Raw genomic sequence first — 104,970 nt, 5'->3', positions numbered from 1 at the left:
TGATTTATTACAATTACTATAGATATCAGTGGAACTTAAAAAAGATGACCCCTGTTCAATACAGAGATCATCTTCTTAAAACTGCCTAGGCTTTTTTTAAATGTCCTTTACAAAGGGTACACTTTAGTTTAACGGGCTGACTTTTTTTATCCAAGCAGCTTGTCATATAGAGATTTAGCATACGTAACATCCTTTGTGTCATGCACAAGGGCTCTCCCATCTTCAAAGAGGACCAGCCTGTTTTGTTCCAGTTCAACAGAAAGCAAAAATGGATGGACCATTACTTTATAGCCGTTCTTCTTTAAACTGTCAGCCAGCTTTATTAATGAGAGCTTCTTTGCATGGGAAGGCCTTATTTGGACCGTTTCTCTTCCGCACAGCACAGCTGTTTTTGTCTTGTTTTCCCCTTTTAAATATGGATAAGACCGCTCCGTTCCGCATGTTTGGCAGGCTGGGTTTTTGGCACGGCTTACCTTCATGCTGGAGTATGCATTCGACCATAAATCAAAGTGTAAAAAGCTTCCCCTTAAAGCCTGTCTGTCTTCAATAAGGATTTTCAGCGCCTCCGTAACTTGGTGCGTCACGACCATCTGGACAGCAGGTGCAATGATTCCGACTGTATCACAAGTCATGCCTTGTACAGGCAGCTTCTGAAGCAAGCAATTAAGACATGGAGTTTCCTCAGGAATTATAGTAAAACTCATTCCTGAACTCCCTACACATGCACCGTATATCCATGGAATATGATGATAAACGGCTAAATCATTTAAAAGCATTCTTGTTTCAAAATTATCTGTGGCATCGATTAGGACATCAGCATCTATCAAATATTGTTCTAGTAATTCCTTCGTTGCCTCTGCAACAACACCAGTGACAGCAGCAGAGGAATTGATCTCTTTCAGTCTTTTTTCAGCTGCAATTGCTTTCGGCACACGGCTAGTAGCATCCTCTTCTGTATACAGCTGCTGACGCTGGAGGTTTGAGAATTCCACATAATCCCGGTCGATGATTGTCACCTTGCCGACACCAGCTCTCACAAGCATTTCCGCAGAACTGGAACCAAGTGCGCCAGCTCCGACAATAAGCACCTGCTTTTTTTGAAGCTTCTCCTGACCGGCAGCTCCTATCTGGGGAAACAGCACCTGCCTCGAATAACGATTGTCCTTCATTTGCTTCATCCCCCGCTCACAGGTGGAATAAAGGCAATCACATCATTCTCTTCGATGATGTCATCATCGAAGGCAAACTCTTCGTTAATCGCCGTCATCACTGATTCCAACGGAAGATCACTATACTGCTGCGCTAGCTCTGCCTTTACTTCCTTCACCGTTTTACCTACCATATCGAGCTCTAGTTGGTCAGCGTTTACAATATCCTTTAATCCTGCAAAAAACAGCAGCTTATTCATATGTATCCACTCCTTCCGGCTTGCCGCTTGGATAGGCTTTTGTCTGCTTCTGGTTGCCTATCCATTCTTCCCCGTCTTCCCAATACTCCTTTTTCCAGATAGGCACTATTTCTTTAATTCTCTCAATTGCATAGCGGTTTGCCTCATAAGCATCATTTCTGTGAGGCGTCGATACTGCTATTACTACTGCAATATCTGTTATGTCAAGCTCACCGATTCGGTGAAATATCGCAACCTCTGCATTCTGCCATTTTGCTTTTATCTCAAGTCCTATCTGTTCCAGCTTTTTTCTGGCCATTGGTTCATATGCTTCATAGCAAAGCCTCATCGTCTTTTTGTTTCCTGTCATTTCTCTGACCGTTCCAATAAAGGTTGTAACAGCTCCTGCATTTCTGCTTATTACAAGATCAATTGCTTCCTGAACAACAATAGGTTCATGTACAATACGATAGTTCATAGCCTTCTCCCTTATACTGATTCTTTTAGTTTTAATTAAACCGAACTTTCCTGATTATTTCAATTATTAAACGAATCGAAAAAGCCTTTTTTAGGAATTCGCATACACTTATAATTTCAGTGGCATCTTAAAAGATAGACTTATTAATGCTAACTTAATGAAAAAAAAAACAATTAGTAGTATCATTAGCTTAAAATGAACTACAATAATTCCATCTATCTATTTGGATTAGAAACATCTTCGATGATTACATAGGGGGGCTTATACAATGAAAAAAGTATTAACTTTGGCTGGATCTGACTCAAGTGGAGGCGCAGGCATTCAAGCCGATTTAAAAACATTCCAGGAACTTGGTGTCTACGGAATGACTGCACTGACAACAATTGTTACAATGGATCCAAAAAACCACTGGCATCATAATGTTTTTCCGCAAGATATTGACACCGTTAAATCTCAATTAGAAACAATTATCTCTGTCGGAATTGACGCTATGAAAACAGGAATGCTTGGTTCTGTTGAAATTATTGAAGAAGCTGCAAGGGTAATTGATGAAAATAAAATCAAGCATGTTGTTATCGATCCTGTTATGGTCTGCAAAGGGGAAGATGAAGTGCTTCATCCAGAAACAGCGGAGGCTCTTAGAGAATTGCTTGTTCCAAGAGCTACTGTTGTAACACCTAATCTGTTCGAAGCTTGGCAACTGGCTAAAACCGATAAACCGATTAAAACAGTTGATGACATGAAGGAAGCTGCTGTAAAAATCCACGCATTAGGACCAAAATATGTGCTGATTAAAGGCGGCAGCAAATTGAATCATGACAAAGCAATAGATGTTCTTTATGACGGAAAAGACTTCACTGTACTAGAAAGTGATCTTGTGGACACAACTTATACTCATGGAGCAGGATGCACAAACTCTGCTGCTATCACAGCAGAACTTGCAAAGGGCAAATCAGTTGAAGAAGCTGTACAGGTAGCTAAGGATTTCATCACTGCTGCAATCAGCAACGGCTTCAAGCTGAATGAATATGTCGGCCCAACAATGCATGGTGCATACCGCAACCAAAGAAACGGCGCAGCTGTAAAGTAAAGCCGAAGGAGGGATAGCATGGATTTCATTCAAGCTGACAAGGTACAAGAGCAAATTAATGAGAAGGCTAAAAAGGAAGTTTATATTCATTTAGAAACAACAAACGGCGCCTACGCAAACCATAATGACGAATCCTTCTTTAATTCCGGCGCCTATATTCGCAACGCAAAGCTTGCTTATGAATATGGTAAAATCACAGGCAATGGACCATACCGAATTGGTCTTAAGACAGAAATTGGCTGGGTTTATGCAGAGGGAATCACTCATTATGAAGTAGATGATAAAGGACGTCTCCTTTTGGCAGGACTCGATTTTACAGGCAAGCTTGCTGTAGCATTGGAAATTAGTGAAACACCATTTGATTAATTTAGTTGAATTAGGCAGGAGGAAATAACATTGGAAAAAGAAAGACATGTTTTAGTCATCTTTCCCCATCCAGATGATGAAGCTTTTAGTGTTTCTGGAACAATAGCAAAGTATATTCATGACGGCACGCCTGTCACTTATGCATGCTTAACTCTGGGACAAATGGGCAGGAATCTTGGAAGTCCTCCATTTGCAACAAGAGAAACACTTCCGGATGTCAGGAGAGAAGAACTTCAAGAAGCAGCAAGAGTACTTGGCCTTGAAGATTTAAGAATGTTAGGCTACAGAGACAAAACGATAGAATTTTTGGATGACTCTGTTCTTGTCAATGAATTCACAGCATTGATTGAAGAGCTTAATCCATCGTTAATCATCTCGTTCTACCCTGGATATTCGGTTCATCCGGACCATGATGCCACGGCAGAAGGAGTTGTAAGAACATTAGAGAAAATAGAGCCATCAAAAAGGCCTAAGCTCCAATGTCTTGCTTTTTCCCGCAACTGCATAGAAGACTTAGGTGAACCAGATGTTCACGTTGACGTTCAAAATTTTGCAGAGAAGAAAATAGCAACGATCGCAGCACATCGTTCCCAAACACAGATGTATGCCTTGTCCTTGCAAGAGGGATTGAATAACCAAGATCCTGCTGTGCTGGAAAGACTGTACACAGAAAAATTATGGACATATAAATTCAAATAAAAAAAGGATGCGACCGCATCCTTTTTTTAATATTCTCTATTAAGCTCCAAGCTTGTTTCTTCTCGTTCAAGTAATTCCTTTGCCCGTTGGACATGATCGCCGTCTTCTGTCTTGATAATATTAACCAGCACTCTTTTCGTCAGCCTCATCATCAAGCCCTTCACATGGACCTTTCCTTCAAATTCTACTTGTGTGCCTTCTTGGATTTCTGCGAATCTGTAATCATAATCTACCAGCAATCCATTTGAATTGCTTCTCCGTTTAAATCCAACATTTTTTTCATAAGAAAGATACTCTATTTCAGCTGTTGCGTTTTTTCCACGCACTTTTCTTAGTTCTCTAAATTTAGTTCCAACCCCGATAGGGCCATCTGTCAGCTTCTCCGTTTCCTCAACATTACTCATGTACTCCGGTGCGTAGCTCATATTGGCAAAGTAGGCAAAAACAACATCTACTGGTTCTGTTATGATGACACTTGCACGAAAGTCTGCCATATTTCCACCTCATATTATATTCTATCTATTAATCTAGCTATTATTTGAAATACTTTTTATAAGTATAACCGATTTTCATAAAAGACTCTATTTTATTGCCAAGCTTATTTAAAAAAGCAGCAATAGTCACAAATTATAAAAATGAGTGATTACTCACTTTACATTATCTTTTATAGATTTTATTATTAAAGTGAGTAATCACTCATTAAAAGACAGGAGGAGTCATTATGGCAGAAAAACCAGTTGTAGCTATTCATAAACTCTCCAAAGCTTTTGGCAAGCGTCCTGTATTAGAAAATATTAATCTAGAGGTGCAGCAAGGAGAAATATTAGGTCTGCTTGGACCTTCAGGTGCTGGGAAAACAACACTTGTAAAAGCAATGATTGGCCTTGAAACACCAAGCAGTGGAAGTGTAACAGCACTTGAGACAGCCATGCCTAACCTCAAAATCATGGAGAAAATTGGCTATATGACGCAAGCTGATGCCCTATATCATGATTTAACAGCACTTGAGAATCTCCAGTTTTTTGCGAGGCTTTATGGGTTGAAAAAGGCTCAAAGAAAGGAGCGGATTGAAGAGGCTGCTCATCTTGTTAACTTAACAGAACATCTCCATAAAACAGTTTCTCAGTATTCAGGCGGTATGAAACGGAGATTGTCTATTTGCATCGCTCTGTTAAATAAACCACAACTTCTTATTTTAGACGAACCAACCGTTGGCATAGATCCTGTTCTCCGTAAAAGCATTTGGGAAACATTCCGCAGTCTTAAAGCCTCAGGCACTTCTATCATTGTGACAACACATGTGATGGATGAAGCCGAAAAATGTGACAGACTGGGTATGATTCGCAACGGCAGAATCATCGCATTAGGATCTCCAGATGAACTGATGGCCCGCTGTAATGCCCGAACAATGGAGGAAGCTTTCTTATATTTTGGAGGGGTTAACGATGAGAATTAGAGCATTAGTCATCCGTATCTTACAGCAATTTTATCGGGATAAAAGAACAGTCGCTATGATGATAGTTGCACCAATTTTTATTTTAACAATGGTTCATCTTGTTTTTAACGGTGATAGCTATGAACCTACAATTGGGCTCATTAATCCTCCGAGCAACATAGAAAATGCCTTTACCAATGATTCCACAACCCTTTATAAAACAGAAAAATCTGCGCTCACTGACCTGGCTGCAGGCAAGATAGACGGTTATCTTCTTATTGGCAAGGACCTTAGCATTATGGTGGAAGGCAGTGATCCAAGTATAAGTAAATCTGTACTTGAAGCGGTTCAGTCAGCCCTTCCTGCTGGGACAGATGTTCCTAATATGAGGATAGATACTTTGTATGGTGAAGAAGAAATGAGCCAATTTGACTCCTTTGGTCCCATTCTACTTGGTTTTTTTGCCTTCTTTTTTGTCTTTCTTGTCGCAGGCGTTTCCTTTTTGAGAGAAAGGACATCCGGTACATTAGAAAGACTTTTCTCTAGCCCAATTAGAAGATGGGAACTAGTTCTCTCTTACGTAATTGGCTTTGGATTATTCACCATGCTTCAATCTGCGATTATTGTTTTATTTGCAGTATATATTCTAGGGATGATAAATGAAGGCTCTGTATTTCTTGTTTTGCTGATTACACTTATCCTGTCCTTAACAGCACTGACACTTGGCATTTTATTGTCTACCTTTGCTAAAAATGAGCTGCAAATGATTCAGTTTATTCCAATTATTGTGGTACCACAAGTGTTTTTTTCAGGATTGTTTCCTTTAGAGACTATCTCTCGATCCATCAGCTGGATTTCTGTTGTTACGCCATTATACTATGCTGGCAATGCCATGAAGGATGTTATGATTAGAGGAAAGGATTTAACAGAAATCGGTGGCCCGATTCTCGTTTTGCTCGCCTTTTCCACCCTTTTTGTACTAATCAATATAGCAGCATTAAAGCGGCATCGAAGTATATAAAATACTAGGCAAAGTTATTTCTAAATAGGTTTTCTGCATTTTTCATTGTACAATAGGAGAAAGATCCTGCAATTAAAGGAGCGTCTCATGAGTAATCAAGAATCCATATTAGACTTCATTCTTAAAGATGAAGATAATGTGACAGAAAAGCAAAAACAAATAATCGCAGCAGCAATTGAAGCCTTTTCCGAAAAAGGGTTTGCAGCAACTTCCACGAGCGAAATTGCCAAAAAAGCTGGCGTCGCCGAAGGAACAATCTTCCGTCATTACAAAACAAAAAAGGACTTACTGCTAAAGCTTCTTTCTCCTATGCTTTCAAAGCTGATTGCACCAGTTGTGCTAAAGGATTTTAATAAAGTATTGGATGCAGAACATCACAGCTTTGAGGATTTTCTTCGAGCGGTCGTCAAAAACCGGATGGAATTTTTGCAAAAGAATGAAGCACTTTTTAAAATTCTCATACAAGAAATTCCCTTTCATCAAGATTTAAGAGAAATTTTCATTGAACAAATTGCCTCAAAGGTGTTCAAGCGGTTGCAGGAAATCATGGATTTCTATCAGAAGAAGGGCGAAGTAAAAGAAATGCCCAGCCTTTCTGCCGTACGTCTAACAGTCACTTCTATCATTGGATATTTCATTGCCCGGCACCTCATCATCCCTGATTTTAATTGGGATGATGAAGCTGAAATCGAAAGAACGCTTGAATTCATATTAGCCGGCCTTGCCCCTTAAAAGGTACATTCACAAAAAAATCCCCTGTAGCCACTTGGCCAACAGGGGATTTTCATATATGTAAGTTTTCATCATGCCTCTAGAGCAAGCTTAATCGCTTTGCCAACACCGCTTTCTTCGTTTGTTGCTGTCACAAAGTGGCACTGTCTTTTAATTTCATCATCAGCATTTCCCATTGCCACTGCTCGTCCAACCTTCAGCATCATGGACAAATCATTATAGTTGTCGCCGATTGCCATTGTGTCCTGTAGCGAAATTCCTCTTGACTGTACAAACTCCTCTAAAGCAATGCCCTTTTGAGCTTCCACTGCTGTTATTTCCATATTTTCCTTGCCTGATGCACTGACTGCAAGCTTTGAAATTTGCTTTAATTCTTCTCTTACCTTATTTAATGTGACTGGTTCAAAGTGGAATGCCAGCAGCTTGTAAATAATCTGGTCTTCATCCTCAAACAGTACAGCATAACTGTCCAGCTGATTAACCTCCTGCAAACGCTCCTCTGCAGCCTGCTTAATTTCTTCCATGTCTTTTATATGCCCATTTACAGTAAAAATGTCCATAATCAACGATCTGGCCATTGTCTTATCCAAAGTGTATGTTCCTCTATTTGTGTAAACTTCATAATAAACTTGATTGCTATGCAGAATTTCCGCAACTTCCTTTGCAAGTTCCTTGCTTAGTGGATTTGTATGGATAATTTCATGTGCGCTTGTGCGGATTTCCGCTCCATTTGCACAAATCATCGGTGTGATAATACCTGCATCCTTCAGCAAATCGCCTGCTTCTTCATAAGCACGACCTGTTGCAATCACGACCTCCACTCCGCTCTCCTGTGCGAGTTTAATCGCCTCACGGTTTTCCGTTGTTATTTGCTGAGTTGATGTCAGCAGCGTGCCATCCATGTCTATCGCAATACATTTTACCATTCTTTGAACACCCTTTTTATTTATTTGCGGAAGGAGTAACACTAGTAAAGTTTAGCGCTTCCAACCTTCCTAAAAAAAATTTAATCTTGTAGCCAATATCTTTATGATACCATGTATCCACCAATTTTAATAACACCCCGCTTTGTAGTGCTTCCACTCTTCTTCAACAGGGTATTTTTGTCATATTTGTGAACTAATATTGTGAACATTTTTCAAACACTTTGTGATTTATAACGCAGAATTATCCTTTTTCATTATGATATAGCTATCATTTGGAAAAGGAGACGATAGAGGCACAAACAACTGTACAGCAGCTTTTTTAAAGAGTAAAGAGACTAAAAAACACATTCAGGTTGCTGCTCTAACATGCTACTGATTCCAAATGTTTTTTTCTTTTTCACTGGTTAGTCAACGATATTTATCGCAATTTTAATTATCATGTTCACAAATTCACATTTTTAAGAACAAGGAGGAAAAACACATGGATATGGTGTTTTTATCACGTTTGCAATTTGCTTCCACCACCATCTTTCATTTCTTCTTCGTGCCAATTTCCATCGGCTTAGTATTCATGATTGCTATTATGGAAACGATGTACGTTAAAAGCGGAAATGAAGAGTATAAAAGAATGGCAAAATTTTGGGGAAAGTTATTTCTTATTAATTTTGTCATCGGAATCGTTACAGGGATACTTCAAGAATTCCAGTTTGGTATGAACTGGTCGAACTACTCCCGCTTTGTAGGAGATGTTTTCGGTGCTCCCCTTGCGATTGAGGCATTGCTTGCCTTCTTTTTAGAATCCACCTTCATCGGGCTCTGGATTTTCGGCTGGGATCGGTTATCCAAGAAGGTTCACCTTGCCTGCATTTGGCTGACATCTTTCGGTACGATTATGTCTGCCTTCTTTATTCTTGTGGCAAACAGCTTTATGCAGCATCCTGTCGGTTATGAAATCAACAATGGCAGAGCAGAAATGAATGACTTTTTGGCACTTCTTACAAACGGGCAGGCACTTGTTGAAATTCCCCATACTGTTCTCGGGGCTTTGGCAACAGGAGCTTTCCTTGTTACAGGGATAAGCGCAATTAAATTATTAAAAAAACAAGATGTTTCTTTCTTCAAAAAATCGTTCCAAATTGGGATTGCAGTTGCGTTAATTTCGACATTTTTGACAATGGTCGCAGGTCACGCACAAGCTCAATATTTGGTGAAAACACAGCCAATGAAAATGGCAGCGAGTGAAGGTCTTTGGGAACATAGCGATGATCCGGCATCATGGACTGTTTCTGCTTTTATTAATGTCGACAAAAAGGAAAACACAGGTGAAATTAAAATACCTTATCTGCTCAGCATTCTCTCCTACAATACTTTGGACGGCAGCGTAAAAGGGATGAATGAGCTTCAAGAAGAGTATACGCAAAAATACGGGGAAGGAGATTATATTCCTCCTGTTAAAACAACGTTTTGGAGCTTCCGCATCATGGTTGCTGCTGGAGTTGCCATGTTTGTGTTAGGCATTTACGGTGTTTACTTGGCCTGGAAAAAGAAACTTGTTTCTAAACCAAATAAGTGGTTCTACCGTTTTATGGTGGCAGGTATATCCTTGCCATTTATAGCCAATACTTCAGGATGGATTATGACAGAAATAGGAAGGCAGCCATGGACAGTTTTCGGTCTTATGCAAACAGCAGACAGTATAAGTCCAAGTGTCAGTGCAGGCCAAGTCTTATTTTCCATCATCACGTTCTGCACCGTCTATGCAATACTGGCTGTAATCATGATTTTCCTTTATGTGAAGGTAATCAAAAAAGGCCCGTACAAAATGGACGCAAAAGAGCAAAAAATCAACAATGACCCATTTGCAAAGGAGGGTTTCCATGTTTGATCTAGGTGTACTTTGGTTTATCTTAGTTGCTGTCTTATTCATCGGGTTCTTCTTTCTGGAAGGATTTGATTTCGGTGTCGGCATGTCCACACAGTTAATTGCCAGAAATGATATGGAAAGACGAATTCTCATTAACACAATCGGCCCATTCTGGGACGCAAATGAGGTTTGGCTGATAACAGCAGGAGGAGCGCTATTCGCTGCCTTCCCTCATTGGTATGCAACATTGTTCAGCGGATTTTATACACCGCTTGTCGTCGTGCTGCTTGCTTTAATTATTCGTGCAACAGGTTTTGAGTTCCGAGCAAAAGGAAATCACCCATTGTGGAAAAAGACATGGGACATCTGCATATTTTTAGGCAGTCTCCTTCCCCCACTCTTGTTTGGGGTTGTGTTTGCCTGCTTTATACAAGGACTTCCGATTGACAAAAACATGGAGCTTAATGCCGGCTTTTTCGATATTGTTAATGTTTACACACTAACAGGCGGCATTACTGTCCTTATGCTTTGTCTAGTTCACGGGCTTATGTTTACAACAATCCGGACTGTCGGCGATTTGCAGGGCCGCGCCCGCAGCCTTGGCCAAAAACTACTGCCGCCATTAGGTATTTTATTAACAGCATTTACTGTAATGACATATATCAAAACGGATATCTTCGAAAGACAAGGCACCATCCTTTCCTTCCTGTTCGGAATCGGTGTTATTGCATTTGTTCTGAGCGGATATTTCATTTCTAGGAAAAGGGACGGCTGGGCATTTGGAATGACAGGTGCTGTCATTGCCCTCTCCTTTATATCCATTTTTATCGGCTTATTCCCAAGACTGATGATCAGCTCGATCAACAGCACATTTAGCTTAACGGTTTCCAATGCAGCCTCCGGCTATTATTCCTTAAAGGTAATGACCATTGTCGCACTTACCTTGCTGCCTTTTGTATTAGGGTATCAAATTTGGAGCTATATTGTATTCCGTAAACGCGTTACAGAAAAGTCCCATCTGGAGTACTGATGGATAAAAACTTAATGAAGTCAAAAGGAATCAAGCCGATTCTTGCATTGCTAGCTGTTTCAACAATCTTTCAAGGTGCCGCCATTATTCTGCAAGCCAAGTGGCTTGCAGAGGCGATCACCTCTTTATTTAATGGGGAAAAAATTCAAGAACAATATGAGACGATCATATTGTTCTTGTTGGCATTTCTGGTTCGCCATCTTCTCCAGCTCTTCCAGCAGAGCATCTCCTCTCGCTTTGCTGAAAAAACGAGCAGGGAACTGCGCTCCCGTCTTATCAATAAATTGTTTCAGCTTGGACCGAAATATACGAAAAAACAAGGGAGCGGAAATATATCAACACTTGTACTTGAGGGAATATCCCAATACAAAGGTTATGTAGAGCTGATTTTGCCAAGGATGATCAGCACTGCCGTGATTCCGCCAATGATATTACTGTTTGTTTATTGGAAGGATTGGATTGCAGGCATCATTCTGACCATTACCATGCCAATTTTAATAGGTTTTCTTATCCTTGTTGGGCTAGCGGCAAAGGGGCAAATGAACAGACAGCTCGCAACTTATCGAATTCTTTCCAATCACTTTCTCGATTCTTTGAGAGGATTGGAAACACTTAAGTTTCTGGGAAAAAGTAAAAAACACAGTGACAATATTGTTAAAGTCAGCGAACAATATCGGGCTGCCACGATGAAAACACTGCGTGTCGCTTTCCTATCTTCTTTTGCACTGGACTTTTTCACTTCATTATCTGTTGCTTCTGTTGCCGTTAATTTAGGTGTCCGCCTTATCAATGAGAACTTGATGCTGCTGCCGGCACTGATGATTTTAATTTTAGCACCTGAATACTTTCTGCCAGTCAGAATGGTTGGAGCTGACTATCATGCTACATTAAATGGCAAAGAAGCAGGTGCATCTATCTTGGCAATTCTTGATGAGAAAAGTGATGATATTTCGATTATGCAAGATGGAGATATACAGGACATTTCTTCCATTTCATTTGAGCATGTAGGTTACCAGCATGCTCAAAGTGAACAGCTTACACTTAAAGATATTTCCTTCCATATTAATGGCAGTAGAAAGATTGGAATTGTCGGTGAAAGTGGCGCAGGGAAATCAACACTTATCGACTTGCTCAGCGGTTTCTCTGCAAATACAGAGGGAACCATTTTGCTAAACAATAAAGCTATCCCTAGCCTCATGCAAGAAAAATGGCGACAACAAACGGTTTATATCCCACAGTCGCCGTATATTTTCAGCATGACATTGCGAGATAATATTAAGTTTTACTGTCCAGAAGCAAAAGATGAGGACGTGGAAAATGCCTTACAAGCAACTGGATTGGAAGCATTGTACCGCTCCCTTGCAAATGGACTCGATGAAATGCTTGGTGATGGCGGCAGGACACTCAGCGGCGGGCAAGAACAGCGGATTGCATTAGCTAGGGCCTTCCTAACCAATCGGAAAGTCATGCTGCTAGACGAACCTACGTCCCACTTAGATATTGAAACAGAGTACGAATTAAAGGAGACAATGCTTCCATTATTTGAAGATAAGCTTGTCTTTTTAGCAACACACCGCCTTCATTGGATGAAGGACATGGATCAGATTTTCGTAATGGAAGACGGTAAAATAGTTGAAATCGGCACACATGAAGAGCTTGTAACAGCAAAAGGAAGCTATTACAAGCTGCTGACACAGTAAGGAGCTGCTAATCATGAAAGAAGACAAATGGAAATTTCCGTTTATGAGAGAAAACGCTGGACGAATCATAATCATTCTCTTATTTGCCATCTTGGCACTCGGTACAGGAGCAATGCTCACCTTTACTTCAGGCTTCTTGATCAGCAGATCTGCTATGCCGATCGAAAACATCCTGATGGTTTATATTCCCATCGTCGGTGTGAGGGCATTCGGAATCAGCCGAGCTGTGTTCAGCTACCTGGAAAGACTGGCAGGCCATGATGCGGTGCTGCGTATATTATCGAAGATGCGCATTAAGCTTTACCGTATTTTAGAGCCACAGGCACTGTTCATTAAAAGCCGCTTCAAGATGGGCGATATGCTCGGTGTGCTGGCTGAAGATATTGAACAGCTGCAATATATTTACTTGAGGACGATTTTCCCTACAATTGCCGCCTTTGTACTTTATATCATCGTCATCTGCTCTATCGGAATTCTTGATATTCCGTTTGCGATCTTAATGGCCATATATTTAGCATTGCTGCTTATTGTGTTTCCGATTTGCTCTCTCTTTTTAATGAGAAAAAAACAAACAGACTATAAACAGCGAAGGAACGGGCTATATCAAAGATTGACTGACAGTGTTTTAGGCATCACAGATTGGGTTATCAGCGGGCGCTCTGGCAGCTTTATTTCCTCTTATGAAGAAGATGAAGTCTCTGCTGCTCAGGTAAACAGCAGGCTAACAAGCTTTTCAAGATGGCGTAATTTTGCACAGCAGGCAGTTTCTGCATTAGTTATCACTTCTTTGCTTGTTTGGTCTGCTGAACAGTATGCACAAGGGCATATACCAGCTACATTGATTGCCGCAATAGTTTTAGTAGCATTACCTATACTGGACGCACTTCTCGTCGTTTCCGAGGCATTCGAAAGAATTCCAGGCTATCAGGATTCCTTGAACAGACTAAAAAAAATAGAAAACGGTGCTGAACAAAAAATTAGCGCACAGGAAACTGCTGCAAAAGAAGATTCTGTTCACATTAAGCTCGAGCAAGTTTCCTATTCCTACACAAAAGCTGATATTCCTTCCGTTCAAAATGTTTCTGTGGATATCCCACAAGGAAAAAGAATTGCAGTTATCGGCAGAAGCGGTGCTGGAAAATCAACATTACTAAAGCTAATCCAAGGAGCGATTCCTGCTCAAGTTGGAAGAGTATCCTATAATGGAAAGACTGCTTGCATTCAGATGGACTCTTCAGCAATCATTTCTGTACTAAATCAAAATCCTCATCTTTTTGATACAACGCTAAGAAACAATGTGCTGTTAGGATCAGAAAATGCTGGTGACAAGGAATTAAATGAGGCAATTAACCTTGCCCAGCTCAGTGATTTAGTCCAAAAACTGCCAGAAGGACTGGACACATTTATGCAGGAAACAGGGCAGCGCTTTTCTGGAGGCGAAAGACAGCGTGTCGCACTTGCGAGAATTCTCTTAAAAGACACACCAGTAGTCATTTTGGATGAGCCAAATGCAAGCCTAGATCCTCGTACAGAAAAGGAGCTTCTGCAGACCATCTTTACCGCTCTAGAGGGAAAATCAGTCATCTGGATTACTCATCATTTAGTCGGCGTAGAGCATATGGATGAGATTCTCTTTATGGAAGCAGGCCAGATAGTAATGAGGGGCACCCATACGGAACTTCTGAAAGAGGGACGCTACAGACAGCTATATGAACTGGATCATCCAGATTTTCTCTTAAAAAAAGATGAGGCATGATTAACTGCCTCATCTTTTTGTTTATTATTTATGTCGTTACGACTTGCCCGCCGTTTATATGAATAACTTCCCCTGTCGTGTAGCTTGAATCATCAGACGCCAGGTATACATAAGCAGGCGCAAGCTCAAACGGCTGGCCGGCCCGTTTCATTGGTGTATCAGTTCCGAAAGTCATAACATTCTTTTCAGAAAAGCTTGCCGGAATCAATGGTGTCCAAATTGGACCAGGCGCAACAGCATTCACCCTGATTTTCTTTTTAGCCAACGACTTAGATAACGACCTTGTCAATGTAAGAATTGCACCCTTTGTAGCTGAGTAATCAATTAAATCCTTATTTCCCTCATATGCAGTGACAGAAGTTGTATTAATGATGGAACTTCCCGCCTTTAAATGAGGAAGCACAGCCTTTATTAAGTAAAAGAATGAAAATATATTCGTCTCAAAGGTATTCAGCAATTGTTCCTTTGTAATGTTAAGAATGCTCTTTTGTACAAATTGTACGGCATGGTTATTGACTAATATATCAATTTTTCCAAAACGCTGGATTGCCCTTTGTGCAACAACCGCTGCGTTTTCTTCGACTCTGAGGTCTGCTGCAATAAATAAACTTTCTCCGCCCAGCTGTTTAATTCGCTGCTCTGTCTCTTGGGCATCTCTGTGTTCATTTAAGTAAACGATAACGACCTTTGCCCCTTCCTTTACAAAGGCATATGCTGCTGCCCTGCCAATACCGCTGTCGCCGCCTGTAATAATTGCCACTTTCCCCTTGAGCTTGCCGCTGCCTTGATACTTGGGATTTTCTGAAATAGGCAGTGGGTTCATCTCATATTCAAAGCCTGGCATTCTGTTCTGATGCTGCGGGGGAAAGGCTATGGGGATCGTTTTCACTTCTTGCTTTTGATCATAATATGGATATTCGGGATACATTATATTCGCACTCCTTTGAGCCTTTGTCTTTACATATGGTATGCCCAGTAAGAAGAAGTGGTGCATTATGACAGAATATCAGCGAGCACTGCGTCTGTCGCAGACATTAAATCCTTAACTTCCAGTTCAATCTGCAGACCTATTTTTCCTCCGCTGACAACAATGGACGGCAGCCCATCTGCACCTTTATCAAGCACTGTTGTATATTTTTTCTTCATGCCCACAGGTGAGCAACCGCCTCTAATATAACCTGTAAGCTTTTGAATATCTTTTACTGCTGCCATTTCAACCTTTTTAGCATGAACTGCTTTTGCTGCTTTTTTTAAATCTAGCTCCTCGGCAACTGGAATAACAAAAACATAAACCTCCTTCCCCCCATCTTGGACAACAAGTGTTTTATACACAATCTTATTATCAACACCAATCTTGTCCGCTACAGAAACACCGTCAATTTTTCCATCTTTATTTTCATACGAGTGAATTTTATAACTGACGTTTAATCCATCCAGAATTCGCATTGCATTTGTTTTTCCTTTGGCCATCTAATCACTTCCCACTCTCTACTCTCTTTTTTTCATTATAGCTCATCCCTTTCTCTAAATCCCGCCCATTACCAGAACCTATTTTTAAGATGTGCCATATAGTATTGGAAAGCTTCCTTATTTCAGCAGGAAGCAAAATGCTTTCGGACTATTGGAGGAATAATGATGAAACCATCCTATCAAGATGCACTAGCTTACTACGGGGTAAACGGTGCCCATCCTGGCGGACTTTCCTTGACCAAATACTTGCTGCAGCAAGAAAGAATAACATCAACAACACAACTTTTAGACGCAGGCTGCGGCACAGGACAAACCTCCGCCTTTATAAAAAAACATTATCCATGCTCTGTCACAAGCATCGATCTTCATCCAACAATGATAAAAAGAGCAGCAATCCGTTTCCAAAGGGAGAACTTACCTATCAGACTGCTTGAAGGCAGCGTTGAAAAGCTTCCTTTTCCTGATGGAAGCTTCGATATTATTCTTGTAGAATCTGTCCTTATCTTTACAGATATCCGCAGATCTTTGAGTGAGCTAAAGCGAGTGCTGAAGCCAAATGGTGTCGTCCTTGCATTGGAAATGACATCTGAAAGGGATTTGACACCAGCAGAACAAGGCAATATGCGGGCTGTGTATGGTATTGACAGGGTATATACAGAAGGAGAATGGGTGCGCAGCTTAGTGAACGCAGGATTTACAAATGTAGACATAAAGCTGTCTCATACTGTTTTCTCCCATATGTATGCCAATATGGAAGCCGAAGAAGAGGAAATGGATTTTACTGTTTCAAGAAATATGGAAATGGAAAATAAGCTATCAGAGCATGCGCAAATCTTATACACATATGGAAATTTCATTGGTTATCGTGTTTACAGGGCCTCTTTGTAAACGAAGGAAACCTCCTGAAAAATCAGGAGGTTATTTTTCATTTAATAAAGATTTGTGTATCCAAATAGCAGCCTGAGAGCCATCCCCCATCGCAATCGTCACTTGTTCGGAATGAGCAACAACATCTCCAGCAGCCCAAACATTCTCGACATTTGTCATCTTTGTTCTGCCATCAACCGTTATATGGTTGTTATCCATGACTTGAACGCCAAGCTGTCTGGCCAGTTCTGACTTAACAATATTGCCGCCAAATGCAATAAAGCTGTGTTCTCCTTCAAGAAATTCTCCATCTTCTAATGTATAACCTTTCAAGTTGGATCCTTCTGCTTCTACCTTTTTAATCTGCTTATTTATGACAGGAATATGATGCTCGTCCAGCTTCTTCTGCACTTCCTCATCAATTGCTTCACCGCCGTGATTAATGTAAACTAGCTCCTGCGTCCAATAAGTCAATGTTAATGCCATATTAGCACCGACTTTGCCATTGCCGATAACAATCGTCTTCTTGTTCTTAACCTCATATCCGTCACAATCTGGACAAAGATAAACACTGATACCTAAACAAGGATATAGCTCAGGAAATGGCGGAATATTATCAATGATACCAGTTGCGAGCAGTAGTCTTTTCGCCTCAAACTCCCCTGCTTCTGTATAAATATGAAAAGAGTCACTCTGCTTCTCTACTTTAGTAGCGGCAGCAGCAAGAAACTCGACACCAAGGCTTTCTGCATGCTGCTTTCCCTTCTGACGCAGCTCGACACCGCTGATACCGTCCGGATAGCCAAGGATATTATGATAACTCCTGCAAAGAGTAGACCTGCCCTTTTCTGAATCAATCACCAATACATTATGTTTATACCTGCCAAGCTGAATAGCCGCCTGCAAGCCAGCGATACCTCCGCCAATAATTGCACAATCCAATGTTTTCTTCATTATGAACTCCTCTTATTAAAGTTTATCGGTTTTATTAGATTTCCTGAATCGAATGATGTTTATACAAGGCGAAATGGTGAACATTTTTTTTACTGTTTTTCCCAAAATAGACATGAATACTTTTCAAGTTGGCTATAATAAGTCATAATAGATTCAGCAACCCCAAATTAAGGAAGTGGTTTTGTTTGCAGCTGGTAAAAAGGGAGCTTGCGCGCTTATTAGACGATCACAGCAGATGCCCTGATTTTCTTATAAAAAGGGAAATCGAAATAGACATACAATTATTAAAGGAAGCCATTTCCATCTTCGAAGAACAGCAGAACAGCTTCCACCAGAAAGAAACCTGAATATATGAATATCTTGCAAAGGCAAATTTTACGAAAGTAAAAGACGCAAAGCCACGGACCTAAGATAGACAACCTATTATGGCCGCCGGGCTGCCAGGATCCTTTATAGTTCCATTAATACCCCAATAGAAAAAAGCATAACTTCTAATGAAATTATGCTTAAAAGTATCTCTTATAAACTTTAGTCCTTCATTACTCATATCCATTTACTCTAATATTATATCTTTGAGATTCTCTGTTAAGATAACAATATATCTCATCCAGGGTCACTCTCTTTTGATAGTAGAATGTATCCGTTCTTTCAAGAGCGTTTGCAAATACAAACTTTGCATCTCCTGTACCAAAGCAGACTTCATTTAAAATTAAGCCAGAAAAATATTGAGATCTTCTTCAGAGTTTTCAGCACTTACTCCTTCTAACTGCAGTATTCTGCTTATATTTTGTTCAAATAGATATAGCAAAAAAACTTTTTAAAGGTAATAAATAGTGCTCTTTAATAATCAATTGGTATACTGGAACTCACTGTGTTTCCTTTACTGCCAACATATGTTACAGACGATTGCGCTTCGTCTAGCTGTTTTAGCTTAACAGCATTATTTTCACGTATAAGCATATCGCTAGGTATTCAGCCAAAGACATCGCATTCCATAATTTATTTTCATTAACAGTTGGCCTGCCGATATCAAATTGTGGATGCTCTTTCATAAACGGACTGATATACCTCGCAAAATAGTAGTCCAACAATCTATTAAGTAAGAAGTATTTTTGCCGCATCTGTTTCTGATTTGAATTGTTTTTTCTGTTTTAGATAAGGCTCATTCTGCCTCTCTACAATAACTAAATCAAACTCCCATATTTCCCTTTTCTTTTCTAACACATAGTAATTCTTATATGGAGGAACAATTTCCTTTATATAGTTTCCCTTAACCTCTGTTATTTTCCTATACCTGACTAATAATCATTAATATCGCTCACCTCGTTTGTTATTCCTCAAGTTCTAAAAGGCAACCTGTAAATAAAAAGCATTATTTTAAAGGAAACACCTTTTAAAATAATGCTTTAGCATTGTTACTTTTTAAAGTAAATTCTCTTAAGATTTTCTATATCTTTAGCAGCAGTAGTACCTTCCTTTCGAGCTAAAGGAAGGCTATTTTTATTAACTTGCTTTAAATAGAAACTATAATTGTACATGACAACAAAAGCTGGCGATTTTTAACTATCGATATCTTTTTACCATTTGTAATATGATAGTAAATCTCATAATTCTCCTAGTTCCTTAAAATAGTTCGTTATCTATAAACTCCTTTATTTGAGTACTAGGAATTATCTTTCTTTCTACAGGTAAATTGTTGAATTCCATAATTGGCTCTATAATTTCTACTAATGCATCAATGTCTTCTATTCTAACGTTTTTCGTAAACACAAATTGCTCCTGTTTCTCGAACCCTTTATTATGATAATCCTCGGAATCACTGCTCACTAATTTAATTTTTCCATCATTTATCACTAATTCCCCTATTGCAAAAGTATCATATTCTTTTCCTTTATATATCACCTTATATTTTCGTTCAAATATTAACTCAATCTCATCAATGTCTACTTCTTTAATAAATATATTATCATGAACATTGCCACCTAAATCAACTAATACCTTAAATCCACTTTCCTTTTTATTACTCTTTAATCTATACGTATTATTACGTATATTTAGAGGATAATTTGCACTTTTATATCTAGCGTATCTCGCCATATATGTAACACCACCCTAATTATCTTTAACCCATCCAACTTCTTCATCAAAAATAAATTTGAAAACAGGTTCCCCTGTTTTGCTATCTCTAATAATCAACAAATCTCCATCAACAAACTTTCTTGCTTGTTGGTAGTATTCTGGAAGAACAACTTCTCTGCTTCCTGTAAAACCTCTACCTGTGTACGGATAGGAATCAGGTTTAGGCTCCCATCTTGGGATAGATAACTGTTCAGGTTCTAGTATCTTATATTCTATTGTTCCAAAAAAATTATCTGGACTTCCAACAGACTCTGATATACCGTCAATACCGTTTGTTATTTTAAATGCTGTATTATTATAATCTAGACGAGCCCCCTCAAATTTCTCTTCTAAAGTTATCAACTTTTCTGTATGCTCCTTCACAGCAGTAAACCCTCTTACTCCACTATATTCTTCATTATAAAGATAATTGTATAGATCACTTTGTGGAATTACTTTTGCCATTGGAGTATTTTTTGGCGGTAAGCCTATTTCATCTCTAATTAAATTAACTTTCTGAAAATCTTCTTCACTTAATAATTTATCTGGATGTAATAAAACCAAAAATTCATCAACTGAATAACCATACTTCTCTAAAATAATTTGTATAGATTCACTAGTTTTAGTTTTTATTGGCCCATTTTTAAGTTGTGGTCTTTGTTGCCCAGACAACAAACTCAAAGCCTTATCCTTTTCCCCGCTAACAGACTCCACTGCCTTACTTTCTGCTTTTACAGTATCATCGATGTGGACAATTCCGGTTTCTGTCACAAGTTTGGGTGAGCTGCTGATACGCTGTGTGACGTCATCAATCCAGCCTTTCCCCATACTTGTCGCTTCCCGCGCCATAGTTGGCACAAAGGGCAGCCCTGCAAAAATGCCTTGGGCAAGGCTTGCTTGCCTTTGCTCGTCTGTTAGTTCGTTGCCGAACATGTCATTGCCTGTCATGTATTCGGACAGGCCGTTTGCTGCGATTAGACCGTAAAGGCCCATTTCTGTTTTCTCTAATGCGGAGAAGGTGTTGGCACTTCTGTATGCATCGAGAGCATGATCGGCTGCTGTGATGGCTTTCGTTGCGGAGTAAATGCCTTTGCCGCCTTTGATGGCCCGTCCTGCCCAGCCGACTATTGGTATAAATCCTGCTGCGGCCATGGCTCCTGCTGTGACGCGCTGACCGGCTGAAAGCTTTTCTCCTGTTACGGGGTCGACGCCGTCTTTTGCCCTAAGATAATCATAATAGCCGGAGAATTCTCCTGCAAATGTTTTGGTCCCTTCCCATAGATCTTCGTACCATGGCCGGTTTGCTATTTCTCTCGCTTCTTTTTCCTCTTTTTTGAAGCTGAGATATGCATCTGTTTGTGCTTCTGCTTCAGATTTGAGCTGATACACTTCGCTTGTTAGGTAAGCGTCTGCGTTAAAATGAATTGGTGATATATCGCTGCCCTGTTTTGTAGCTTCAAGGAGGGCGCGGAAAAGGGCTGCCACGTAGAATTCTTCTCCTTCTGAGGAGAGGTATTCTTCTAATAACTCCTGGTCGGTTTGCCCGACGGCATCTAGTGTATCGGTCCTTTTCTTTCTAGCTTCTACCATTTCGTTGTCGAACCGCTCTCTAGAAAAAGGATCGAGGGATATCAGATCCTCGATCTCTGCGAAAATATTTTGGAGAGCTTTGCGCTGCTCACTGACCATTTCATCTGCCTGTCGTTCTTTATAAAGCAGCGCTTCTTCAAGAAAGCCAGTTTCCACTCTAGTATTGCTGCCTAAGTTCTTATCCTCCAGCTTGCCTTGCACACCTTCAAAAAAGGCAATTTGCCTGTCTATCAGGCGCTGCCATGCTTCTGTTACTTCTATTTGACCTCTGTAAAATCCTTTAATTGCCTCTGCGCCTCGCCCCTCAAATTCATTTAGTTCAACAATGTCTTGAAAGGCTTTGCGCAGCTGTGCAAACTGTTCCCGTATGGATGAATAGTGTTTAGCTCTTGCTTCCATTGTTTCACGTAAGCTATTTCCATCTAATACCTTCACTGACATCACCCTTTACCTGGTTATCGCTTCATCTTGTTCCTTCAATGCATCAATATTATCCTTCGTATCGGCCACATTCTTTAGAACAATCTTTTTGTATTCCTCTATCAAGTTCTCGATTCGTTCTTCTCTTTCTTTCCATTCTGAAGTGAAATCAAGCTTGTTATCCTTCAGCTTGCTTGTCGGTGCACTGCTCATATCAAGATTGTGCACCGCCTGTTCTGCATTGCTTAGTTTGCTGATTGCATTTGCATGGTTTAGTTTAATCGTAGCCATATCACAACATCCTTCTAATTTCAGATATTTTGCCTTTGACATCCTCAACCATTTCTTCTCCGCGGTCCAATAGTTTGTTTGCTTCAGAAACAAGGACCCCGATACCATGGAGACTGGCTTTTTCTATTTCCAGGAAGTTGATTTTATTTTCGATTGAGCTTTGGTAATATTCATATTCCCTGTTCCCAATATCACTCATCGTCTGATACACATCTTCCCGCTTTCCGTCAAACTCATCTGCTCTTTTGCCAACCCAGTTTTTGTCTAAATCAGGCTTTTTCAGCTGTCTGATTTCTTCGAGCATTGCATCCTGCTCATTCGCCACTTTATTTTTAGCTGATCTTAACCTTTTAATTTTTCGTTCAATATTATCTATTTTGCCGCTTACATCGCCGCCTAGGTTTGCGAGTATACTAGAAAGACTCATAATTATTGCCCCTTTCTTTCCCCTTGTTTTGCTGTCCGATAGAAAACAGTTAAAACGATGCCAAGCAAAGTGATGCAGACAGCAATCAAAATGCCTAAAAATAAGGATAAAGAGGAGGTGGTATCAGTCAATGTTTCTTCTGATACTCCCGCTTGCCTTATTTCATCATCACCTGCAAACAATCCAAGCTGTTCTGCATTCTGTTCAATCTTATTTGTGGCTGCTTTTTGGAATAGCTTCTCTTTGACATCATCAGCAGAAAAGGTCTTTTTGCCGTCAAATATGAGCTGCTTTTGTTCTTCTGGAATTTCAGACTTACTTGATGAGGAAGCATCCTCATCAAGTAAGTCTGTATTTTTGTCAGTTGATTTACCTTCATAATCATTTGGTGCCAATTCATCAATATTTGTATTTGTCTCTGCATATGCTTTTTTCACAGCTTCATTGTAAAAATAAACATTTATTCCCATAAAACAAATAACCAGATATATAATCCATTTACATCGTTTCATTAGCTCCCACCTCATGCTCTAAGCTGCTGGAGGAACCTTTAAATCGTTCAATCAGCACCTGCAGAACGATAAGAAGAAGCAGTGCAAACACCAGGATGATAGCAGCCGGAGCAAATAATGATTCAGTGCTGTACTGAATGGAAATATATACATTGCTCATCGGATCAGTAAATTTAAAGTTAGGTGTGCTCAATGCCAGCAATGGTGTGACATACAAAGCAACCATACCTGCTGTTACAAACAGACCGGCAAGGCGGTGCAGTGAAAATGCTACAGTAATTATGCCTGAGCTTACCATTAGCAATAAGATAGTGAACACCGTCCATTCCATTGTGGCCTGCTCTGCCAGCTGATATATTTTCAGACCGTAAAGGCTGATGATAAAGCCGACAAGGGTGTTGACGAGCAGGAATAGTGCTGCTCTTACCCAATATGGCAGGCTGTTGAAATAGTAGGTTGTATAACCGATTAACAGACTGCTTAATAAAACGATAAACAGCACAACTACCGGCGGCACTGTGTTTGTTTCAACCTTTTCAGAAGTTCCTGCAGTCAGCTGCAGCGGACTTGAAAGGAAGTCATAAACAACACCATTCGATTGATCGTCAACAAAAGCATTGCCAAGCACGGAGAAGACGTCATCTCTTATTAGCTGTGTTGACTTAACATTTGTTGACCATTTATTGTTCAGCACATCTGCATCTGTCTGAACAGCAGAAACCTCTTGATGTAAATCATTGGTGTAATCAATAATGGTATCCTGACTTTCGCTTGCTTCCTTGAGCCCATTGTGGAAGGAGCTCATTTGCTCTTGAATAAGCTTGTAGCTCGTTGCAACTCCAGTTCCCTTTGCTTCGGCACTTAAATTGCCAGCCTCGTTTTGAACCGGCTGCTGAATTTGCTCCATTAGTTTGCTCGCATCCTCTTGCATGGAAGTAAAGCTGTCTAAAAGAATGCTTTGATTTTCATCCATTGTTTTCTTGTAATCTGCCATAAACAAAGTAAATCTATCGTTTAATGCAGTTAAACCGTCACGCATTGTTGGTGTTTCCTGCTCCAGCTGATTCCAATAGCTGGCTTCTTCATCTGTTACTTGGAAGATAGCTTGAATTTGTTTAAGGAAATCTTCATTTGCCATAACTTCTTCTTTTGCTGGATTCTGACCGAGCATGCTTGACAATGTGCCTTCATACTCGTTTAAGAACGCATAGTAATAAAGGAGATCTACCACTTTGCCTGTCTCCATATCTTTATCAAACCAGCTCTCAAGCTCCTGTTTACGCTCTCCGGAAAGAGCTTCAGATGATAATATAGACTGTTCCTTTTCTTCAATCACATCCAATATTGCGGTCATATTATCAGCGTATTGGGAAAGCTGGTCTCTCAGCTCGTCATTTACCTCTGTTAAATCCTCTGCGTACTCTATTAATCTTTCTTTTTGCTTCGTCAGCTCTTCGAGTTGTTTATTTAAGTCTTCATTCTTCGTTTCCAGCTCTGTTAAGCTTGTTGCGTTATTGGTGAGCTGATTTGTTAGTTCGGCAATTTGTGAAAGCAGTCCTTTAACATAACCTTGCTGATTATCACCGCTTGTCTTTAGACTTTCGCTCACTTTCAGCACACGCTCATTAATAGCCTTCAGCTGTTCAACAGCCTTTGCCACTTCTTCGCTAGAGGTGCTGCCTGCCATGCTTGCCAATTGTTCCTCAAGGCTTTGCAAAGCAGCATGGATATCTTCTAATTCCTTTTGTTCACTACCTGCTTCATTCGAACCTCCAGGCTGTTGTTCCTGTTCTTCACCTGTTTGCTCGTTTCCGTTCGTTCCGTCTTGCTCAATTGTGGCAGATGAGTTTTCACCGCTGTCATCAGCTGGCTTATCACTATCTGCTCCCTCTTCTTCTGTGCCTTCATCAGGCTCTGTTCCTGGATCTTCTGTAACATCATCGTCCGTCATTTCCTCTGGCACTACCGGGTTTTCCGGCGGAGCCTCTGGCAGCAGCACTTCTTCTCCATCTGATAAACCTTGTTTTGAAGCTACTATTTTAGTCTGCAAGGAGTTAAGTGTTTTCGTATCAACTAACTGCTGATAATAGTCTAAAAGATTGCTTTGATATTGATTATAGGAAAGCAGCTGGCTTCCGACTGTATCAACTCGCTCTTGCTTTGTTTCTAGAAGCAGGCTTTCATTTGTCTGCAGAGAAGTGTTCAAGTCGGCCATTTGCTGCAATACTGTTTGTTCATTCTCATTTAACAAGTTTTGTGTCTGCAAATACGGCGACTTTTGGTTTTCTGTCGCTGTGCTAATATTGGCAACCGCATCCTCTTGAATGCTTGCAAGAAGCTTTTGTTGCTCCTGTTGATATTGTTCATATGCTTTCACATTATCAACAAAACCTGTTAAGTCCTCTGAAAAGGAATCAGCTGAAGCTGCCTGATCTGTCCCTTGATCAGCAACTTGCCCGAAGGAGTTCTTAATATTGTTTAGCATCGTTTGCTGTTCTTTTATCTGATCTGTTAAATCCTTTGAGCTCGGCTTATAAAAGGCAAGCATCGTAGTTTGGAAATCAAGCTCCTTTTGCAGGATTTGGTCGAATTCCTTCTTAACAGAATTCATGTCTGTCGCGACATAGCTCCAATATAAAGAAGATACGCGCTGATTTGTCCGCTTTGTTGCTTTTTCAATTTCCAGCTTTACCTTCTCTGTATTGACAGCATTTAATTGTGCTTGCAACTTATAATCAAATGTCACCTTGGCTGGGTTCTCACTCTCATAATCCATTACTTTCTTCGAAAAGTCTGATGGAATATAAATGACAGCATCATATTTATTGTTGCGCAGCCCGCTTTCGCCGGCGCTTCTGCCAACAACACTCCAGTTATATGCAGAGTCTTTTGCCAAAATACTTGCAGCACTTTCGCCTAAACGAATTTCTTGCTCCCCTTGTACGCCAACATCTTCGTTTACAATAGCAATTGATTTTGTTGCGTTCTCCTTCTCTTTAAGGGGATTTTCCCCAATTGCCTTAAAAAACAGCAATGGGGAACCAATAATGACAACTAATGCGATAATTATCTTCCATATAGGAAAGCCCTTCACTATAGGCTCACCTTCCTTTCCACTAACATCAACGGAATCTGGATTCTCTTTTCTTTACCATTTTCCACATAATAGCCGAACCCTGGCTGCACTTCCTGCTCTTGTCTGTCATAAGCGAGGGTAAATAAGGTCTGCTCTGACTTCTTCATTAAGACAAGTGCCTGGCGGACTTGCTTCAACTCTAATGTCAGCGGGTCATAGCCTTTGGTCAGCTCATTGTTTGTTCCAGATACAACGATATGGAAACCAAGATGGCTGTAATTCTTCATAAGTCGAACAATATTTTCTTGAATGCGGTTATCGACTTGCTGTAAAAACCTTCCGTATCCATCAATAAACATATAGATATGCGGGTGCTTCTCTGGCATCCTGCCGCTTTGCACAGCCTCTGCATAATCTGATTCCCTCTGCTTTAAAATGTTCTCAACATTGTCTATCCAAGCAGCAATCATTTCCTTGTTATCGATAAAGCTGACCTCATCCTTATCTCCAACATGTGACAGGCTTCTGTCAATAGAATCAAAGATGGCAGGCTTTTCGGTCGTCTGATTAAGCGCCTCATTTAAAATAAGCTGCATGGCATTTGTTTTGCCTTTTTGCGCTTGACCTAAAATTAAGCAATGATTGGTCTTGGCAAAGTTTATGCTGACAGGCTCGACAAGCTCCTCTTCCAATCCAATTGGAATTAAGCCTTGCTGCTGCTCCTTTACATACAAGTAGAACTGTTTATTATTCAGTTCAGAAGGCAGCATTGGCACTGCTTTCGGCTTATCACATTCCATATACTTCTGTTTTAAAGCATCAATGTCTTCTTTCAGCAATCGCAGCTGCTCATATTCATCCATTCCGATGTTTGGCAGAACAACTTGAGAGAAAAAGGCAGAATCCTTTTTAATAATTGCCCGGCCTGGAATCGGTTCAGGCTCAAACGGCACCCTGCCTAATATGGAATAAGCTTCCGTGTTGTCCATCAAATAATGGACAATTTTCGTTCTAAGATTGTTCATTAATGTCTGACGAATAGAATTAACTCTCGTTGCACTGAAAATCATATAGATGCCCAGCGATTGTCCATCCCTTGCAAATTGATTCATCTGGGTCTCAAAGTCATGCATTTCATCTTTCACAACATCATAGTTATCAATGACAATAAACCATAATGGCAGCGGATCTGCCGAAAGAGTGTTGTACATCTTAATGGAGCTTACCTCCATTTGTTGGAACAGTCTCTTTCGCTTCGCCATCTCACTTTTAATAATGGCAACGAATTTATTCGTTTTGCGCTGCTCATCCATCAAGAAATAATCTGCCGAATGCGGGAGCTGCCTTAATGGCAGCAAACCGCCGTTACCGAAATCAAGCAAATAGAAATGGGCTTCTTCCGGGCTTGCATCGGCAGCAATTCCCATCAGCAAGGTAATCATTGTCTGTGTTTTTCCATAGCCTGAAGATCCGAAGACTCCGACATTGCCATCCTCCATCCATTCATATGTATATGAAGACTGACTTTGTTTCTCAGGCTCATCAACCATTGCCAACAAGACCTTCTTCGCTTCTTTCTCTTGGGCGATATCTGGTCTGTAGATGCGCGGTGATAAAGGCGGCAGCCATGGACTAGCGATTTTGATAAGACCTAATTTTTGATGAACTGCTTCAATCTCTTCAACAATTGCTTCCATCTCTGTTACCGAATCTTTTCCTGTTGTATCCTGTGAGGAAAGCTCCGATAAAGGCACTAGTCCTAAATCTGTAACAAGAGCAACCTCATCCTCATTAAGTGAGGCTTCATCGTTATAGGCTGCTCCGCTCCATGCAGATTGGAACAGCTCGTATACCTCGTTATTGCCAACCTGCAAATAGCCTCTTCCTGTCACTGTAATACCGGCAGCATCTCCGTTTTTCAAGATTTCTCTGCTGTCCTCAGCATTTTGCACTTTTAAGGCAATGCGGAAGCGGGCATTACTCCAGATTTGCGCGTCAATAATGCCGCCTGGCTTTTGTGTTGCGAGAATAAGATGGACACCAAGGCTTCGTCCAATTCTGGCAGCACTGACCAGTTCTTGAATGAATTCAGGCTGTTCGCTCTTTAATTCTGCAAACTCGTCAGAAATAAGGAAGAGATGCGGCAGCGGTTCAGCAATCTTATTTTGTTTATGCAGACGAGTATAATCATTAATATGATTCACCTCATATTGGTCAAACAGACGCTGGCGCCGCTTGAGCTCACTCTTGATAGAAGCAAGTGCGCGCTGGCTGAAGTTTTTGCTTCCTTCAATATTGGTGATAGTGCCAAGCAGATGGGGCATATTCTTAAATGGCTGAGCCATTCCCCCACCTTTATAGTCAATCAGCAGGAAGGCAACCTCATGGGGATGGAAGTGCACAGCTAATGACAAGATGTATGTCTGCAAGAATTCACTTTTACCAGACCCAGTAGTTCCTGCTAATAATCCATGCGGACCGTGTGCTTTTTCATGAAGGTTCAATCTGACAAGATCTGTTTTCCCTTTAAGACCGATTGGTACTGCTAGCGATTTTGCTGATTGGTTATTATGCCAGTACTCCTCGATTGGTATATCTTTAACATCTTTAAATTGCAGCATTTCTAAGAAGGATACACTCTCTGGAATAGAGTTTGTCACACCGACCTGATGGTTCAGCGTCCTTAGCATCCTCGCAAAATACTCATTATTTTCATACTGATGGGTATCAAGGCTGAACGGAATTTCGACTGCCTTTTTATCCTGCATCAGGATATCTCCTTGAGAGGTGTTAATATAGCGGACAAGCGTATGGATATTATCAGAAAAGCTTTCCTTTGCTTCTGAAGCAAAGATGACAGAGATGCCAAGCTGCTTGTACTCACCCTCTAAATATTCTAGGATGACATGCTCTGATATAAGCTGCTGGTTAGCAATGATAAAAATATAGTGCGGGGAGAATAACAGCTTTTCTTTATCCTCCTCTAAGTCTCTTTCCCGAATCATTTCATATATCGAGCTCAGAAGCTGGTCTCTCGTGCTTTCGTTATAAATCATGCCCTTTGCATGGGAATTAGGCAGCTGAAAATGAGGCAGCCATTTCATCCACTCCCATGTGCTGTATTCCTTTTCATCAAAAATAAAGATGAAGCGGACATCATGATAGCTGTGGAAGAATGCCAGTTGACCAATCAGTTGGTGAAGCTCCCTTTTAAGTACTGCTTCCTTTCCGATTAATCCAATTGCACCCTTTGACAGATCGACAGTGATTGGTAGCGGATCAAGCTCCTGATAGGTTTTCTCAAGACGCTTTGACGCTTCCATGAGCTCATCCATTTCCCTGTTGGACATATCCTGTGAGCTTACATCGATTTTGTAGCTGGCCGGCACTTTACCTGTTCCAATGCGGAACTGCAGGAAATCCTGACTTGTTAATGTTCGCTCCCATATTCTGTCTGATACTTCTGAGACCATATATTTCATTCGTTCAAAGGATGGAAAATGATAGTGAAGCACTTCACGCTGCTTTTCAGACAGCAGATGAAGCTCTTCCCGTTTCTCTTCCAAATAATTAGAATAAATACGCCGTCTTCTTAGCTCCCATTCCTTGCGGTTTGCTTTATCTTTAAAATACTGGAAGGTAGATGTAAATAAAGTAGTTGCAAACATCACAAGAGAAACGACGATAAATATTCCTCTAGGAATGAACAGCGCTACAATTCCCATTACGATAAGCATCATTAATGGCGGCAGGATAATCAGCCATAGTGGGCGCTTCGTATGCTGTGCCTCTTGTCCTGGAAATGTGAGTTGAACTTTCTCCTTTGGAAGCTCATATACCATCCTCGGTGTTCGTCTGTATAAAGGATAACGTTTTTTCATTTCAGACTGATGAGGTTTAATTGCCTCCAACTCTGTGCCAAATTCCTTTGCACTCGTAACAGCAAGTAGGTCTTCCTCCAAATATGTAATTTCCATACCATTCCAGAAGAGGATATCGCCTAATTCCAATTCACTGTCTGCAGCCAGCAAATGGCCATTAAGATATAAGTTGGCTTCCCCTTTCTTTACAGACGGTTTGTCATATAAATCGAGCATAAAGCCTGCTGACAACTCGTCCTGTTTCTCTAGCAGCCAGTATTCCGACGCGCTCTTTCCTTCATCTCCATTCGCTGCAAAACGGATTTCCTTACGATTACCAATATAATAGGTGGTTTCAGGTAGATTCCTTGTTAGAAACAACTTAATAAATAAAGTCCCTGTATTTACAGAATGCTGCATTTGTTCCTCTAACTGGACTGTTTCCTTGCCAACCTGACAGAAGGCATTCCCATTTTTGTCGACTGTTACTGTTAACTGGCTTATTATGTTTGCTGCGGTTAAAGTAATATCATCATCAACTGCTGTTCCGATGGTTAGCTCGTCATCCTTTTTCAGATGAGCCTTTTCGTATGTATCATCATGAAATACAAATAATGTGTACATCTTGTTATCTCCTCTTTAATCGCTGACGTAATGACGATAAACGATTAAGTTTCACTGTCTTCTTCTTGCTGGTATTCCTTAATCTCCCGATCAATTTCATCGATTTTTTGCTGACGTTCCTCGCTGTCCATCGATTCATCTGCAGAAATATTTTCCCGGTAATTAATAAGGGCAAAGACAATAAGATCTGTCTCCTCTAGAAATCTTGCCGTTTTCAGTGCTTCTTCCCCTTCTCCTCTGCCAATCTGGATCCAATAATCTAAATACTTAGTATCAGATTGCAGGGTGACGGTATTGCGGACAAATTGTTTTTGCTCATCTGTCAGGTTTTCATTTGAAATATAAGCTGTTGCCAGTTCATATTTAGCAACCTTAGGCAAGTCATCGATTTTATAAGGCTGAAGTGTATTAATTACGTCACTGTAGGAACTGGTTAGAAATTGTTCTTGTGCAAGTATAATCTTGGACTGCTTCGGCTGCAGAAAAAAGATAGAATAAAAGGAATATATAATGGCTGGTACAAGCAGAACACTCACAGCAATCAAACTATTACGGAACCATTTCCATTTCTTTTTTGTCACTTCTATATACAGAGATGCAGACTCCCTATCCTTCCTTATAAACTCGTCGATTACTGTTAACAGCTCTTCAACAGACTCGGCCTCAAGCACCCTTTTGCTGTCTTCACTCAGCTCCAAAGTCTTCTCATATTGCAGGTATTGCTCAAATGAACGGGAGACATCGACCCAAGAAGCAGCCAGCGCCTTCAGCTCTTGCCACAGCTCAACCTCATCTCTTTCGTAAGGAGGCAGACTTTCTTTCACTCCATAATGCAGGAAATAAGGGGTCAAGCCTTGATCCACCACAATGTTCTCGGGACTGATGAAAAGATGCAGCCTTGAGATGCGATGATCTTTTACTTTATGAATCAATTGATAGATTATTTTTAATCTGTCCTTGTGCGAAAGCCCTTGAATAGAGGTACCATATTGATAGGAGCTGGGAATATCAATCTGTATTTGAAGAGCATCCTCCTCTACATTAATTTCTTTAGGAAGCTGACTTTCTATATCCTTAAGAATTAACACTTCACTCTTATCATCCATCTTTATCTTTTCAATTTGAAAGATAAACGTAATACGATTTTTGTCTTTTTTGATTATCGCATCCAACTTTTTTTCTAAGTATGTACGTTCAGCTTGAGGCATCTTCTATACCACCCTCATAAAATTTCAATAATATCTCCCGTAGTAATTCCTGCATCTGTTAGCCGTTGATTTCCCGGGAATACCTTTTGTTTATTTTTCACACGCACCCAATAACCTGATCGTGGAAGAGTTTCTATATCAGAAACCTGCCATGATAAATCGATTAGCTTTTTTATTGTGTAATAGTCAGATAAGCGTAAGTCGATTTTGTTTCGATTGTATTTCTGCAAATCGACCGTTACTTCTATATACATTATTTTCCACCTCAAAACGTAAAGGAGCGCTCCATAAAAAAAGCGCTCCTCCTAGGGTTTAGTTCATTTATTAAAATACACACGGCTTTTAAAAAGCCACATCCGCTATTTCGTCACCCATCATGATGCAAATCATGAAGAAGCTCTAACGATATTAAGTTCAGACACTTAGCCGCGAATTTGGTTAGCGATTTGAGCATCAGCATCCTCAAGCGCTTTAGCTGTGCTGTTCAATTGTGAGGAGATATCCTCTAGCAATTGCTGCATTTTAAGGAATGAAGGGCGAAGTGATTGGTATTGCTCACTGAACGCTTGGCTTGATTGACCTTCCCAAATGCTTTCCAATTCTTGGATCATTTGATCCAAACGAGTGACTTGTTCACCAACTTGACTTCCCTCGTTTGCATAACGGTTTGACATGCTAATAAGCTCTTCAGGGGTTACTCGAATGATTCCTGCCATGTTTCCTCTCTCCTTTTTCAAAAAAATTTTAGCTATCATTCTTTATAACTATGTAGCTAATGGAAAACAAACATCTATATATTAATTACCACATTTTAATATCCAAATAAAGGATAAAACGAACTTTTGACCATAAATGCATTTATTTTCCTATGAATATTATAGTAAATAGGACATATTCTCCCTTTTTTCAACACTAAAATCTAGTAATATAGTTCTTTTTTGTTTTTCTACAAAAAGAGGAGTGTCAACAATGACACTCCTCTCACATTCGTTGTTCCTGATTATGATAAAACTTTATCTTCTTTAAAGAATTGCGGCAAATGCTCTTTATGTGCTTCAAGCATTTCATTCAGAATTTCTTTCGCCACTTTATCAGAAGGCAATAACGGGTTGATTGTCATCGCAAGCAATGCTGTATTGTAGTCGCCTGTTACCGCTGCTTCTGCTGCCACTCTTTCAAAGGACTTAATTTGCTGTACTAAGCCTCTGACAGGTACAGGAAGGTCACCAATAGAGATTGGTTTAGGGCCGTCTTTTGTGATAACACTGCTGATTTCTACAGCTGATTCATCAGGAATGCTGGCAATTGCACCGTTATTAATTGTATTAACAGGCTGGATATCGCGCTTATCGTTGTACATGGAGTCGATCAAGCTGCAGGCTGCATCGCTGTAGTATGCACCTCCGCGTTTTTCAAGCTGTGGCGGTTTAATAGAAAGATTTTCATCTTTGTATAATTCAAACAGCTCTTTTTCCAGCTTTTGTACAACTTCTGCTCTTGTTCCTTGCTCTGCTGCTTCCTCATGCTCATGCTCAAGCATTTGTGCTTGCTTGTAGTAGTAACGGTGGTAGCCGCACGGGATTGCTCCCAACGCTTTAATGAAGTCTGGATCCCAGTCAATTGCTGCAATATTACGCATTGTCGCACTTGCATGCTTGCCTGAAGTCATTTCTTCCAGCACTTCTTTTGTAACTTCTTTTCCGTCAAGATACACATGCAGGCCGTATACCATGTGGTTAAGTCCTGCAAAATCAACGCGAACTCGCTCAGGTTCTACTTCCAACAGCTTGGCTACACTCATTTGGATAGAAATCGGCACGTTACAAAGACCGACGATTTTTCTCCAATTGCTGTGACGAAGCACTGCTTCTGTTACCATTCCTGCAGGGTTCGTGAAGTTGATCAGCCAAGCATTTGGACAAAGCTCTTCCATATCTTTAACAATGTCAAGGATGACAGGGATTGTGCGTAAGCCTTTGAAAAGGCCGCCAGGACCGTTTGTCTCTTGTCCAATTACATTGTATTTCAAAGGAATTCTTTCGTCCTTCGCTCTTGCTGCAAGCAAGCCGACACGAAATTGAGTTGTAACGAAATCGGCATCTTTTAAGGCTTCTCTGCGGTCAAGAGTCAAATGAACCTCTATTGGTAAACCAGCCTTTTTCACCATACGCTTCGCTAAATTACCTACGATTTCTAATTTTTCTTGTCCTTCAGGAATATCAACAAGCCATAGCTCGCGAACCGGCAGTGAATCATATCTTTTAATGAATCCTTCAACAAGCTCAGGTGTGTAGCTGGAACCTCCGCCAATCGTTACAATTTTAATTCCGTTGCTCATATAGAAACGCCCCTTTTCTTATTTTTAGGTGTGTAACCCTTTTCAATTTTAGTTGATGTTATAATAAGATTATCTAAGTTGGAGTAAATCTATTTAATGGATGTGTTTAACATGTTTACAAATGAGCAGATTCAATCTTTTTCCGATCTTGAATATGAGCTTTACAATTACATTATGAAGAATTCTCGGGAAGTAACCTATATGAGAATACGAGAACTCGCAAATGAAACGCATGTCTCCACAACCACCATACTTCGTTTTTGCAAAAAGCTTGGTTTTGACGGCTTTACTGAATTCAAGGTGCAGCTGAAAAATCATCTTGCAGAGGAAGAAACATATCGGCTTAACAATACATATACAACTGTTTCCGATTTCGTAGAAAGAACGCTTTCAGCAAACTATGAATCTAAAATTAAAGAAATAGCCGAAGTTATCGCTAAAGCAAAAATCGTTATTTTTATCGGTGCAGGAACCTCTGGCGTCATTGCAGAATATGGTGCAAGGTTCTTCTCCGGTCTCAAGAAATTTTCTCTTCATATTAAAGATCCGTATTTCCCAATTTACAGTCACTACATAACTGACAGTGTCACAATCGTGCTGTCTGTGTCAGGCGAATCTAAGTCAACAATGGAAAAGCTGGACCGCCTTAAGCAGGACGGCAGCATCATTGTAAGTTTGACAAATCATTCTGACAGCTCACTGGCCAAAATGTCTGATTACAACCTGGCGTATTATATAACGACAGAATATTTGGGAAATGTCAATTTAACGACTCAAATACCAGTCATGTTTTTAATTGAACGGTTAGGAAAAGAGACTTTCGACTATATGCAATCCTCCTTAATCAACAGGGATGAAGGGAAATAGCATTGCTCCCTTTTGCTTTACATCTATAAGTTACAATGCACGCTCATGATAGTAAATACATCTTCCAGATTTAGTACTTAGTCACACCGAATGGAACTTGTTACTTTATAGGAACAACCTGTTACATAAAAAAAGCAATGATAAGCACTCATTTATATGCTTCCATTGCTTTTTCTTGTTTTTCTTTTATATAACAACTGATTTATCACTTCTGAGAACATCAATCCGATTGCAATCGACCCTGATAAGAGAAACGCTTTGGCAGCAAGGCTGACTGCGTTATAATAGTCATTCTCCACAAAGTGTCGCATGGCATTATAAGCCATTCCACCAGGTACAAGGGGAATGATCCCAGCTACTGTAAAAATAATAACCGGTGTTTTATACCATCTTGCAAATACTTGACTCATCACTGCAACAAGAAATGCACCAATGATTGTCGCAGGAACTTCATCTATATTTACATAGACCGCGCCCCAATATGCGACCCAGCCACACATGCCGACAAACCCGCATCTCACAAGCAAATGTTGTGGTGTGTGAAAAATCATCGCAAAGGCAAATGATGCAATAAAGCTTGTAACTGCTTGTTCTAATAATTCCCACATAATATAAATTTCTCCTTAAAATACTACAAACACAACAGCAATTCCAGATCCAATCGCAAAAGCTGTCAAAAAGGCCTCTGCTCCTTTAGAGATGCCTGAAACTAAATGACCTGCCATTAAATCTCTGACTGCATTAGTTATCAGCAACCCTGGAACAAGGGGCATAACCGAACCGATAATGATTTTGTCTGTTTCTGCACCAAACCCTATATAAACAGCTCCAAAAGCAATCAATCCAACGAGCACCGATGCCAGGAATTCTGCAAAAAACTTAATTTGCACCACTCGATGGAAATAAACAGAACATAAAAACCCTGCTCCGCCTGCAATCACAGCCGCTAAGAAATCCTTCCAGATTCCTTGGAACATTATTAAGAAACAGCCGCTTGCTATTGCCGCAGCAACAAACTGCACCCAAACTGTATAGGTTGGGCCTTCTTTATCAATCTCTTTCAATAGATGATATGCCTCTTGCAAAGAGATATAGCCGGAGCTGATTTTTCGCGATATATCATTTACCTTCAGAACCTTTTCCAGATTTGTTGTTCTGTCAATAATCCGAATCAGCTTTGTCTTTGTCGGCTCACGCCCTTCTAAAGAAAAGATAATACCAGTAGGTGTAACAAAGCTGTCTGAATCCTCCACTCCATACGCTTTGGCTATGCGGGTCATCGTGTCTTCCACCCGATATGTTTCTGCTCCATTTTTGAGCATAATTCTTCCAGCAAGCAAGCAAACCTCAATTATTTCATACGTTTTTTCTTTGGATATATAGTCCATGCCAACTCTCCAATATATAAACATTCTTAGCTGTTAAAAGAAATTACCATTATCAGTTTAAAGGACATGTTCACCTATAATCAATAGAAGAAGTACAACTCCTGTTTGCAAACATAACAAAAAGTCCTTTAAAAAAGGACTTTCACTTGGGAATGTAAATATTATGAAGGGGACAATTTTCGAAGTGGATGAATTTTCTCGTTTTGTTTTCAGTCTTTTTGAATGCCAAACCGCGCATTGATTTGGCCGCGTAACATTTGTTTTTTTATTTTGCGCTCTTCTTCTTCACGGGTTTTTTTAATTATTTCCTGACGTATTTCATGGGTTCTTACTCCTTCTTCCCGCTTGTTGGCAATTTCAATTAAGCGCTCTACATCTGAAAATGAATACTTCCGGTTCCCCCGTTCAGGTCTTTCCGGGAAAATAAGCTTTCGTTGTTCATAATAGCGAATTTGCCTTTCTGTTAACCCAGTCAGCTCACTAACAACACCAATCGTGATAACTTTCCTTTTTTTGTAGGATGGCTCATGATCCATATTATCATCTCACCTCATGAAGTAATAATTTCTCTCATTAACTGTAATTATAATACGAGTATTCAGATTTTTATCGTATCCTGTTATAAAATCTAACGCAAAATTCAAAAAATAGGTAAGAATACCTGACAATATAGCTGTTTTTTGCATAAAATTCTTTTAAAATATTTATGTATAGTTGGTCATCAGGAGAGAACGTAAAATTTTTTACTGAAAGGAGCTATTTGCAATGATCAGCAAAGAAGCAATCGAATTAGCAAAAAAAACTGTCGAGATTGACCTTCTTCGTGATGAGGTATGGGAAGACTTCGCAGCAGTTGCTGGCGATAACGCCCATGATATTCTTCGTATTATCCAAAATAGTTAAAATAGATACAATCCATCGCAAGCAGCTTCCTTATACTTTTAGCTTGTGGTGGATTTTTGCATTTTTGCCATTAACCTACCCTTTGAATGTTAGGAAATCTAACGTTATTTTAATGGATGGAAGCAACAACTGCAAGTAAATGTCAAAATTTTTTTAATTTTTTTATTTTTAAGAGGAGGATTACAGATGAGCAACTTATTTTGGATTACAGAATACTTAGAGGAAACAAAGGCCAAGTGGAGCACAATAAGCGATTATATCTGGGATCATCCTGAAACAAGGTTTGAGGAGTTCGCCTCCGCTTCTTATTTGAAGACAGCTATTCAAGGGGAAGGATTTACAATTCACGAAAAGATCGGCGGCATGGAGACCGCCTTTATGGCCGAATTTGGTTCAGGCACGCCAGTTTTCGCTTTCCTTGGTGAATTTGATGCTTTATCAGGCTTAAGTCAGGCAGATGGAACCGCGAGGGAATGTCCTCTTATTCCAAACGGCAATGGCCACGGCTGCGGTCATAACCTTCTAGGCACAGGAGCCATGGCTGCTGCTGTTGGATTGAAAAATTATGTGGCCGAAAACAATATTCCTTGCACCATTCGTTATTATGGCTGCCCTGGAGAAGAAGGCGGTTCAGGCAAAACATTCATGGTCAGAGCGGGAGCATTTGATGATGTTGATTGTGCATTAACATGGCATCCAAATGACATCACCTTTGTAATGAACACCAGCTCCTTAGCGAATATTCAAGTTTACTTCCGTTTCAAAGGCAAAAGCGCACATGCTGCTGGCTCTCCTCACTTAGGAAGAAGTGCGCTTGACGCAGTAGAGCTGATGAATATTGGATCTAATTATATGAGAGAACATATAATTGACCAGGCTCGTATTCATTATGCCATCACTAACTCAGGCGGTTTGTCCCCAAATGTTGTACAAGGCTTTGCAGAGGTCCTCTATTTAATCCGCGCTCCTAAAACAGATACGGTGATAGATTTATTTGAACGAGTGAAAGATGTCGCAAAGGGAGCTGCCTTAATGACTGGCACAGAAATGGAGGTTGTTATAGATAAGGCCTGCTCCAACTATATCCCGAACAACACGCTTAATTTAGTGATGCAAGAAGCAATGCTTGAAGTCGGGCCGACAAAATTCACTGCTGCCGAAAAGCAGTTTGCGACAGAGATTCAAGCCACCCTTACTGATGAGATGCTAACAGAAGCATATAAACCTTTAAGTATGAACAGAGGGGATAATCCCTTGTTCGAGGATGTCCTTGCTTACGAACAATCAATGTCACTCATGCCAGGCTCTACTGATGTTTCCGATGTCAGCTGGGTTACACCAACAGCTCAATGCAATGTTACAACTTGCGCAATCGGAACTCCCTTTCATACTTGGCAGTTAACAGCACAAGGAAAATCAAGCAGCGCTCATAAAGGAACCTTACAGGTTGCAAAAATCCTTTTCCTTACTGCAGCTAAACTGCTTAAAGATCCGGAACTACTTATAGAAGCGAAAAAGGAGCTGCAGCAAACAGTTGGAGAAAAAGGCTATGTCTGCCCTATCCCTGATGAGGTACAGCCAGCTGCTGCGAGATAGTTACAAATATTGCCTGAGCCTCTTTCGTAGGTTTTAGGCAATATCTTTTTAAAACTGCAGCTGCAACAGTACTTTTTCGCCGGCAGTCGACTTATAATAAAGAGGACTAGCTAGTACCTTTCTTAACAAAGTCTGGAGCTGAAAAAATTTGAATATCCTCTTAAAGCGCCTTGCCCAATCTAAAGGCGAACTCAGCGAATTAGAAAAACAAGTATTGGACTATATAATTGCAAACCCAGCGCTTGTAGCTGAATCGAGCTTGGACCATTTATCAAAAGCTTTATTCATATCAACTGCTACAATAAGCAGAACATGTAAACGCTTAGGATTCAGCGGATTTCAAGACTTAAAATACAGCTTAAACAAAGATAGCGAACAAGAATTATATAAAGAAGCTGTACATCCGCCGAGCTTTTTGACAGCACATATGGACAGAGTCAAACAGGAAATGGAATGGACTTTGGAACATATTAATGAGCTTGATATTCATAAGGCAGCAAGCTTCATTCATGAAAGTAATTTTATTGAGTTCTTTGGAGTCGGAGCATCCTTGCCAACTTGCATTGATGCGGCCAGAAAACTAACCTTTGCAGGGATAATCTGCAACGCAAGAGAAGACTGGGATGAGTTAAGATGTGTCGCTAACGGGTTGTCCAATAAGGATTTAGCTATATTGGTTTCATACAGCGGAGAAACCGCTCATATTCTTGATTATGCTGCAATTCTAAAGGAAAGAGCAGTAAAAACAATTGCTATTGTCGGAAGGAAAAGCAGCCGGCTGAAGGATTTAGCAGATATTACTTTTCAAGCCCGAATTCAAAACTGTTATCTCGGAGATCTTGATATGAGTTCAAGATTTCCATTAAGTATTTTATTAGATTTTATCATCCTGACTGCATTAGAATCAGGTAAAACAGGACAGAAGGCTTCTAGGGCGTGAACCTAGCGGCTTTTTTTATGGAAAACCCGCTGTACAAAAATTGTATACCCTTACATTTATCCCAAAACCAATTGTTCTTCTTGTCATAGACAGTTACTCTAGACACAAACATCCATGTTTTAGAAAGGAGTAAGTGATTATGAATAATGCAAAATCACGCTTTTGGGAGTTTTTCCAAGGGCTCGGAAAGACATTCATGCTTCCAGTAGCTCTGCTTGCCTTTATGGGTCTTATGCTAGGAATCGGCAGCTCCTTCACAAGCCCGTCTACAATTGAAGCTCTGCCTTTTTTAGACAACCGCTTCCTGCAAACGATATTTAGGTTTATGTCTACCATCGGAGGCTTCGCTTTCACCTATCTGCCTGTACTCTTTGCAATTGCAATCCCACTCGGATTGGCACGTTATGAAAAAGGAGTTGCTGCTTTTTCAGGATTTGTAGGCTTTGTCATTATGCATTTATCTATCAATTTTTATTTAACAGAAACAAGCCAGCTTGCAGCAGCGGAAAAACTTCGCGAAGCAGGTCAAGGCATGGTAATGGGTATTCAAACAATTGAGATGGGCGTTCTCGGCGGAATTATTGTCGGTGTAATTGTCCATTTACTGCATAGCCGTTTCTATAATATTCAGCTTCCAGATGCTTTTGCCTTCTTCGGGGGAGCAAGATTTGTGCCCATCATCACCTCTCTTACGTTAGCTGTTGTCGGCATACTTATTCCAATCATTTGGCCAATATTCGCCATTGCTATCACTGGAATTGGCCAGCTAATTCAAAAATCTGGAGCATTTGGTCCGTTCATATTCGGAGCAGGAGAACGTTTATTGCTCCCATTCGGACTGCATCATATTCTTGTCGCCATGATTCGATTTACAGAAGCAGGGGGCATCCAAGTTGTTGATGGGCAAACAGTAGCTGGAGCATTAAACATATTCTATGCTCAGCTGCAAAGCGGCTCTCCAATCAGTCCTTCCGCTACTGCTTTTTTGTCTCAAGGAAAAATGCCAACCTTCATGTTTGGATTACCGGCAGTCGCACTGGCAATTTATCATACAGCCCTTCCTGATAGACGAAGCAAGATTAAAGGTTTACTGATATCTGGTGTCATTGCTACATTTGTAACTGGTATAACAGAACCGATTGAGTTCCTGTTTCTATTTCTTGCACCTGCCCTTTACGGCATTCATGTTCTATTAACAGGGTTAGGGTTTATGACGATGCATTTGCTTGGTGTCGTAATCGGGAATACAGACGGCGGTATCCTTGACTTCATTATTTTTGGAGTTCTGCAAGGAACGTATACGAAATGGTATCTCGTTCTAATAGTTGGCGCTGTTTGGTTTGCTGTTTACTACTTCATCTTCCGATATGCCATTATTAAGTTCAATTTAAAAACACCTGGCCGTGAGGATGAAGCAGTGACGACTGGGAATGAGGAGTTAACTTATCAGAAAAAAGGCAAGTATGATGCGAAAAGAATACTGTCAGCATTAGGCGGAAAAGAAAATCTTCAGTCACTCGACAATTGTATTACTAGACTGCGCCTTGTAATCAATGATATGAGCAAAATTGATGAGAAGGAATTAAAGGACTGCGGAGCACTCGGCGTGGTAAAGCTCGATAATCATAATTTACAGGTTATTATCGGCACACAAGTAGCATCTTTAAAAAATGCATTAGAAATAGAAATGGAGTAGTACCGTTTATGACATATTCCTTTGATCGGATAACAAAAAGAACTGGTACGTACTGTACACAGTGGGATTATATTGAAGACAGATTCGGAGAAGCAGACCTGTTGCCCTTCTCCATCTCTGATACAGACTTCCAAACACCGCAGGAAGTAAGCAAAGCTTTAAGCAGACGGCTGGAGCACGGCATTTTCGGCTACACAAGATGGAATCACCAGGAATTTAAAGAAGCTGTTCAAAAATGGTATCGAGAACGCTTTTCTGCAGAGCCGCAACAAGATTGGATTGTTTACAGCCCAAGTGTTATTTATACAATCGCGAAACTAATTCATGTTTTAACAGATGATGAAGATCATGTTGTTATACAGACTCCAGCATATGATGCTTTTTTTAAGATGATTACAGATAATAACAGGCGGATTTCTGCAAATCCACTAGTTGTAAAAGACGGGAAATATCACATTGATTTTGCTGACTTAGAAAACAGGCTTGCCCACAATAAAGCGAAAGTGCTTTTGCTGTGCAGCCCACATAACCCGACAGGCAGAGTTTGGACAGAAAATGAGCTTGAACAAATCATTAATCTTTGCAGGAAATATCATGTTTTTATTATCAGCGATGAAATTCATATGGATATTGTACTGCAGCCTAATAAGCATACTCCCATCATCAGCAAAGCAACAGCGCTTGAAAATGTATGCATATGTACCTCTGCCAGCAAAACATTCAATATTCCAGGACTTATTGGTTCGTATGCCATTATCCCAAGTGAGCATATAAGAGATGAATTTTTGCTAACATTAAAAAATCGTGATGGCCTTTCCTCCACAAGCATATTAGGATTGACTGCAACGATAGAGGCCTATCAGTCTTGCGGCAGTTGGGTGGATCAACTGAATGACTATATTAAAAATAACATGCTGTTTATACAGGCATATTTAGAAAAGCAGCAATTAGGAGCGACGCTGCAAATTCCAGAAGCAACTTACTTAGCATGGATTAATATCGAAAACATGCCATATACCCCAAAACAAGTTCAGCACGCCCTTATCCATGAAGGTAAAGTGGCTATCATGGCCGGAGATACCTACGGAGCTGAAGGAAGGAGCTTCTTGAGGCTGAATGCTGGCTGTCCGCAATCAAAGCTTGCAGATGGCTTAGCACGTTTCACACAAGCTATTAACTTTTTAAAGAAAAGCTAAAAAAACCGGAGAGCAGCCCTCTCCGGTTTTTTCATTAAATGCTGATATCTCTTTTTTGGAAAAAGAAAAATGTGATAAACATAAAGATAAGGTAGTAAATTCCAAGAATTCCTAATGACATCGGCATCGTGATATTTTCTAAGATTTTATCCTGCACTACGAATACAGTCTGATCTAAGTGCGGGAAAATTAACGCTTTTGTCCATGTGTACTTTTCTGAAAAACCAACAATTAATGCTCCTGCAGTCGAAGAAAAGAATAGTACAAATACACCAATTCCAACTGCAATTGCTTGGTTCTTAAACAATGTAGACAGCATAAATGCCAGCGTAAGGACCATGATAAGCCCTGGCAAATAGTATAGAAGGCTTTGGAAGAAATATGCTCCACCAGCTACAGCTTCCATTTCAAAAGTAGTAGGATTTTGCACCGACAATTTTCCACTAAAGTCATCAATACCAAAGAAGGCAATGCTCACTAAATAGCCTATTCCAATTAGTACCGCAATCAAAAACGCAGAATAAATAAGAAGCGCAATATATTTTGACAGCAGGATTGCCCATCTTCTATGAGGACGAATCAGCAGCTGCTTAATTGTGCCATCGGAAAACTCAGACGATATATTCCCTGCACAAACAATTACTACAAAAAGAGTAATAAGAGACTTCAATGCAATTCCATAATAATCCAAATATGACCAGCTTGTCGTATAGGGATTCACATTGTCATTTAAATTGCCATTAAAACTGTCGATTTCGGCTTGGATATCCTCCTTTGCCTTTGTCGTATAATCATCTTCTGGAATATCCTCATAGCTTGGAGCTTTTTCCATTTCCTTCTCCAGCTGGTCTATTTCCGTTTGAACCTGCACCTTCCAATCATCTTCTGTTTGCTGTGTGCTAGTTTTCAACTCAAGTACAGCAGTTCCAACTAATGCAATAATAAGTATAATGGCAAAAATCCAGCTCATCTTCTTTTCAAATATCTTTATCAGTTCATTCTGGACTAACCCAATCATCGTACTGCTTCCTCTCCTTTTTTATTCGTGATTTCTAGGAATCTGTCTTCTAATGTCGCTTTCGCCGCATTTATTCCGTACACAGAAATTCCCTTTTCCACAAATAGTTTGTTCACAGCCGGAATGGAAGACCTCGACAGTTTTACTGTTAACAGCTCCTTTTTAAGCGAAACCTCCTCAAAAGCTACTGCGCTGCTTTTCAGCAGTTCTAGTGCATTATTAGCCTCATCTATTTCAAAGGTCACTTGTCTTAGCTCATCTACTCCCTCAGCGACTGTTTCATCCATAGAGGAGATGTGGATAAGCTTACCTTTTTCAATGATTGCAAAGCGATGACACATGAGCTGCATTTCCGAAAGCAAATGTGATGATACGAGCACAGATATCCCTGTTGCTGCCAGTTCATGAAGATAGTCACGGAACTCTCTTATTCCTTGTGGATCAAGACCGTTTGTTGGTTCATCCAGAATTAGGATCGCAGGATTATGCAGAAGGGCTTGTGCAACGCCAAGACGCTGTCTCATTCCTAAGGAATATGTTTTTACCTTTTGGTGGATAGCATTATCCAGTCCTACAAGCTTAACGACTTCTGCAATTCTGCTTTCCGAAATTTCTTCTTTTGCCATTCTGGCATAATGGCGCAAATTCTTATAGCCGCTCATATATTTATAGAATTCAGGGTTTTCAACAATGGCCCCTAAGCTGCTCATCGCCTCAGCGAAGGAAGCGTCTAGATTATGTCCGTTAATGACAACCTCGCCTTCTGTTCTGTTAATCAAGCTGACTATCATTCTAATGATAGTTGTTTTTCCCGCACCATTCGGGCCAAGCAGTCCGAAAATCTCTCCCTTTTCCACCGCAAAACTGACCTTATCTACAATCGTTTTGCTTCTGATTTTCTTTGTGAGATTTTTTACCTCTAATGCATATTGAGACATGATAAACTCCTCTCTTTTTTTAAGATCCCATGTACCCCACCTTATCTGTCATATACTATTACGAGTTTGCCTTTTAATAAGTTTCATTTATTTGGAAAAAATTTATATACTTGTAAGCAAACTCCATAAAAAAACCAGGTTCCAGTAAAACGGAAACCTGGCTGTTAATCTATTGTTAAACTGCAGTAGTGGGAATGGAATTGATTACTTCTTGAACAGGCACATACTCCAGCCCAAGATCCTTCGCTACAGGAGCATATGTTATATGTCCATTAAAGGTATTAACACCTTGCTTGATTGCGTAGTTGTTCTGGATTGCATTGACAGCTCCTTGATTGGCAATTTGCAGCGCATATGGGACCGTGACGTTAGTTAGAGCAATTGTTGATGTTCTCGGCACCGCACCTGGCATATTAGCAACAGCATAGTGAACGACACCATGCTTTACATATGTCGGATTATCATGTGTGGTAATATGGTCTACTGTCTCAAAGATTCCGCCTTGATCGATTGCCACATCGACAATCACAGAGCCTGGAGCCATCTTCTTAACCATTTCTTCCGTCACAAGCTTCGGCGCTTTAGCACCAGGGATAAGAACAGCCCCGATTACTAAATCGGACTCTGCTACAGCTGCTTCAATATTTGCCGGGTTAGACATAACTGTGTTTAGGCTTGACCCAAATTGATTATCCAATTCTCTTAATCTTTCCGGATTCAAGTCCAACAACGTTACATTTGCCCCAAGACCAACTGCAACTTTCGCAGCGTTCGCGCCGACAATACCACCTCCGATGATTGTCACATTACCGCGCTTCACACCAGGCACCCCTGCAAGCAGGATCCCTTTGCCGCCATGGGGCTGCTCAAGAAACTGGGCACCAATCTGAACAGCCATTCTGCCTGCAACCTCACTCATCGGTGTAAGCAGCGGCAGTTTGCCATTCACTTCAATTGTTTCATAAGCAATGCCTGTTACTCCCTTTTCTGTCAAGGCTGCAGCCAATTCCTTTTCTGCAGCTAAGTGCAGGTACGTAAACAAGATGAGCCCTTTGCGGAAGTAGCCATACTCTGATTGCAGCGGTTCCTTTACTTTCATGATCATCTCTGCAGAATTCCATACCTCTTTTGCATTTTCAGCAACCTTCGCCCCAGCCGCTGCATACTCAGCATCTGTAAAACCGCTGCCTGCACCAGCATTTGTCTCGACTAAGATTTCATGATTGCTATTTTTTAAGTAAGCAACTCCAGATGGAGTAATTGCAACCCTGTTTTCGTTGTTTTTTATCTCTTTCGGAATACCAATAATCAATCCAATCCACCCCTTGTCAGTTTTCCTTACTTTAATTGTTAGTTATCTTATAATTATAATAGGACGGATTGTGAAATTAATCATTGGTAAAAAGGATAAAAGTAAAGATGAGCCTTTGTGAAAATTCACAAAACTTAAAAACAAGGGTTTAATTCTGTCGCCAGCGCAGCAGCTTCAAATCGAGATACAGCATGAATTTTTGAGAAGGGACGGACAGGTCAACTTCCATTATTTCAGTAATCCGCTTTAATCGATAGGTTAATGTATTAGTATGTATATGAAGCCGTGCTGCTGTTTTTTGCATGCTTTCACTCTCATCCAAAAAGGCTTCCAAGGTAACTAAAAGCTCTGTATTATGACTCTTATCATATTCTCTTAATCTTTTAATTGCTATATTGTCGAACCCATCCTGAACTCGTTTTTCCAACAGGACGTCCATAAATTGATAAATTCCTAATTCCTGATAAGCAGAAAAAGACTCTGCCTCTTCTGGGAACTTCTCCTTAACCTCCACGACTTTTTTCGCTTCCTTAAAGCATTTCTTTACATGGTTCCATTCAGAATATATGCTGCCATATCCGCCGTACACGCCTTCTATATGAAATTTTTCCGCTAAGCTTTTGGGGAAATTTTCAATGAACTGCTTAAATACTGCAGCAGGGCTGATTTGTCTGTCTACTGTGCTTGCTAGCAAAATCAGCTCATGATCATCCATCGTATAGAGAATGATTTTTATATCATCCATTACTTTAAGCAAATATATGATTTGCTTTTCCATATCCTTGCTGATAATTTCTTTAAAGTTAAAAACCATAATCGTAAATTTATTGCTTGTGTAATTTAGCTCTAACAGCTTTTGATTAGCCTCATGGTCGCTCACATGACCAGTAAGAAGCTTCCAAAAGAATTCCTGATCATCATGGGTTGACGGTCTTTTGCTTTTCCCAAACCGCGATAACAGATGCTTCGCGACGGCAGCAGCGTTCTGTAATATTTCCATTTGACTGTCTGTAAGAGGCTGATCCCATTCAATAGCCCAAATATACCCAATGACTTCATCCCCTCGCCATATAGAAACAGCCACTCTGCTTCCAAGACCAATCTCTTTTTTTCCTTCGATTCTGATTGGCTTTTTGCTTTGGAGGAGACTTGGGATAACTCCGTCTTTCCATAAGCGGTTTATTACTTTCTCAGGAACCCGTCTGCTTATAATGGTAGAAATTCTGACAGGATCGGTTTCCTCCCCATGACTGCTGTATACAAGCACACGATGATGTGTATCTTCAAGCGTTATCGAGCATCCGAGCAATTCACTGACATGGTCTACAAAACTTTCAAGAGAATCGTACATCTCCCGCCGGAAAGGATTTATTGGCTGATTAGGCATTGATTTGCTCCCTTCTTCCTTTGGAATGGTTATTTAGCTTTTCTACTATTCTATATGGATTAGGTTATGTACAACAACACTATAATTATAGTTAGCTTCAAATCGAGCGTACCAACTGGAGCCTGCTGCATGAAAAAATGAGCCGAGATCCTGGCTCATTTTCTGTATACTATCTCAAAGCAACTCCATATTTTCTGGCAATTTTACTTCAGACAGAATTCTCGTCTCCTCCTGTCTTTCCTCATAATAGGAGCTGCCGTTTTTCAGTCTAGAGTCTAAATAGGCAGGATGTGTCATCACTTCCACTGTTTTGCCATCTTCCACTCTATCTTGGAGCTTTTCAAAATAATCCTCTGTAACTCCCTCACCGTAAAAATCAGCAATTAAAATATCTGTAACTGTTTTTATATCTGTAAAATGGGGACCAGCAATCCGGACTGGAACATCATACTTTTCTGACAGCCTTTTAATAACAGGATAAAACTCTTTGATACCATGGACATGATGATGGCTGTCAAAATGCGACGGTTTCAGGTCTGCAGCCAAAAACCTTTCTATTTGCGCCGTCCATTCCCGCTCCAAGTCCTCATGTGAAATTTCCTCTGGATGCTCATATACCTCCTTTTGCTTCTTAAAAAAACCATCATCACCAATAAGGCTTGAAGCACTAGTCAGCGGTTTTCCCAATGTGAGGACAAGATGGACTCCCACCTTTAAAGAAGGTGTAGCTTTAGCAATCTCAAGGGCATGCTCCGTTCCTGCTGCATTCATCATCATTGTTGCGGAATTGACAATCCCGTTTAAGTGAGTATCAAGAATCCCGTAGTTAACACCTCTGGAAAAACCGAAATCATCCGCATTTACAAGCAATTTAATCATGCTAGTTCCCCTTTGCTCTCATTTATTTTTTAATCATCTACTTTATATATTTTGGCATAAAACCCACCGGAATGAAAGCGCTTTTATTTGGTAACTTACTCACATAATAAGCCAGGCCCATTACAGACCTGGCTTTGCATATTGATACTAATTTGACAACTTCTCCACAAATTGCATATCAATTAGCTCTTCGTATTTATAGCCTTCTTTATATACACCGGTTTTCTCCACAACATCCATCGGCTTTGCCAATGCTTCTTCAGAAATGAAGCCATCCTTGCTCCATAGCTGATCTGCATAGGCCCGGTCAAGAGAAGCCTTTAAGCTTTCGTCAGATGTAGTCGGAAATTCTTTTTTCAAAGCTTCCATAGCCAAATCATGGTCTTCATCAACCGTCTTCAGTCCTTTAAGCATTGCTTTGACAAAGCTTTCGACCACTTCCGGCTCATTCTCAATCGTTGATTTTTTGACACTGATTACAGAATAAGGATAGTCTCCTAAACTAGGAAAGCTATAGAACGGTTCATTCCAGACTCCTTTATTAATGCCTTCTGTTATTTGCGGTTCTCCGCCATTGGCAATATCGGCCTGCCCAGATTCAACAAGGGAGACAACTGCGCTTGCATCAGCAGGCTCCTCAAGCTTCACATCTTTATCCGGGTCTAAACCAAGCTCGAGCAGCAGCCATCTTGTCAAAAGATTTGGGCTGCCGCCATACCGGCCGGCGGCAATTGTTTTTCCTTCCAAATAACTTGCCAGTTCCGCTTCATTTGTACTGTCTATTGGTTCATCAGAGCTGCCCATTAAATACACATTAGCTCGATTGACGACATTCACGACTCCTTGAATCGGATCAGAGCTGCCTGGATTCGCCATTTGGTTTGAATCAGGTCCGGCAATATTGCCCCAAGCATCTCCACTCACAAGGGATGTGACGTGGGCTCCTCCTGTAGCAGTAATGACTTCCACTTCCAGTCCCTCTTCCTCAAAATACCCCTCCTGTATGGCTAAATAAAGAGGCAGATAACCAATTAAATGAACAGGTTCGGCTATGACAATCTTCTTCAAGCCTTCCTCTGTCCCGCCACCAGAATCTTTTGAAGCACAGCCTGCAAGCAGCATCATAAGGCCTAATAAAGCAATCAGCAGCAGTTTGCCTTTCCGCACCATAAATCCCCCTTTTTTCTAAGTTGCGATTAGCCATCTCCCGGGAAAACACATCTTATTAAAGTTGCTGATACTTGTTCTAATAAAGGATGGTCATCGGTAAAATATATGGGAGGCAGCATTGTCTATATTCATGAATCTTACCTCCTGGCTCCAATTATTACGGAGCATTCCTGCCCTTTAACAGTATTTTCTCCACCCAGACCGTCGCGAAATACATTAGAATCGACAGTAAGGACAAGACAACAACTCCTACCCAGACGAGATTGATATTCATAATTTGTCCTGCATAAAGAATCATTCTGCCAATTCCTTGTCTGGAGCTGATAAATTCTCCGACAATTGTTCCTGCCAAGGCAAGGGCAATATTTATTTTTAATGAGCTCACAATCCATGGCATGCTTGTTGGAATAACAACCTTTGTGAATACGTGCCAGCGCTTTGCGCCAAGCGAATACATGAGCTTCTCTAAATCCTTATCAACTGCTTTCACACCGCTGTATGCAGCTAGTGCTGTGACGATAACCGTCATCATGAAGGCAAGCACCACTTTAGAGCTGAAGCCAATCCCAAAGAGAATAACTAGCACTGGTGCAAGAGCAAGCTTTGGAACCGCGTTAAATGCAATTAAATATGGCTCTGAAATGCGCGAGTAATAGTAGGACCACCAAAAGGATAAACCAAGCAGTGCACCAATAAAGGTTCCAAGAATAAAGCCGAGTACAGTCGATCCGCTTGTATAAATTAAATCATCGAGCAATGTTCCTTCTGTAAATGCTGTATATGCCGTACTCCATATAGTTGACGGACTGCTCCAATAATAAGAGTCAATAATCTGCCATCTAGCAAACAGTTCCCAAAACACAATCAGTAAAACTCCTAAAGCCCATTGTCCGTATAAGGTAATGCGTGATCTTCTTTTTGCTGCTTTCTCTTCATCTTCTATATACGGAAGGGGATTTTGATTCTGCTGCGCCAACGAAGACTCCTCCTTTCCTTTATTTTTCTGTTTTCAGCGTTTGCAGTACATGCTCTTTTAAATCAATAAATTCAGTGCTTAATAAGGTTTGGGCACTTCTCGGTCTTGCTAGAGGGACAGTGACCTTCTCCTTAATTGTTCCTGGCCTAGAAGACATGATATAAATATCATCAGACAGGAAAATCGCTTCATCAATGTCATGTGTAATGAAAAGAATGGTCTTTTTAAAATCCGTCCATATTTGCAAAAGCCATTCCTGCATTAATAGTCTTGTTTGCGCATCAAGAGCACCAAACGGTTCATCTAATAAAATGATGTCCTGGTCATACAGCAGTGTCCTGAGCAAAGCTGCTCTTTGCCTCATTCCCCCGGAGAGTTCATCGGGAAAGTGATTTTCGAAACCGCCTAATCCGTACTTTTCTAATAGGGGAGCCGCCTGGCTGATTGCTTCTTTTTTAGAAACACCTTTTATCTCCAATCCTAAAATGACATTATGCATGATCGACCTCCAAGGCAGCAGCAAATCCTTCTGCAGCATATAGCCTACATAGCCGTTCTTGCCGACAATATCTTTACCGTCAAGCAGCACCTCCCCTGTGGAAGGTTTGATTAACCCAGCAATGATATTAAATAGAGTTGATTTTCCACAGCCGCTTGGACCTATGATGCTGACAAATCTTCCTTCTGGAACTTGCAAGCTTGCATCTTTTAAAGCATAGAAGTCTTTACTGTCCTTCCTGAAAATCTTGCTGCTGTTTTTAACCTCTAACTTATACACTTTTAAACCTCCTGTCTTAAAACACTTTTCATCCAACTCCTGGCCTTAATGTATAATTATTCTAGGCGATATCATTATGTGCGCAAAAATCAATGGGCATTTTATTTATCACAAGACTGACAACAAGCTGACTGCATTTATTTGCTATACTATATGTAAATATTTATTAGAGAGGAACGTCGAAATGGAAAAAAATGCTTTAGTGATCGGCGCAACAGGGCTTGTCGGAAGGGAGCTTGTACAGCTGCTTGCAAGAGAGAACAAGTACAGCACAATAACCGTACTGACAAGAAGGAAAAGCTTTGATCATCCTTTAATAAAGGAAGTAGTCGCAGATTTCAGCAAGCTGTCCGCATACAAACAAGAGTTTGCAGTTGATGATGTTTTTTGCTGTATAGGAACAACAATAAAAAAGGCAGGTAGCCAGGCAGAAATGACAAAAATTGATTTGGAATATCCTGTGGAAATTGCTAAGCTCGCATTTGGGATGGGAGCAAAACAGCTGCTTGCAATCAGTGCAATTGGAGCTGATTCAAGCTCTAAAATATTCTATAGCAGACTCAAGGGAGAATTCGAAGAGCATCTTCAAGAAATCGGTTTTCCATCTCTGACAATTGTAAGACCTTCCCTTCTCCTTGGTGCAAGAGGTGAGTTTCGTCTTGGAGAAAAGCTGAGCTCTTACTTGCTGCCGCCTCTGCACTTTATGTTCGTTGGCCGTTTGAGGAAGTATCGGGGCATTAAAGCGCAAACTGTTGCAGCTGCAATGAGCAAGCTTGCTGCAGAAAACAAAAGCGGTGTGCATATACTTGAATCAGATGAAATTGAAAGACGCGCTTAATGCTACTTATATATTAACTTTGATTGGAGTCCTGTTATATGCTTCAAAGCATGAATGCTTTTCTTAGTAAATGGATGCCTTTGCTTACACCAGTTAGTGTGGTAATAGGGGTGCTTTTAGCCTCTTTTTTGCATCATTTATCCTTTCTCGTTCCATGGATTTTTGCTGCCATGACATTCACAGGGAGCCTTAACTCCAACTTTAAATCAATGAAGCATACTGTCACTCATCCATTATCCTTATTACTGACATTGGGCGCCCTGCATATTATCACCCCCATTTGGGCGTTTGCAATTGGTCACCTATTCTTTCATAATGACCCGTACACCATTACCGGCCTTATACTTGCCACAGTAATTCCAACAGGTATTACGAGCGTTATATGGGTTTCCATCTATAAAGGAAATGTCCCCCTCACGTTGGCAATTATTTTGGCAGACACCTTGCTGTCTCCATTCTTAGTGCCATTGAGCATGAGCATTTTTGTCGGAGAATCGGTTCAGTTAGATATTTGGGGCATGATGAGGGGACTTCTTGGAATGATTGTACTTCCATCCATCGCAGGGATGGCTGTTAACCAGTTTTATTCCAAGGAAAAAGCGTTAACTTGGAATAAGACACTTGCTCCTTTTTCAAAGCTTGGTTTGGCAGCTGTTGTAGCAATAAACAGCTCCGTTGTTGCTCCTTATCTCCGCAATATTGACATGAAATTCATCTACATTGCTCTAACGATGTTTTTTGTGGCGTTATCTGGATACTTTTTTTCATGGATGCTTGGTGTTCTCACAAAGCGTCATAAGGATGAGACGATTGCGATGATTTATACAGGAGGAATGAGGAACATCAGCGCTGGTGCTGTTATTGCGGTCAGCTTTTTCCCGCCCCAAACAGCTGTGCCTGTTGTCATCGGCATGCTTTTCCAGCAAATACTCGCTGCCACTTATGGCCAAGCGATTCGAACGGTTTATCAGAAGCCTTCATTGATAAAAGTTGCTGGCAAGAAAATCTCCTAACAAAAAAACACGAGCATATCTCGTGTTTTTTGTTAGGTCACGTATTTTGCCTGCTGTCTTTCAAAAAAACAGCACACATTTCCACCATTTCACAGGCCATAATCTTCAAGGTTTCTGTTGTCAGCATTTGATCCTCCGCATGCATCAAGATTAACGAAAAAGGCAGCTCCTCCCCACTTGCTTCTCTTTGAACAAAGGAGGCGTGAACTTTATGTATCTTGTTGTAGGAGCGTTCCCCTGCCTTAATAATCTCTTTCGCTTCGTCTATTTTCCCCTCCCTCGCAGTGCGGATTGCCTCCACATAGCTGCTCCGTGCCTCACCTGAATACGTTATAATTTGAAAAGCCGCCGCCTGCATTTCCTCTAGTAACTTCATTTTTTCCCTCCGACAGCTTTATTTTTGGTTTAATTGCAATGCATGATCGAGAATCTTTTCCCCGTCTGCTGTTCCATACAGTCTGACATCAATAACATCAACTGGTATTCCATACGGCTTGGCAGTATTGACTGCCGCCTGTTTCATAAAGCGTACTTGTGGTCCAAGGAGAATAGCAATAATCCCCTCACTTGAAGTGGCTAATTCATCCTCAATAGCTCCCTCTGGTATGGCATAAACATCGATGTCCTCTCCTCTTGCTTGAATTGCTGCTTTCATTTTAGAGACAACAATGGAAGTGGACATGCCTGCTGCACATGCTAAGATAATTTTCTTCATATTAAATTCCTGCCCTTCTATTTTATTTCACCAAATCATCATCTGCGGCTTCTAAAGTCCGATTGGCTATAATGGATTGATACCATCTAGCAGACTTTTTCATCTGTCTGTTCCTGTTATCATCCAGATTAATTTCTACTAATCCATAGCGGTTTTTGAAGGCATTCATCGGTGAAACATTATCAGTAAACGCCCAAAGCATATACCCTTTGCAATTAGAGCCTTCGTCCACCGCCTTCAACAGCCATTTCATATGCTCGGCAATAAATTCAATTCTGTAGTCGTCTTGAATACTGCCTTCGTCATTCTTATAGCGCCACTCCTGCTCAACACCCATGCCATTTTCAGCGATAAACCATTCTATGTTGCCATACTCCTCTTTCATCCTCATAGCCATATCGTACATAATTTTCGGATAGATCTCCCAACCGCGGAAAGGATTCATCTTCTTGCCAGGCATATCAAACATCTCATAATAATAAGAAGGATGAAATGGCGTGCTTTCATTCCAAGCTGTCGTTCTTGCCTTAACACGATGAGGGTAATACAAATTAATGCCTACATAATCAACTGTGTTCTGCTTGATAGTTTCTAAGTCTGCCTGTGTATACTCAAAGGCGATGCTATGTCTGGCCATCAAGTCAAAAAGCTCTTGCGGATATTCGCCTTTAATGGAAGGATCCAAAAATATTCGGTTAAAGAACAAATCATAGATGTTAGCTGCTTCTTGGTCATGTGGAGCAGATGAGCGCGCATATGTCACTTCTGGGTTTAAAATAACCCCCATCTTCGCTCCTGTCTTTTCCTTGAGCCCTTTCTGTTTAAAAAGCTCCAATACTTTAGCTGTTGCCAAAGCCTTATGATAGTTCCACTGCATCCATTTTTTTGTATTCTGCTCAAAAGGATAACGAATGGCATCTAAGTAAACCCTTGTCTGAACAACAATCGGCTCATTGAAGGTGAACCAGTGCTTCACCTTATGTCCATAACGGTCCAGCACTTTATCAGCATACTTTACAAAAAGCTCGACCACATGCTTGGAGTCCCAGCCTCCATATTTCTCAAACAAGTAGGCAGGCACTTCATAATGCTCCAAGCATATCATCGGCTCCACTTGTTTTTCTAAGAGCTCATCAATCACCTTATCAATATAGGCTGCATACTCTTCATCCACTATTGCTTCCTCATAATCTAGTAAGAAGCGGGACCAATTAATGGAGGTGCGATAATGGGTTAGCCCGATTTCTGCCATTATCCCGATGTCTTCCTTGTATCTGTTATAAAAATCAGTTGCTACTCCTGGTCCGTACCCGTTATGCCAGACGTTCTTGTTATTTTTGTACCAAAGATCTAAATACGAGTCTTGAGATTCCTTTTTTCCTGACCAGCCCTCTGTCTGCCAGGCAGATGCTGCAGCACCGATGATAAAATCATCAGGTATTTTCACCATTAATTTATCCGACATTATTTACCTCCCGATTTTTCAAGCGTTTCCCATATGCCTGAAAGATACATACTTCCTAAAGCCCTGTCATAAAGTCCGTAGCCAGGTTTTCCGGTTTCCCCCCAAATCATCCGGCCGTGATCAGGTCTTACATAACCTGTAAAGCCATTGTCATGGAGCGCCTTCATAATAGCAGCCATATCGAGACTTCCGCATGTTGAGAAATGTGCTGATTCCTCAAAATCACCGTTTGCGAGTATCTTAATATTGCGCAAATGAACAAAAGGAACTCGGTTAAGCTGCGTATATTTTGCTGCCAGCTTAACGATGTCATTATCTTTTGTACAACCTAACGAGCCTGAGCATAAAGTGATCCCATTTGCTTCACTTTCATATAAGTTTAAAAAGCGATCAAGATTATGTTCATTTGTAATAATGCGGGGCAGTCCAAATATACTCCACGGCGGATCATCTGGATGGATGGCCATCTTGATTCCATGCTTCTCTGCAGCCGGAATCACTCTAGCTAAAAAGTACTCCAGATTATTCCACAAGCCTTCTTCTCCCAACTCCTGATATTGCCTGATTAACTCTTGCAGTTCTTCTCTCGTATAAGAAGTATCCCAGCCTGGGAGGGACAGATCGTTGTGCACAGGATCCATCCTCTTTAGCTGTTCTTGATAATAAACTAATGCAGTAGACCCATCCTCCAGCTCCTTATCAAGCTGTGTTCTCGTCCAGTCGAAGACAGGCATAAAGTTATAACAGATCACTTCAATACCAATTTTCGCCAGCCTCTCCATTGTGAGGATATAATTATCAATATACGTATCTCTGTTTAGAAGACCTAATTTAATATCTTCATGAACAGGCACGCTTTCCACTACCTTGAACTCTAGTCCTGCTGCGCTTATCTCTCTATAGAGCTCCTGAATGCTTTCCTCCGGCCAAGCTTCACCTGGAGGAACATCATAAACAGCGCTGACTATCCCATTCATGTTAGGGATTTGCTTAATATATTCAAGGGGAATAGAGTCTTGTTTTCCATACCATCTGAAAGACATCTTCATCTTTAAATCACCTTCCTTGTATCATCACTTTCTTCTCCAGTTTGCTGGGACACTTTATTAGCCATTAAGACGAACGGCAGGTAGATGAATATAGAAGCAGCAATACATATCAGCTGTGTGATGACTGCTCCCATACTGCCCGCAGTAGACAGCCAAGCATTAATAATCGGCGGTGTCGTCCAAGGAACCATAACGACTGCTTTCCCTGCAAAGCCTGTTGCAGTTGCGATATACCCGATTGTTCCTGTTACTAATGGTGTGATAACGAATGGAATCGCCATAATTGGATTGAGCATGACCGGAAGTCCGAAGATAACAGGTTCGTTAATATTAAAAATCCCTGGACCGAAAGACAATTTAGCAATACTTCGCATTTCTTCTCTTTTTGAAACAATAAAGATTGCTATTAAGAGACCAATTGTTACTCCTGAACCACCAATGCTCATATATACATCCCAGAATGGCATTGTAATAATATTTGGAATTTCCTTTCCTTCTTGGAAGGCAGTCATATTGACTGTTATGGACGCAAGCAAGAGCGGCTCCCGAATCGGCTTAATCATTTGGTTACCATGAATTCCAATCACCCAGAAGAACTGCGCGACAAACATAAGAATCAAAATTCCCGGTAAGCCCTGCATAACACTTTCAAGCGGTCTCTGTACAACATTGTAGATGGCTTCATATAAATATATGCCAGTTACTTTATAGAAGATGAATCCGAATGTTGCGACAATTGTCACCGTCAAGATCGATGGAATCAATGCTGAAAAAGAGGTGGCTACATTGTAAGGTACACTGTCTGGCATCTTGATTTTCAATTTCTCTACATTCGCAAGCTTGCTGTAGATCTCAACAGAAACAATAGCAATAATCATTCCTAAGAATAAGCTTTTCGGATCGGAGAATTGCCTTGCCAATACATCTGTGACTAGCTGGTTTTGTTCATTTACAAGCAGTTCTATCGTTGTCGGCACAACTGAAATATAAGACATAAGAGCGAGAATCCCTGGAAACAGTGATTTATGACCATTTATCCGTCCCAGCTCAATCCCAATTAAAAAGACAGCTCCGATTGTCAGGAAGTTAAGCGTAGCATATTGAATGGCTGTCATAATCGGCTTATAGTCTGCGAGGAAGGCAAACATTTCAAAATGCGCCAAGCCGCTTTCTGTTCCGAGAATCATATTTGCTACAAGCACAGCAAAAGCTCCTGTGATAATGACTGGCATTAACGTAACAAATGCTTTTTTGATTGCCATAATATATTTCTGATTGGTGATTTTGTAGGCGACATTGCCTAATACATCTGCCGCCTTATCTTTAAAGCTCATCTTAAAACCTCCGTTTCTTTTATAAAAAAATGGAATTACATCAATAATTTCATAGAGTGAAATGCTTCTTGTGCTCTTGTTTATCAGTTTATATAAAAAGCGCTTTCATTTACATGCATTCTTTTTCCAACTTTACGAGGAAAAGAGTGCCTCAAGATTGTATAACAAAAAAGAACAGCACAACGCTGTCCTTTTTCATAACCGTTTATTCCTCCACCGAAAGCAGGATACTCACAAACTCTTCATAAGAACTAACCTTTACAAGCCTTTCTACGAGAGCTGCATTTCCTGATATTTTCACTAAAAGCTGGTACATCTTCTGTAAATCCTTTTTATACTCTTTTTGGACGCTCAGCAAGCAAATGAACTGAACACGGCTGTCGCCCCACTGCACTGGCCTTTTTAATGTACACACAGCCCAAATTGTCTTTTTAGTGACAGGTCTGATTGGATGGGGAATGGCAACCATTGTTCCAAATCCTGTCGGAGCTATTTGTTCCCGTTCCTCTACCAGTTCCTGAAAGTTATCAGGGATATCCTCCAGTCTTTCCATATTCGTACAAAGAAAGCGAAGCACTTCCTCCTTTGATTTTAAATCTTGCTGAAAAAAGGTAAGCTCTGGTCTTATATATTTCAAGACACTGCCGATATTCTCAATTACTAAGTTTTCCAATCTGGCAATATCCTCATCTCTTAAAATAGTATTTACATCAATAATAGGAACGGTTAATCTCTTCTGAATTGGGATGGTGCTGATAATAAAATCAAGGGACCCTAGATCATACTTATGCATGTCGAAAACATTAGCTGTTCCAACTATTTGCAGCTTGCTGCCAAAGGTAGCCTGCAGCTTATGGTATAAAAGCTGGGCGCTTGCAACCCCAGTAGCACAAACAATCAGGCAGCGCTTCGCCTTCCCCTTTGCTTTTTTCCGTTCCATCGCAGCTCCTATATGCAAGGCGATATAGCCAATCTCATCCTGATTTATCTCCATGCCAGTTTCCTGCTTAAGCTTCTCTGCCATGGAAATGGCTGCATCAAAGGCAACTGGATAGTTTTTGATGATTTCCTTCAACATCGGATTGCGGATGCTAAGGCCAAATTTATAGCGGTTAATAGCCGGCTTTAAATGAAGACACAGCCCGTATATCAATTCTTCATCGGTGGATATTCCTAGCTGCATAACCTGTTCTGCCTCGTTAAGCAGTTTTTTGGAAAGTTCTAGTATATCCTTTTCAATCATGTCCAATATATTAATCTCTGCTGCTGGCTGATAAGAAATAATCTTCGTTCCTAATAAATGAACAGCTATATAAGCAACTTCAGCCTCTGGAAATGCTGTACCTAATGATGTCTGCAGATCCTTCACAATCAACTTGGCAACACTATATTCCTTTTCCGCCATGATAGCTTCCAATTCCTTTTCGGGCATAGAAACATAATTATCATCGAGTATTCGTTTGCAGGCGATAGCAATATGTGTGATTAAATTAGATTTCCCGATATCGGAAAGTAAAATCGAAGCTTCTTTCGTATGCTTGAGCAGAATCTCCTCTATCTTTTCAAGTTCATGTGCTGGCAAAACTTGATATGGTTGATGATCTGAATGGAAAACAAACTCTGCCATGCATATGCGCATTTTCGCTTCGGATCCGACTATTTTCAGCCCGTAATTCGGACGTTTTTCCAAGTCCAAATTGAAACGGCGAAGAATTTTTTTTACTTCCTTCAGCCCGTTTTTAATAGACGTTTCACTTATATACAGCTCTTTTACAAAATGTTCAATCTTAATGTAATCCTCTGAAAGAAGCAGGCGTCTCAGCATATATTCCATTCTTTCTGACGGATCTGCCGGGATTGTATCATCCTCATTTCCTGCAACGGCACGCTGCAAAAAAGACCGGAAATATTTATAATCATCAATGATGAGCTCATAGCCTTTTCCTCTTTTTAAAGCAATATACGCACCATTTGCCTGCAGCTTATCTGTAAGTATCTTCACATCACTTCTTATCGTCCGTGATGTGACCTGCAATGCTGAAGCAAGCTCCGCACCCGTTAGTGCCTCTTCTGCCTGCATCAATAAATGCAACAGTTTCTGTTGACGTAATGAAAGCATTTCAAATTACACCCCTTCATCAACTGCATTTCCAATTATTTATCAGCTATATGTTTCCTTAATAACATCATAGCCGAAGAAGGACTGTTGTGAAAGCGCTATCTGATTTCCTTTTGTATTTTATGTGCAAGCAGCCCTCCCATTTTAAAGCCAGCAATCAACTAATTCTTGATAATCCTTTTTTCTCATACCTGACACATAAGGATGCCCTTTTACATAAAACCGCAATGGTTTAGACGTCCATTCTCCTTTATTCGGGATGCCAACCCTTGCTGATACTGCAATGCTAGCCGGCGTCTTTCCTAGGCGAGCATCAATCGAAAGAGCAGATTCATTAAGCATCTTTCCATTTAGCTCCTTAGTAATTTCCATTGCCTTCGTCAGTTTTCCAGGTCCGTTGCTTATGGAAACTCCAGTAACCTTTCTGTTATTTTCCATTCTCTCCATTCCATCTGCAGGCTCCAACGCACGAATAAGGACTGCCTGCGGGTCTCCTTCTTCCTTTGTGACGATATTGAGCATGGCATGTGTATGCATCGTATAAATATAGATTGTCCCACCTGTTTGATACATCGATTCAACTTTTTGAGTCCGCTTGCCGTCATAAGTATGACATGCCATATCTTCAACTCCAATATAAGCTTCCGTTTCCACTATATAGCCTGAATAAATACCATCTGGTGTTTGGTGAACGAGCAGCTTACCTAACAGCTGTCTGGCAATTTCCTCTGTAGTTGTGTTTATATAATCAATCATTTAGGTCACCTGCGCTTTTTATTTTTATTTTCTCATAAAACACAAAAAAAGCTTAGGGGATACCTAAGCTTTCCTGCATTTATTTATACATGTGCCGGCACACTATTCTCAGCTTGTTTTGCAACTGCTGCCAAGCCTGCCTGGTTCAATGTATTCCAAGGCTTGTTGAAATGCGGCTGGAAGAAGAAGTCAACAAATGCTAATTCATCTATTGTCATTTTTGTTTGGATGCAGACAGATAAAGTATTCATCATTTGTGTCATATCTGCTTTAGAGATAATTTGTGCGCCGATAATTTCTCTAGTCTCTTGATGGTAAAGAACTTTCAAACGTACTTGTTCAAATGTCGGCATGAATTCTGGACGGTCATTTTCAATAACCGTTACTTCCTCATAAGGAATTTTATTTGCTGTTGCTGTCAGCTCTGTAAGACCTGTTGATGCCATGCTCAATCCGAACAGATGCAAGCCAGAAGTTCCTTGTGTTCCTAAATATTTCACTTTTTGCCCGGCGATATTATAACCTGCTAATGTTCCCATGCGCACAGCGTTTGTTGCTAGCGGGATATACACTTTATCACCTGTTGGGTTGTAATTTACCGCACAGCTGTCGCCTGCAGCATAGATGTCAGGATTGCTAGTTTGCATATACTCATTAATTTTAATTGCGCCATTTGGCAGAAGGTCAACCTTATCTTTCAGCAAGCCTGTATTCGGTCTGAAGCCTACGCACAGAATAACGAGATCTGTTTCATATTCTCCTTTTGTTGTGATGACCTTTGTTACATTTCCTGCTTCATTTCCTTCAAATTTAGTAACAGTTTGCTGCAATGCAAGCTCAATATCTTTTCCTTGAAGCTCGGCTTCGATAATATCTGTAAACTCTTTATCCAAATATTTATTCAGGATACGGTCTTCACTATCAATAAGCGTTACCTTTTTGCCGTTTTGTTCAAAAGCTTCTACAAGCTCTACTCCGATATAGCCGGCGCCGATTACAGTAACATGGTTAACATCTTTTGTTTTCGCAATAATTTCATTTGCTTGGTTGAAGTTTTTAGACAAAAGAATATTTCCAAGTTTAATACCTTCAATAGGTGGAATAATTGGCCAAGAACCTGTTGTCATTACTAATTTATCATAAGAATCTGTGCGAGTTTCGCCACTGTTCAAGTCCTTCACAAGTACTGTTTTATTATCTGTATTAATCTCCAGCACTTCATGCTCCATATGCATATTCGCACCTAATGCTTTAAGCTCCTCTGGAGAAGAATAGAATAATTGATTTGCGTCCTTCGCAACACCGCCGACATATAAGGCGATTCCACAAGATAAAAATGATACGTTATTATTTTTTTCATAAACAGTAATATCTATATTTTTATTTACATTAGCTAACGTTTTAACTGCCGCTGTACCAGCGTGTGTACATCCAATTACAATAACTTTCATAATTTTGAAGCTCCTTTGTAAGAGAATTTTTTGTAAAAGTTGTGAACTATTTCACATTATTAGTGAAAAAAATCACAAATTATGTGATGTCATTCACAATTTGTTCATACCTTTATTATACATACATTTTTTTCGCATGCAAGGGTTTTGTGATTAATTTCACAAATAATTATTTCACGTGTTATTTTTGCCAAAAAAGCTTGGGAACATGCAGTGCTTTTCCCAAGCTTTATGCCTATATCATTATTCAGCTAGTAATTCTCCATTTTCCATTAACAAAAGATCATCCAAAAATACCTGCGGCTGCATGACAACACAATCTATATGTACTCCTGCAAAGACAGTTCCTCCGAATGTCATATTGCTGCCAAAGGCTATATGTATAGTGCCATAAACTTTTTCATCTTCTAACACGACACCAGTAACTCTTGCTTTCTCGTTTGTGCCAATGCCAAATTCACCGAGCAATCTTCCCTCGCCGGTCCCCAGCATTTCCAGCAGCTCTTGTCCCTGATCTCCCTCTGCTTCCACGAGCCTTCCCTCGTGAATAGTGAGAATAAGTGGTGATGTCAGAAGACCAATACCTGCAATAGAGCCGTCTACTGTGATTTTACCATGTGCTGATCCTTCAACAGGTGCAATATAAGCTTCACCTGAAGGCAAATTGCCTGATTCTCCTTTATTCACATACATTCCTGTGCTCGGTATTCCGCTTCTTCCTTTTATATCAAAAGTTAAGGAGCAGCCAGCCTTGACTATTGTCACAGTGCTTTTGTCTGTCAGTAATTTTGTTATTTTTTCTGTTATTGTCTTAATTTTGCTATAGTCTGCAGAAATGGCACCTTCCAAAAACATGTCCTCTGTTATGCCAGGCATTGTAGCAATTCTTGATCCCGCTGCTGCAGCAGCTTTTCTTGCTTGTGTATGTGTTAAGGAATGCTTTGTAGCACATATGACTGCATCTGCCTGTAGCATTGCTGCTGCTACAGCTAAAGGCGCTCTTCACCAGAATGATTTCTTTCTCCCATTATCATCAGCATCGCTTCTGCGCCAAGCTCTTTACCTGCAAGATACAAGCATTCTCCTATCTCCTTCTTCTCATCATCAGCTATAACAAGAAATGACTCCTGCTCTTTCAAATCCAAACAATTAACGAGCAGTCCTTTACTAACTTCGATAATTTTCTCTTTCATTTTCCTCCCTCTTTCCTTATATCATTTCGGAAACAAGCTTGGCGATCAATGCATTAGACAGTATGACAGGCTTGCCGGTAATCTTTTCTGCTTCTCGTCTTAAATTTTCTGTGTAGCCCATGCAGTCAAGTAAAATAAGATCTGCTTCTTCCTTCAGCATTGCAGCTGCTTTGTGGAATTCAGTTAGGTCATTTTCATAAGGAGTTGCCACTTGAAACACTGGGTTCATTCCAAACGGTGAATACTTAGGAAAGGAAGTTTCCTTTTGCTGCTCAAGAGGAACAATCACACCAAGCTTGCGTTTCCCTGTCAGTCCATGTATTGTAGGCGGAATGATATGATCTGGTTCAATTAGATAGGCTTTTTTCGTCGTTAATCCAGGAAAGACACCTGTACATAAAAGCAAAATTTGCGTTATTCCTATTCTTTCTAAGTAATTAATTTTATCCTGTAAAATCGGCTTTATCTTCTCTCTTGACATGATGACAGATTCGCCGTTTGTAAGCCTTGATGTCAGCACATATTCCCCTTTTTCTGGATAAAAATCAGCTTCTATTTGCTCTTTAGTAAGACCATCCAATACTCCCACCTGGACTAATTCGGCTGTTTCCTTAATATGCTTTTGGATAATAGGAGCAACATCCATTCTTGGCGCCTGACCAATTGTGATCATACCTAGTTTTTTCATGATTAGTCTCCCCTCTAATAAAATGAGAGGAAGCAAACTTCCTCTCTAAGTTAGTATTTAAACAGCAGCTGTTTTGCCCATCGTCTGTAAAATCTGCATTGAACCATACAATTCTGTGATACGGCTGAATTCAGACGCGCTGTAGAATTCACAAGTTCCGTTCGTTGTCTCTATTGCCACTTCAATTGCAAAGCGGACAGCATCTGCTATATCTGTTTCATGGCTTGCGCCTGTACCGCACCCTGGGACAATGGATTGAGCGGTGATTGCCAAGCCTACAACAGGGGCACTTGTTGCAACAGCAGGCTGAAGAATCGAGTTTATATGATACAGATCGTTCCCATAAGGAGTTATATCTTGCGAGGTTACTGGAAATGTAACAGGAAATTTTCCAGTGGTCATTTCTTTTATCCGCAGCAAGTCCTCACTAACCCGCAGTATGTAGCCCTCTTTAACTGTTGGTGAAATGGCGATGCCTTTATGATTAATCACGCGATTTCCTTTAGTTGTATCAATAGACAGAATACAATCCATTTCAGGAACAACTTCATGTTTGTTCATCGTCAAGATATCGACTGGTGAATCCATGAAGTCCACTGGCTCATGAGGTCTTGTCGGCGCATTTGGACAAATATGTGTTGTGATAATAACGTCTCCTACAAGGGTGTCGCCCTTTGCCTGCATCTCAGCTAATTTAAGTGCAGCAGCAATCGCAGCGACAGCACCATCAGCATCTGATACAAGGCCAATTCTGCTTGGCCGTGCTCCTATTCCCCCTAATCTTCCAATGATACCAACAGTCGGAGCACTTCCTCCCGCAAGTTTGCCGTCAGAACCTGGTATTGTCACCTTAATAAAATCCGTGCTGCCTTTTTCGCCTTTGACAGTTTCAACTTTTACCTCTATGTTAGGATACTCCTTAAATAGCTCAGCAGCTGTCTCTCCCGTTACATAAGCATTATCCAGTAAATCAATTGCCTTCAGTGTTTGTTTAAGCGCCATTGTAATCCCTCCAGTAATTTTTATAGATAATTAATAATTTGCTTGCCGATTATTTTTTCGATTGGACACATCAATGAATGATTTCTCATTGTGCTGCTTAAAATCAGTTTTTCCTTTGGAACAATAATCACAGCTAAGTTCTGCCCTTTTTCCACCTCTGCCGTAACAACCGGCCGGCCAGTTTTAGCATCAAGTGTCATAATTAAATCTGGAAATGTTCCGTAGCGGATTCCATCCTTTTCAATCGTCATATATTCATTCCAAAAGCTCATGCTCCAATCCTTATTTATCGTCACCGTGCCAACATCAAAGCCGCCTGTTGTTTCCAGCACAAAATCAGTAACTGTCCCTTCGGCGATGACCTTTCCGCCAAGCAAAGCGACTACGCTGTCAATAGCGGCTTCTCCTTTGTGAGAGCAAAGCGCTTCTCCCACTTGGATTGCCTGCTGAATCGCACCGCTTGCTCCATGTTTCTTTGCATAAGCAACTGGAACTGGATTGCGGGCTACAGCCACTAAACCGCCTGCTTCCACTGACAGTTGCCGCACAGTACTAGCTGCTATATCTAAAGAGCTTGAGATGGAGAGTTCCAGGAAGCGCTCGCCTCTTCCGCCGACAGCAGCCTGATGAGAAATAAATCCGGCTTGTTCAGATAAATTAAGAGATCCCATTATTCCTGTCGGGTGAGCTCTTCCGTTACAAGGAATGTCCACAACAGGCAAACCAGTTACGGCTGATTGAAACCAGCCATTAACAGTTGTGCTCGCGCCATTTTCATTTGTGATAATTCCGCGAATTGGCTCGTTCATTGCCTGTGAAAGTAAATCAATAGCCTTGATATAATGCATCGGTTTCACATATTGTTCCTTTGCTGCAGGTGCCCCGACAAGGGAAACAGTCACAAGCAGGTCCTCATCTTCCATTTCCTCTGCTGTCTTTAAAATCGGATGACCGATTTCAAGGGCAAGCCGGCCGATTTGAAGTCCGTCTGCAATTTTGCCCCCTCCACCTCCGCCAAGGACTGCTCCTCCATAAACGGCATGCTCTACTGTATACTCATCTAATTTAATAGCCAATTTATATTCCTCACTTCCCTAATTTGAATACGGAATTAAAGAAGCTGTACAAGGCATCACCAGCTATAAATCCGGCTGCCAATATGCTCATTGGTGTTTCTGCTTCTTTTCCTTTTTTCTTGACCCACAGCAGTCGAATAATAATACCTGCAAGAACAGCGATACCGGCATAAGGTGTCAATATAAGCAATCCTGTTGCAAACATGATGCCGATTTGGCGGGTCGGTCCGCCAATTAATTGGAGCAATGCTCCTGGTATTGCCCATATTAAGAGCTGTTTTGCAACGTCTGTCGATGTGCCTGCTTGAATGGTAGAAACATAAACAGCATCGATTGGCGGTACAAGATTGTTAGCAAAGTAGCCTTTATATGTGAACAAAACAGTCAATAAAGCAATCCCAAAAGCCAGAAGTGACGTCATATATTGCTGCTTTCTTCCGTCCACCTCATACTCAGGATTCTCTCCTTTTCCACGCAGGATATAGCCTGTTTTGAAGTCATAGCCAAGGTCGGCGAATGCTGGACCTGTGGCTGCACTAAACCCGGCAAGAAGAGCTAAGGCAAGCGGTGGAAAACCGATCATCATCCCTAACAATAGGGTAATGAAGGCTACAGCAAATGCTGGGAACCAGCCAGAATGCATGGCGGCAATCCCGACAATAAGCTCATGTACGAATGCAGCAAAGGCAGCAAACAAGAGAAAAGCAAGGAGCATGCCTAATGACATCTGTGTCATGAGACCTCCAACAAGGGCCAGAATTAATGCAATGACGAGGTAGGCAAGAAAGCCAAAACCTAACGTTTTCTGAGCTGTTTTAATAGGAGTAGTAAAAGTCTCGGCCTCTGGCTTGTCTACTGCGGCAGCAATCTCTTTTCTTCCTTTTCTGCTTTCCTTGCCTTCTTTTCTGAAAATCAATATAGAAACTTGCACAAGCGCTACAATACCGGCGCCAATCATAATGCCATGGGGAATATATAATGCATTCACATCGACGCCAAACACTGGGATAGAATATTGGCGGAACAGCAAGCCAATCCCAAATACGGACAGCGCCCAAATATTTCCGATAAACGCTACACCAAAAGCGGACATTGGAATATGCAGTATGGAGCCGACTATGCCAATTACGGCGCCGACTCCAAGCAGACCAGCCCGTTTCCCCCCTTTATCACCTGCAACAATTGCTTGTGCTGTGGCAACACCCGGCGCCCAAGTTCCTGATGCTGGGAAAAGCTTTGAATCAAACAGTTTATACAGAATCGCAGCATCTACAAACATTGCCAGCGCTGCGCCTATTAACATCGGTATAATAAGATCAGGAGCACCTATTAAAAAAGGTATACCGATTGGAATCAACAAACTGTTGGCTGCCCCAAAGGTTGCGGAGGAGATAGATGTTTGAATAAGGTTTTGCCGATGCACTGACTTGTATCTCGACAGGATTGTTACTGGTATTCTAGCTATCAGCATAGCGACAAGAGCACCGATAATCGATGTATTAGGCGTTACTCCAAGTGAGACGATAATCTGCATCCCAATAATGGCTCCGAATACTGCTGTGATAGTTGTTAAAATTAACGAAAATGGCTCAAACAGCCGTGGATGCTTTTTTTCTTCTTTGAATTGTTTCATTTAATGGCCCTCCATTACAAAGTTGTAAGTTGATTTTCACTATATTATCTAGAGAAGGACGCCTAATCCACCTTGACCACTTCTATTAAAGGAGGAGTTCACTATATATGCGGAAATTAAGCCCTCCGCCTCTACTGCATCGATAATCGGAATATTCATATCCTTCCGCAACATATCTGCAAGACCAATGGTTGTGAAGCCAGTACAAGCAAAGACGATTGTTTCTGCTCCCTGCTCCAGCAGGGTTAGGACTGCTTGTCTCCCCTTCTCCTTCCCCTCTGGTTTCATTAGATCCGTTGTATTCGCAACACCCTCCGGCACCAAGTAGGCTACTAGCTTTTCACCGAGGATTTCTTCCATCACAATCGGAGGCTTCTCTGTTATACCGATGATTCCTACAGGCTTTCCTATTGCCAGTGCAGTCAAAGCAGCCGCACTGCCTGCACCGATGACAGGAATCGAAACAGCCTCACGCAGCTCCTTTATACCTGGATCTGCTGCACAGCTTATTACAATCAGCTCTGCGCCTTCTTCCTCCATTTCGATTCCTAATGCCACTATCTTCGGCACCGCTGCTAATTCTGTGGCAGCATCATGAATACCTTGTGGCTGTTCCGGAATACATCTGTTTATGACAGGAATTCCATATAAAGAATTGATTTTATTTCCATGGCTGTTAACTACTTCAGGATCCTTTGCGGTGAAAACCCGGATAACTCCAATCATAATTTCCTCCTATTGATTTAATTTTCTGAAATTTGTTAATGTGTCTATCTTACCGATTATATAAATTGCAAACAATGTCCCGAAAATACAAAAAATAAAAAAGCCCATTGTGCTCTGAGCACAATGAGCAGGAATTTCACCTAGAAATTCGAAATAAATGGAAATATATACAAAGATAGCATGAAAACTTTTCATAGAAAGATTCTAGTTTTAATCCAGACATTTCCTTTACCTTATCTATTCGGTATTTGACAGAGTTTCGGTGGATAAATAATTGTTCACCTGTTTCTAACAAACTGCCATTTGTTGATAAGTAATAAAATAATGTCTTCACAAGCTCACTGCCCGTCTCTCTGTCATATGATAATAGTTTGCCAATCTTTCTTTCGATGACAGCATCAAAATTAATATATTCTGTGCTGTCTAACAGCAATTTAAATAGCTCCACATCATCAAAGTTATGAAGCTGCTGATCGTTATTTAAGCTTCTCCCTATCTTGACTGCGTTTCTTGCCTCTTGGTAGCTCAAATGAATATCCCATAGCAAGGAATAGCCACCTATTCCTACTTGAAGTCCTTTATATCTCTTTGTAAACGGCTCTAGCTGCTTAGACCAGTGCTCAGGCCTCCAAAGTGAATTTGAACTGCTCGACTGGATTATTACAAGCCTATTTCCTTGGAAGAGACTGTATATTTTAATACCTTGTAACCCTTCCAGCTCTTTTAAAGAAGTCTGCAGCTGAACTAGCATGCCTGCATCTTCCTCTAACAGCCCTTGCAGTTCAAAGACAACCACCTGCCACATAGCATCTGGATTTAGCCCAAACTGTCTGCTTTTTGTGACTACCTCATCCTGCGGTAAGTAAATTCCTGCTATAAGCTCCTCCATAAAGCTTCCTCTTAGTCTATTTTCAGTATCAACGGCTGTTTTTCTTCTCATCAGTTCTAATGAGAACACAAGTCTGGCCTGCTCTACACATACCATTTCCATTTCATCAAGGCATTCTTTTTGAAGTATGAATGTTCCCACATGCTCCTTATCTACTGTAATATCCCAGTAGCTCATATTTGCAGATGTTTCGCTTGTAATAGAGTTGGAAGAAACAATCATATTGCCATGCTTGTCGAGCAGAGAGATTGGCGCATTCAGCATTTGCGAGACATTATCGGCAACCACTTGGATTCCGCTGTTTTCTAAAACTAATGTTGTCAGCTTTTTATAAATTTCCTCCGATCTTCTGAGCAATGAAGCCTGCTTGTTCAGAATCTGTTCCATGACAGCATTAGTAATATCAATATAGGGAATTCCTGGCGGAAGCTGAATGATGGGCAGCTGATGCTGATTGCTTAAATCAATCATTTCCTGCGGCATTTCATGTAAATATCTTTCTGGCTTTATAGCAAGTGCAGCAGCATTTGCCTTTGCAAGCATTTCGACAACCTTTGGCAGCTTTGAGAGATCATCTCTTAAAGAATAAGCTGTGGTCAACAGCAGTTCTCCTTCCCTTAACCAACCGTCAATATCAGGCACTTCCATAATATCGATAAATTGAACAACACGGCAGAGCCCCTCCTTTCCACTTATTACACTTGCTTCCCTTAAAACTGGAAGCATTAACAACTCTTCTAATGTAATGCCAGATGGATTCATGCGTTGCTTCACCCCTATGAAAAAAAGGGCCTTCGTTTCATCCGAAAGCCCTTTTTTTAATTTATTATTGTACCTTCATTGCTAAGTCGCCTGTTTTTGCCCAGCCGACTCTTAAAACAACATAGTATAAAGGCAGTGTAATGGCTATTGGAAGAACAACTCCTAATGCCATATATGTTAAGAATCCGCTCGCACCTTGTGTTGCCAAAATGCTGATTGGAGCAATTAAAGAATTCAAGCCAAGTCCTGCTAATTCATAAGTTGCTGTAAAGCCAAAGCCTAATGTAGCGATTGGTGCACAAATAACGGCTGCTACAAATGGCGGAATGATCAGCAACGGATTTTTCACAATATTCGGGAACTGCACCTTTGGTGTGATGATCGACTGTGCCAAGAAGCCACCCATATCGTTTTGACGTAGAGACATTGCCGTAAATCCAACAAATTGAACGGTACAGCCAATAAGTGCAGCAGCACTTGAAACTGGATCCATCTGCAAGGCAATTGCCAGGGCTGCCGACGAAGCCGGTGTCATTAACAAAATACTCCAAACCAATGAAATAACCATTGATGCAACTAATGGTGAACCTTGCACAGAAGAAGTAATTTCAGCACTGATCCACTCTAATAGCGGTGTTGTAACATAAGCCAAGCCAACACCCGCAAATCCACCAACTAGAATAGCACCTGCTGGAATAGCAATCATATCCAAAATAGTTTTGCCGACAATTTTTTTACCAACAATTGTTGCCACTACTGCAGCAAGAACGGCACTGATTGGCTGCCCTGTAACAAGGACCATGCCTGACTCTGTGGCATGCAGTGCATTCCCTCCAATTGTACTGCAGACCATCGCGCTAAAAATCACTAATGTATTACCGCCAAGCTGATAGGCAATTCCCGCCCCGAAGGCAGGTGCCAATAGCACTTTAGCTACAGAGCCGATGTGGGTAAGAGTATCCCACCCTAGCGCTTTTCCGATTGATTCAAGCAGCAAGCCAAGTCCTAATGTAACCAACACGGCATTTGACATTCCTGCTGATGCTTTATATAAACCATCCATAAAAGTTTTTTTATTCATCTCTCTCTACTCCCTTGTTTTAATTTTCTCCAATAAAAAAGCCTGTCCGCAGATTCCGGATAGGCACCATTCGTACATCACGTTTAGCGCCCTTGTTTGATACAACAAAAACTGGACTAAACGATTCCCTATAATAGTAATGGGGGGTTCATTTAATCCTACGTGCTGAGTATGAGAATAATAATGAGTGATGAAGTTAAGATTGCATTTGCTTTCATGATATTCTCCTCCTAAAACAAGTTATTGTGAAGCAATAATATCACCAATATTCTGAAAATGTAAATAATTATTTTATTTCTGAATATATTAAAGCGTTCTCATTTTTAACCAATATGGAAGATTTCCAGCTCATTTTTTTCTATATTGTTGTTTTTTAAGATATTTTTTTTGCTATACGCAGGAATAACGCTATATTTATTTCACAATTGCAGTTTTTTTAAAATAAAAAAAGAATAGGGAATTTACCCTATTCTTTCTAAGCAATGTCTGTATTCTTCGTTTCTCTTCCAAAAAAGAATACAGCTGCTGCTCCTACAAGGACTGCAATACAGAAAATCGTAAATATACCGGCGATTGAAATATTTTGTGCTACAAGATATGGAACTAGCAATGGGCCGAGTACTCCCCCAATTCGCCCAAAGGAAGCTGCCATTCCCGCTCCTGTTCCGCGGACATTTGTCTTATATTGCTCAGGTGTGTAGGCATATAATGCTCCCCATGCTCCAAGATTAAAGAAGGAAAGCAATATTCCAGAAGTCATCAGCAAGGCTGTGCTTTCTGCTGTTCCGAACATATAAGCACTGATTGCCGTACCGATTAGGAACACAACGAGTACAAACTTTCTGCCTACCTTTTCAATTAAGTATGCTGCAAGTGCATATCCTGGAAGCTGTGCTAATGTCATAATCAGAACATATTCGAAGCTTTTAATTAAGCTGAAGCCTTTAAGCACCATCACACTTGGCAGCCAAAGGAACATCCCATAATAGGAAAAGACAACACAAAACCACAGTACCCACAGCATTGCTGTGTTTTTAGCATTATCTTTTGACCAGACTGTTTTGATGCTTTCCCAAGCTGTCAGCCTTTTTGTTTGCTCTACCTTCAAGTATTTCGGTGAGTCAGGCAGCTTCAACCTTAAATATAAAGCATAAATTGCAGGCAGAACACTGATCAACAGTGCAATTCTCCAGCCATTATCAAAGTTCGGAATAATAAAATAGGAGATGACTGCTGCAATCAGCCAGCCAAATGCCCAAAAGCTTTCTAGCAGAACAACAACTCGCCCCCGTTTTTCATTAGGAACACTTTCTGAGACAAGTGTTGATGCCACAGGGAGCTCTCCTCCCAATCCCATACCAATTAAGAACCGCAGGATAAGGAACATCCAAAGCGAGGTTGTAAATGCAGATATTCCGCTGCCGATAGAGAACAGTAATAGCGTTATAATAAAGACATTTTTTCTGCCGACTCTATCTGCCATAATGCCGAACAAGAATGCACCTACTGCCATTCCGATGGAATTAATGCTTCCTATCCATCCCATCTCTTTAACGGACAAACCCCAGTCTACTTGCAGAGCAGCAATGATGAACGATAACATACCGACATCCATTGCGTCGAACAGCCAGCCAAGGCCTGCTATTCCCAGCAGCTTTTTATTTGATATTTCTTTTTTCATACAATCCTCCTACAACTTTTCTATAGTTTTTCCATCTATAAGCGATTTATGATAACCAAGTATTATATTAACACGTGTCTTGACAGTAATCATTACATTTTTATTGACTAACACAAAAATCAGTTTGTAAATATCAGAATATTTAAGAAAAATAGCTAAAAAACATAATGAAAACGCATTATTTCTTGAATAAGAACAAACCTATTACTCTATGCAAAACAGTGTAAAATTTTCCAGAAAAAATTGATGTTTTCCTCTTTACTTTCTAATAAATAAGCATAAAATGGTTCTTATATTTGCCAATAATCTTTAAATGTAAAGGGGATATAAAGTTTGAACGTTACATCTAATAAAATGCAGGAACAGTCACTTTTTAACATTTCTTGGCCTCTGTTTATCGAACTTGCATTGCATATGGGGATGGGGGTTATCGCCACACTTATGCTCAGCCATTATTCAGACAATGCAGCTTCAGGGGTCGGAGTGGCTAACCAGTTACTCGGGATATTCATCCTTGTTTTCAACGTCACTTCCATCGCAGCCATGATTTTAATCGGGCAAAGACTAGGAGCTAATCAATTAAGTCAGGCAAGACAATTCGCCAGATCAGCAGTCGGCCTCAACGTCTGGTTCGGAGTGATTGTTGCTATCCTCGTTTTAGTCTTCGGTGAGCCTTTGTTACGATTATTTGATATACAAGGAGAAGTTTTAAATTACGGGCTTATTTTTATCCGCATCTGTGGTGCTTCCCTCTTCTTAGAATCTCTTTCACTTGCACTAAGCGCAGTATTGCGCAGCCACGGTTTTACGAAAGAATCAATGATTGTCAGTATTATGATGAATGTCATCAGTGTTATAGGATATGCAATGAGCATATTTGGATTATTCGGTTTGCCAATTACAGGAGTAGTTGGGGTGTCATGGACGATTGTAATTGCACGTGCATTTGCCGTTGTGGTTTTGCTCTATATCGTTTACCGCAGAATCGCTTTGACATTTAAAGTACAGGATATTATTAAGGTCAATAAACAGGATGTTAGGGAAATGCTCTATATCGGCATTCCTTCCGCAGGTGAAAACTTGTCTTATCAGTTTTCCCAGTTAGTAATTACAGCAATTGTTGCTTCTTTAGGTGATGCTTCCTTGGCAGCAAGAGTGTATATAACCAATATTTCCATGCTTTGTTACTTGTTCACTGTCGCTATTGCAGAAGGAACACAGCTTCTTGTAGCAAGATATATTGGCGGAAAGCAATATGACCGTGCATTGAAACGGGGCATAAAAACATTAAGAATTGCTATGGTAGCATCCCTTACAGCTGCTGTTGCTATGGCAATGATTGGTTCGCCAATATTAGAGCTGTTTACAGATGATTATCAGATCATAGCTATCGGTCTGCCAATCTTATGGGCTGTCGTATTTACCGAGCCGGGAAGAGCTATGAATATTGTACTTATGAGCTCCTTAAAGTCTGCCGGAGACGTTCGTTTCCCTGTCATCATCGGCATGGTCTCTATGTGGGGAATTGCCGTTACGCTAAGCTATACTCTTGGTATAACCTTCGGCTTAGGATTACTCGGCGTTTGGCTTGCCCAAGGTATGGATGAGTGGTTCAGAGGAATCTTCGCCTGCAAACGCTGGCTGTCAAGGCCATGGGAGCGAGTTCGAGTTAAAAACACTGCCAAAGTCCATATTTAACATAAAAAACACCGCTTCTTACACTAAGAAGCGGTGTTTTTCTTTGAGCTCTCTTCTAGGCAGCCTTTTCCCTGTTTAAGAATTTCAGCCTCCTCGTTAAAGCTGGCATATAAAGAATTAAAAGGATGGAGCGGAACAGACTGAAAACAATGAAGGAAAGCCATAATCCGTGATTACCCCAGAAGAGCGTTGACGGGAAGAGGATGAGTAAAAATACTGCAACAGAGCCAAGCATACTATTTCTAACCAGCCCAGCTTCTGAGGCACCTGCAAAAATTCCATAAAAGACTAAGCCTATGCTTGAGGCAAGGGGGAAAAGCACAAGCCATACATCATACTGCTTTGCAATGGCAACAACCTCTTCTACTACTGTAAATAACGGGATGACCGCATCCTTGCTCAGCAAAAATGTCAGACTGATTGCAGCCGAAAAGGCAAATGACCAGAAATACGATTTCTTGACGGTTGCCTTATACAGCTGGCTGTTCTTTTGCCCTACTGCTTTTCCTGTCAAAATGCTGGCAGCATTGGCAAGCCCATCATAAAAATAAGCCATTATGTAATGTATTTGAATGAGGATAGCATTAGCAGCTAAAATTTCTTCACCATACACAGCACCTTTGGCAGTAAATATATTAAAGACTGCCAGCAGACAAACCGTTCTGATAAACAAATCACGGTTAACTAGCATCATTTTTTGCAATGGCTCCCGGTCATAAAGATGACCAAGCAGTTCCTTCCTGTTCAGGCTGTTCTTCATTTTGCCGCTGCTAATTAAAAGTATGATACCTAATAGGAACGCAAATACTTCTGCACATAATGCGGCAATGGCAACACCTGCCACTCCAAAATTAAAAAACAGGACAAGTACAACTGCCAAAACGATATTAAGAATGTTCATCAGTAATTGAATGAGCACCGTTGCTTTAATTTGCTCCATTCCTAATAACCAGCCTAAAACAGCGTAGTTCATTAATGCAAAAGGCGCTGCCCAAATTCTAATATGGAAGTATAATGAGCTTACTTCCTTTACATTTCCTTGAATTCCTAAAAATGCAACAGACAGCTTAAAAATCGGCTCTTGAAGTAAGATAATTGCTATACCGACAATAAGAGCAATGCAGACAGGCCGAAAAAAGGCCATTGAGCTTTGCACATCATCCCCTGCTCCTAACGCTTGGGAGGCAAATCCTGATGTGCTGACCCTAAGGAAACCAAACAGCCAATAAATGGTGTTAAAAATAACGGTGCCCACAGCGACTCCGCCAATATATGCTGGATCTGGCAGCTGTCCGACAACAGCCGTATCAACAGCACCAAGCAATGGAACAGTTATCGTCGCAAAGATTAACGGCAATGCCAGTGATAAAAAATATCGATGTGTCACAACACTGCTCCTTCCTAGCCCTTTTTTTCAATATTATATCACTCTAGTTTTTCCCTATTGAAATATTTTTTCAAGTTATGCCAGAATAATCAAAAAACTGATAAACTATTATTAGTCCAACTAATTAGGAGAGATGAACATGTTTAAAGTAGGAATTATCGGTTTAGGAGCAATTGGGCAGCGGCTTATCAAAAGCTTTACAGAGCATCCAGAGATGGAAATTACCGCTGTTTGTGATCCATTAGAGGAGCTGCTAAACAGCACTGTTGCTGCAATTGGAAAGGCAAAAGGCTTTACTGATTATAAAGAAATGCTTAAAAACGCAGATATAGACTTAGTTTATGTCGCAGTTCCGCCTAAATTCCACCATCAAATCGTTACAGATTGTGTGCTTGAGCAAAAGCATATACTTTGCGAAAAACCTTTAGCTAATTCTGTAGAGGAAGCGGAGAGCTTATATAAACAAGCGGCTGATGCGGGCATTATCCATGCAATGAACTTTCCCCTTAATTACAGCTCTGGCAATGCAACATTTGCTTCTTATATTAAAGAAGGCTATATCGGCAAATTGCGCCGCCTAGAGCTAAAAATGCATTTCCCCCAATGGCCGCGAGCATGGCAGCAAAATAATTGGGTTGGAAGCAGAGAACAAGGCGGATTTGTGCTGGAGGTTGGCGTCCATTGGATTCAGCAAATCCAAAAGATTTTCGGACCCGTTCAATTGGTCCATCGCAGCGTTTCCTTTCCGGAAGACGAAAATCTTTCAGAAAACAGCATTCTCGCTGTCCTCGAGCTGGAAGACGGAACACCTGTCTTTATTAACGGAATGAGCCAAACAGCAGGAAAAGAAGTGGTGAAATTTACTGCATATGGCACAGAAGGAACACTCGCGCTGGAGGATTGGTCTGAGCTCTATGGAGCTAAGCAGGGATGCGACTTTGAAAAGCTTGTTGAAAGCACATCAGTTTCATCACTAATGAACGAATTGGTTAATGCTCTTCATCATAAGGAGGCAGATCTGCCAGACTTTTATGATGGGTATCAAGCTCAAGTTGTACTTGAAAGTTTGCGAAACTAAAACAGCAAAAAGCAGCTGAAGCTCAGCTGCTTTTTATTGTTTATGCTCTGAATTTTTTCAAAGATACTTTGCCCATATTTGCTTTTGCAAAGATGATAGTCAATACGAATGGAACGACGATTGCAACAACCATTGCGATTGCAAATGCTACCATATGCTGCGGCTGGATGGACAGAATGCCTGGAAGTCCGCCGACACCAATGGAATTCGCCATAACATGGGAACCAACTGAAATCACACCTGCAATCATAGAGCCAATCATAGCTGCTAAGAATGGGAAGCCGTATTTCAAGTTAATACCGAACATTGCCGGTTCTGTAACTCCTAAATAACAAGAGATAGTTGCTGGAATAGAGACTTGCTTTTCTCTTTCATCCTTGCGGTTAATATAGATCATTGCCAATACAGCAGAACCTTGAGCGATGTTTGATAAAGCAATCATTGGCCACAGGTTTGTGCCGTTAAATTCACTCATAAGCTGCAAGTCAATTGCATTGGTCATATGATGCAAGCCTGTAATAACAAGCGGCGCATATGCAAAGCCAAATACTGCAGCAAACAGCCAGCCTAATGAAGATGTTAAACCTGAGTAAACAACATCTGAAATAAATGAACCGATTTGCCAGCCGATAGGGCCCAACACAGTATGCGCAATAAGAACTGTCGGAACTAATGCTAAAAATGGCACAACAATCATGCTGATTGCATTAGGTATGACTTTGCGCAAACGCAGCTCCAAGAAGGAGAACAGCAGTCCTGCAAATATTGCCGGTAGCACTTGTGCTTGATAACCAATCTTGTCAACATGAGCAAAGCCAAAATCCCAGAATGGAATTTCTTGTGTGCTTGCCACAGCGTAAGCATTAAGCAGCTGTGGTGAAACAAGTGTAATACCTAGTACAATTCCCAATATTTGCGTCGCACCCATTTTCCGAGTAACTGCCCATGTTATACCAACTGGGAGGAAGTGAAATATCGCTTCGCCAATTAACCAAAGAAAATCGTTTGTTCCTGCCCAAAATTGGGATACTTCCACCAATGTTTTTGTACCACCATCAACCATTTTGATTTCACCGATGATGTTTCGGAATCCTAAAATTAACCCCCCAACAACGATTGCTGGAATTAACGGTGTAAAGATATCTGCCAAGTGTGCAATCATTCGTTGCAGGAAATTCATATTTTGCTTCGCTGCTTGCTTTGCATCATCCTTTGACGTATCACTTACACCTGCAATGCTAATAAAGTCATTATAAAAAGACGATACTTCATTTCCGATAATAACCTGGAATTGTCCTGCTTGAGTAAAAGTACCTTTAACTAAGCCGATTTCCTCTACCTTTTTAACATCTGCCTTTGATGGTTCTTTTAATACAAATCTCATTCTTGTCGCGCAATGAGTAACAACAGAAATGTTATCGCTTCCACCGACATGTTCAAGGAGCTGTTTCGCTGGTTCTGTATACTTGCTCATAGTTCTTCCTCCTTTTTTCCGTAAACAAAAGTTGTTTCTATCTATACTAATATGATTGCGATTACATAAACATGTATATACAAGTAAACTGTTTACGCTTTCAATTATATGTTGTATATACATGTTGTGTCAATTCTTTTTTCATTAGATTTTATTTCCATTTTTATAGTGATAAACGGCAGAATATTCCTTAATATACCCATGTATCGGAACACTAAAATTTGATCTGGATTTTCTTCAATAAATAAAAGGATAAGGAGCAAAAAGCCCTTACCCTTCTGTTTAAAAAATTAAAATGAAAACTGTACTGCCTACAAGCAAGCTGGCATAGTAATAATCCTTTTTTGTAACGATTGTCTTTTTGTAATAGCTTCTGTCTCTGTCACCTGTAAAACCTCTTACCTCCATTGCAAGGGCCATTCGTTCTGACTTTCGAACAGCATTTGTAAGGAGTGGAACTGCATATCTTTTAAATGTTTGCCAGCTGCCATTATGCCTGCAGCCTCTTATTCGGTGCGCTTCCTTTAAGTGGGCAAGCTCCTTTTGGAACAATGGTATGCAACGAAAGCCTGCCATAAATCCGTATGCCCATTTTGGCGGAACTTTAAGCTGATGTACAAGACTCATCATAAATGGATGGATACATGTGGTAGAGGTGAAAAGCAACCCTATAGTCACGAATGCTAGCATTCTCGTTGCAATGGTAAGGCCATTGCTTGCACTTTCCGCTGTTATTCTAAACCATGCCCATTGCCATATTTCAGTTTCTCCTTTTCCAAACGCTGCAAGCATCCAAAAGGTTAGTACAAAAAAAACAAAGTAAGGAGGCATCACTTTCAGTAAATACTTGATTGTCCAGCCCCCACCTATCATGCCTAGAAATAAAAATGCCGTCCATATTAATAATGTTTTACCTGGTTCGCTTATCATCATCAGCAAAAACATAACAGCAAGATGGGCTATCAGCTTTACACTTGGATTAATATGAGACAGATAAGACTGATTGCCCTCCATTAGGTAACTCCTCCTTTACTGCTTCTATGTAGGCATAGTGCAAAGGCGGGATGATTGCCGTTTCGTTTAGCTGCTGAGGATTGGAAAATAACAGGAAAGGATGGCCGTCAAATGCAAGAGCACCCTCCTTAAAAAACAGGACTCTGTCAGAATATTGGTCAACAAGATTCATATCATGGGTTGCCATTACAATCGTTGTTCCTTGCTCCTGCCGGTTCTTCAGCATTTTTAACAGCTTCTCTGTCGTTCTTTTATCTTGTCCAAAGGTAGGTTCGTCAAGGAAAAGAATATCCTGATTTAGCAACAGCATTGTTGCAACACTCAACCTTCTTTTTTGACCAAAGCTTAAGTTGAATGGATTAACGTCCTTATGCTGTAAAAGACCAAACTCCTCCAGAAGCGCCAAAGTTTTTGTTTCAATCATCTCTTTATGCCACTTCTGCTGTTCTCCTGAAAAGGCAGTTTCCTCATAAACAGTTTGAGTGATGAACTGCCACTCTGGATTTTGGAAGACAAAGCCAATATGCTGATAAAGCTGACTCTCCTTCCAATTTTTTAACTCCAGTTCTTTAAAGAGGATATTGCCCTTGTTTCTTCTTTTCAATTTAGCCAGCACCTTCAACAGGCTGCTTTTTCCGCTTCCGTTCTTTCCAATAATCGAGATCCACTCGCCTTTTCCAAACCGGAAGTTTAGATTATGAAGAATTTCCTTGCTCTCATAGGAAACAGATAGATTTTGCACCTCCAAAAGGGTGCTCCGCTCTACTTGGACTTTGTTTGCTTTTCTTTGCCGATATCTTTCCTTTAATTGTTTGCTTAATGGATGGTGACTGTCATTAATGATCTCATCCCAATCATATGGATACAATTCTGGGCTCCAGATCCCAGCTTCCTCTATTACACTTTCAAATTCACATAAAGCGCTGTTAGGATCGGCATCACCCATTACCTTCCCCTCTTTATTTAACAAAATAATACGGTCTGCCCATTCGATACAGCCATCCAACACATGCTCTACCATAATCAACGTCTGTTTTTTTCGTTCTGAGATTTGCTTTAAGACGGCGAATATTTCTCTTCTGCTAACAGGGTCGAGCTGGGCGGTAGGCTCATCTAAAAATAACACTTCTGGTTCCATTGCTAGAACACAAGCTAAGGCAAGGCGCTGCTTCATCCCACCTGACAATGCATCAATCCTTGTATCAAGCTCAACCTCAAGTCCGACTATCTTCAGCAGCTCCTTGATCTTAGCTGTCATCTCTTCCTTGGGGACCCTTTTATTCTCGAGACTAAAGGCTATTTCATCATCCACATGCTGCATACAGAACTGCGTATCAGGATCTTGAAACAGAATCCCGACACGGTTCTTTCTAGTCACTTCCCCCTTCATTTTTGCTTCTTGGTGTTCTGGAATGATGCCTGCGAGGACAGCAAGCAATGTTGACTTCCCGCAACCACTTGGCCCAACAATTAAGACTGTTTCACCAGGGTAGAACTGTAAGGTAATATTTTTAAGAACAGGCTGATTTTGACCATAAAACTGAACAGATAGATTTTTACATCCTAATAATGAACTCATCATTATCTTCCTTTGAAGCTTTTTGTTTATTTATTGAAAACTGGTCAAGCGCACCTGTTGCAAATAAGGAATCGACGATAACTTTAGCAAGCAGTCCACCAAGCAGCATGCCGCTAATAACTTGAATGATTAATGTAAGCAGCAATGTACCTGATGTATAATAGCCAAATCCATTGGCGATGATGCTGTACAGCATACTCCCTACTGCTGCAAATGCACCGGAGAGCATCAATACGGAAACATGGTATTTTCGGTAGCGGAACAGTGCAAAAGCGGCCTCTGCACCAAGCCCTTGAAAGACACCAATCAGCAATGCTGATAATCCAAAGTGGCTGCCAGTAAGAAGCTCAACGGCGGCAGCTGCAACCTCTGAGATGAAAGCTGCTCCAGGTTTCTGAATGATATATGCGACAATCGGGCTTGCTATCACCCATATTCCAAACATAAAGTTAGAACCAACTGGGCCAACTAGTGCAGAAATCGGCAAGTAAAGACTAGACCAGCCTAAATATAACACCCCGCACGCAACGGACAGGACAACCATCAGCACTACCTCTTTAATCTTCCAGTTCACTATGCTTTTACCTCCATTTTCACAGGCCAGTCCTCAAGCGTATAAGCCATCTCCCAAAACTTATATTCCATATGGCAGCTTATTAAGAAGTACTCTAGCAACTTTTGCTTATAGTGTTCATTCAGGCTTTCTGCTAATTCATCAAGACGTTCGCAAAAGGTGCTTGTAATTCCCATTGAACCACCACCGTAGAAGACGATCCAATCATAGAAGGGATGGCTTCGGTCTGGCTTCACCTCTTCAAGCAGCCTCTTGCCTATCTCTGCATATGTCCACGGACATGGCAACAGTACCGCGAGAATATCTGCAATTCCTCCTGTTTGGGCAACCGTGAGCATATGGCGAATATAATGGTGCGCACTTGGAGAAAGGGGGAAACCTTGCAACTGTTCATACGTAACTCCAGCCACTTCACAAAAATTATTATGAGGGTGGATTTCACTATGGAGCACAAAGGAAATCTGCTCATTGAACATTTGCATATCCTCCCTATTTTCACATTTAGAAATAGCTGTTCCATAAATCTGCATGAAGGAATTCAAGTATTCAAAATCCTGCTTTACATAATGAATTAGCTGTTCCTTTTTCAAATCTCCATTGGCAATACCTCTGACAAAGGGATGTTCAAAAATAGCCTCGAAAATTGGATCTGCTTCTTGACGCAACTGCTTAGAAAAACTCATCACTATTCTCCTCCTTTTTGTTTAATAGGAAAATAAGAGTGAACTTGAATATAAAAAGGCCACTCCAAAAATGGAGCGGCCTATAAAAGTCAAATAAAAATAACCGAATAGATACCAACTCCACTTTCCTACGCTAGTACGAACTAGATCAGGTTCAAAGGGTCCAAGAACTTCTTGTCTCAGCCTCGATTGGCTCCCCTAGTGGATTTTCCTATTAATTTACCTATACTTTACATAAACAGCTAAATACTGTCAATAAAATATTCGAAAAAATCAGAACTCCCTTCTTTTCTCCTTTCATAAAAAAGCATATAAAAAAACAGCATTTGGATAAAACTATAGACATTGTTTTCATTTCGAAATCTCATGAAAATGTTACAAACAGGTGAACATCAAACAGCATAGTAAGCGTTTTACACTTCACTTTCACAAAATAGACAAAAATTATGTGATATATTTCACAAAGTATGTTTTATAATGACATTGTAAATTAAATCTTTTATTTAAGAGGAGCTGAAAAAACATGACACCTTGGAACCAAGTCTATGATCCAATGAATAACTTATGGATCTCAGCTATCATCGCTGCAATACCGATACTATTTTTCATCCTCATGTTGACTTTATTTAAGTTAAAGGGATATATCGCAGGAGCATTGAGTATTATCGCTGCAGGAATTGTGGCTGTTCTCATATATAAAATGCCTTTTGTTTTAGCACTTATGTCAGCATTATACGGTGCACTTGCAGGAATTTGGCCAGTTGCTTCCATCGTCTTTGCCGCCATCTTCCTTTACAAGATTACTGTCAAAACTGGTAAGTTTGCCATTATCGAAAATAGCATATCCTTTATTACATCAGATCAACGCTTGCAGGTTTTGATTGTAGCCTTCTCATTTGGAGCCTTCCTAGAAGGAGCAGCTGGTTTTGGCGCACCTGTCGCGATAACCGCTGCCATATTAGTAGGGCTGGGCTTCAGTCCAATTTATGCGGCAAGTCTTTGCTTGATTGCCAACATTGCAGGCGGTGCATATGGAGCAATGGGAATACCTGTAACCGTTCCATCACTCCTCACAGGACTGGATGGACTTTCAGTCGGCAGGTATACCGCCATCATTATTCCGATTCTCGCCCTATTCGTTGCATTTTTGCTCGTGTTTATCATCGACGGCTGGAAAGGTATTAGACAAACATACCCGGCAGTGCTCGTATCTGGTTTGTCCTTCGCCATTACTCAAGCTTTGGTGCTGTACTTTATCGGAGCAGAGTTAGCCAATATATTTGCAGCCATCGTCAGCCTTGTGACACTAGCTCTCTTTCTGCAAAAATGGCAGCCTAAGGAGATTTACCGTGTTAATCAGAAGGAAAAAGCTGATAGTACGGTGAAGTACTCATTATCTACTATTGCCTATGCTTGGCTGCCATTTATCTTTTTAACTATTATTGTTACTTTGTTCAACTTATCTTTTTTCAAGAACTTATTTATTTCAGGCGGGCCATTGGAAAAATTAGTGCTTCAGCTGCCAATTCCATTCCTGAATAACAATGTGATAAAACTGGCACCAATTGTGCCAGAAGCAACCCCATATGCAGCGATCTTTAAACTGGATTTGTTTTCATCTACAACAACAGCAATTGTGATTACAATCATTGTTGCGAGCATATTGTTTAAATGCCGAAAAAAACTGCTTATGGAAACAACGAAAGAAACAGCAAAAGAGCTGTTAGCACCTGTACTGACTATTTGCAGTGTGCTTGGATTTGCCTATATATGCACCTATTCTGGCATGTCTTCTACACTCGGTCTTGCCTTTGCATCAACAGGGGATATCTTCCCATTATTTGCACCATTATTAGGTTGGGTAGGTGTTTTCCTTACAGGGTCTGTTGTTAACAGTGGTTCCTTATTTGCACCACTGCAAGCTGTCACAGCCACTCAAATTGGCATTGCACCTGAAACAATGGTTGCAGTCAATGTCATTGGCGGCACAATGGCCAAAATGATATCTCCACAATCAATCGCTGTAGCAGCAGCGGCAGTAGGATTGGCAGGCAGAGACAGCGACTTGTTTAAAGTAACCATTAAATACAGCATTTGTCTGCTAGTGTTAGTTGGATTAGTCAGTTGGATACTATTTTAAAATATTAATCATCTAAAGGAGAGAGTTACTTATGAAAAAGCAAAATATCAATCGTGTCGTTTTAATTGGAACTGGTGCAGTCGGATGCAGCTATGCTTATTCTTTCATCAATCAAGGTGTTGCCGAAGAGCTAGTACTGATTGATGTGAATGAAAAAAGAGCCGAAGGAGAGGCAATGGACTTAAATCATGGAATTCCTTTTGCACCTACTCCAGTGAAGGTATGGAGCGGTCAATATGCAGATTGCGGAGAGGCAGATTTAGTTGTCATCACTGCAGGCTTGCCTCAAAAACCAGGTGAAACACGTCTTGATTTAGTAGCAAAAAATACAGCGATTTTCAAAACGATTGTCCGAAATGTAATGGACAGCGGCTTTAACGGCATTTTCCTTATTGCCACAAACCCTGTTGATATTCTGACATATGTAACATGGAAAGAATCTGGTTTGCCTAAAGAGAGGGTAATCGGTTCTGGAACAACTTTAGATACAGCTAGATTCCGCTATATGCTTGGTGAATACTTTAATGTTGATACTAGAAACGTCCATGCTGCTATCATTGGGGAACATGGTGATACAGAACTGCCAGTCTGGAGCCGCACAACAATAGGATTGGAAGAAATCGAGACACTTATCGCTAAAAACAGCAAGTACAGCCAAAAGGATCTTGATGATATCTTCGTCAATGTCCGAGATGCGGCATACCATATTATTGAGAGAAAAGGCGCAACCTATTATGGAATCGGAATGTCTCTTGTTCGCATCACAAAAGCTATATTAGGAAATGAAAATTCTATCCTGCCTGTATCTGTTTACTTAGATGGACAATACGGTCATAAAGATGTTTATATCGGTGTTCCTGCTGTAATTAATGTGAATGGAATTCGTGAGGTGCTTGAAATTCCGTTAAACACAGAGGAACAAAAACAATTCGACCATTCTGTAAAAGTTTTGAAAGAAACAATGTCTACGGTAATCTAACAAACAGAGTCCCTGATGCTAATTTGCATCAGGGTTCTAGTTTTGTTTAATAGTTTTCCAAATATTTGACCATGCTAGTGCTATAGATAGATTCAAGCATCCTTTTTTGTGAAAAGTTGGAAAAATTATTGTTTGTTTCCAGTTAATCTGCTAATGTCTAGAAGAAAGCATTACTATAAAATGAAGACTAACACGGAGGTACAGCCAGTGATAAAATTTATTTTCATAAAAGCATTGGTCATGTTCCTCCTTCTTATAACCATCCTTTTTATCTGCAGGAGAATTCTCGCAAATAATATGCTTAAGAAGCATAGAATTCAATCACAAAATGGGATTGATCAGGAACTGACAATTAATATTGGCGGAATAGAACAATACTTATATATAAGAGGACAGCATACTGGCAATCCAGTTATTCTTTTTCTTCATGGTGGACCAGGCATTTCGATGACTCCTGTGCTGCATACGTATCAATATGAATGGGAGCAGGATTATACCATTGTAAATTGGGATCAGCGAAATACAGGCAGGACGTATTTTCTGAACAAAAAGAATGCAGCTGATGTCCTTGCTACATTATCCGCCGACCGGCTTGTTGAGGATATTCATGAAATCACCCTCTATTTGGCAAAGCGCTTTAACCAGCAAAGCATCATAATAATGGGACACTCATGGGGTACGATTATCGGCAGCATGTTTGTCCAGCGCTACCCTGAACTGACAAAAGCTTATATCAGCATCTCTCAAATCGTTCATTTAAATGAAGGTGCTGCACTTATGGCAGCTGAAATACGAAAGAAAGCTCTTGTACAAGGGGAATCAAAGGATGCTGAGATTTTGGACCGTTTGCAAAAAGGATTGCATGACAGCCTTAAAGCAACCGAAGCTGCAGTTCTAAAAATGTATAAGGTTGCAAAGAAGTATATTTCTTACGTAGAGGATTCTTTTATTTTCATAAAGGCTGGAATAGTTTCGCCTTACTTTTCTCTTAGGCATTTAACCTATTTTCTCAAGATGGAAAAGCTTCAAGCTCCCTTATCGAAATATGCAATGAGATACGATTTGCGGAAGCTTCCTTCGAACTACCATGTACCTGTCATTTACATGGTTGGTGAATATGATCTTCATTTTAATTACTTATTGGAGAAATATTATCCTCTCATGGAGGCACCATACAAAAAACTCATCACCATTCCAAATGCAGGACATAATGTCATGATGGATAATCCCGACCACTTTAACAGCGCTTTTCAGCAATCTTTACAGGAACTAAAACAAAAAACTTCGCTGAGCCATTAACCCTTCGAATCCTAAAGGCGGTTTTGAAGGGTTTTTTAGATGCAGTAAAAGTGATTGTGACTGTTATTTCTGTCTGTCTTATTCATCAAAATAATCTCTTTCCCACTCCTCTAAAGGAATGTGCTGATATCTTTTCAATTCAAGCTTGTTCGCACTTATAAACTCTACACCCTCACTTTCCAAAAGCTGCTTTTGCATAGCACTTCCTTCCTCCTGTTTTATCACTATCTCACCTTTCGCGTTGACGACCCGGTGCCAAGGAAGATTGTGCTTTCTGCTAGAAGTGTGCAGAATTCTTACGACCTGTCTTGCACCTCTCGGGCTCCCTGCTGCTTTTGCTATTTGGCCATATGTCATGATCTTTCCATATGGAATAGCTTGAATGATTTCAATTACCTTCTCTGTAAATGGTGTCATAATTTTAGCCTTTACCTTTATTTTTTTACATTAACACTTCCATTCTAAGTAAAAACTCTGAAATCAGGAAATGCTATGCAGGAATTAACCTTTATATGATTAGATTAAATGAAGAGAGGGGAAAAACGCAATGAAACTGCAAGCTGGAAACTATTATTGGCCGACTACATTTCCAGAAGCACCTGTCTATCCTTCATTAGAGGAGGACATTAACTGTGATGTGCTGATTGTTGGCGGCGGTAGCTCTGGTGCCCAATGTGCCCACTACTTAAAGGATACAGGCTTGAATGTTGCTGTAGTGGACAAAAGGAGGATTGGAGAAGGCAGCACTTCAACAAACACGGCTCTGATTCAATACCTTGGCGATAAAATGCTGTTTGAGCTTGTAAACAGCTTTGGTGAGGAGCTGGCAATCAGACATTTAAAGCTATGTGAAGAAGCAATCAATGATATTGAAAAGGCAGCAGCCATACTTGATATTGCCTCTGATTTCAAGCGGCGAGACAGCCTTTATTATGCGAGCTACCCAGAGGATGTTGTCAAGCTTGATAAAGAGTATGCTTATCTTACAAAGCACGGTTTTCAGGCTGATTTGCTTTCAGAAGAGGAGATAAAAGAGAAATATGGATTCAGCAAGTACAAAGCCCTTTATACATATAATGACGGCGAGCTGAACCCTTTCAAGTTCAATCACGCCCTCTTAGACGGTGCTGCGAAAAAGAAAGTCTCTATTTACGAAAACACAAGAATAAATGGCAAGAAGCTAGAAAAGGACCAAGCCGTTCTGTATACAGATAAAGGTCACTCGATTACAGCTAAACATGTAATTTTTGCTGCAGGCTACGAAAACCTAGAATTTAAACAAGAAAAAAACAGTGTACTGTCAAGCTCCTATGCTGTCATTACTAATCCGGTTGAAGATTTCTCCAGCTGGCATAAGCGCACATTGATATGGGAGACTGCCCGTCCTTACATTTATATGCGTACAACTTCAGATAACCGCATTATTATTGGCGGTTTGGATGAAAACACTGCTATTGCCGAAGAGCGGGATGCAAAAATTATCGGCCGAAAAGACAAGCTTATAAAAGAATGCAAAAAATTATTCCCTGATCTAGCTCTTCAAGCAGATTACTATTTAGGTGCCTTTTATGGAGGGACACATGATGGCCTTCCGCTAATAGGGGAATACGAGGAATTTCCTAACTGCTACTTTTTAATGGCTTATGGAGATAACGGTCTTGTTTACAGCATGGCCTTAGCGAAAATTCTTCGTGAAGTTATCACTACAGGCAGTCATCCAGACCTTGCAATATACATGAGGTAAAAATGAATAAAAGGCACATTAAAGAATAAGTGACTCCCTTTAGTGCGCCTTTACCCCTGATTATGTTATGTTCCTTGCTTGCCTTTTAAAGGGCCCCACCATGATTCATTAGCCAAATACCAATCAACTGTTTCTTTAATGCCGGTCTCAAAAGAATACATTGGTTTCCAGCCTAATTCTTTCTCCAGCTTTTCCGGATTGACAGCATATCGATAATCATGACCAGGCCGATCCTTTACATATAGCAGCCTTTTTTCTGGCAGCTTTAATTCTTTCATGATTAACTGCGCTATTTCATTATTGGTCTTTTCTGTTCTTGCGCCGATATTATAAACTTCCCCTTTTTTTCCTTTGCGCAGAACAAGGTCAATTGCAGCACAATGGTCTTTAACATGAATCCAATCGCGGATATTTTTTCCATCCCCATAAACAGGAAGCCTCTCCCCATTCACACCATTTGTAATCAAAAGCGGAATGAGCTTTTCAGGAAACTGATATGGCCCATAATTATTAGAGCATCTTGTTATATTTACATCTAAACCATACGTTTTATAATAGGAGCGAACAAGCATATCGCTTGCTGCTTTACTTGCCGCATATGGACTGTTTGGAGCAATGGAGCTGCCTTCTGTAAAATAGCCAGATTCGCCAAGACTTCCATAAACCTCATCTGTAGAAATATGCACAAACCGGCCAACTCCCTTTATCTTTGCTGCCTCCAGCAAAACTAGCGTCCCTTGCACATTTGTTTCCACGAAAGCACCCGGATTAATAATGCTTCTGTCTACATGCGATTCTGCAGCAAAATGGACAATTCCATCAATACTATAAACATCAAGCAAATGATTAACAAGCTCTCGATTCGTAATGCTGCCATGAACAAACTTATGGCGAGGATTTCCCTTTAAATCCGCCAAGCTGTTTAAATTACCTGCATACGTCAGCAAGTCGAGATTAACAATAATCATATTTGGATATGTATCAAGCATATGACGGACAAAATTACTGCCAATAAAGCCGGCTCCGCCTGTTACAAGCAAATTCACAATGATTCCTCCCATCGGAAATTGTTATACTTCCATTGAGTCATCTATAGAAACTCTTATATTATTGAAATCAAGCATTCCCTAACAACTTTTAATTCTGAGGGTTCTCATTTATATAATACATGGTGATTGGCTGTTTTGATAAAAATTTAGTGATTTTTTAAGCCTGTATTATGCTGTACATTCTGGCTAGAAAATTACTGCCACATAAAAAAAGCCGCCTTACTAAAGGCAGCTTACCAAAACCATCAATGTCCGCCAAGATAGGCTTGCTTTAAATCATCACTTTCTAACAGCTCGGCGGCTGTCCCTGACAGCACAACCTTGCCTGTTTCGATGACATAGCCTCTGTTTGCAATGGACAGAGCCATATTGGCGTTTTGTTCGACTAATAATATGGTAGTTCCTGTTGCATTTATTTCCTGAATAACTTTAAATATTGTTTTTACAAACAGCGGCGCTAAGCCCATGGAAGGTTCATCAAGCAAAAGCAGCTTTGGCCTTGCCATGATAGCTCTTCCCATTGCTAGCATCTGCTGTTCTCCGCCGGAAAGTGTTCCTGACAGCTGTTTCTTCCGTTCCAGTAATCTCGGAAACACTTCATATACTTTTTCCAAATCTTTTTTTATCTCATTTTTATCATTGCGCAAGTAAGCACCTAATTCAAGATTTTCTTCCACTGTCATGTTGGAGAAAACTCTGCGTCCTTCTGGTACGTGGGAAATACCCGCTTTAACAATCGTTTGAGCTGCTTTTCCTGAAATAGACTTGCCTAAGTACTCAATGCTTCCTTTCTTTGGCTTAAGCAGCCCTGACAATGTTTTTAGGAGCGTGCTTTTTCCTGCACCATTTGCACCAATAAGTGTGACGATTTCTCCTTCATTCACCTCGAGGCTGACTCCCTTTAATGCTTGTATATTGCCATAATAGACATTAATGTCTTCTACTTTCAGCATTATTCTGCAACCTCCTCGCCTAAATATGCTTCAATTACCTTTGGATGATTGCGGATTACATCAGGAGTACCCTCTGCTATCAGCTGTCCATGATCCAAAACATAGATGCGCTCACAGATTCCCATGACTAGAGGCATATCATGCTCAATCAACAGAATCGTCAAATCGAATTGTTTTCTAATAAATGCAATCAACTCCATGAGCTCATGTGTTTCTTGCGGGTTCATCCCTGCTGCAGGCTCATCAAGCAATAGCAGCTTAGGACCTGCTGCAAGCGCTCTGGCAATTTCGAGCCGGCGCTGCTGGCCGTATGGCAGGTTTTTTGCTTTTTCGTCTTTATAGCGGTCAAGCTGAAAAATCTTTAAAAATTCAATCGATTTTTCTTCCATTTCCTTTTCACCTGCAAAGTGGGAAGGAAGGCGGAGTATGCTGCTCAACATCGAATGCTTAGCTAAAGAATGATAGGCTACCTTTACATTGTCCAGAACAGTTAATTCATTAAACAAACGGATATTCTGGAAGGTTCTGCTGATACCGCGCCGTGTTACCTGGTATGGCTTCAAGCCCTTCAGCTTTTTTCCGTCAAAGAAAATCTCTCCTTCTGTAGGTGCATAGACACCTGTCAGCATATTGAATGTTGTAGTTTTCCCTGCGCCATTCGGACCGATAAGACCAATCAATTCACCGCGGTTAAGCTCTATATTAATTTCTGAAACGGCCTTTAATCCGCCGAATTGAATGCCTGCACCCTTCACTTGCAAAAGCACATCATTGTTTGCCATTCGAACCGCCTCCTTTCCGCTTAAATAAATCAGTGATCTCCAATGTGCCCATTAAACCTTTAGGACGATATAGCATAACAATAACGAGAACTAAGCTGTAGATAATCATCCGTGTTGATGGATAATCCTGCAGATAGGTGGAGATGATGGTCAAGAAAACAGCTGCAATCACAGAACCAGACAAGCTTCCCAATCCACCTAAAACAACATAAATTAAGATGTCAAAAGACTTCAAGAAACCGAAGTTAGTAGGGTTAATAATATAGAAATTATGTGCCTGCAGTGCGCCTGCAACCCCAGCAAACAAGGAGCCAATTGCAAATGCTGCGACTTTATAATAAGTTGTGTTGATTCCCATTGCGTCTGCAGCAATTTCATTTTCTCTAATAGAAATGGCTGCACGTCCATGCCGAGAGTTCGTAAAGTTAACAATAACTAACACTGTAATAAACAAGCAGATGAATGCAGATGTCCAAGTGGTCATATGGGAAACCTGCATCCCTGCAGCTCCGCCAACATAATCAATGTTCAAGAAAAAGATACGAATAATTTCTGCAAAGCCTAATGTAGCAATTGCTAAATAGTCTCCCCTTAGTCTTAATGTCGGGATTCCGACCAATAAGCCAGCCAGAGCTGCGACTACACCGCCTGCGATAATTGCGACAGGAAAAGGAAGCTGTAATTTCATCGTTACAATCGCAGATACATAAGCACCGACAGCAAGGAAACCTGCATGTCCAATTGAAAACTGGCCTGTTATCCCAATAACTAAATGCAAGCTGACTGCCAGCATAATATTGATCGCAATCAAGATAATCATGTTGCTGTATAAAGAATCAATTATTCCATAAGTTATTAAATATTGGATAACACTGTAGGCAATAATGGAAAGCACCAAAAACACCCAGAAACTTTTTGATTTTTTCATTGTCTTCACCTACACTTTCTCTTTCGTATTCTTACCTAAAATACCAGCTGGTCTAAAGATAAGTATCAGAATTAAGATGATGAATGCAGCAGCATCTCTCCAAAGTGAGAAGCCGAGTGCACTTACTATTGTCTCAACAAGACCTAAAATAAGTCCGCCCACCATTGCTCCAGGAATAATGCCAATACCCCCAAGTACGGCAGCAACGAAAGCCTTCAACCCTGGAATTACACCCATTAATGGCTCGATTTTTGTATAATAAGCACCGAAAATAACACCTGCAGCCCCAGCGAGAGCCGATCCGATAGCAAATGTAGCTGAGATTGTTCTATCTACATTAATCCCCATTAACCTCGCAGCATCCATGTCATGAGAAACTGCGCGCATTGCTTTTCCTGTTTTCGTCTTATGGACAATGAATTGCAGAATAAGCATCAACGTTACAGAAGTTCCTAGAATTAATAGCGACTTGCTGCTGATTTGCGCACCGAAAATTTCAAATGTTTTTGTTGGCAGTACATTCGGGTAGGCAACTAAGCCTGCTCCTCTAAAGTAAATAAATACATATTCAATTAATAACGAAACCCCGATAGCAGTAATAAGGGCCGCTATCCTAGTAGCATTTCGCAGTCTTTTATAAGCAATTCTTTCAATAATTACACCAAAAATAGCACATGCTACCATGGAAACAATCAATGCAGGGAAAAACCCCAATCCCCAGCCTGTAATGGAATAAAAGCCTATAAAGGCGCCGACCATAAAGACATCCCCGTGGGCAAAGTTGATAAGTTTAATAATTCCGTAAACCATTGTATAACCTAATGCGATAAGTGCGTAAATGCTGCCAAGGGAGATGCCGTTGACAAGCTGCTGTATCCATTCCATTTTTTCTCACTCCTTCTTCCAAAACTAACCTTTTTTTCTCCTAAAATATAAAATAGGGAGGATGCTCCCCCCCATTTTTTGAACTATTAAGGATTAACCTTTGAGTTAAAGACTTGTTTTCCATCCTTATATTCAAGCACTGTTGCAGATTTGATTGGGTTATGATTCTCATCAATGGAGACTACACCAGTGATTAAGGATAAATCTTTTGTTTCAGCTAATGCGTCTTTCACTTTCTCTGAATCTGTGCTTCCAGCCCTTTCAATTGCATCTTTCAACAAGTATACAGAGTCATAGCCAAGTGCATTGAACGCGTCAGGGCTCTTGCTGTATTTATCATTAAATGCTTTAACGAATTTTTGAATGTTTTCATCTGGATCTTCAGAAGAATAATGGTTTGTGATATACGTATTGTTCAAGTTTTCTGCACCAGCAAGTTCGATAAGCTTTGGTGAATCCCAGCCGTCTGCTCCCATAAATGGTACAGTGATACCCATTTCACGAGCTTGCTTGATGATAAGTCCAACTTCCTCGTAATAGCCTGGAATAAATACGAATTCTGGATTTTTTGACTTAATTCTTGTCAATGTAGAGCTAAAGTCAGTATCTTTTGCTACATAAGCTTCTTCAGACACAATCTTTCCACCATTTGCTTCAAATGTTTCTTTAAATGCTGCCGCTAAACCTTTCGCATAATCACTGGCACTGTCAGCAAAAATTGCTGCATTTTTAATATTCAGTTTTTCTGTTGCGAAGTTTGCCGCAACATTTCCTTGGAAAGGATCGATGAAGGATGTTCTAAAAGCATATTCGTTTACAGAGCCATCATCATTTACTGTAACGTTTGGTGCTGTTCCTGATGGAGTTAGCAATACCGTTTGTTTATCATTGGCAATCTGAACTTGTGCTACTGTATCACCGCTTGTTGCTGCACCGATGATTGCCGATACTTTATCTTGTTCAATTAATTTAAGGGCTCCGTTTGTTGCTTCTGTAAGATCTGATTTATTATCAACCTTTACAGGGACAATTTTTTTGCCGTCAATTCCGCCGTCTGCATTGATTTCTTCAATTGCTAAATCAATTCCACTTTCTAATGATTGTCCATATGATGCAACCTGACCTGATAATTCTAAATTGATTCCGAATTTTATTTCATCACTGCTTGCACCGCTGTCACCTTTTGGACTGCATCCAGCCAAGATTCCTGCCGCTAAAGCAGACGTTGCTAACAAATAACTAAGCTTCTTCTTCATGTTTGAATTCCCCTTTTGTTTAAGTATTCCGAAAATAATATCTCCAAAGCTATTTCTCTATCTCTTTGAAACATAATTGCTATTCTAGTACGCCGCTGTCTTTATTTTTAATATAATTATTAATTAGTTTAATAACTCTGAAAATTTAAGACAGTTTTGTTTAGAATTAGCGCTGCTTTCCTATTTATCGGCACTCTCTCGTTATTTATTAGAACCAAATTATTCATATTCACTAATAGTTTTTTGAAAAATGGAACTAATGTGATTATTATATTAACCTCAAATTATTGTAGAAAGCAATACCTTGATTTTGCCATTTTGATGTTATATCTTTTCACAAAACAAGTTATTTACAACCTAATCCCCTTCTACCAAAGTAGATATTTGCATATAGTTTTATTATTAAATTAAAATTTGTCACATAATCTAACACTTATATTTATTAGTATAATTACATTTATATTTAAAATAACTGCATATTTCCCTATTATTAAGCATTCAGTCTATTCTATTGCTTTTAACAGCTAAAAAAGACTATTCTTCGCAAACCTTAATTTGTCATTTAACATGACATATTTTATGAACAACGGTGTTCAAAATTTTCGTAAATTTTTAAAAAAAATTTTCAAAAAAACTCATTTTTAATGAAAGATAGGGAAAAGAACAAGTAAGAATGGAGTAGAAAGGAGAATACCAATGAAAATATTTCCCATTATGCTGACTGCCAGCTGCCTTTTACTCACAGGCTGCAGTACAAAGGAACAAGCAAATAGTACGGAGAATACGAAGGTTTCTGCTAGCAGCAATCAAGTGCAAGCAGAACAAACTGCTAACAACACAGATGCCGCCACGGAGCTTACTAATAGAGAAGTATTAACAGATATCAGAAACGAGTTGAAAATAAAAGATGCTTTGCTGCCAGAAAGCTTTCCTGTTGAGGATGGCAATTATCTTGGAGCACATATTGAGGAAAACACACAGGTTGGCTACAGCATCCGCTTTTACGAGTCTGTAGCCGAAGATTCAAATCAAGCTGGTGAGCCATTAGCAGAGTTCACAGCAACTACAGATGAGGATGCTCCTGCGTTCCCCGCTTTTGATGAAGAGAATATCCCTGAGGATATGTCTGTCGATTTAGGCTACGGCATCAACGGTATACTCGAAGGAGCAGCAGGAAGTACTTATCTTCAATGGAAGGAAGGCAGATGGGTTCTACAGATTAAAGCGGTGTCTGCTGATAATCGCGATTTACAGGTAGACGGCAAAAAGATGGTAAAATACTTAGAGGAACACGCTCTGCCTGCTCCTCATGATGAAGGCATGGTAGAGGTAAGCTATCCAAAAGGTGAAAATAATGCTGAGATTCGGATAATATGGGAGGATGACTCCACTTTATACACTCTTGCAACAACAGGGGATCCTGTTGTTGCATTGAAGATGGCTGTTTCGGTTAAATAGCAAAAAAATCCGCTGCTAGTACAGCGGATTTTTTTATATCTTCACTTTCATTTGTGTGCAATCGTCACATTGCATCATATTTTTGACGATGTCTTTGTTTCGTTCTTTAAAGACTTCATTATGAGAAGAAACCATCGCACTAGTGTTGGCGTCTGGCTGAATGAACAGCTTTGCCTTATTTACCGCATTGGCTGCATCTTGAAAAGCACCTGCAATCAGGTGAACCTTTCCATCATGCTTCAGAATGTCTCCGGCAGCATACAATCCTTCAACAGATGTTTCACTGTTGGCATTGCCGGCAATATAAAAATCATCCAACATTTTGATTTCCAGATCACTGTTCTTTAATAATGAGGAATCCATTTCATAGCCATGGTTAATGACAACCTCGTCAACATCAAGCAAACCGACTTCGTCTGTCTGATTATTTGTGACTTCTACCGAATCAATCGTATCATGACCATCCTTTGCGATAAGCTTTGTAATCGATGTGTGGAAAAGACATTCTACCTTACTTTCCATAAGCTGTGTAGCTTTAGCTTCATGTCCTTTAAAGCTGTCTTTTCTGCAAGTTATATATACCTTTTTAGCGATTGGCTCTAATTCAAGGGCCCAATCTATTGCTGAATTGCCTCCGCCTGAAATAATGACTGTTTTATCTCTGAATTGCATGAGAGATTTAACTGTATAATTCAAGTTGGAAACCTCAAATCTTTCAGCACCTTCAATTTTTATTTTTTGTGGAGTAAGTATTCCGCTGCCGACAGCAACAATAACCGTTTTTGAATAATGCTGCTCACCATTAGCTGACTCTAATATAAAACATCCCTCAGCATTTTTGCTTATAGATGTAATTTTTGTATTTAATGCGACTTCCGGATTAAACGTAAGCCCTTGTTGTACTAGCTGTTCTCTTAGCTTTTCTCCTGGAAGCGGTGTAACGCCGCCTACATCCCAGATCATCTTTTCAGGATAAAGATGAAGCTTGCCTCCAAGATGGGGCAAAAATTCAATAATTTTTGTCTTCATTTCTCTTAAACCACTATAAAAAGCAGAGTAAAGTCCTGCTGGTCCACCACCAATAATCGTCACATCGAATATTTCCGTATTTTCCATATTACTTCACTCCTATGGTTTGGAATTAAATTGATTCTCATTCTCATTTAGTATCATAACCCGTTTTTAAAATTTTTACAATGGATTATTGACAGAAATATGAAACGATAATAAGATTTACTTGTTCAAAATGATTATCATTCTCATTTATTTAATAATAGAAAATCATAGGAGGATAATGATGGGGCGACTATATACCGAGGATATAAGCATCAGCTATGGCGAACGGCTAATAGTTAAAAACCTTGATGTTGTTATACCAGATGGAAAAATCACGACAATTATTGGATCTAATGGCTGTGGAAAATCAACATTATTAAAAGCAATGACGCGGATTATCCCGCACCAGTCTGGTTCTGTCCTGTTGGATGGCAAGCACATAAGCAAAATACATACGAAACAGCTTGCAAAGGAAATGGCTATACTTCCTCAAACACCGGAAAGTGTTGCAGGATTAACAGTAGGGGAGCTAGTGTCATACGGGCGTTTCCCTCATCAGAAAGGATTCGGAAAACTATCACAGCATGATATCGAGGCCATTGATTGGGCGTTAGAGTCGACCAATACAAAGGAATTCAAGGACAGATCTGTAGATGCCTTGTCAGGCGGTCAAAGACAGCGTGCATGGATTGCAATGGCACTTGCCCAAGAAACAGATATTATCTTTCTTGATGAACCGACAACTTATTTAGATATGGCACATCAATTAGAAGTGCTCGAATTGCTCCAGAAGCTTAATGAAGAACAAGGCAGAACAATCGTGATGGTTCTTCATGACTTAAACCAAGCCGCGAGATTTGCTGACTATATTATAGCAATGAAAGACGGTGAGGTAGTTAAAGCTGGCAGCCCGCAGGAAATCCTTACAAAAGATATTTTACGAAAAGTTTTTCAAATTGATGCGGAAATAGGGGAAGACCCTCGCACGAAAAAGCCGATATGCTTAACATACCACCTCATAAAAGGAGACAAGAAACATGAAGAAGTCGTTATTGCCAATGATTCTAATCTTATTGCTAGTTATTAGTGCCTGTGGAAATAAGGCATCAGAAACGAACGGCAATACAGAAGATACAGACAAAAAATCTGGAACTATTACTTACCAGTCTGAAAATGGACCTGTTGAAGTACCTGCAGATCCACAGCGCGTTGTCGTATTATCCACCTTCACTGGTAACGTTATGGCACTTGGAGTAAACGTAGTCGGTGTTGATTCCTGGTCAAAGCAAAACCCAAGATTTGATTCAGAGTTGAAAGACGTAGAAGAAGTAACAGATGAAAATCTCGAGAAAATAATTGAATTAAAGCCAGATTTAATCATCGGATTATCAACTATTAAAAATGTAGACAAGTTAAATGAAATCGCTCCAACTGTCACATTTACTTATGGCAAGGCAGACTATTTAACACAGCATCTTGAAATTGGAAAGCTTCTTAATAAAGAAAAAGAAGCACAAGTTTGGGTTGATGACTTTAAACAGCGTGCAGATGCAGCTGGTAAAGAAATCAAAGCAAAAATAGGGGAAGATGCAACAGTAACTGTCATCGAAAACTTTAATAAGCAAATGTATGTATTCGGCAACAACTGGGGTCGCGGAACTGAAATACTCTATCAAGCAATGAAGCTGAACATGCCCGAAAAGGTGAAAGAAATGGCACTTGCAGACGGATACTATGCATTATCTTCAGAAGTGCTGCCTGAGTATGTAGGAGATTACTTGATTATCAGTGAATATGCAGATCAAGATAACTCTTATCAAGAAACAGAAGCATACAAAAATATACCAGCAGTAAAAAATAACCATGTATTTAAAGCAAATGCAAATGAATTCTACTTTAATGATCCTGTGACGCTTGATTATCAACTGGAATTCTTTAAAGAGCATTTTCTAGGCAACTAACTACTAGGATTGCATGCTGTGCACGTTTGTGCGCAGCATGTTTTTATACAAATCTAAACAGAAAAGATGATATAAAATGACTAATTCTATTTCGTTTGTATGGAAATTATTAATAGGTATCTCTCTTTTGATTGCTGCATTTATCATCTCCTTGATCTTCGGAGCTGCCGATACATCATTAAAGGACTTATGGCTCGCCATCACTTCTGAACACCAAAATCAAAACAGCAATATACTGCGGGAAATCCGTCTTCCTAGAGAGGTTGCTGCAATTGCAGTGGGATCTGCTTTAGCCGTTTCTGGTGCTATCATGCAAGGCATAACAAAAAACCCGCTTGCTGATCCTGGTTTGCTTGGATTGACTGCAGGTGCAAATTTCGCCTTAGCTTTATCTTTAGCACTTATCCCGTCATTAAACTATTTCAGTATAATGTTAATCTGTTTTGTTGGTGCCGCTATTGGCATGGTTTTAGTAGTTGGAATCGGGATGATGCGAAAAGGAGGAAACTCTCCGCTTAAGCTTGTGTTGGCAGGATCAGCTGTAACAGCATTCCTTACTGCCATCGCTGAAGGAATCAGCCTGTTTTTTCACATCAATAAAAATGTGTCGATGTGGACTTCTGGTGGTCTGATTGGCACATCATGGGGACAGCTTAAGATTATTCTTCCTGCCATCCTTATTGGCATCGCTGTTGCCTTCTTTTTATCCAGGCAGCTTACTATCTTAAGCTTAAGTGAAGATGTAGCAGTCGGGCTTGGGCAAAAGACAGCCTTGGTTAAGGGACTGCTTTTTATTGTTATTATTATTCTGGCAGGAGCCGCTGTCGCACTTGTTGGAAATATGGCGTTTATTGGGCTGATGGTTCCACATATGGTCCGCTGGGCTGCAGGAACAGATTATCGCTTTCTTCTCCCGATTACAGCCATTGCAGGTGGAATTTTTATGCTGATGGCTGACACTGTTGCAAGGACAATGAATGCTCCATATGAAACACCTGTAGCAGCAATAATCAGTATTTTAGGTTTGCCTTTCTTTTTATTCATCGTTAAAAAAGGAGGAAGTAAATTCGCATGATATCCTCTGCACTGCTGAAAAAACAAAAACTAGTTATCACCGTGCTTGCAGCACTCATATTTTTGACTATTGGAATCTCCTTGAGTATCGGGTACGCCTCCTTCGGTCTGTCACGGCTTCTGCCGACACTGTTTGGAAATGGCACATTCTCAGAGGAATTTATTCTATATTCTGTTCGCTTGCCAAGAATTATTGTTACCTTGCTTGCAGGGGTTGCCCTCTCTCTTTCTGGAGCAATTCTGCAGGGCATCACAAGAAATGATTTAGCAGATCCGGGCATTATTGGCATTAACGCAGGCGCCGGTGTTGCTGTTGCAATCTTTTTCCTGTTTTTCCCGATTGACGCTGGATCGTTTGTTTATATGATTCCAGTTTGTGCATTTGCCGGTGCTGTTGCGTCCGCCCTGCTTATCTATTTCTTTTCATACGATAAAGGCCTCGGTTTCCAGCCAACTCGCCTTGTACTAGTTGGGGTAGGCTTTTCTATGGCTTTATCAGGAATCATGGTTGTGCTGATTTCTTCTGCTGAAAGAGAAAAAGTAGAGTTCATTTCAAAATGGCTGGCAGGCAATGTTTGGGGAACAGACTGGCCGTATATTTTGGCTATGCTTCCTTGGCTGATTGTATTTATTCCTTTTACTTTATACAAAGCGAATAAACTCGATGTTCTGACCTTCAGCGAGCCTGTTGCTGTCGGTATTGGCGCATCGGTTCAGAAGGAGAGAATAGTTCTGGCAATAGCTGCGGTCGCTCTGGCTGCTGCTGCTGTTTCCGCAACAGGAAGCATCTCCTTTATAGGATTAATGGGACCTCATATTGCGAAAGCATTAGTCGGCCCAAGGCATAAAATGTATTTACCTGTTGCACTGCTGATCGGGGGGCTTTTCCTTCTGGCTGCGGACACAATTGGCAAAAACATACTTGATCCTGACGGAGTCCCAGCTGGAATCATGGCTGCCATTATTGGCGCGCCTTACTTCATGTATTTGCTGTTCAAGAAAAAATAAGTATATCAATATAATAAAATATTTTCCTTGACTATTTAGATTTTTCCAATTAATCTAGTATACAGATATTTCAAAAACAAAAATAAAAATATCATTTCTTATCGAGAGAGGTGGAGGGACTGGCCCTTTGATACCTCAGCAACAGATTCTGCTTAGAATACTGTGCTAATTCCAGAAGCGCAACGCTTGAAGATAAGAAGAGCCAATGTGAATGTTCGCCTCTTCTTATTTACAAGAAGAGGCTTTTTGTGTGTTTTAGGCTTATCTTCTTTCATTCCAAATAAAATAACGAAAGCAGGAGTTAATCATGACAAAAATAGTAAACCAAGGTCCATTCAGAGCAGATCACGTTGGCAGCTTATTGCGGCCTGAAAGCTTGCATAAAGCTAGAAAAGAATTCAAAGAAGGCAATATTACAAAAGATGAGCTTCGTGCTGTGGAAACAGCAGAGATTAAGAGAATTGTTGATAAACAAATCGAGATTGGCTTAAAAGCCGTGACAGACGGAGAATTTAGACGCACATGGTGGCATCTTGACTTCCTTGAGCATTTGGATGGAATCGAAGGCTATGTACCAGAAAGCGGTTATAAATTTGATGGCGTGGAAACAGAAAAATATAATATCCGCAATAACGGCAAGATTGCTTTCAATCCAAATCACCCATTCATTGAAGATTTCAAAGTGTTTAAAGACATCGTCGGAGATCGCGCTGTTGCGAAACAAACCATCCCTAGTCCGAACCAGCTTTTTTACAGCACTATTAGAAATGAAGCTATTTATCCAAACTTAGAAGACTTCACAAAAGACGTAATCCAAACTTACCGTGACGCTATTAAAGCTTTCTATGATGCTGGTGTGCGTTATTTACAATTAGACGATGTTTATATTGCAAGACTTTCTTCGCCAGAGCATACCTTTAATGACGGAGAGTACAGCAGGGAGCATTGGATTGAGTTAGCATTGTATGTCATTAACAGCATATTGGAAGATAAACCAGAGGATCTTGTTGTTACAACCCACTTGTGTAGAGGAAACTACCAATCAACTTGGGCTTTCGAAGGAAGCTATTCTTTAATTGCACCGACTTTGCTTGCAAAAGAGAAGGTTGATGGCTTCTTCCTTGAATATGATGATGAACGCTCAGGTGACTTCAAACCGCTTGAACATATTCCTCATGAAGGAGCAAAGGTTGTTTTAGGAGTTGTGACATCTAAGTTTGGCGAATTAGAAAAGAAAGAAACATTAAAAGCCCGCATTCTTGATGCGGCAAATCACCTGCCTTTAGAGCAGCTATGCTTAAGTCCACAGTGCGGCTTTGCGTCGACACACCACGGCAATAAACTGACAGAAGAGCAGCAGTGGGAAAAGCTGCGGTTAGTAGTCGAAGTTGCCGAGGAATTATGGGAAGCTAAAGAACCAGTAACTAAATAATAAAACGGGCACTTTATTTGTCTTCCTGCTTGTTTATATCAATATTCCCATAAAAAAGGAAAGGGCAATTTGCTGCCCTTTCCTTTTCTTACGGATTTTTTACAAGCGGGAACTGAATTTTAACTATCGTTCCTTCCCCTTTTTTGCTTTCAATGTTGATTTTTCCGTTATACTTTTCGACAATATTGAAGCATATCATCATTCCCAAACCGGTTCCTTTGCTTTTCAAGGAATAAAACGGTGTCCCTAATGATTGGACTTCCTCCTCTGACATACCGCAGCCATGGTCTGTCACTTTTATTTCCACCATATCCTTTTGCAGCTCTGTTTCAATAAAGATTGGCTCACCATACGGCGATGCCTCCATTGCGTTCTTCAACAGATTGATCATCAACTGTTTAAATTCAATGGTGTTCACTAAAATATAACAATCCTTCTGTACATCACGGAGAAATATATTATTATCCCTGAGAATTCCATATGATTTTACTAGATCAGTAACGCTTTGAAGCAAGTAGTCTACTTCAACCTTCTCCAGCTTAATATCATTATCGGGTTTTGCCAGCATCAGAAATTGAGAAAGAACATGCTCTGCTGTGTTCAGCTCATCAATCATCAGGCTATAGTTCCGTTTGGAGCCTTCATCCATTTTCTCCTCTTGCTGATAGAGCTGCAGGAAACCTTTTACTACTGTTAATGGGTTCCTGATTTCATGGGCTACAGCTGCTGCTAACTGACCTGTAGTTTTCAGCCTTTCTGATTGCTGAAGCTGTTTGTAATACAATTGCTGTTTTTTTATTCGTTCATATGTTAAAAGAAAAATACAATATAATAGCGCTTGGCTTCCTAGGAAGTTAATAACATTGCCTGGAACATTTATTCCTAGCAGCCCAAATGTCTCTGCCTTGTCCATAAACAGAATGTAACCATATCCAAGCAAGTAAAGGCATATATTCATTACCATTGAAAATATGAAAAGCTGTTTATCAAAAAATAAAATGGAGATTGCCGGGATGAAACATACAAAAATAAAGGAAGACCATGTATCTGGATATACATAAAATATCGTATAAAAATAGGCCGTTCCAACGATGATGATTAAAAAATTAAGCCACCAGCCAGAAATCTTCGGATACAGCAGCAACAGCACAGATAATATGACCACTTCTACTGCATTTAAGTAATTCCCAAAGCGCAGTCCCGCTGTCTCCATGAATAAACTTGCTACCATTCCTGTCACCATGAACAGGATGATAACAGCTATAACCCCGTAATAAACCTTTACATTAAAATCCTTATATGAATTCATGTTTTATGCACCTTTTATTTAATTTCCATACATCTTTAGTCTACCAAACTGGCAAGCGCTTGAATACGTTTTTCCAGTTATTTGTTATGGTTTTTATCTGCTTCCAACTACCTTTTTTAATACTTCATCACTTTTACACACACATGCGTTAAAGTATTAAAAATTTTTATTGACGCCCACCTATATATTGCATATAATTACCACAAAATACAAGGGAATGGAGATTATGGGGATGAAAGAGTTTTTCAACAAATTATTAACTGGAATCAGTATTGGCATTGTCGTCTCATTAATACCAAATGCACTTTTAGGGGAAATTTTAAAGCTTCTGATACCTTATATACCATCCCTTCAACATGTTTATGACATCACCGTATTTGTGATGAGCCTGCTGCCTGTGCTTATTGGTGTAATGGTCGGAGTATCCTTTAAGCTCACCTCCATCCAAACAGCGAGTGTCGGCATTGCCGCGATGGTCGGGAGCGGTGTTATTCAAAAAACGGCTGATGGGCTATTTACCTTAAACGGAATTGGGGTCGTCATCAACACAGGATTAACTGCCGCTTTAACCGTATTATTTGTCCAATTAGTAGGAGACCGCCTGAAGGCATATTCTATTCTACTCTTGCCTACCTTGAGTATATTAGTGCCAGGCATGGCTGGATATCTTATCTTGCCTTACATAAAAAACACAACAGGAATTATTGGTGTAGGGGTTCAGCATGTTACTACCCTTCAACCAGTACTGATGGGAGCCATCATCTCTGTCATTTTCTGCATTATCATTTTGTCTCCCGTTTCAACCGTCGGCCTTGCGACTGTTATTTCATTATCCGGGATCGGGTCAGGTGCAGCGAACCTTGGAATTGTTGCAGCAGGCATCGGCTTGGCAATTGCAAGCTATAAAGCTAACGCACTCGGAACAGCGTTGGCACATGTGCTCGGCTCACCAAAGATTCAGATGAGGAACTTCTTTATGAAGCCTAAGATATTGTTTCCAATGCTGATAACCGCTGCTGTGCTAGGTGCATTAGCAGGATTCTTAAATATACAGGGCACTCCTTACAGTGCAGGCTTTGGGCTTTCAGGACTTGTAGGTCCGCTAAATTATATGCATTTGGCTGACGGAGGGTGGACATATAAGAATATTACCATTATGATTTCCGTATTCTTTATCGTTCCAGTCATACTCAACCTTGCCTTAATTTATATCTTTGCCAGAAAACTTAAAGTTATCAAAGCAGATGATTATAAGCTTCATTTCGACTAATAAAAAAAGCCGTTAAGGAATTAAAATGTACCCTATAGAGTAGACACTTAAAAAAAGTCTACCTATAGGGTATTTTTTTGTATAATTATGTAACACAACTAGAGAAACATGGAGACGGAGAAAATAATGAGTAAAAAGATTTTCAC

The 104,970-nt window shown here is 40.4% G+C and carries 95 protein-coding genes, 1 pseudogene and 3 riboswitches; of the genes and pseudogenes, 34 read left to right on the top strand and 62 right to left on the bottom strand.

Annotation, left to right across the window (positions count from 1 at the left end):
• On the top strand, positions 1 to 89 hold an 89-nt coding region (locus M3600_RS17635), incomplete at its 5' end, for an IS3 family transposase (RefSeq protein WP_164849711.1).
• A 57-nt stretch (positions 90 to 146) separates the two neighbouring features.
• Here M3600_RS17635 and M3600_RS17630 read toward each other — a convergent pair.
• Genes M3600_RS17630 through M3600_RS17620 form a run of 3 tightly spaced genes read right to left on the bottom strand, consistent with a single transcriptional unit; the run spans position 147 to position 1,865 of the window.
• The gene (locus tag M3600_RS17630) at positions 147 to 1,169 is read right to left on the bottom strand and encodes a ThiF family adenylyltransferase (RefSeq protein ID WP_237942072.1); all 1,023 of its coding nucleotides are present in this window, start codon (positions 1,167 to 1,169) and stop codon (positions 147 to 149) included.
• 5 nt (positions 1,170 to 1,174) lie between these two features.
• Positions 1,175 to 1,408: a molybdopterin converting factor subunit 1 gene (gene moaD, locus M3600_RS17625; protein ID WP_233315967.1), complete on the bottom strand. Its 234-nt coding sequence runs from the start codon at positions 1,406 to 1,408 to the stop codon at positions 1,175 to 1,177.
• Complete coding sequence (locus M3600_RS17620) at positions 1,401 to 1,865, bottom strand: molybdenum cofactor biosynthesis protein MoaE (RefSeq protein WP_233315968.1); 465 nt, start codon at positions 1,863 to 1,865, stop codon at positions 1,401 to 1,403. Before M3600_RS17620 ends, moaD begins: the two co-directional genes overlap by 8 nt.
• 268 nt (positions 1,866 to 2,133) lie before the next feature.
• On the opposite strand from M3600_RS17620, the gene pdxK reads away from it, so the two are divergent.
• Genes pdxK through bshB2 form a run of 3 tightly spaced genes read left to right on the top strand, consistent with a single transcriptional unit; the run spans position 2,134 to position 4,020 of the window.
• Entirely contained in the window at positions 2,134 to 2,955 is an 822-nt protein-coding gene (pdxK, locus tag M3600_RS17615; RefSeq protein WP_237942075.1) for a pyridoxine/pyridoxal/pyridoxamine kinase, read from the top strand.
• Between the two features lie 18 nt (positions 2,956 to 2,973).
• Positions 2,974 to 3,321, top strand: a complete 348-nt coding sequence (locus M3600_RS17610) for a YojF family protein (protein WP_233315970.1) — start codon at positions 2,974 to 2,976, stop codon at positions 3,319 to 3,321.
• A gap of 30 nt (positions 3,322 to 3,351) precedes the next feature.
• The gene (gene bshB2 / locus M3600_RS17605) at positions 3,352 to 4,020 is read left to right on the top strand and encodes a bacillithiol biosynthesis deacetylase BshB2 (RefSeq protein ID WP_233315971.1); all 669 of its coding nucleotides are present in this window, start codon (positions 3,352 to 3,354) and stop codon (positions 4,018 to 4,020) included.
• Between the two features lie 26 nt (positions 4,021 to 4,046).
• Here bshB2 and M3600_RS17600 read toward each other — a convergent pair whose 3' ends face one another.
• On the bottom strand, positions 4,047 to 4,514 hold the full coding sequence (locus M3600_RS17600; RefSeq protein WP_233315972.1) for an SRPBCC family protein: 468 nt from the start codon (positions 4,512 to 4,514) through the stop codon (positions 4,047 to 4,049).
• 227 nt (positions 4,515 to 4,741) lie between these two features.
• On the opposite strand from M3600_RS17600, the gene M3600_RS17595 reads away from it, so the two are divergent.
• The 3 genes from M3600_RS17595 (at position 4,742) to M3600_RS17585 (ending at position 7,208) form a co-directional block, all read left to right on the top strand.
• Positions 4,742 to 5,476, top strand: a complete 735-nt coding sequence (locus M3600_RS17595; RefSeq protein WP_233315973.1) for an ABC transporter ATP-binding protein — start codon at positions 4,742 to 4,744, stop codon at positions 5,474 to 5,476.
• On the top strand, positions 5,466 to 6,476 hold the full coding sequence (locus M3600_RS17590; protein WP_251646894.1) for an ABC transporter permease: 1,011 nt from the start codon (positions 5,466 to 5,468) through the stop codon (positions 6,474 to 6,476). The genes M3600_RS17595 and M3600_RS17590 overlap by 11 nt, the downstream gene beginning before the upstream one ends.
• Before the next feature lie 87 nt (positions 6,477 to 6,563).
• Complete coding sequence (locus tag M3600_RS17585) at positions 6,564 to 7,208, top strand: TetR/AcrR family transcriptional regulator (protein WP_233315975.1); 645 nt, start codon at positions 6,564 to 6,566, stop codon at positions 7,206 to 7,208.
• A gap of 71 nt (positions 7,209 to 7,279) precedes the next feature.
• Here M3600_RS17585 and M3600_RS17580 read toward each other — a convergent pair whose 3' ends face one another.
• Positions 7,280 to 8,134 (bottom strand): Cof-type HAD-IIB family hydrolase, encoded by an 855-nt coding sequence (locus M3600_RS17580; protein WP_233315976.1) that lies wholly within the window; start codon positions 8,132 to 8,134, stop codon positions 7,280 to 7,282.
• 481 nt (positions 8,135 to 8,615) lie between these two features.
• Between M3600_RS17580 and M3600_RS17575 the strand changes: the two genes are divergently transcribed.
• From M3600_RS17575 to cydC, 4 genes are read left to right on the top strand one after another with little or no spacing between them, the layout of a single operon-like run.
• The gene (locus M3600_RS17575) at positions 8,616 to 10,019 is read left to right on the top strand and encodes a cytochrome ubiquinol oxidase subunit I (protein WP_233315977.1); all 1,404 of its coding nucleotides are present in this window, start codon (positions 8,616 to 8,618) and stop codon (positions 10,017 to 10,019) included.
• A complete protein-coding gene (cydB, locus tag M3600_RS17570; RefSeq protein ID WP_251646892.1) occupies positions 10,012 to 11,028 on the top strand; it encodes a cytochrome d ubiquinol oxidase subunit II in 1,017 nt (338 codons plus the stop codon). The genes M3600_RS17575 and cydB overlap by 8 nt, the downstream gene beginning before the upstream one ends.
• Positions 11,028 to 12,728: a thiol reductant ABC exporter subunit CydD gene (gene cydD / locus M3600_RS17565; RefSeq protein ID WP_251646890.1), complete on the top strand. Its 1,701-nt coding sequence runs from the start codon at positions 11,028 to 11,030 to the stop codon at positions 12,726 to 12,728. Before cydB ends, cydD begins: the two co-directional genes overlap by 1 nt.
• A 13-nt stretch (positions 12,729 to 12,741) precedes the next feature.
• The gene (gene cydC, locus M3600_RS17560; RefSeq protein WP_251646887.1) at positions 12,742 to 14,484 is read left to right on the top strand and encodes a thiol reductant ABC exporter subunit CydC; all 1,743 of its coding nucleotides are present in this window, start codon (positions 12,742 to 12,744) and stop codon (positions 14,482 to 14,484) included.
• 28 nt (positions 14,485 to 14,512) lie between these two features.
• Here the strand turns inward: cydC and M3600_RS17555 are convergent, their stop codons facing one another.
• Both M3600_RS17555 and ybaK read right to left on the bottom strand, forming a co-directional pair.
• Positions 14,513 to 15,412 carry an SDR family oxidoreductase gene (locus tag M3600_RS17555; protein ID WP_251646886.1) on the bottom strand — a complete coding sequence of 300 codons (900 nt, stop codon included), beginning with the start codon at positions 15,410 to 15,412 and terminating at the stop codon, positions 14,513 to 14,515.
• A 65-nt stretch (positions 15,413 to 15,477) separates the two neighbouring features.
• Complete coding sequence (ybaK, locus tag M3600_RS17550; RefSeq protein WP_233315982.1) at positions 15,478 to 15,954, bottom strand: Cys-tRNA(Pro) deacylase; 477 nt, start codon at positions 15,952 to 15,954, stop codon at positions 15,478 to 15,480.
• A gap of 162 nt (positions 15,955 to 16,116) precedes the next feature.
• Here ybaK and M3600_RS17545 point away from each other — a divergent pair, with 162 nt between their 5' ends.
• Positions 16,117 to 16,842, top strand: a complete 726-nt coding sequence (locus M3600_RS17545) for a class I SAM-dependent methyltransferase (protein ID WP_251646885.1) — start codon at positions 16,117 to 16,119, stop codon at positions 16,840 to 16,842.
• Positions 16,843 to 16,872: 30 nt separating this feature from the next.
• Here M3600_RS17545 and M3600_RS17540 read toward each other — a convergent pair whose 3' ends face one another.
• A complete protein-coding gene (locus M3600_RS17540; protein WP_233315984.1) occupies positions 16,873 to 17,775 on the bottom strand; it encodes an NAD(P)/FAD-dependent oxidoreductase in 903 nt (300 codons plus the stop codon).
• Between the two features lie 185 nt (positions 17,776 to 17,960).
• On the opposite strand from M3600_RS17540, the gene M3600_RS17535 reads away from it, so the two are divergent.
• Positions 17,961 to 18,122 carry a hypothetical protein gene (locus M3600_RS17535; protein ID WP_233315985.1) on the top strand — a complete coding sequence of 54 codons (162 nt, stop codon included), beginning with the start codon at positions 17,961 to 17,963 and terminating at the stop codon, positions 18,120 to 18,122.
• 10 nt (positions 18,123 to 18,132) lie between these two features.
• Positions 18,133 to 18,220, top strand: a riboswitch (cyclic di-GMP riboswitch).
• A gap of 1,178 nt (positions 18,221 to 19,398) precedes the next feature.
• Here M3600_RS17535 and M3600_RS17530 read toward each other — a convergent pair.
• The 11 genes from M3600_RS17530 to M3600_RS17480 form a co-directional block, all read right to left on the bottom strand.
• Complete coding sequence (locus tag M3600_RS17530) at positions 19,399 to 19,872, bottom strand: hypothetical protein (RefSeq protein ID WP_233315987.1); 474 nt, start codon at positions 19,870 to 19,872, stop codon at positions 19,399 to 19,401.
• 15 nt (positions 19,873 to 19,887) lie between these two features.
• Positions 19,888 to 21,918, bottom strand: coding sequence for a ribonuclease YeeF family protein (locus M3600_RS17525; protein WP_251646884.1), 2,031 nt, complete (start codon positions 21,916 to 21,918; stop codon positions 19,888 to 19,890).
• Between the two features lie 12 nt (positions 21,919 to 21,930).
• Positions 21,931 to 22,194, bottom strand: coding sequence for a YwqI/YxiC family protein (locus M3600_RS17520; protein WP_233315989.1), 264 nt, complete (start codon positions 22,192 to 22,194; stop codon positions 21,931 to 21,933).
• A 1-nt stretch (position 22,195) separates the two neighbouring features.
• A complete protein-coding gene (locus tag M3600_RS17515; protein ID WP_233315990.1) occupies positions 22,196 to 22,621 on the bottom strand; it encodes a YwqH-like family protein in 426 nt (141 codons plus the stop codon).
• Between the two features lie 2 nt (positions 22,622 to 22,623).
• Entirely contained in the window at positions 22,624 to 23,133 is a 510-nt protein-coding gene (gene essA, locus M3600_RS17510) for a type VII secretion protein EssA (RefSeq protein WP_251646883.1), read from the bottom strand.
• Positions 23,120 to 26,227, bottom strand: a complete 3,108-nt coding sequence (esaA, locus tag M3600_RS17505; RefSeq protein ID WP_251646882.1) for a type VII secretion protein EsaA — start codon at positions 26,225 to 26,227, stop codon at positions 23,120 to 23,122. The genes essA and esaA overlap by 14 nt, the downstream gene beginning before the upstream one ends.
• Positions 26,227 to 30,693 (bottom strand): type VII secretion protein EssC, encoded by a 4,467-nt coding sequence (essC, locus tag M3600_RS17500; RefSeq protein WP_251646881.1) that lies wholly within the window; start codon positions 30,691 to 30,693, stop codon positions 26,227 to 26,229. Before essC ends, esaA begins: the two co-directional genes overlap by 1 nt.
• Positions 30,694 to 30,737: 44 nt before the next feature.
• Positions 30,738 to 31,901, bottom strand: coding sequence for a type VII secretion protein EssB (gene essB, locus M3600_RS17495; RefSeq protein WP_233315994.1), 1,164 nt, complete (start codon positions 31,899 to 31,901; stop codon positions 30,738 to 30,740).
• Between the two features lie 14 nt (positions 31,902 to 31,915).
• On the bottom strand, positions 31,916 to 32,155 hold the full coding sequence (yukD, locus tag M3600_RS17490; RefSeq protein ID WP_233315995.1) for an ESX secretion system protein YukD: 240 nt from the start codon (positions 32,153 to 32,155) through the stop codon (positions 31,916 to 31,918).
• A gap of 168 nt (positions 32,156 to 32,323) precedes the next feature.
• Positions 32,324 to 32,617, bottom strand: coding sequence for a WXG100 family type VII secretion target (locus M3600_RS17485; protein ID WP_233315996.1), 294 nt, complete (start codon positions 32,615 to 32,617; stop codon positions 32,324 to 32,326).
• 284 nt (positions 32,618 to 32,901) lie between these two features.
• Positions 32,902 to 34,239, bottom strand: coding sequence for a 6-phospho-beta-glucosidase (locus M3600_RS17480; RefSeq protein WP_233315997.1), 1,338 nt, complete (start codon positions 34,237 to 34,239; stop codon positions 32,902 to 32,904).
• A gap of 111 nt (positions 34,240 to 34,350) precedes the next feature.
• Between M3600_RS17480 and M3600_RS17475 the strand changes: the two genes are divergently transcribed.
• Entirely contained in the window at positions 34,351 to 35,106 is a 756-nt protein-coding gene (locus tag M3600_RS17475; protein WP_233316156.1) for a MurR/RpiR family transcriptional regulator, read from the top strand.
• Positions 35,107 to 35,258: 152 nt separating this feature from the next.
• Here the strand turns inward: M3600_RS17475 and M3600_RS17470 are convergent, their stop codons facing one another.
• The 3 genes from M3600_RS17470 to M3600_RS17460 form a co-directional block, all read right to left on the bottom strand.
• Entirely contained in the window at positions 35,259 to 35,714 is a 456-nt protein-coding gene (locus M3600_RS17470) for a threonine/serine exporter family protein (protein ID WP_233315998.1), read from the bottom strand.
• 15 nt (positions 35,715 to 35,729) lie between these two features.
• Entirely contained in the window at positions 35,730 to 36,494 is a 765-nt protein-coding gene (locus M3600_RS17465; protein WP_233315999.1) for a threonine/serine exporter family protein, read from the bottom strand.
• Between the two features lie 209 nt (positions 36,495 to 36,703).
• Positions 36,704 to 37,030, bottom strand: a complete 327-nt coding sequence (locus M3600_RS17460; protein ID WP_144455070.1) for a MerR family transcriptional regulator — start codon at positions 37,028 to 37,030, stop codon at positions 36,704 to 36,706.
• A 229-nt stretch (positions 37,031 to 37,259) separates the two neighbouring features.
• Between M3600_RS17460 and M3600_RS17455 the strand changes: the two genes are divergently transcribed.
• From M3600_RS17455 to M3600_RS17435, 5 genes are all read left to right on the top strand, one after another.
• A complete protein-coding gene (locus tag M3600_RS17455; RefSeq protein ID WP_251646880.1) occupies positions 37,260 to 37,397 on the top strand; it encodes a hypothetical protein in 138 nt (45 codons plus the stop codon).
• Positions 37,398 to 37,583: 186 nt separating this feature from the next.
• The gene (locus M3600_RS17450; RefSeq protein WP_251646879.1) at positions 37,584 to 38,993 is read left to right on the top strand and encodes a M20 family metallopeptidase; all 1,410 of its coding nucleotides are present in this window, start codon (positions 37,584 to 37,586) and stop codon (positions 38,991 to 38,993) included.
• A 148-nt stretch (positions 38,994 to 39,141) separates the two neighbouring features.
• On the top strand, positions 39,142 to 39,933 hold the full coding sequence (locus tag M3600_RS17445; RefSeq protein ID WP_237942094.1) for a MurR/RpiR family transcriptional regulator: 792 nt from the start codon (positions 39,142 to 39,144) through the stop codon (positions 39,931 to 39,933).
• Between the two features lie 139 nt (positions 39,934 to 40,072).
• Positions 40,073 to 41,629, top strand: coding sequence for a maltose/glucose-specific PTS transporter subunit IIBC (gene malX, locus M3600_RS17440; RefSeq protein WP_233316003.1), 1,557 nt, complete (start codon positions 40,073 to 40,075; stop codon positions 41,627 to 41,629).
• An 8-nt stretch (positions 41,630 to 41,637) separates the two neighbouring features.
• Entirely contained in the window at positions 41,638 to 42,825 is a 1,188-nt protein-coding gene (locus M3600_RS17435) for a MalY/PatB family protein (RefSeq protein ID WP_233316004.1), read from the top strand.
• 34 nt (positions 42,826 to 42,859) lie between these two features.
• Here the strand turns inward: M3600_RS17435 and M3600_RS17430 are convergent, their stop codons facing one another.
• The 8 genes from M3600_RS17430 to M3600_RS17395 all read right to left on the bottom strand — a co-directional run bounded on the left by M3600_RS17430 (position 42,860) and on the right by M3600_RS17395 (position 51,283).
• Positions 42,860 to 43,843 carry an ABC transporter permease gene (locus M3600_RS17430; RefSeq protein ID WP_233316005.1) on the bottom strand — a complete coding sequence of 328 codons (984 nt, stop codon included), beginning with the start codon at positions 43,841 to 43,843 and terminating at the stop codon, positions 42,860 to 42,862.
• A complete protein-coding gene (locus M3600_RS17425) occupies positions 43,840 to 44,781 on the bottom strand; it encodes an ABC transporter ATP-binding protein (protein WP_251646878.1) in 942 nt (313 codons plus the stop codon). The genes M3600_RS17430 and M3600_RS17425 overlap by 4 nt, the downstream gene beginning before the upstream one ends.
• Positions 44,782 to 44,956: 175 nt before the next feature.
• Positions 44,957 to 46,093 (bottom strand): alanine dehydrogenase, encoded by a 1,137-nt coding sequence (gene ald, locus M3600_RS17420; RefSeq protein ID WP_233316007.1) that lies wholly within the window; start codon positions 46,091 to 46,093, stop codon positions 44,957 to 44,959.
• Positions 46,094 to 46,241: 148 nt separating this feature from the next.
• Entirely contained in the window at positions 46,242 to 47,480 is a 1,239-nt protein-coding gene (locus M3600_RS17415; protein WP_233316008.1) for a helix-turn-helix domain-containing protein, read from the bottom strand.
• 174 nt (positions 47,481 to 47,654) lie between these two features.
• Positions 47,655 to 48,359 carry a chitin disaccharide deacetylase gene (gene chbG / locus M3600_RS17410; protein ID WP_251646877.1) on the bottom strand — a complete coding sequence of 235 codons (705 nt, stop codon included), beginning with the start codon at positions 48,357 to 48,359 and terminating at the stop codon, positions 47,655 to 47,657.
• A 147-nt stretch (positions 48,360 to 48,506) separates the two neighbouring features.
• Positions 48,507 to 49,529, bottom strand: coding sequence for an ABC transporter substrate-binding protein (locus M3600_RS17405; protein WP_251646876.1), 1,023 nt, complete (start codon positions 49,527 to 49,529; stop codon positions 48,507 to 48,509).
• Positions 49,530 to 49,686: 157 nt separating this feature from the next.
• Entirely contained in the window at positions 49,687 to 50,505 is an 819-nt protein-coding gene (locus M3600_RS17400) for an ABC transporter permease (protein ID WP_233316011.1), read from the bottom strand.
• Positions 50,506 to 50,524: 19 nt separating this feature from the next.
• Positions 50,525 to 51,283, bottom strand: a complete 759-nt coding sequence (locus M3600_RS17395; protein ID WP_233316012.1) for an ABC transporter ATP-binding protein — start codon at positions 51,281 to 51,283, stop codon at positions 50,525 to 50,527.
• A 184-nt stretch (positions 51,284 to 51,467) separates the two neighbouring features.
• Here M3600_RS17395 and M3600_RS17390 point away from each other — a divergent pair, with 184 nt between their 5' ends.
• Positions 51,468 to 52,121, top strand: a complete 654-nt coding sequence (locus M3600_RS17390) for an oxidoreductase (protein WP_237942098.1) — start codon at positions 51,468 to 51,470, stop codon at positions 52,119 to 52,121.
• 38 nt (positions 52,122 to 52,159) lie between these two features.
• Complete coding sequence (locus tag M3600_RS17385) at positions 52,160 to 53,134, top strand: bile acid:sodium symporter family protein (protein WP_233316015.1); 975 nt, start codon at positions 52,160 to 52,162, stop codon at positions 53,132 to 53,134.
• A 37-nt stretch (positions 53,135 to 53,171) separates the two neighbouring features.
• Here the strand turns inward: M3600_RS17385 and M3600_RS17380 are convergent, their stop codons facing one another.
• The 17 genes and pseudogenes from M3600_RS17380 to M3600_RS17300 all read right to left on the bottom strand — a co-directional run bounded on the left by M3600_RS17380 (position 53,172) and on the right by M3600_RS17300 (position 72,754).
• Positions 53,172 to 53,510, bottom strand: coding sequence for a PTS sugar transporter subunit IIA (locus tag M3600_RS17380; protein ID WP_233316016.1), 339 nt, complete (start codon positions 53,508 to 53,510; stop codon positions 53,172 to 53,174).
• Positions 53,511 to 53,528: 18 nt separating this feature from the next.
• Complete coding sequence (locus tag M3600_RS17375) at positions 53,529 to 53,849, bottom strand: PTS sugar transporter subunit IIB (protein ID WP_237942099.1); 321 nt, start codon at positions 53,847 to 53,849, stop codon at positions 53,529 to 53,531.
• Positions 53,850 to 53,871: 22 nt separating this feature from the next.
• Positions 53,872 to 55,314 carry a glycoside hydrolase family 1 protein gene (locus M3600_RS17370; protein WP_251646875.1) on the bottom strand — a complete coding sequence of 481 codons (1,443 nt, stop codon included), beginning with the start codon at positions 55,312 to 55,314 and terminating at the stop codon, positions 53,872 to 53,874.
• A complete protein-coding gene (uxuA, locus tag M3600_RS17365) occupies positions 55,314 to 56,363 on the bottom strand; it encodes a mannonate dehydratase (protein WP_233316019.1) in 1,050 nt (349 codons plus the stop codon). The genes M3600_RS17370 and uxuA overlap by 1 nt, the downstream gene beginning before the upstream one ends.
• Positions 56,364 to 56,365: 2 nt before the next feature.
• Positions 56,366 to 57,697, bottom strand: coding sequence for a PTS sugar transporter subunit IIC (locus M3600_RS17360; RefSeq protein ID WP_233316020.1), 1,332 nt, complete (start codon positions 57,695 to 57,697; stop codon positions 56,366 to 56,368).
• Positions 57,698 to 57,902: 205 nt separating this feature from the next.
• Entirely contained in the window at positions 57,903 to 59,816 is a 1,914-nt protein-coding gene (locus M3600_RS17355) for a BglG family transcription antiterminator (RefSeq protein WP_233316021.1), read from the bottom strand.
• 144 nt (positions 59,817 to 59,960) lie between these two features.
• Complete coding sequence (locus M3600_RS17350; protein ID WP_233316157.1) at positions 59,961 to 60,569, bottom strand: DNA-3-methyladenine glycosylase; 609 nt, start codon at positions 60,567 to 60,569, stop codon at positions 59,961 to 59,963.
• Positions 60,570 to 60,655: 86 nt separating this feature from the next.
• The gene (locus M3600_RS17345) at positions 60,656 to 62,023 is read right to left on the bottom strand and encodes an FAD-dependent oxidoreductase (RefSeq protein ID WP_251646874.1); all 1,368 of its coding nucleotides are present in this window, start codon (positions 62,021 to 62,023) and stop codon (positions 60,656 to 60,658) included.
• Between the two features lie 243 nt (positions 62,024 to 62,266).
• Positions 62,267 to 63,216, bottom strand: a pseudogene (locus tag M3600_RS17340) (aminopeptidase).
• A 16-nt stretch (positions 63,217 to 63,232) separates the two neighbouring features.
• Complete coding sequence (locus tag M3600_RS17335) at positions 63,233 to 63,904, bottom strand: AroM family protein (RefSeq protein WP_251646873.1); 672 nt, start codon at positions 63,902 to 63,904, stop codon at positions 63,233 to 63,235.
• A 57-nt stretch (positions 63,905 to 63,961) separates the two neighbouring features.
• Complete coding sequence (locus M3600_RS17330; RefSeq protein ID WP_233316025.1) at positions 63,962 to 64,906, bottom strand: DUF1177 domain-containing protein; 945 nt, start codon at positions 64,904 to 64,906, stop codon at positions 63,962 to 63,964.
• Positions 64,907 to 64,926: 20 nt separating this feature from the next.
• Complete coding sequence (locus tag M3600_RS17325; protein WP_233316026.1) at positions 64,927 to 65,982, bottom strand: S-methyl thiohydantoin desulfurase family protein; 1,056 nt, start codon at positions 65,980 to 65,982, stop codon at positions 64,927 to 64,929.
• Between the two features lie 10 nt (positions 65,983 to 65,992).
• Positions 65,993 to 67,615, bottom strand: coding sequence for an OPT/YSL family transporter (locus M3600_RS17320; protein WP_233316027.1), 1,623 nt, complete (start codon positions 67,613 to 67,615; stop codon positions 65,993 to 65,995).
• A gap of 48 nt (positions 67,616 to 67,663) precedes the next feature.
• Positions 67,664 to 68,341: an aspartate/glutamate racemase family protein gene (locus M3600_RS17315; RefSeq protein ID WP_251646871.1), complete on the bottom strand. Its 678-nt coding sequence runs from the start codon at positions 68,339 to 68,341 to the stop codon at positions 67,664 to 67,666.
• A gap of 136 nt (positions 68,342 to 68,477) precedes the next feature.
• Positions 68,478 to 69,992, bottom strand: coding sequence for a PucR family transcriptional regulator (locus tag M3600_RS17310; RefSeq protein ID WP_251646869.1), 1,515 nt, complete (start codon positions 69,990 to 69,992; stop codon positions 68,478 to 68,480).
• A 64-nt stretch (positions 69,993 to 70,056) separates the two neighbouring features.
• Positions 70,057 to 71,073, bottom strand: a complete 1,017-nt coding sequence (locus M3600_RS17305) for a PTS sugar transporter subunit IIC (RefSeq protein WP_233316030.1) — start codon at positions 71,071 to 71,073, stop codon at positions 70,057 to 70,059.
• Positions 71,074 to 71,548: 475 nt separating this feature from the next.
• Positions 71,549 to 72,754, bottom strand: coding sequence for an MFS transporter (locus M3600_RS17300; RefSeq protein ID WP_233316031.1), 1,206 nt, complete (start codon positions 72,752 to 72,754; stop codon positions 71,549 to 71,551).
• A 333-nt stretch (positions 72,755 to 73,087) separates the two neighbouring features.
• Between M3600_RS17300 and M3600_RS17295 the strand changes: the two genes are divergently transcribed.
• Positions 73,088 to 74,452 (top strand): MATE family efflux transporter, encoded by a 1,365-nt coding sequence (locus tag M3600_RS17295; protein ID WP_251646867.1) that lies wholly within the window; start codon positions 73,088 to 73,090, stop codon positions 74,450 to 74,452.
• A 55-nt stretch (positions 74,453 to 74,507) separates the two neighbouring features.
• Here M3600_RS17295 and M3600_RS17290 read toward each other — a convergent pair whose 3' ends face one another.
• The gene (locus M3600_RS17290) at positions 74,508 to 75,839 is read right to left on the bottom strand and encodes an MATE family efflux transporter (RefSeq protein ID WP_233316033.1); all 1,332 of its coding nucleotides are present in this window, start codon (positions 75,837 to 75,839) and stop codon (positions 74,508 to 74,510) included.
• A gap of 139 nt (positions 75,840 to 75,978) precedes the next feature.
• On the opposite strand from M3600_RS17290, the gene M3600_RS17285 reads away from it, so the two are divergent.
• Positions 75,979 to 76,917: a Gfo/Idh/MocA family protein gene (locus tag M3600_RS17285; protein ID WP_251646865.1), complete on the top strand. Its 939-nt coding sequence runs from the start codon at positions 75,979 to 75,981 to the stop codon at positions 76,915 to 76,917.
• 40 nt (positions 76,918 to 76,957) lie between these two features.
• Here the strand turns inward: M3600_RS17285 and treP are convergent, their stop codons facing one another.
• From treP to tenA, 5 genes are all read right to left on the bottom strand, one after another.
• Positions 76,958 to 78,391 (bottom strand): PTS system trehalose-specific EIIBC component, encoded by a 1,434-nt coding sequence (gene treP / locus M3600_RS17280; protein ID WP_233316035.1) that lies wholly within the window; start codon positions 78,389 to 78,391, stop codon positions 76,958 to 76,960.
• A 282-nt stretch (positions 78,392 to 78,673) separates the two neighbouring features.
• Complete coding sequence (locus M3600_RS17275; protein WP_237942107.1) at positions 78,674 to 79,405, bottom strand: energy-coupling factor transporter transmembrane component T family protein; 732 nt, start codon at positions 79,403 to 79,405, stop codon at positions 78,674 to 78,676.
• Entirely contained in the window at positions 79,371 to 80,984 is a 1,614-nt protein-coding gene (locus M3600_RS17270) for an ABC transporter ATP-binding protein (RefSeq protein ID WP_251646896.1), read from the bottom strand. The genes M3600_RS17275 and M3600_RS17270 overlap by 35 nt, the downstream gene beginning before the upstream one ends.
• Positions 80,962 to 81,558 (bottom strand): ECF transporter S component, encoded by a 597-nt coding sequence (locus tag M3600_RS17265; RefSeq protein WP_233316037.1) that lies wholly within the window; start codon positions 81,556 to 81,558, stop codon positions 80,962 to 80,964. Before M3600_RS17265 ends, M3600_RS17270 begins: the two co-directional genes overlap by 23 nt.
• A complete protein-coding gene (gene tenA / locus M3600_RS17260) occupies positions 81,558 to 82,241 on the bottom strand; it encodes a thiaminase II (RefSeq protein ID WP_233316038.1) in 684 nt (227 codons plus the stop codon). Before tenA ends, M3600_RS17265 begins: the two co-directional genes overlap by 1 nt.
• Before the next feature lie 108 nt (positions 82,242 to 82,349).
• Positions 82,350 to 82,451: riboswitch (TPP riboswitch) on the bottom strand.
• 313 nt (positions 82,452 to 82,764) lie between these two features.
• Between tenA and M3600_RS17255 the strand changes: the two genes are divergently transcribed.
• The 3 genes from M3600_RS17255 to M3600_RS17245 all read left to right on the top strand — a co-directional run bounded on the left by M3600_RS17255 (position 82,765) and on the right by M3600_RS17245 (position 86,659).
• Positions 82,765 to 84,381, top strand: coding sequence for a lactate permease LctP family transporter (locus tag M3600_RS17255; RefSeq protein ID WP_251646863.1), 1,617 nt, complete (start codon positions 82,765 to 82,767; stop codon positions 84,379 to 84,381).
• A 31-nt stretch (positions 84,382 to 84,412) separates the two neighbouring features.
• Positions 84,413 to 85,360 (top strand): L-lactate dehydrogenase, encoded by a 948-nt coding sequence (locus M3600_RS17250; RefSeq protein WP_237942110.1) that lies wholly within the window; start codon positions 84,413 to 84,415, stop codon positions 85,358 to 85,360.
• Positions 85,361 to 85,567: 207 nt separating this feature from the next.
• Entirely contained in the window at positions 85,568 to 86,659 is a 1,092-nt protein-coding gene (locus M3600_RS17245) for an alpha/beta fold hydrolase (protein ID WP_233316041.1), read from the top strand.
• A 78-nt stretch (positions 86,660 to 86,737) separates the two neighbouring features.
• Here the strand turns inward: M3600_RS17245 and M3600_RS17240 are convergent, their stop codons facing one another.
• Positions 86,738 to 87,076: an MGMT family protein gene (locus tag M3600_RS17240; RefSeq protein WP_233316042.1), complete on the bottom strand. Its 339-nt coding sequence runs from the start codon at positions 87,074 to 87,076 to the stop codon at positions 86,738 to 86,740.
• Positions 87,077 to 87,206: 130 nt separating this feature from the next.
• Between M3600_RS17240 and M3600_RS17235 the strand changes: the two genes are divergently transcribed.
• Positions 87,207 to 88,403, top strand: coding sequence for an NAD(P)/FAD-dependent oxidoreductase (locus M3600_RS17235; RefSeq protein ID WP_251646862.1), 1,197 nt, complete (start codon positions 87,207 to 87,209; stop codon positions 88,401 to 88,403).
• A 65-nt stretch (positions 88,404 to 88,468) separates the two neighbouring features.
• Here the strand turns inward: M3600_RS17235 and rfbB are convergent, their stop codons facing one another.
• The 6 genes from rfbB to M3600_RS17205 form a co-directional block, all read right to left on the bottom strand.
• Positions 88,469 to 89,449 carry a dTDP-glucose 4,6-dehydratase gene (gene rfbB / locus M3600_RS17230; protein WP_251646859.1) on the bottom strand — a complete coding sequence of 327 codons (981 nt, stop codon included), beginning with the start codon at positions 89,447 to 89,449 and terminating at the stop codon, positions 88,469 to 88,471.
• Positions 89,450 to 89,697: 248 nt separating this feature from the next.
• A complete protein-coding gene (locus M3600_RS17225; protein ID WP_233316047.1) occupies positions 89,698 to 90,405 on the bottom strand; it encodes an ABC transporter ATP-binding protein in 708 nt (235 codons plus the stop codon).
• A complete protein-coding gene (locus tag M3600_RS17220; RefSeq protein WP_233316048.1) occupies positions 90,405 to 91,187 on the bottom strand; it encodes an ABC transporter ATP-binding protein in 783 nt (260 codons plus the stop codon). The genes M3600_RS17225 and M3600_RS17220 overlap by 1 nt, the downstream gene beginning before the upstream one ends.
• Positions 91,174 to 92,115, bottom strand: a complete 942-nt coding sequence (locus M3600_RS17215) for a branched-chain amino acid ABC transporter permease (protein WP_233316049.1) — start codon at positions 92,113 to 92,115, stop codon at positions 91,174 to 91,176. Before M3600_RS17215 ends, M3600_RS17220 begins: the two co-directional genes overlap by 14 nt.
• 9 nt (positions 92,116 to 92,124) lie before the next feature.
• A complete protein-coding gene (locus tag M3600_RS17210; RefSeq protein WP_233316050.1) occupies positions 92,125 to 93,000 on the bottom strand; it encodes a branched-chain amino acid ABC transporter permease in 876 nt (291 codons plus the stop codon).
• 86 nt (positions 93,001 to 93,086) lie between these two features.
• On the bottom strand, positions 93,087 to 94,256 hold the full coding sequence (locus M3600_RS17205) for an ABC transporter substrate-binding protein (protein WP_251646857.1): 1,170 nt from the start codon (positions 94,254 to 94,256) through the stop codon (positions 93,087 to 93,089).
• Between the two features lie 696 nt (positions 94,257 to 94,952).
• Between M3600_RS17205 and M3600_RS17200 the strand changes: the two genes are divergently transcribed.
• Positions 94,953 to 95,714 carry a hypothetical protein gene (locus M3600_RS17200; protein WP_251646855.1) on the top strand — a complete coding sequence of 254 codons (762 nt, stop codon included), beginning with the start codon at positions 94,953 to 94,955 and terminating at the stop codon, positions 95,712 to 95,714.
• A gap of 33 nt (positions 95,715 to 95,747) precedes the next feature.
• Here M3600_RS17200 and M3600_RS17195 read toward each other — a convergent pair whose 3' ends face one another.
• Positions 95,748 to 96,830, bottom strand: a complete 1,083-nt coding sequence (locus tag M3600_RS17195; protein ID WP_233316053.1) for an NAD(P)/FAD-dependent oxidoreductase — start codon at positions 96,828 to 96,830, stop codon at positions 95,748 to 95,750.
• Between the two features lie 181 nt (positions 96,831 to 97,011).
• Between M3600_RS17195 and M3600_RS17190 the strand changes: the two genes are divergently transcribed.
• From M3600_RS17190 to M3600_RS17170, 5 genes are all read left to right on the top strand, one after another.
• Positions 97,012 to 97,857 carry an ABC transporter ATP-binding protein gene (locus M3600_RS17190; protein ID WP_233316160.1) on the top strand — a complete coding sequence of 282 codons (846 nt, stop codon included), beginning with the start codon at positions 97,012 to 97,014 and terminating at the stop codon, positions 97,855 to 97,857.
• Positions 97,808 to 98,731 (top strand): iron-hydroxamate ABC transporter substrate-binding protein, encoded by a 924-nt coding sequence (locus M3600_RS17185; RefSeq protein WP_233316054.1) that lies wholly within the window; start codon positions 97,808 to 97,810, stop codon positions 98,729 to 98,731. The genes M3600_RS17190 and M3600_RS17185 overlap by 50 nt, the downstream gene beginning before the upstream one ends.
• Before the next feature lie 76 nt (positions 98,732 to 98,807).
• Entirely contained in the window at positions 98,808 to 99,806 is a 999-nt protein-coding gene (locus tag M3600_RS17180) for a FecCD family ABC transporter permease (protein WP_251646853.1), read from the top strand.
• A complete protein-coding gene (locus M3600_RS17175; RefSeq protein WP_233316056.1) occupies positions 99,803 to 100,813 on the top strand; it encodes a FecCD family ABC transporter permease in 1,011 nt (336 codons plus the stop codon). Before M3600_RS17180 ends, M3600_RS17175 begins: the two co-directional genes overlap by 4 nt.
• Positions 100,814 to 100,908: 95 nt before the next feature.
• Positions 100,909 to 101,012, top strand: a riboswitch (SAM riboswitch).
• A gap of 108 nt (positions 101,013 to 101,120) precedes the next feature.
• Positions 101,121 to 102,245, top strand: coding sequence for a 5-methyltetrahydropteroyltriglutamate--homocysteine S-methyltransferase (locus M3600_RS17170; protein ID WP_251646851.1), 1,125 nt, complete (start codon positions 101,121 to 101,123; stop codon positions 102,243 to 102,245).
• 88 nt (positions 102,246 to 102,333) lie between these two features.
• Here the strand turns inward: M3600_RS17170 and M3600_RS17165 are convergent, their stop codons facing one another.
• Positions 102,334 to 103,554, bottom strand: coding sequence for a sensor histidine kinase (locus M3600_RS17165; RefSeq protein WP_237942118.1), 1,221 nt, complete (start codon positions 103,552 to 103,554; stop codon positions 102,334 to 102,336).
• A 232-nt stretch (positions 103,555 to 103,786) separates the two neighbouring features.
• Between M3600_RS17165 and M3600_RS17160 the strand changes: the two genes are divergently transcribed.
• Positions 103,787 to 104,824, top strand: a complete 1,038-nt coding sequence (locus tag M3600_RS17160) for a PTS sugar transporter subunit IIC (RefSeq protein WP_237942119.1) — start codon at positions 103,787 to 103,789, stop codon at positions 104,822 to 104,824.
• Positions 104,825 to 104,970 lie beyond the last annotated feature (146 nt).

This window comes from Niallia sp. MER 6, assembly GCF_023714395.1.
Lineage (GTDB): Bacteria > Bacillota > Bacilli > Bacillales > Cytobacillaceae > Niallia.
This window is presented reverse-complemented; position numbering and strand designations above follow the sequence as displayed.

Bases quoted from the DNA above. Each gene is read 5' to 3' on its own strand.
- M3600_RS17630 (WP_237942072.1), bottom strand. From the start codon at position 1,169: ATGAAGGACAATCGTTATTCGAGGCAGGTGCTGTTTCCCCAGATAGGA.
- moaD (WP_233315967.1), bottom strand. From the start codon at position 1,408: ATGAATAAGCTGCTGTTTTTTGCAGGATTAAAGGATATTGTAAACGCT.
- M3600_RS17620 (WP_233315968.1), bottom strand. From the start codon at position 1,865: ATGAACTATCGTATTGTACATGAACCTATTGTTGTTCAGGAAGCAATT.
- pdxK (WP_237942075.1), top strand. From the start codon at position 2,134: ATGAAAAAAGTATTAACTTTGGCTGGATCTGACTCAAGTGGAGGCGCA.
- M3600_RS17610 (WP_233315970.1), top strand. From the start codon at position 2,974: ATGGATTTCATTCAAGCTGACAAGGTACAAGAGCAAATTAATGAGAAG.
- M3600_RS17600 (WP_233315972.1), bottom strand. From the start codon at position 4,514: ATGGCAGACTTTCGTGCAAGTGTCATCATAACAGAACCAGTAGATGTT.
- M3600_RS17595 (WP_233315973.1), top strand. From the start codon at position 4,742: ATGGCAGAAAAACCAGTTGTAGCTATTCATAAACTCTCCAAAGCTTTT.
- M3600_RS17590 (WP_251646894.1), top strand. From the start codon at position 5,466: ATGAGAATTAGAGCATTAGTCATCCGTATCTTACAGCAATTTTATCGG.
- M3600_RS17585 (WP_233315975.1), top strand. From the start codon at position 6,564: ATGAGTAATCAAGAATCCATATTAGACTTCATTCTTAAAGATGAAGAT.
- M3600_RS17580 (WP_233315976.1), bottom strand. From the start codon at position 8,134: ATGGTAAAATGTATTGCGATAGACATGGATGGCACGCTGCTGACATCA.
- M3600_RS17575 (WP_233315977.1), top strand. From the start codon at position 8,616: ATGGATATGGTGTTTTTATCACGTTTGCAATTTGCTTCCACCACCATC.
- cydB (WP_251646892.1), top strand. From the start codon at position 10,012: ATGTTTGATCTAGGTGTACTTTGGTTTATCTTAGTTGCTGTCTTATTC.
- cydD (WP_251646890.1), top strand. From the start codon at position 11,028: ATGGATAAAAACTTAATGAAGTCAAAAGGAATCAAGCCGATTCTTGCA.
- cydC (WP_251646887.1), top strand. From the start codon at position 12,742: ATGAAAGAAGACAAATGGAAATTTCCGTTTATGAGAGAAAACGCTGGA.
- M3600_RS17555 (WP_251646886.1), bottom strand. From the start codon at position 15,412: ATGTATCCCGAATATCCATATTATGATCAAAAGCAAGAAGTGAAAACG.
- ybaK (WP_233315982.1), bottom strand. From the start codon at position 15,954: ATGGCCAAAGGAAAAACAAATGCAATGCGAATTCTGGATGGATTAAAC.
- M3600_RS17545 (WP_251646885.1), top strand. From the start codon at position 16,117: ATGATGAAACCATCCTATCAAGATGCACTAGCTTACTACGGGGTAAAC.
- M3600_RS17540 (WP_233315984.1), bottom strand. From the start codon at position 17,775: ATGAAGAAAACATTGGATTGTGCAATTATTGGCGGAGGTATCGCTGGC.
- M3600_RS17530 (WP_233315987.1), bottom strand. From the start codon at position 19,872: ATGGCGAGATACGCTAGATATAAAAGTGCAAATTATCCTCTAAATATA.
- M3600_RS17520 (WP_233315989.1), bottom strand. From the start codon at position 22,194: ATGGCTACGATTAAACTAAACCATGCAAATGCAATCAGCAAACTAAGC.
- M3600_RS17515 (WP_233315990.1), bottom strand. From the start codon at position 22,621: ATGAGTCTTTCTAGTATACTCGCAAACCTAGGCGGCGATGTAAGCGGC.
- essA (WP_251646883.1), bottom strand. From the start codon at position 23,133: ATGAAACGATGTAAATGGATTATATATCTGGTTATTTGTTTTATGGGA.
- essC (WP_251646881.1), bottom strand. From the start codon at position 30,693: ATGTACACATTATTTGTATTTCATGATGATACATACGAAAAGGCTCAT.
- essB (WP_233315994.1), bottom strand. From the start codon at position 31,901: ATGCCTCAAGCTGAACGTACATACTTAGAAAAAAAGTTGGATGCGATA.
- yukD (WP_233315995.1), bottom strand. From the start codon at position 32,155: ATGTATATAGAAGTAACGGTCGATTTGCAGAAATACAATCGAAACAAA.
- M3600_RS17485 (WP_233315996.1), bottom strand. From the start codon at position 32,617: ATGGCAGGAATCATTCGAGTAACCCCTGAAGAGCTTATTAGCATGTCA.
- M3600_RS17480 (WP_233315997.1), bottom strand. From the start codon at position 34,239: ATGAGCAACGGAATTAAAATTGTAACGATTGGCGGAGGTTCCAGCTAC.
- M3600_RS17475 (WP_233316156.1), top strand. From the start codon at position 34,351: ATGTTTACAAATGAGCAGATTCAATCTTTTTCCGATCTTGAATATGAG.
- M3600_RS17470 (WP_233315998.1), bottom strand. From the start codon at position 35,714: ATGTGGGAATTATTAGAACAAGCAGTTACAAGCTTTATTGCATCATTT.
- M3600_RS17465 (WP_233315999.1), bottom strand. From the start codon at position 36,494: ATGGACTATATATCCAAAGAAAAAACGTATGAAATAATTGAGGTTTGC.
- M3600_RS17460 (WP_144455070.1), bottom strand. From the start codon at position 37,030: ATGGATCATGAGCCATCCTACAAAAAAAGGAAAGTTATCACGATTGGT.
- M3600_RS17455 (WP_251646880.1), top strand. From the start codon at position 37,260: ATGATCAGCAAAGAAGCAATCGAATTAGCAAAAAAAACTGTCGAGATT.
- M3600_RS17450 (WP_251646879.1), top strand. From the start codon at position 37,584: ATGAGCAACTTATTTTGGATTACAGAATACTTAGAGGAAACAAAGGCC.
- malX (WP_233316003.1), top strand. From the start codon at position 40,073: ATGAATAATGCAAAATCACGCTTTTGGGAGTTTTTCCAAGGGCTCGGA.
- M3600_RS17435 (WP_233316004.1), top strand. From the start codon at position 41,638: ATGACATATTCCTTTGATCGGATAACAAAAAGAACTGGTACGTACTGT.
- M3600_RS17430 (WP_233316005.1), bottom strand. From the start codon at position 43,843: ATGATTGGGTTAGTCCAGAATGAACTGATAAAGATATTTGAAAAGAAG.
- M3600_RS17425 (WP_251646878.1), bottom strand. From the start codon at position 44,781: ATGTCTCAATATGCATTAGAGGTAAAAAATCTCACAAAGAAAATCAGA.
- M3600_RS17415 (WP_233316008.1), bottom strand. From the start codon at position 47,480: ATGCCTAATCAGCCAATAAATCCTTTCCGGCGGGAGATGTACGATTCT.
- chbG (WP_251646877.1), bottom strand. From the start codon at position 48,359: ATGATTAAATTGCTTGTAAATGCGGATGATTTCGGTTTTTCCAGAGGT.
- M3600_RS17405 (WP_251646876.1), bottom strand. From the start codon at position 49,529: ATGGTGCGGAAAGGCAAACTGCTGCTGATTGCTTTATTAGGCCTTATG.
- M3600_RS17390 (WP_237942098.1), top strand. From the start codon at position 51,468: ATGGAAAAAAATGCTTTAGTGATCGGCGCAACAGGGCTTGTCGGAAGG.
- M3600_RS17385 (WP_233316015.1), top strand. From the start codon at position 52,160: ATGCTTCAAAGCATGAATGCTTTTCTTAGTAAATGGATGCCTTTGCTT.
- M3600_RS17380 (WP_233316016.1), bottom strand. From the start codon at position 53,510: ATGAAGTTACTAGAGGAAATGCAGGCGGCGGCTTTTCAAATTATAACG.
- M3600_RS17375 (WP_237942099.1), bottom strand. From the start codon at position 53,849: ATGAAGAAAATTATCTTAGCATGTGCAGCAGGCATGTCCACTTCCATT.
- M3600_RS17370 (WP_251646875.1), bottom strand. From the start codon at position 55,314: ATGTCGGATAAATTAATGGTGAAAATACCTGATGATTTTATCATCGGT.
- uxuA (WP_233316019.1), bottom strand. From the start codon at position 56,363: ATGAAGATGTCTTTCAGATGGTATGGAAAACAAGACTCTATTCCCCTT.
- M3600_RS17360 (WP_233316020.1), bottom strand. From the start codon at position 57,697: ATGAGCTTTAAAGATAAGGCGGCAGATGTATTAGGCAATGTCGCCTAC.
- M3600_RS17355 (WP_233316021.1), bottom strand. From the start codon at position 59,816: ATGCTTTCATTACGTCAACAGAAACTGTTGCATTTATTGATGCAGGCA.
- M3600_RS17345 (WP_251646874.1), bottom strand. From the start codon at position 62,023: ATGAAAGTTATTGTAATTGGATGTACACACGCTGGTACAGCGGCAGTT.
- M3600_RS17335 (WP_251646873.1), bottom strand. From the start codon at position 63,904: ATGAAAAAACTAGGTATGATCACAATTGGTCAGGCGCCAAGAATGGAT.
- M3600_RS17330 (WP_233316025.1), bottom strand. From the start codon at position 64,906: ATGGCGCTTAAACAAACACTGAAGGCAATTGATTTACTGGATAATGCT.
- M3600_RS17320 (WP_233316027.1), bottom strand. From the start codon at position 67,615: ATGAAACAATTCAAAGAAGAAAAAAAGCATCCACGGCTGTTTGAGCCA.
- M3600_RS17315 (WP_251646871.1), bottom strand. From the start codon at position 68,341: ATGATTGGAGTTATCCGGGTTTTCACCGCAAAGGATCCTGAAGTAGTT.
- M3600_RS17310 (WP_251646869.1), bottom strand. From the start codon at position 69,992: ATGAATCCATCTGGCATTACATTAGAAGAGTTGTTAATGCTTCCAGTT.
- M3600_RS17305 (WP_233316030.1), bottom strand. From the start codon at position 71,073: ATGAATAAAAAAACTTTTATGGATGGTTTATATAAAGCATCAGCAGGA.
- M3600_RS17300 (WP_233316031.1), bottom strand. From the start codon at position 72,754: ATGAAAAAAGAAATATCAAATAAAAAGCTGCTGGGAATAGCAGGCCTT.
- M3600_RS17285 (WP_251646865.1), top strand. From the start codon at position 75,979: ATGTTTAAAGTAGGAATTATCGGTTTAGGAGCAATTGGGCAGCGGCTT.
- treP (WP_233316035.1), bottom strand. From the start codon at position 78,391: ATGAGCAAGTATACAGAACCAGCGAAACAGCTCCTTGAACATGTCGGT.
- M3600_RS17275 (WP_237942107.1), bottom strand. From the start codon at position 79,405: ATGGAGGGCAATCAGTCTTATCTGTCTCATATTAATCCAAGTGTAAAG.
- M3600_RS17270 (WP_251646896.1), bottom strand. From the start codon at position 80,984: ATGAGTTCATTATTAGGATGTAAAAATCTATCTGTTCAGTTTTATGGT.
- tenA (WP_233316038.1), bottom strand. From the start codon at position 82,241: ATGAGTTTTTCTAAGCAGTTGCGTCAAGAAGCAGATCCAATTTTCGAG.
- M3600_RS17255 (WP_251646863.1), top strand. From the start codon at position 82,765: ATGACACCTTGGAACCAAGTCTATGATCCAATGAATAACTTATGGATC.
- M3600_RS17250 (WP_237942110.1), top strand. From the start codon at position 84,413: ATGAAAAAGCAAAATATCAATCGTGTCGTTTTAATTGGAACTGGTGCA.
- M3600_RS17240 (WP_233316042.1), bottom strand. From the start codon at position 87,076: ATGACACCATTTACAGAGAAGGTAATTGAAATCATTCAAGCTATTCCA.
- M3600_RS17235 (WP_251646862.1), top strand. From the start codon at position 87,207: ATGAAACTGCAAGCTGGAAACTATTATTGGCCGACTACATTTCCAGAA.
- M3600_RS17225 (WP_233316047.1), bottom strand. From the start codon at position 90,405: ATGCTGAAAGTAGAAGACATTAATGTCTATTATGGCAATATACAAGCA.
- M3600_RS17220 (WP_233316048.1), bottom strand. From the start codon at position 91,187: ATGGCAAACAATGATGTGCTTTTGCAAGTGAAGGGTGCAGGCATTCAA.
- M3600_RS17215 (WP_233316049.1), bottom strand. From the start codon at position 92,115: ATGAAAAAATCAAAAAGTTTCTGGGTGTTTTTGGTGCTTTCCATTATT.
- M3600_RS17210 (WP_233316050.1), bottom strand. From the start codon at position 93,000: ATGGAATGGATACAGCAGCTTGTCAACGGCATCTCCCTTGGCAGCATT.
- M3600_RS17205 (WP_251646857.1), bottom strand. From the start codon at position 94,256: ATGAAGAAGAAGCTTAGTTATTTGTTAGCAACGTCTGCTTTAGCGGCA.
- M3600_RS17200 (WP_251646855.1), top strand. From the start codon at position 94,953: ATGAAAATATTTCCCATTATGCTGACTGCCAGCTGCCTTTTACTCACA.
- M3600_RS17195 (WP_233316053.1), bottom strand. From the start codon at position 96,830: ATGGAAAATACGGAAATATTCGATGTGACGATTATTGGTGGTGGACCA.
- M3600_RS17190 (WP_233316160.1), top strand. From the start codon at position 97,012: ATGGGGCGACTATATACCGAGGATATAAGCATCAGCTATGGCGAACGG.
- M3600_RS17185 (WP_233316054.1), top strand. From the start codon at position 97,808: ATGAAGAAGTCGTTATTGCCAATGATTCTAATCTTATTGCTAGTTATT.
- M3600_RS17180 (WP_251646853.1), top strand. From the start codon at position 98,808: ATGACTAATTCTATTTCGTTTGTATGGAAATTATTAATAGGTATCTCT.
- M3600_RS17175 (WP_233316056.1), top strand. From the start codon at position 99,803: ATGATATCCTCTGCACTGCTGAAAAAACAAAAACTAGTTATCACCGTG.
- M3600_RS17170 (WP_251646851.1), top strand. From the start codon at position 101,121: ATGACAAAAATAGTAAACCAAGGTCCATTCAGAGCAGATCACGTTGGC.
- M3600_RS17165 (WP_237942118.1), bottom strand. From the start codon at position 103,554: ATGAATTCATATAAGGATTTTAATGTAAAGGTTTATTACGGGGTTATA.
- M3600_RS17160 (WP_237942119.1), top strand. From the start codon at position 103,787: ATGAAAGAGTTTTTCAACAAATTATTAACTGGAATCAGTATTGGCATT.